This window comes from Hydrogenophaga sedimenti, from assembly GCF_051857515.1.
Taxonomy (GTDB): Bacteria; Pseudomonadota; Gammaproteobacteria; order Burkholderiales; family Burkholderiaceae_C; genus Hydrogenophaga.
Genome location: NZ_JBPZHA010000003.1, coordinates 52,083 through 163,462 on the forward strand (window position 1 = coordinate 52,083; position 111,380 = coordinate 163,462).

Below are 111,380 nucleotides of genomic sequence, written 5' to 3' on the forward strand. Positions count from 1 at the left end.
TGGAAGACACGCCGGACCTGTCGGGCCACGAGGTCTACGCCTGTGGCGCACCGATCGTGATCGAGTCGGCCCGCAAGGACTACGCCACCGCCGGCCTGCCCGAAGAAGCGTTCTACGCCGACTCGTTCACCAGCGCGAAAGACAAGCTGTAACTCCCCGCGCCGCCTTCGGCGTCAGTTCGCGAGCAGTTTTTTCACGTCGTCCGCCAGCGCCTGTGCCCCGCTGCCGTAGCGGTGGTACAGCCTCACGCGGCCCTGCGTGTCGTAGACATAGCTGCCGGCCGAGTGGTCCATGGTGTAGCTGGTCGGGGTCTTGCCCTCGACCTTCTTGTAATAGATGCGGAAACTCTTGGCGACTTCGGGCAGCTTGTCCGGCGCGGCGTACAGCGCCAGGAAGCCCGGGTCGAAGCTGCCCATGTAGGCCTTCATGATTTCCGGCGTGTCGCGCTCGGGGTCGATGCTGACGAACAGGCCCTGCAGCTTGTCGCCGTCCTTGCCCAGCAACTGCTTGGCCTGCGCCAGCTCGCTCATCGAGGTCGGGCAGACGTCGGGGCACTGGGTGTAGCCGAAGAAGATCACCACGGCCTTGCCCTTGAAGTCGGCCAGCGTGCGCAGCTGGCCGTTGTGGTCGGTGAGCGAGAAGCTGTTGGCGTAGTCGGCACCGGTGATGTCGATGCCGGAAAAGCCGCCCGCAGCACTCTCCGCCGGTTTGTCCGAACAGGCGGCCAGCAAGACACTGCACAGGCCAAGGGAAATCAGAAGCCGACGTTTCATGGCAAGAAGCTCCAGAGTTGCCGGGCATCGCGGAACCGGCTTCGCCGGGCTGCAGATGCCGCCCCCTTGAGGGGGTCGCGCGAAGCGCGGCAGGGGTGTTTCAGATGTAGTGATCGATCAGCATCGCCGCAAACAGCAGCGACAGGTGCCAGAGCGAAAAGCGGAAGGTCTTGCGCGCCAGGGCGTCGGAGTAGTTGCGCCACAGCGCCCAGGCGTGCCAGCAGAAGCCGGCGCTCAGCGCCAGCGCGGCAACCAGATAGAACCAGCCGTTCATGCGCATGATGAAGGGCATCAGGCAGGCGGCCAGCAGCACGAAGGTGTAGAGCAGGATCTGCAGCCGCGTGAACTCCGAGCCGTGCGTGACCGGCAGCATCGGCAGGCCGGATTTGCGGTAATCCTCCACGCGGTAGAGCGCCAGTGCCCAGAAGTGCGGCGGCGTCCAGAGAAAGATGATCAGGAACAGGATCAGCGCCTCGGGCGACACCACACCCGTCATCGCGGCCCAGCCGAGCACCGGCGGCATCGCGCCGGAGGCGCCGCCGATCACGATGTTCTGCGGCGTCAGCGGCTTGAGGATCACGGTGTAGATCACCGCATAGCCGACGAAGGTCGCGAAGGTCAGCCACATCGTCAGCGGGTTGACCCAGAAGTACAGGATGAACGAGCCGGCGGTGCAGAGCACGGCCGAAAACGTCAGCGTCTGCACGTTGCCCAGCTGCCCCCGGGCGGTGGGCCGCCAGGCGGTGCGGCGCATCTTGGCGTCGATCTGCTGTTCGATCACGCAGTTGAAGGCCGCCGCCGCCCCCGCCACCAGCCAGATGCCCAGGCAGGCCAGCGCGGCCGTCTGCACCTGCGCCCAGCTGGGCAGGCCCGGCACGGCCAGCACCATGCCGATCAGCGCACAGAACACGATGAGCTGGATCACCCGTGGCTTGGTCAGCGCGTTGTACTGCCGCCAGACGGAAGGCAGCACGGAAGCGGTCGGTGCGGACGCAGAGCTCATGAGGTCAGACGGGAAACATTGAATTTGGAAGCGCTGACGGTGTCGTCGGCGGTGCGGGTGCCCAGCAGCGCACCGGTGAGCACGAGCACCAGCCCGGCCGCCCCGCCCGTGTGGCCAACGGCCGCCAGCAGCGGCCAGTCGAGCACGACATTGCTCATACCGGTCGCGAACTGCCACCACAGCAGGGCCAGCAGCCAGCGCGCGTGGTGGCGCGTGGCCGGCGCCGACCACAGGCGCCACGCCAGCCAGCCCAGCGCCAGCAGCACGACGTAGGCGAACAGGCGGTGCACATAGTGGATCGCCGTCAGCGCGGCGAAGTCGATCGGCTGGCCCTCAGCGTTCATGCCCAGGGCACGCCAGAGGGTGAAGCCTTCGCTCAGGTTCATGTGCGGCCACCAGCCGCCCTGGCAGGTCGGGAAGGTCTCACAAGCCAGCACCGCGTAGTTCGTGCTGACCCAGCCGCCCAGCGCGATCTGCATCCACAGCAGCGCGTACACGAGCAGCAGCGCCGTGCGCGTGGTCGGGTGCAGCGGCAGCGGCTCGGAGACGGATGCCACCCGGGTGTCATAGGCCACCACCTGCGCACGCAACAGCGCCAGCAGCACCAACCCGCCCAGCAGGTGCATGGTGACGATCGCAGGGAACAGCTTCATCGTGACCGTCAGCGCGCCGAACGCGCCCTGCAGGCAGACCCACAGCAGCGTCAGCCAGGCCCAGGCGGGCGAGACGCGCAGGCGGTGTCGTTCAACGGTGCTGGCCACCGCCAGCACCAGGATCAGCACACCGACCGCGGTCGCGAGATAGCGGTGGACCATCTCGATCCAGGCCTTGGAATGGGTGACCGGGCCGGTGGGCATAGCCTGCTGCGCAGCCGCGATCGGCGCGTGGGCGCCCAGCGGGCTGGCGCTGCCGTAACAGCCCGGCCAGTCCGGGCACCCCAGGCCGGAATCGGTCAATCGCGTGAAGGCGCCGAACAGCACCAGATCGAAGGTCAGGAACAGCGTGAGCAGGGTGAGCGCCCGCAGCCGCTGCGCACCGCTGGCCTGGCGATGCCGCAGCCAGATCCAGGACAGCGGCCCGAGCGCAATCACCGCGCCCATGAGCATCACGCGCACGACGGGGGAGAGGTTGACCAGTGCAGCAGCGTCCATATCCGCCCGTCACCCACCGGTGGCCGGCACAGGGCGACCACCTTTGTCCCAGAAGGCCGAGGCGCGCATGAGGCGCTCCAGATCGCGCTTGACCTGCTTGGGGTCGGCGTCGGCCGGGAAGCGCATCATCCAGTTACCGATCGGGTCGACCACGTACAGATGGTCTTCGAGGCGATGGCCCGCCGCCGGCGCCAGCCAGGCCGCCAGCGCCGCCGCATCCACCTGCAGCACGTTCGCCGTGGCGGTGGCCTTCTTCAGGGGTTCCGACAGCTCGCCCCCCCCAGTGCGCAGCCAGACCCAGTCCAGACGGTCCTTGTCCTTGCCCAGGGTCTCGCGCAACTGGTGCTGCAGGTACAGGTGCTTCTGGCAAGCATCGTCGCAGGCGGAGTCGGCCACGCTGATGAACAGCCACTGGTCCTTGAGCTGGCGCAGGTTCACCGCGCGACCGGCCACATCGGTGCCGACCAGATCGGGCAGCGGCCGCTGCGGATCGATCAGCTCGCCATAGTTGCGCCGCCCTTCCGGCCGGATCACGTAGTAGGTGAAGTACGAGGCCACCACCGGTGAGGCGCACACCAGCAGCAGCAGCAGCATCTTCCAGCGACCGGCGCGGGTCAGGGCCGCCGGGTCGGCGGCGTCCGCACGGGGCAGGCTGTGCACCGTGAGGGTCAGAGGTTCATCGGGGATCTGGGCCATGGGAGCTGCGTCGGCGACGGGGAGAAATCAGTTGAAACCACGCGTACAGGCCCACACAGAGGGCACTCATCGCAAACCATTGCGCGGCGTAGCCGAGGTGTTTGTGGACATCGGCCTCGAAACGGGGCCATTCCCTGAGCAAGCCTTCGGAGGAAGTGCCGGTCTGCAGGACCGACACCGCCGGCATCGGCACGCCGGTTTCCCGGACCACGGTGTCGAGGGCCAGATTCTGCCGGATGCGCCCGGTCTCCACCGCGCCGAAGTCGAACAGCCGGCTCGGCGGTGGGGCCAGCCGGCCCTCAATCTCGACGTCGTCCGCGGTGGTAACCACCTCGGGCACCTTGTTGCGATCCTGGAAATCGCGTGGCACCCAGCCGCGTTGCACCAGCACGGCCTGCGGCAGGCCGCTGAGCTTCAGCGGCGTGACCAGGATGAAACCACTGTGCCCGGCCATCGGGCGGTTGTCCAGGAACACCGAGGCCGCTGGCATCCAGCGCCCGCGCAGCACCACGCGGCGGTGCAACTGGCCCTCATGGTCCTGTGCCGACAGCAATGCGGCTGCATCCAGCGGTGGCAGGACACTGCGCTGCGTGATCTGGGCCTCCAGGGTGCGCTTCTGGTCGGCGCGCGAAAGCTGCCACACGCCCATCGACGCCGTCAGTGCCGAGGCGACTGCGGTGGCGGCGGTCACGAGCCAGAAACGGGTGCGGGGAGTCATGCGGAACACGCGGAGGTCATCGGGAAACAACGGGGCCAGTCATGGGGACGCGGGCGGATAATCGGCGCATGACCTATCTCGTCATTGTGGCCTTTGTGGCGATCCTCGGCAGCCTGGCCGCGGCGCTGGTGTTCATGCTGCGTGGCCACCAGGGCAACGATGCCGCCGGTACGGACAGTCCGGACGAGGCGCCACGCAAGAACCACATGGCCCGCGCGCTCGCGTTCCGGGTCGGGTTTTCGATCCTGCTGTTTGTCATGGTGCTGGTGAGCTACCGCATGGGCTGGATCCACCCGACCGGTCTGCCGCTGCAGGGGCGCTGAGCCCCCATGTGAAAACGGCGCCTCGCGGCGCCGTCGTGTGGTCCGGATCAGCCGGTCACATCCAGTAGACCAGGATGTACAGGCCCAGCCAGACCACGTCCACGAAGTGCCAGTACCAGGCGGCACCCTCGAAGCCGAAATGCTTCTGCGTGGAGAAGTGACCCTTCTGCAGACGCAGGGTGATGAACAGCAGCATCAGCATGCCGACAAACACGTGGAAGCCGTGGAAGCCGGTGAGCATGAAGAAGGTCGAGCCATAGACGCCCGAAGACAGCTTCAGATTCAACTCGCTGTAGGCATGCGAGTACTCATAGCCCTGCACGAACAGGAACACGATGCCCAGGATCACCGTGGTCCACATGAAGGCGATCGTCTTGCCGCGGTTGCCGGCCTGCAGTGCATGGTGGGCGATGGTCAGCGTCACGCCCGAGCTCAGCAGCAGCGCCGTGTTGATCGTGGGCAGCCAGAACGGCCCCATGGTTTCAAAAGGCTCGATGATGCCGGCCGGAGACGCGGTGGCACCGACCTGCTTGGACGGCCAGACCGCGCTGAAGTCGGGCCAGAGCAGCGCGTTCTCGATGTTGCCCAGGGCCGGCACCGAGTGCGTGCGCGCCCACCAAAGGGCCGAGAAGAAGGCGCCGAAGAACATCACTTCGGAGAAGATGAACCAGCTCATGCTCCAGCGGAACGACAGGTCGACCTTGCGACCGTAGAGACCACCTTCGCTCTCGGCAATCGACTCGCTGAACCACTGGAACAGCACCACCAGCCAGAAGGCCATGCCGAATGCCAGCGAATACTTGCCCCAGTCGGCACCGTTGACCCACTGCCCCGCACCCAGGATCACAAAAAACAGGCCGGTGGCCGCCATCACCGGATGCCGCGACGGTCCGGGGACAAAGTAGTAGGGCGTCGTGCCGTGTGTTGTTGCTGACATGCTCACTCCTGGGTGCTTTCGCTGGTAGGGATGTAAAGAGGCCTGGAATCGACAGTGACCGGCTCAGCCGGCCACCCAGTGGACAATGAAAATCAGGGTCGCGACAAACAGCAGCGCCATCACCACGCCGGCCACCAGCAGGTGGATCGGATTCAGGCGCGCGACATCGCGCTGGTAGTCCGCGTTGCGGCGCACGCCGAGAAAGCCCCAGAGCACGGCCTTGACCGATTCGGTCATCGAACCTTTGCGCCGGTGCACGGGGGTCGCGCTCACACGGCACCTCCGTTGCGCGCCGCGTCCGGCAGCAGCTTGATCGACTGGTCGGCCGTCTCCTGCGGTGCGGCGGGCACCTTGCCCCCCACCTCGAAGAAGGTGTAGGACAGCGTGATGGTCGTGACACCCTTGGGCAGCTTGGGGTCGATCACGAACACCACCGGCCATTCTTTCTTCTCGCCCGGCGCCAGCGTGTACTGGTTGAAGCAGAAACACTCCAGCTTGTTGAAGTGCGAGGCCGCCTGCGAGGGCGCGTAGCTCGGAATGGCCTGCGCCGCCATGGTGCGGTTCTGGACGTTCTGGAACTGGTACATGACCGTGGTCAGTTCGCCGGGGTGCACCTGCATCGAACGCACGGCCGGCTTGAAATGCCAGGGACCGCGCGCGTTGACATCGAACTCGACCGTGATCGAGCGCGACAGGTCCACCTGCGAGTTGATCGCCTTGGTCTTGGCACCCGGAACTTCCTGCTCGGAAAGGGCGAGCACGTTGATGCCCGTCGCCTCGCAGATGGCCTTGTACAGCGGGACCAGTGCGTAACCGAAGGCGAACATGCCCAGCGTGATCACGCCAAGCTTGCCCACCATCTTCAGGTTTTCACGCCGCAGGCCCATTGCTGTGCTTCCGGTTCTGGTTCAGGGACCGAGCAGAACGATCTTGCCGACGAAGCCGGCGAAAAACACCAGCGCCACCGACGCCAGGATCAGCGCCAGGCGCTGGTTCTGTTTTTTCTGTTCGGGCGAGGTCATGGCAGCTTCAGCCGATCACCTTGGTGGCGGTGACGTCGAGCTTGGGAGGGTTCTCGAAGGTGTGGAACGGGGCCGGCGAAGGCACTTCCCACTCCAGGCCTTCAGCGCCTTCCCAGGGCTTCTGCACCGCCTTCGGGCCGTTGCCACGCATGGCGGGCAGCACCACGAAGAAGAAGAAATACACCTGCGCCAGACCGAAGGCAAAGGCACCCACGGACGCGATGGCGTTGAAGTCGGCGAACTGCATCGGGTAATCGGCATAGCGGCGGGGCATGCCGGCCAGACCCAGGAAGTGCATCGGGAAGAAGGTGATGTTGAAGGAGATCATCGACCACCAGAAGTGCAGCTTGCCGCGGGTTTCGCTGTACATCACGCCGGTCCACTTGGGCAGCCAGTAATAGGCACCGGCGAACATGGCGAACAGCGAGCCGGCCACCAGCACATAGTGGAAGTGGGCCACCACGTAGTAGGTGTCCTGGAAGTTGATGTCGATCGGCGCCATCGACAGGATCAGGCCGGTGAAGCCACCGATGGTGAACACGAAGATGAAACCGACGGCCCACAGCATTGGGGTTTCGAAGGTCATCGAGCCCTTCCACATGGTCGCGATCCAGTTGAAGATCTTCACGCCCGTGGGCACGGCGATCAGCATGGTCGAGTACATGAAGAACAGCTGGCCGGTCACCGGCATGCCGGTGGTGAACATGTGGTGGGCCCACACGACGAAGGACAGGATGGCGATGGAGCCGGTGGCGTACACCATGGAGGCGTAGCCGAACAGCTTCTTGCGCGCAAAGGCGGGCACGACCTGGCTGACGATGCCGAAGGCCGGCAGGATCATGATGTAGACCTCGGGGTGGCCGAAGAACCAGAAGATGTGCTGGTACATCACCGGGTCGCCGCCGCCGGCGGGGTTGAAGAAACTGGTGCCGAAGTGGCGGTCGGTCAGCGTCATGGTGATCGCGCCGGCCAGCACGGGCATCACGGCGATCAGCAGGTAGGCGGTGATCAGCCAGGTCCAGCAGAACATCGGCATCTTCATCAGCGTCATGCCGGGCGCGCGCATGTTCAGGATCGTGACGATGATGTTGATCGAGCCCATGATCGACGAGGCGCCCAGGATGTGCATGGCAAAGATGCCGGCGTCCATCGAGGGGCCCATCTGCAGGGTCAGCGGCGCGTACAGCGTCCAGCCGGCGGCGGGGGCACCGCCGGGCATGAAGAACGACGACACCAGCATGAGGGCTGCCGGAATCATCAGCCAGAAGCTGAAGTTGTTCATGCGAGCGAAGGCCATGTCGCCAGCGCCAATCTGCAGCGGAATCATCCAGTTCGCGAAACCCACGAAGGCCGGCATGATGGCGCCGAACACCATGATCAGGCCGTGCATGGTGGTCAGCTGGTTGAACAGTTCGGGGTTCACCAGCTGCAGGCCGGGCTGGAACAGCTCGGCACGGATCAGCAGGGCCAGAACGCCGCCCACCATCAGCATGGTGAAGGCAAACATCAGATACAGCGTGCCGATGTCCTTGTGGTTGGTCGCGTAGACCCAGCGGCGCCAGCCAGACGGGGCATGGTGATCGTGGTCGTGCGCGTGAGCGTCGTGGGGATCCAGTACTGCACTCATCATCCGTTCCTTTGCTTATCGGTTTCTGCCCGCGGGCTTCTCACTTGCGGGCCGCGACGACGTCGGCGGGCTGCACGATCTGCTCGGTCTTGTTGGACCAGTTGTTCTTGGTGTAGGTGATCACCGCAGCGATTTCGGTGTCGGAGAGCTGCTTCCACGAAGGCATCGCTCCGTTGTTCTGACCATTGAGCAGCACGGCGACCTGCTTGAGCTTGTCGGCATCCAGCACCACGGGCGAGCCGTCCAGCGGCTTGATCGGGCCGCCGCCCTTGCCGTTGGGCTGGTGGCAGGCGGCACAGTTGGCCGCGTAGACCGCTGCACCGCGCTTGATCAGGTCGGCCTGGTTCCAGACCTTGGCCGGATCGTCGGCGGCGGCAGCCAGCTTCTTCTTCTCGCCCTCGACCCACTTGGTGTAGTCCTCGGCGGACAGCACCCTGACCTGGATCGGCATGTAGGCATGTTCCTTGCCGCACAGCTCGGCGCACTGGCCGTAGAAGTCGCCAGTCTTTTCGGCGCGGAACCAGGTGTCGCGCACGAAGCCGGGGATCGCGTCCTGCTTGATGCCAAAGGCCGGCACCATGAAAGAGTGGATCACATCGTTGGCGGTCGTGATCAGACGGATCTTCTTGCCCACCGGCACGATCAGCGGATGATCGACCTTGAGCAGGTAGTCGTCGGTCGCCGGCGGCTTGCCGCTGTTGGACATCTCGCGCTGCGCGACGTCGAGCGTGGAGAGGAAGCCGATGCCTTCGCCCTCGCCCTTGATGTAGTCGTAACCCCACTTCCACTGCATGCCCGTGACCTTGATGGTCAGGTCGCTGTTGGTGGTGTCCTTCTGGGCCACCAGCACCTTGGTGGCCGGCAGCGCCATGCCGATCACGATCAGCAGCGGCACGATGGTCCAGCCCAGCTCCACCCAGATCGGCTCGGGCAGTTCCTGCGCCTTGTGGCCGAGCGACTTGCGGTGCTTGAGGATGGAATAGAACATCACACCGAACACCAGCACGAAGATGACCGTGCAGATGGCCATCATGAACCAGTGCAGCCAGTGCTGCTCCTCGGCGATCTTGGTGGCCGGAGGCGCGAAGTTCAACTGGTTGACGGCCGGACCGCCGGGCAGGTCGTTCACCGCGTGGGCCGCTTCGGTCACCCAGACGGCGGAACCCAGAACCCAGGCTGACGCCGTTGCACGCAGGCCGCCGTAGGGGTGGCGCAGGAAATCAACCGTCTGTCTTGTCGTACTCACGTTGAACGCCTCGAATATAAGTGTTGATTTATATCAATCCGATTAGACCAAAATTCCCCTAGATGCCCTCTCAGGGAATACCCACAACGGGGCCTTGCGCCTGCCACTTCGGCGCTCGTCACTGCCGAAAAAACAGGCAGTCGGGTTTGATTTATATCAATTGTAGCGATCGAGACGGGTTTTCCGCCTGACAGTACCGCCGGATCTGTTGCGAATCCGGGGCGTTTTCAGGGTTTGCGAGAACGCAACATGGCCCGCATGTCGTCGACCGAGACGGTCTGGCTGTCACCCTTGGCGGGACGGGGCTGGGCCTTGAAGGCATGCCCGTAGGTGATCTCGAAGCTCAGCCGCAGGCGACCATCGTCGGCCCGGGCGCCGTGCCGCTCGATGGCTTGTTCCAGCCGTTGGCGCCAGCCGCGACTGCGCAACCCCGGCGTCCGGTCCGTGTTCAGGTTGCGGCCCAGTCCACGCAACTCTTCCAGCATGGCGGCCGCACTGCTGTAGGTCAGCGTGATCCGCTCCATGTCCATCACCGGCTCGGCAAACCCGCCGTGCACCAGCATGTCGCCCCAGTCGTGCATGTCGGTGAAGCTGTGCGCTGGCGCGGGCCACCCTTCCCGGGCGTAGACCGCGCGCAACTCCGCCAGGCTGTCCGGCCCGAGACAGGAAAACATCAGGAAGCCGCCGGTCTCGACCTGGCGGTGCCACTGGCGCAGCAGCGTCTGCGGGTAGGCCACCTGGTGCAGCGCCATGTTGGCCCAGAGCATGGCAACCGTGGTTCCGGGATCGGCCAACGCCAGGCCTTTGCCCTGGCGCATCCACGGCAGCCGGGCCCAGCCGCGTCGGGCGGGCTCCAGACCCAGCCGTTCCACCGCACCACGGTCCTCCAGCCAGACATGCGCCTGCGCCTGGGGCAGGCGTTCGGCCAGTTGGCGGTGCGCCTCGATACCGCCGAGCACGGGCTCCCAGTGCAGCCAGCTGGCCGGCGGATCGCGGAACCACTGCAGCCGCTCCATCATCCGCCGCGCCACTTCTTCGTGCAGCCAGGGGCTGCTGTCGCGCCGCAGCCGCACCCAGCGCCGCGCGGCCACGGGATCGAGTCCGGGCACAGGCGCTTCGTCGGCAGTCGGGTTCATGGACAAACGGGGGATTTCTCGGCGACCGGTGGGCCGCCAGACCAGAGAGCCGCCAGTATATTGGCCGCCATGCTGTCCCTGCCATCGGTCTGCCAGGTTTGTGGCCGCTGGCCCGCGCAGCCGGTGTGCAGCGACTGCCTCGGGCGCTTCGCACCGGCGGTCCATCGCTGCCCTTGTTGCGCAAGGGCCATGCCGGGCGCCGGCGACCTCTGCGGCGAATGTCTGCGCCGCTCCTCGACACCCGCCGTCGAGCGGTGCGCCGCAGCGGTCGACTACCGCTATCCCTGGGACCACCTGATCGCACGCTTCAAGTTCCGGGGAGAGTCCGGCTGGGCCGACACGCTGGCCGGACCGATGTGGCAGGCCGCCCGACGACACGCGCTGTGTGATGCAGACACCCTGTGGGTGCCGGTGCCTGTGCGGCCGCAGCGGCTGGCCGAGCGCGGCTACAACCAGGCGTGGGAACTGTGCCGAGCCCTGCGTCGCCATTCCGGCCTGCCCGCGGTGCCCGATGCGCTGGTGCGCCTGGGCGAGGCGCCCGACCAGCACCGGCTCTCCAATGCCCGGCGGCTCATCAACCTGCAGGCCGCATTCGCGGCCCACCCGGCGCGGGTTGCTCGCCTGCAGGGCGCGCACGTGGTGCTGGTCGACGACGTGCGCACCACCGGCGCCACCCTGGAGCACGCGGCGACCGCGCTGCGGCAGGCCGGCTGTGCCAGGGTCCACGCACTGGTCTTTGCGCGAACCCCGTCTGACACCGATCAAGGGAATGCACCCTGACGGGGAAAGAAGCATCCATATGCGCTTATGATCGCGCCCGCACAGGGGGCAAGATAAGGCCGAACCAACGGTCACCTGATCGAAGCAGCGTCACGCCCCCATGTTCCACGTCGTTCTGGTCACACCGCAGATCCCGCCCAACACGGGCAATGTGATCCGCCTGTGCGCCAACACGGGTGCCCACCTGCATCTGGTCGAGCCCCTGGGTTTTTCGATGGACGACAAGCAGATGCGGCGCGCCGGGCTGGACTACCACGAGTACGCCAGCGTGCAGCGACATGCCGACTGGGACAGCTTTCTCGCCACCGCACGCCCCTCCCGCGAACGCATGTTTGCCCTGACCACCCGCGGGCGCGCCGACGCGTACTCGGTGCGCTTCGCACCGGGCGACTGGCTGGTGTTCGGCTCGGAGACCGACGGGCTGCCGGCCAGCGTCCGGGAGCAATTTGACGCCGAACATCAACTGAGGCTGCCGATGCGCGAAGGCCAGCGCAGCCTGAACCTGTCCAACGCCGTGGCGGTACTGGTGTACGAAGCCTGGCGGCAACAGGGCTTCGGAGCGACAAAACCGTGACGCAGTTCACCGTGCAAATGGAGCCGATCCCCCACACGCGGAGCCCCATCGTGGCCACAATGCCAAGTCATTCTGGCCTGCCACAACGCGCTGGTGCACGGCCAATCCACCACCCCCCATTGGTTTCGACCTGCCCGCCCGGGCAGTCCGGAGGTTATTTTGATTCCGACCCTCACCAGGCTCTTCAAACGCAAGATGGCGCCGCGCAAGCCGGCGAAATCGACGCCGGGCCTGAAAGACATCCTGGCGATCCGCGCGGCGCTGCTGCAATGCGTGGCCGACTGCGACGGGGTACCGGTGTTCCGTTTGCGCCACAAGATCGAGCACACCCAGACGCCGCAGGAGCTCTGGATGCTGCGCAACGACGCCTACCAGCTGATCTCCCACCAGCACAGCCAGAACGTGGCGGCCGAACGCATCAACGCATTGATCGCGGTGTTCGAAGGCTGGGTCGAACCGCGCCAGCTGGTCCGCATCCGCTGAGGAAAAGGCCGCCGCGCGGGTCGCTCAGGGGTAGCGGCGCACCAGGGCCTCGGCCACGCACACCGGCTTGTCGGCGCCCTCGCGCTCAATCGCCACCGCCCACGCCATCTGCAGGCCATTGCCATCGATCGGCTCGGCGGACAGCAGCGTCATGCGCGCGCGCAGCCGGCTGCCGACCGGCACCGGTGCGGTGAAGCGCACTTTGTTGAGGCCGTAGTTCACGCCCATGCCGGCCTGGCGGATGTCGAAGGCCGTGTCGAAGAACACCGGCAGCAGCGACAGCGTCAGGAACCCGTGCGCAATCGGTGTGCCGAACGGGCCGGAACGCGCACGCTCCACGTCCACGTGGATCCACTGGTGGTCGCCCGTGGCGTCGGCAAAGCGGTTGACCTGTTCCTGGGTCACGGTGACCCAGTCGCTGGTGGCCACTTCCTGGCCGACGCAGGCCGCGAGTTCTTGCAGGGTGTCGAAATGTCTCATGGGAGCCGACTCTAGGGCGTCAGACCCGCAAGCCGCTGTCGGCACCGCGACAGCAGCGCCTCATTGAAGCCGCATCAATGGTCCAACCAGGCGCAGATGCCCTGCCACTGCTCCAGGTCCTTCTCGACCCGGCTGGGCGCCACATCGAACAGCGACAGGCCCCGCGCGGCCAGGTGGATGTAGTTCTGCGTGTCGCGCAGGTAGCCCAGCACCGGCAGTCCCAGGCCATCCACGAATTCGTGCAGCTTTTCGGCCGCAATGGTGCGGGCGTCGACCCGCATGCCAACAATGCCCACCTGCAGACGGCCGGCATGTTTGGACTGCGCCAGCTCGTCGAGGAAAGCGCGGGTGGCGTAGATGTCGAAGATGCTGGGCTGCAGCGGCACCAGCACCTTGTCGGCGTGCTTGAGTGCTTCCTTGCAGAGGGTGCCGTGCAGGCCTGCGGGCGTGTCGAGCACCACATGGGTGGTGCCCTTGGGCGGTTTGCCCACGTGATCGTCCGTCACATCCCAGGAACGGATCGGGCGCGCCGCCGGTGGCCGCAGCCCCAGCCAGAGCGCCGACGACTGCTGCCGGTCGGCGTCGCCCAGCATCACGGCATGCCCCCGGCTGGCGAGGTAGCCTGCCACGTTGGTCGACAGGGTGGATTTGCCCACCCCTCCCTTGGGATTCGCGATCACCACCACCGGCATGTCAACCTCCTCGGGTGTTTGAGTCAGCGCTTATGTTAGCGGCCAGCTGTCCCAGAGCAGCTTGACCCCGGTCAGGAACATGCCCCCGTAGACGAAGCGGTAGAACAGCGTCTGGTTGATGCGGTGTGCGATGCGCACGCCGACCCACACACCCACCGGCGCGAACGGCAGCAGCGCCAGCGAGGTCGCCATGTTGCGCCAGTCCAGCAGCCCCAGCCAGGCGTACGGAATCCACTTGGACAGGTTGATGAAGAAGAAGAAAAAGGCCATGGTGCCGGTGAACAGCACCGGCTTGAGCTTGAGCGGGATCACGTAGGCGTTGATCGGTGGACCGCCCGCGTGCGCGATGAAGCTGGTGAAGCCCGAGGTCGCGGTCAGCACGGCACCGAGCCAGCGCGGCGGCGGCGGGCTGTCGGCCCGGGGCGGGAAGGCCAGCCGCTGCGCCAGGAACAGCAGGGTGAACAGGCCCACGATGCCCGCCACCAGCCGGTGGTCCAGCAGCCGGAACAGCAGGCAGCCGATCACGATCCCGGCCAGCCCCCAGGGCAGCAGGAACTTCAGCAAGGGTTTGTCGACGTCGTTGCGAAACGCCGCCATGCCCAGCAGATCCATCAGCAGCAACACCGGCATCAGGATCGCCGCGGCCTGCGGCACCGGCACCGCCAGCGCCATCAAGGGCACGGCCAGCGAGCCGAAGCCGGCGCCGAACCCGCTCTTGCTCACACCGAGCAGCAGCACGGCAGGAATCGCGACCGCGTAGAAGAACGGGTCGGTGATCAGGGGAACGCCGGTCACACGCGCTCGATCACCAAGGCAATGCCCTGCCCCACGCCGATGCACATGGTGCAAAGCGCGTAGCGCCCGCCGGTGGCGTGCAGGCGGTTGACCGCGGTGGTCGCCAGGCGCGCGCCGCTGGCACCCAGCGGGTGGCCCAGCGCAATCGCGCCGCCCCAGGCGTTCACGCGTTGGTCGTCGTCTTTCAGGCCCAGCATGCGCAGCACCGCCAGGCCCTGCGCCGCAAAGGCTTCGTTGAGTTCGATCACGTCCAGCTGCTCCAGCGTCAGGCCCGTCTGCGCCAGCACCTTCTGCGTCGCCGGCGCCGGGCCGATGCCCATGATGCGCGGCGCCACGCCGGCCGTGGCCATGCCCACGATGCGGGCCTTCGGCATCAGGCCGTTCTTCGCGGCCGTGGCCTCGTCGGCCAGTAGCAGCGCGCAGGCGCCGTCGTTCACGCCGCTGGCGTTGCCGGCGGTCACCGTGCCATCCGGCCGCACCACGCCCTTGAGCTTGGCCAGCGCTTCCAGGCTGGTCTCGCGCGGGTGCTCGTCGGTGTCGACGATCAGCGGATCGCCCTTCTTCTGCGGGATGCTGACCGGGGTGATTTCACGCGCCAGGTGGCCGGCCTTGATCGCTGCCACCGCACGCAGCTGGCTGTGGTAGGCCATCAAGTCCTGGGCCTCGCGCTCGATCTTGAAATCGGTCGCCACGTTTTCGGCCGTTTCGGGCATCGAGTCGACGCCGTACTTCTCTTTCATCAGCTTGTTGACGAAGCGCCAGCCGATGGTGGTGTCATAGACCGCGTTGTTGCGGGAAAACGCGCTCTCGGCCTTGGGCATCACGAAAGGCGCGCGGCTCATGCTCTCCACGCCGCCGGCGATCATCAGGCCCGCTTCGCCGGCCTTGATGGCGCGCGCCGCGGTGCCGATGGCGTCCAGACCCGAGCCGCACAGGCGGTTGATGGTGGCGCCGGGCACCTCCAGCGGCAGGCCGGCCAGCAGGCTGCTCATGTGGGCGACGTTGCGGTTGTCTTCACCGGCCTGGTTGGCGCAGCCGAACAGCACGTCGGTCACGGCCTCCCAGTCCACGCCCGGGTTGCGCGCCATCAGCGCTCTGAGCGGAATGGCGCCGAGGTCGTCGGTGCGCACGGAGGACAGGGCGCCGCCATAGCGGCCAAAGGGGGTGCGGATCGCGTCGCAAATGAATGCCTGTGGCATGGGATGTCTCCTTCAAAGACATGCAGGATAATGCATCCATGTTCAGTCCGTCTCAGGCCGATGTCCGGCGCTTCTTCTGTGCCGTGCACGCCAAACAACAGGCCGGTGAGGCCATGGAAGCGATCGAGGTGCTGGCCGGTCAGTGGATCGCCGAGCATCCCGAGTACCACGCCGCCTTGTCCGACGTCGATGCCGCGCTGGCGCAGCTGGGCCAGCCCGGCGACGGCGCGCAGGAAAACCCCTTCCTTCACCTCTCGATGCACCTGTCGGTCAGCGAACAGTGCAGCATCGACCAGCCCCCTGGCATCCGTCAGGCCGTCGAACTCCTGGCCGCGCGCCGTGGCGACCTGCACCAGGCGCACCACGAAGTGATGGAGTGCCTGGGCCGCATGGTCTGGGAAAGCCAGCGCTCGGGCCGCCCGCCCGACGGACAGGCCTACATCGATCAGGTGCGCCGCCGGGCGACGCAGGACTGAGACAGAAACCACCCAAGAAAAAAGCCGCTCATCGAGCGGCTTTTTTGTGGGGCGAGGCGCGGGATCAGCGGAAGCGCGATTGCGGCACGGTCTGCAGGTCGCCATCGAGCGACCCCAGGTACTTCGCGAGTTCGCGCATCTCGGCGGGCTTGAACTGCTTGGCCACGCCGCCCATGATGGGGTTGCCGCGACCGACCACATTGTGGCCTTCGACCGTGTAGGCCTTGAGCGCCACATACAGGTAGTCGGCGTGCTGGCCGGCGATCTTCGGGTAGGTCGGGTCGATCGGCTTGGCGAAGTTGGCGCCGTGGCACGACGCGCAAGCGCCCTTCTGGATCAGCTCGGCGGCCAGACCGGTCGCCGGGGCGGCGGTGTCGCCGGGCGCCTGACCGGCCTGCGACGAATAGAACGCGGCCAGGTCGGCCATGTCCTGATCGCTCAGGGAACCTGCAATGCCGCGCATCGACGGGTGCTTGCGGTCACCCTTCTTGTACGCGGTCAGCGCGGAGACGATGTACTTGTCGGACTGGCCCGAGATCTTGGGCACCTTGTGGATCTCGGGGAAGCTGTTCTGATAGCCCTTGATGCCGTGGCAGCCGATGCACATTTCGGCCTTCTTCTTGCCGGCATCGGCCGAGCCGGTCACGCCTTGCGCCTGCGCAGCCGGGATCGCTGCAAAGAGGGTCGCCGCGGCGACAACGGTACGGGCGATCGAGGTCAGCGATTGGGTCATTTTGCAAGCACAATGAAGTGAACGATTGATAAAAATCAATGGACGATTATATAGACTCGATCCCCAAAGCCGCCCTATTGATTACCCTGATCCGCGGGCCCGCAGGCCGCACCAACCATTGCACTCCATGAAGTTCCAAGGCTCTGAAAACTACGTCGCCACCCAGGACCTGATGCTCGCGGTCAACGCCGCCATCACGCTCAAGCGCCCGCTGCTGGTCAAGGGCGAGCCCGGCACCGGCAAGACCATGCTGGCCGAAGAAGTGGCGCAGGCGCTGGACATGCCGCTGCTGCAGTGGCACATCAAGTCGACCACCAAGGCGCAGCAGGGCCTGTACGAATACGACGCCGTGAGCCGCCTGCGCGACAGCCAGCTCAACACCGGCGACAGCGCCGAGCGGGTCAAGGACATCCGCAACTACATCGTGCAGGGCGTGCTCTGGCAGGCCTTCACCGCCGACCAGCCGGTCGCCCTGCTGATCGACGAGATCGACAAGGCCGACATCGAATTCCCCAACGACCTGCTGCGCGAACTCGACCGCATGGAGTTCTATTGCTACGAGACGCGCGAACTCATCAAGGCGAAACACCGGCCGCTGGTGTTCATCACCTCGAACAACGAAAAGGAACTGCCCGACGCCTTCCTGCGCCGCTGCTTCTTCCACTACATCAAGTTCCCCGAAGCGGAAACGATGAAGAAGATCGTCGAGGTGCACTTCCCCCATCTCAAGCAGGACCTGCTGACGGTGGCGATGAAGACCTTCTACGACGTGCGCAATCTGCCGGGCCTGAAAAAGAAGCCATCCACCAGCGAGCTGCTGGACTGGCTCAAGCTGCTGATGGCCGAAGACATCCCGCTCGAAGCGCTGCAGAGCGCCGACAGCAAGGTCAGCATCCCGCCCCTGGTCGGCGCGCTGCTCAAGAACGAGCAGGACACGACCCTGTTCGAAAAGCTGGTGTTCATGAACCAGAGAAACCGTTGAAGCGGAGGGCCATCCAATGAAATCAACGATCGGCCTTCTCGCCATCGTCCTGCTGGCGCTGGCGGCTTGCTCATCGACCGGAGGTCGCTGCGACAAGCTCAAGCGGAGCGATGGATCGCAGCCTTATGACCCCTACTGCAGCGGCGAGTACAACAAATAAAAGGTCGTCAACGACATGAGCGACACATCCCGCCTGCTCAAGGAAGGCCTGTCCGACGCCATCGGCTTCGTCGGCGGCGCGCTCGCGGCCTTCTGGATCGCGCGTGCGCTGGGCTTCGACCTGTTCGCCGAAGGTTACGGAGGCGGCAGCATCGGTGCTGTGATCGCCGTGGGCCTGGGTGGCGGGCTGGGCCTGCAGATCGCGCGGCGCTGGCGCGCGGCCAACGTGGCCAAGGACTGAGGTCCGACGGAGGGTTTCACCATGCTGATCGACTTCTTCTACACCCTGCGCGCGGCCAAGCTGCCGGTCTCGGTCAAGGAATACCTGACGCTGCTCGAAGCGCTGAAGGCGGACGTGGTCGGGCCGACCAATCCCGAAGCCTGCACCATGGACGACTTCTACTTCCTCAGCCGCACCGCGCTGGTCAAGGACGAGAAGCACTACGACAAGTTCGACCGCGCCTTCGCCGCCTACTTCAAGGGCGTGGAGCTGATCGCTGACTTCACCAAGCCGATTCCCGCCGACTGGTTGCGCCAGGAAATGGAGCGCATCCTCTCGGCCGAGCAGATCGCCAACGCGCCCAAGATGGACTGGGACGAGCTGATGGAGACGCTGCAGAAGCGGCTCGAAGAGCAGAAGGAACGCCACGAGGGTGGCAACAAGTGGATCGGCACCGGCGGCACCTCGCCCTTCGGTCACGGCGGCAAGAACCCGCAGGGCATCCGCATCGGCGGCAAGGGCGGCAACAAGTCGGCCGTGAAGGTCTGGGACCAGCGCGCCTACCGCGACTACGACGACACCCAGGAACTGGGCACGCGCAACATCAAGGTCGCGCTGCGCCGCCTGCGCAAGTTCGCGCGCGAGGGCAACGAGCTCGAACTCGACCTGCCCGACACGATCCGCTCCACCGCGGCCAACGCCGGCTGGCTGGACATCAAGATGATCCCGGAGCGGCACAACAACGTGAAGGTGCTGCTGCTGATGGACGTCGGCGGCACGATGGACGAACACATCCAGCGCGTCGAGGAGCTGTTCAGCGCGGTCAAGAGCGAGTTCAAGCACCTGGAGTTCTATTACTTCCACAACTGCGTCTACGACTACATGTGGAAGAACAACCGGCGCCGCTACGCGGAGAAGTTCCCGACGCTGGACATCATCCGCAAGTACAACAAGGACTACAAGCTGATCTTCGTGGGCGACGCGACCATGAGCCCCTACGAGATCCTGCAACCCGGCGGCAGCGTGGAATACAACAACGAAGAGGCCGGCGCCGAGTGGCTGCAGCGCCTGACGCACGCCTTTCCGAAGTTCGCCTGGATCAACCCCGAGCCGCAGGGCGTCTGGCAGTACCGCCAGAGCATCAGCATCATCCAGCAGCTCATGGGCCAGCGCATGCACCCGCTGACGCTCAAGGGTCTGGAAGACACGATGCGGCTGCTCAGCAAATAACAAGGATTCACCGATGCGGCTGTTCCGCGATGTGTGGTCGATTGCGGCCATGGAGGCGGGACTGTTCCGCCGTTTCCCGAAGCTGCGCCTGTCGGTGCTGGGCATCGTGCTCATTCCGGCCCTGTACGCGCTGATCTACCTCAGCGCGGTCTGGGACCCGTCCAGCCGCACCGCGGCGCTGCCCGCGCTGATCGTGAACCTGGACCAGGGCATCGACTACAAGGGCCAGCATGTCGACCTGGGCGATGAACTGGTCAAGACCCTGCAGGCGCGCCGCATGTTCGGCTTCACCGAGACCGCCGACGAAGAATCGGCCCGGCGCGATGTGCGGGCCGGCCGCAGCCTGTTCGCGCTCATCATCCCGGCCGACTTCAGCGCCCATGCCGTGCCCGGCGAGCAGGCCGGCGGCGGCAAGCTGGTGGTCTATGCGTCCGAGGGCAACAACTACACCGGCGCCGGGTTCGCCCGCCGCTTCGCCGGCGAGCTGGGCCACCAGGTCAACGAGACGCTGAACGAGAAGCGCTGGGCGCTGGTGCTCGGCGCTTCGGCCGGCGCGGCCGACAGCATGTCGCGGCTGCGCGATGGCGTGGGCAAGCTGCAGGACGGCGCCCACGTGCTGCGCGACGGGTTGCAGCAGGCCGACCGCGGCGCCAGGCAGCTCGCCACCGGCCAGGGCACGCTGGACGCCGGCATCGGCCAGGTCACCGGCGGCATGAAGCAGCTGGGTGCGGGCATCCGCACCATGGACGCGCGCAAGCCCGCGCCGCAGGATCTGCAAGCGCTCAAGTCGGGTGCCTCGCAGCTGTCGGCCGGCCACGCCGAACTGTCTACCGGACTGGCGCAGCTGGAGGCCGGCTCGCAGAAGCTGTCCGAAGGCGCGCTGCACATGAAGGAAGAAACGCAGTCGATTCCGCTGGTGGGCGGCAAGGTCTCGGCCGGCGCGCAACAGCTGGCCGGCGGCGCCGATCAGCTGACCCAGGGCCTGCGCAGCGCGCGCCAGGGCCAGGCGAAGTTGCAGGACGGCGCACAGGCGCTCGACAAGGGCGTGACAGCCCTGACCGATGGCATGGGTGCGCTGTCCGCCGGCATCGGCACCATGGCCAGCGCCCTGCCACCCGACGCGAAGCTCGACGCCCTGGCCGACGGCGGCCACGCCGCCCACAAGGGCTCGCAGGATCTCAGCCACGGCATCACGCAACTGGCCGACGGTTCGCGCCAGCTGGCGGGCGGACTGGACCTGCTCAGCGCCAGCCTGCCGGCCCACATCGACACCCTCGGCGGCACGGCCAAGGGGCTGGCGGTGTCGGTGCAGCCCGAAATCCAGATCGACGCACCGGTGGCCAACAACGGCAGCGGGTTCGCGCCCAACTTCCTGCCGGTCGCGGTCTGGCTCGGCGCGGTGATGACGACCTTCATCTTCCACCTGCGCATGCTGCCGGGCGCGGCGGCCACCCTGTCGCCCGTAGCGCGGCTGCCGGGCAAGCTGGTGCTGCTCGGTGGCATCGTGACGGTGCAGGCGCTGGTCGTGGTGATGATGGCGGCCTTCCTGCTGCAGATGCACATCCTGAACCTGCCGGGGCTGGCGCTGACCCTGGTCACCGCGGCGCTGACCTTCCTGCTCATCATCATGGCGCTGGTGCGCGCGTTCGGTGACGCGGGCAAGGCGGTGGCGCTGATCCTGCTGATCCTGCAGCTGTCGTCGGCCGGTGGCGTGGTCCCGATCGAGCTGAGCAGCGAGTTCTTCCGGTCGATCAACCCCTGGCTGCCGTTCACCTGGGTGGTGCGCGGCGTGCGGGCCAGCATGTTCGGCGCCTTCGACAGCCAGTGGCTGCAGTCGGTGGGCGTCGTGATGCTGTTCGGCCTGGGGGCCTTCGTGGTTGCCAGCGTCGTCGGCCGCTGGCGCTTCGTGGATGAGGCGGCCCACCGCCCTGCGCTGGACATCTGAGGCCCGGCCAGCAGGCCGGTCGCACGCGCCGACTTACAATCGGCGCGCTCCATCCGCCGCCATAGTTCAATGGATAGAACGAGCGCCTCCTAAGCGCTAGATACAGGTTCGATTCCTGTTGGTGGTACCACCCGCGAGACCGGGATGGCGCCGCAGTGTCAGCGCGCCCGCAGGGTGCGCGAGAGCATCATCACCGGCACCAGGCCAACCAGCACCAGGGTCAACGCCGGCAGTGCGGCCTCGCCCAGGCGCTCGTCGCGCGCCAGCTGGTAGGCCACCACGGCGAGGGTGTCGCTGTTGAAGGGGCGCAGCACCAGCGTGGCCGGCAGCTCCTTCATCACGTCGACGAACACCAGCAGGGCCGCGGCCGCGGTCGAGCGGCGCAGCAGCGGCCAATGCACGCGCCGGGCCAGCGCCAGGCCGGTGCTGCCCAGCATGCGCGCCGAGTCGTCCAGGCTCGCCGGCACGCGCGCGTAACCGCTCTGCACCGACTGCAGCGCCACCGCCGTGAACCGCACGAGGTAGGCCCAGACGATGCCCAGCACGGTGGCCGTGACCCAGTAGCCGACGCCACTGTCCGGGGCCACCTTCTGCAGCCAGCCGACCGGCAGCAGCAGGCCGACCACGATCACCGCCCCCGGCACCGCATAGCCCAGGCTGGCCAGCTGCACCACCGCGCGGGTGAACCCGTCGCCCCGCGTGCGCAATGCGAAGGCCAGGGCCAGCGCCAGCAGCGTCGCCGCCACCGCGCTGATCGCCGACAGCCGCACGCTGTTGCCCGCCCACTGGACAAACGAGGCCCAGGGCAATCCGTCCCAGCCGCCCAGCAAGGGGCGCAGCATGAACAGCACCGGCAACACGAAACCGAACAGGATCGGCAGGCCGCAGGCCAGCCCGGCGACCAGTGCCCGCCCACCCCGCAAGCGCACCGGTTGCGCGTCGGCGCTGCCGGCCCGCTGCCCGCGCAGCGAGGCAAAGCGCATGCGCGTCTGCGCCCGCCGCTCCAGCCACAGCAGCAGCGCCACCAGCGCCAGCAACATGGTCGCCAGTTGCGCCGCGGCCAGCGGCATGTCCATCGCCAGCCAGGCCTTGTAGATGCCGGCGGTGAAGGTCTGGATGCCGAAATAGCTCGACACCCCGTAGTCGGCCAGCGTCTCCATCAGCGCCAGCGCCACCCCGGCCGCGACCGCCGGCCGCGCCAGCGGCAGCGCCACCTCGCGGATGCGGCGCGACAGCGGCGCCCCCAGCAGCCGCGCGGCCTCCATCAGTTGCGCCGCGCGCTCGGTCAGCGCCGTGCGCGCCAGCAGGTAGACATAGGGGTAGAGCGAGAAGGTGAAGACCCAGACCGCGCCCGCGGTGTTGCGGATCTCGGGGAAGACACGCCCGCGCAGGCCGAAGCCCTCACGCAGCGCGGTCTGCAGCGGGCCGCTGAACTGCAGGAAGTCGGTGTAGGCGTAGGCCACCACATAGGCCGGCATCGCCAGCGGCAGCAGCAGCGCCCACTCAAAAAAGCGCCGGCCGGGAAAATCGAACAGCGTCACCGCGCTGGCCGAGGCCATGCCGACCACCGCCACCCCCAGCGCCACGCTCACGCACAGCACCAGCGAGGTCAGCGCGTAGTCGGGCAACACGCTGCGCCCCATCTCGGCCAGCACCTCGCGCGCCGCCGCGTCGAACTGCGCCCACGAGGCGAGCAGCGCCAGCACGGGCAGGGTCAATGCCAGCGCGAGCAAAAGCAGCAGTAGGGTGGTCCACCAGCGAGTCAACACAAATGAGAATTGTAGTCATCTACAATTGACGTCCATGTTCCTCCAGGTTTCCCAGCTGCGCGTCCGTTATCCCGGCCAGCCGCACGACGCGGTCAACGGCGTGTCGCTGGGCCTGCGCGCGGGCGACATCGGCGTGCTGATCGGGCCTTCGGGCTGCGGCAAGACCACCCTGCTGCGCGCGGTCGCCGGCCTGGAACGTGCCCACGGCGGCAGCATCACGCTGGAGCGCGAAACAGTGAGCGACGCAGGCCACCACCTGCCGGCCGAGCAACGGCGCATCGGCATGGTGTTCCAGGACTACGCGCTGTTTCCCCACCTCGACGTCGGACGCAACGTGGCCTTCGGCATCGCGCAACTGCCGCGCGGCGAACGCGAGCAGCGCGTGGCCGAGGTGCTCGCCCTGGTGGGACTGGACGGCATGCAGGCACGCTTTCCGCACGAACTCTCCGGCGGCCAGCAGCAGCGCGTCGCGCTGGCCCGCGCGCTGGCGCCCCGCCCGCGCCTGCTGCTGCTCGACGAACCCTTTTCCAACCTCGACGTCGACCTGCGCGAGCGGCTGGCGCACGAGGTGCGCGGCATCCTCAAGGCGGCCGGCGCGACCGCCCTCTTCGTCACGCACGACCAGCTCGAAGCCTTCGCCATCGGCGACGTGATCGGCGTGATGCACCAGGGCCAGCTGCACCAGTGGGACGACGCCTACGCGCTCTACCACCGGCCGGCCACGCGCTTCGTCGCCGAGTTCATCGGCCACGGCGTGTTCGCCCCGGCGCAGATCCAGCAGCACGGTGGCGAAGTGGTGGTGCAGACGCCGCTGGGTGCACTGCTCGACATCGAAGAGTGCCCCCTGCCCTCGGCCTACGAGGCCGGGCTGTGCGACGTGCTGCTGCGCGCCGACGACATCGTGCACGACGACCATGCGCCGGTGAAGGCGCAGATCGTGCGCAAGGCCTTCCGCGGTTCGGAGTTCCTCTACACGCTGCGGCTGGCCAGCGGCGAGACCCTGATGACGCACGTGCCCTCGCACCACAACCACGCGGTCGGCGAGTGGATTGGCATCCGCGCCGAGGTCGACCACGTGGTCACGTTCGCGCGCGGCGCGGCGGCGTCCACGCCGCCGGCACCCGGCGTCGCGGTGCGCCCGCCCGCCGCCTGAGCGCCGCGCCGCGTCAGATCCCGGTCACTTCGTGTGGCAGGTCAGGCAGACGCCGCTGCCCACATTGCTCACCCGCAGGAACGTCGGATTGAACACCGAGCCCGGGCCGGCCGAGGGCACGCCATGCGGGTCGTGGCACGACGCACACTCGACCTCGTAGCCCTCTCCGGTGTTGTAGAGCCGGATGTCGGAAGCATCGGCGCGGTTGTTGCCGTTGCTGTCGAAGAAGGCCAGGCGGGTTTCCTTGCGCGGCGGGTCCTTGAAGTCCGAGCCCGGCCCGGCATCGAGCGGATAGCGCACACCCACCGGGTGGTCGTTGCGCAGGTCGGTGCCGATCGCGAAGGCCACGAAGTCGGTCGCGTTGCGGCCCGAGGGCCCGGCGGTCGACGAATGGCAGGCCAGACAGCCGGTCTGCGACAGCCGCGCGTGGTCGCCATTGGGGTTCAGGCCCGAGGGGTTGGTCCACTGGTCGAGGAACGCGGTGTTCTCCGAGAACTCCTGCTCCTTGCGGTAGCGACCCGAGCCGGGCATGTTGATGATCGAGTCGACCGCCGTCTGCCCGTCGTGGCAGGTGAGACAGGTCAGCGAATTCGCGCCGGGCTGCGACACCGGCTGCGACAGGCTGGCGGTGTTGAGCAGGTCGTAGGTCTGGTAGGTGGTGGCCTTGACCGTGCGGTTCCACAGCGGCGCCGCCGGCAAGGTGCTGTTGGCGCCGTGGGGCGTGTGGCAGTAGACGCAGACCTCGGCGTAGTCGTTGCGGAAGGAGTCCATGGTCGTGCCCACCGGGCCGCCGCCGGAGACCTGGCGCTGGGTCAGGTTGTGGCGCGTGTTGCCCACGCTGCCGATATTGGTGAAGCGCGTGGGCCGGTCGACATCGGCCTGCGCCAGCAGCGGCAGCAACGCGCCCAGCAGCCCGAACGCCAGCACCGCAATCCGGTGCCACCACCGGCCTCGACCATCGACCGAAAACATCCCTTGTTGCAGCATGTGCGCCTCCTCCTGCGTCCGTCGTGTCGCGGGCGCGATGACCGGAGTCTGCAAAAGACATGCCCTTTTTCGGCATGGCCGACGAACGGTCACGGCGTGAGCGAGAACCCGCCAACAGGCGCCTTCGCGGACCGGACAAGGCTTCCCGGAATTGGGGAGCGGTTCCCGGAAGCGGGAGCTTTTCAGGCCGGTTCGCCCAGCCGCCGGATCACCTCGATCTTGTGGAAAAACTGGTCCACCACGTAGAGGAACCCGTGCTCGTCGCAGGCCAGCTTGGACGGCAGCAGATAGCGCCCCGGTGCGTCCTGCTCGCCACGCCCGCCGATCGCCAGCAGCAACTCGCCGCCGGGCTGGAACACCTGCACATTGCAGAAGCTGGCGTCGCTCACGTAGACCCTGCCCTGCGCGTCCACCGCCAGGCCGCGCGGCCGCGCGAACTGTCCTAGGCCGCTGCCCACCGAGCCGAACTGCCGCAGCGGCGCGCCGCCGCGGTCGAAGGCCTGCACCCGGAAGTTGCCGGCATCGAGCACCCACAGCGTGCCGTCGGGCGCCATGGCCGCATCGGTCGGCAGGTTGAATTCACCGGCCGCCTCGCCGCGGCGGCCGATCACCTGCAGGCGCCGGCCATCGGCGGCGTGGACATAGACCCGGTGGCTGTCGGTGTCGACGCGGCCGGTGTCGACCACGCAGATGCGGCTGCCGTCGGGGCTGACCGCCACGGCGGTCGGGTGCGCCCAGTCGTCGCCGTCGATGTGCCGCAGGTACAGGCCCAGCGCGTCGTACACCACCAGGCGGCGCGCCGAGCTGTCGACCACGTAGACCGTGCCCTGCGCGTCGACCGCGATGCCCGCGGGCATCTTCAATGCACCCTCGCGGCGGAAGCCGAACTGGAAGGTCTTGCGGCGCGGCACATCGAACACGAACACGCGCCGCCCCTCGGTGTCGGTGACGAAGATGCGCCCCTGGTGCGCCGCCACGCCCATCGGTTTGGAGAAGGTGTTGCGCGAGGCGTCGTCACCGGTCAGCAGGCGCTGCATCAGCGCACCGCCCGAGCCGTCGGCCACGCTGGCGGCGTTGCGCAGCGTGGCCTCGTGCATGAAGCGCGGCGGGTCGGGTGGCGCCGGCCACACGACCGGACCGGCTGCTTTCAACGGTGCGGCGGGCGGGGACTGGCACCCGGCCACGGCAAGGCCCAGCAAGGCGGTGTGGAAGCAGCGCCGGGACAGCATCGGTGTGGGCGCCGGGCACGACAAGGCGCCGTCGGGCGCGCTCAGACCAGTGCCTCGATCCGCACCGCGTTGTTGCGCCAGCAGCGGTCCACCAGTGCCGCGCCGTCGGCCCGCGCCCGGCGCGGTGGCAGCAACTGGGCCATCGCGCGGCACACGGTCTCGGTTTGGGCATCGACCATCTGCGCCACCTCGCGCAAGGTCGGCAACGACTGGCGGATGAAGCGCGCGCAATCGTCGCAGTCGCCCTGCGGCGGCTGACGGTCGAACCCCAGCAGGCGCAGCAGATGGGCAATGCGCTGCGGCACCGTGCCCGTGCGCAGGGCCGCCATGTCCTGGCAACGCGTCTGGTGCTGCAGCAGGGCCTGTTGCAGCAGCGGCTCGCGCGCATCGCGGTGCCCGTCGAGTGACACGCGCTCGAGCCGGCTCGGCGTGAACGCCACCGCGCTGAGCCGGTAGGGCTGGCCGCACAGCGCCTCCACGCCGATCAGGTCGCCGGGCAGGGCCAGCTGCACCGCCTGCGTGGCCGTGCCGTGGTGCCGGTCCAGCCGGACCAGCCCCCGCGACACGCGCCAGAGCGGGCCCTGCTCACCCGCGTGAAAAACCGCCTCTGCGCTGGAGCGGTTCAGCACCGCCAATGACATCGCCGACATGCTTGCCTCCGTGGAATCGCTGTCCGGGAAAGTGTCCGGTCCAAGCAATTCACGGGCCATGTGGCCGCCGCGGCGGGGTCCTCAGTGGTGATGGGCACTGTCCGCCGCGGCCAGGTTGCGCGGGGACTGCACCCACACCTCGAGTTCGTGGGTGCCGGCTTTCTCGAAACGCAGCTTCACCAGAAAGTGGTCACCGTCCTTGAGCGGCCCCTTCAGCTCCTGCAGCATCAGGTGGTATCCGTCGGGCGTGCCGTGCTTCATCCCCACGGTCGCGCCGGCCGGCAGATCCACCGCAGACGCGGCGCGCATCTGCATCACGTCGCCCTGCATCTGCATGCGGTGGATCTCGACCCGGCCGGCCACCGGCGTGCTCGCCGACAGCAGGCGGTCGGCGACATCGCCGGTGTTGCGGATGCCGCGGAAATACACCGCGCCCGTGGTCATTCCCGGCCGCGACGGTGTCGCATACGGATGATCGATGCGCAGATCGCCAGCCTTGAAATCGTGCGCCGCGGCGGCGCCCGCCCAGAAGGCCGTACACACCAGCAACAGGAAACGTCGGGGATTCATCGGTCGCTCCGGTTGGTGGATCAGCTCAGCCGCCGCTTGAGCGCCGGCAGGCGGGTCAGCAACAGCGCGTCGAGCAGCAGCACCCCCACCAGCACCGCGCCGGACAGCGGGAAGGCCACGGCCACCAGCAGCATCACGACCGCGCCGCTCTTCCACAGCGCGGCGTCGGCGGGCGCCATGGGCGCCACGAGGCGGCCGGCCCTGACCGGGCGGCGCTTCCACCACATGACCACGCCGCTGACGCACACGAACACCACCGCCAGGCAGAACACCACGTTGAGCCAGGCGCTCCACAGACCCAAGTCGCCCTGGTGCAGCGCGATGCCGACCGCCATGAACTGGGCCATGGGCGAATAGTCGGCGAACGACACCTCGGCCAGCACGCGGCCGGTGTAGCGGTCCAGGTGCAGGTAGCGGTCACCCGCCGGGTTGGTGAGGTCGCCGCCCATGCTGTCGGCGCTGACGGTGTAGACACCCTGCTCGTCCTGCGGCACGGCGATGCGGTACTGGCCCGAGAAACCGGCGCTGCGGGCATGGGCATTCACCGTGTCCAGATTGACCGGCTGGCCGCCCGCGATGCCGGGCCGGCCGGCGGCCGAGCCCGAGGCCGGCATGGGCACCTGCTCCAGGCCCCAGGGCACCTCCTTGAGACCGGGCGCCGACAGCGCACCGTGGGTCAGCGCCGACCTGGGCACGTCGTCCCACTTGCTCGCGGGGAAGCTGCCCCAGGGCTGCACGAACTTTCCGCCCCAGATGCCCGTCCAGGCCAGACCGGTCAGCAGGAAGAAGCCCAGCACCAGGCCCATCCAGAACGCCACGCTCACGTGCAGCGACTTCCACCACTGGCGCCCCCGGGCCGACAGGTCGGGCAGCAGCACCTCGCGCCAGCCACCGCCGACGCGGGGCCAGGCCATGTAGACGCCGGTGACGATGAGCACGATGCCCAGCCCGGCCGCGATCTCGATCAGCCGGTCACCGGCATCGCCGATCAGCAGCGTGCCGTGGATCTTCTCGGCCCAGGCGAACACCGTGTTCTCCTTGTCCACCGAACGCAGCACCTCGGCGGTGTAGGGGTTGACCGCCAGCGACTCGGTGCGCCCGTCCACCGTGACGGAGAACCAGGCCGGCAGCGTGGCACTCCTGGGCGACACGTACTCCTTGAGCTGTGCACCCGGTCGTTGGGCGAGCACGGCCTGCGCCTGCACGCCGACAGTCGTGGTCTGCGCCTGCGGCACGACGTCGATGTCCATGCCCAGCCGGCTCTGGAAGCCGGTGAAGAACACCATGACCAGACCGGTGATGGCCAGCATCAGCAGGAAGGGCACGACGTACAGCCCGGCGTAGAAGTGCCAGCGCCAGGCCAGCAGGTGGAACGGGCCCAGTGTCGGGCTGCGTGTGGCGGTGGTGTCGGAAGGCATGTGCATCTCCTGCCGTCAGCGGAAGGCCGGTTGGACCATCGGTCCGGCCGGAGACGACGGTGCCAGCCACGCGGCCAGCGACACCGGATTCAGGCGCGCCGGGCCGCTCTTGCGGCTGCGCGGCGGCAGCAGCTGCGCCAGCGCGCGGCAGACGGTCTCGGGCTTGGCGTCCACCATCTGGGCCAGCTCCTTGAGCGCCGGCAGCGCGGCGCGCAGCGCATCGGCCTGCCGGTCGTCCACCGTCTGGGCCCCCTGCCAGGGCAGACCCATCAGCCGCAGCAGGCAGGCCAGGCGCTGCAGCACGCTGCCGGTGCGCAGGGTGGCCATGTCGTGGCAGCGCAGCTGCTGCTGGCACAGCGCCTGCTGCAACAGGGCCTGGCGCTCGCGCTCGCTGGTCACCGGCACGGGTTCCAGCCGGCCATCGGTGAAGGCACTGGCGGTGAACTGGTAGGGCTGGTCGCACAGCGCCTCGACCCCCAGCAGGTCGCCGGGCAGGGCCAGCAGCACCGGCAGGCGGGCCTCTCCGTTTTCGCGGTCCAGCCGCGCGGTGCCTTCGACCACGCGCCACAGCGGGCCGCGGTCACCGGCCCTGAAAAAATGGTCCTGGCCGGCGCGTGCGCGCACCGGCATCGGGAATGGGTTCGACATGGAAACTCCTGAAACTGACGGGGGGACCGCGGCACACCGCCGCGGCGTCCTGGTGCAGCGGGTCACAGCCCGCCGCAAAGAAAGTCAGCTCAGGAAAGGCGGGCCGCGCGCGGCCGGCTGCGGCGCGGCCAGGGACACCGGCTGAAACGACCGGGTGTCGGGGTGGCCCCAGGGCGCGGCCACGGCGGCCACCACCGGCATGACCGGCAACAGCGGCGCCAGCCGTTCGGCGGCCAGGGTGCAATGCCCGCACAGGTCCAGCGCGTCCTGCCCGGGGACGGCCGGTCCGGCGGAGGGCTGTTGGCCGGCCTCCGCCGCTGTCACCCATTGCATGCCCTGCGCCGTGCAGAGCTCGACCCAGTCCCGCGCGTCCTGCGGCCCTGCCGCCAGCGCGCGCGAGATCGCGGGCGCCAGCGTGGCCAGCAACAGCGCGGCCAGCAGCCCGCCCGACAGGCGCCGGGACAGGCCGTGCCATTGCCGCAGGGTCACGGGAAACATCGGGGCCTCAGTCCGGGCTCAGGTGCGGACGATCACTGGTGCTTGTGTTCGCCGTGGCCGGCCGCATCGGCCTTGGCGGGTGCCGCCGCATTGCCCAGCGGACGCACGGATGCCTTGATCTCGACGTTCTCGCGCTTGCCGTCCTTGCCTTCGAACACCAGGGTGAACGGCACGGTGTCGCCATCCTTGACCGGGCCCTTGAGGTCCATGAGCATCACGTGGTAGCCGCCGGGCTTGAGCTCGACCGCCTTGCCGGCCGGCAGTGCCAGGCCGGGCACCTGGCGCATCTTCATCACGTTGTCGGCCATCGCCATTTCGTGGATCTCGACCACGCCGGCCACCGGCGACTTGACCTCGACCAGCTTGCTGTCGGCCTTGGCGGTCAGTTGCATGAAGGCGCCGGTGGACTTCTGCTGCGCCACGGTCGCGCGGACCCAGGGGTCCTTGATCTCGACGCTGGCGGTGCCCTGCGCCCAGGCGTTGGCGGTCAGGGCGATGAGGGCGGCGGAAATGAGGTGTTTCATGAAAACTCCGAGGGGTGGATGGAGAAAAGGACCGCGGCACCTGTGGTGGGGCTGCGGACGGAAAACGGAAAGCGGGGGTGGGAGACTGGCGCCTCCTGGAGCGGGACCACACGGCGCACCCGGTCAGGGGCGCGCGACGGCGCGGGGCCTCAGGAAGCCAGGGGAGGCGCGCGCGACTGGGCAGGAAGCCAGACGGTCGCGGCCGGCGGCGCGAAGAAGAACGCCGGGGGAAGTTCGGTCGACTGTGCGGGCAGCGTGGACAGCTGGTCGGCCGCTGGCAGACCGGCCATGCCGCCGTGCAAGGTGCACCAGGCGCATGGCTGGCTGGTGTTGCCTTGTGGTGCGTTGCTGGCGGGCGCCTGGTCGTCCTGCGTGGCGGCGTCCGCCTTGACCCAGACCATGCCGCTGACGCTGCAGATCTGCAGCCAGCCGTCGCGCTCACCACCGCTCACCATCGCCTGCGTCACCGTGGGCGCAAGCGCGCCCAGCACCAAGGCCAGCATGGCCAGCCAGGCAGTGAGTCGACGGTGCAGGCGCAAGAAAGCCATCGAACAAGTTTATCAGCCGTCGTCTGGGCGACGTGCCGCCCCCGGGTTAGCCCCCTACCATGCGGCTTCCCACAACAACGATCCGGAGACCACCCCATGCTGACACTCTGCGGCTTTTCCGCCAGCAACTACTACAACAAGGTCAAGCTCGCCCTGCTCGAAAAGGGCATCGCCTTCGAGGAAGAGCTGGCCTGGGTCGGCCAGGTCGACACCACCGCCAGCCCGCTGGGCAAGGTGCCGTATCTCAAGAGCGACGAAGGCACGCTGTGCGAGTCGACCGTGATCCTCGAATACCTGGAGGCGAAGTACCCGCAGCACCCGCTGCTGCCCACCGATCCCTTCGCGGCGGCCAAGGCGCGCGAACTGTTGCGCTTCATCGAGCTGCACCTGGAGCTGGTCGCGCGCAACCTCTACCCCGAGGCGTTCTTCGGCGGCAAGATTTCCGATGCGGCCAAGGAGAAGACCGGCCAGCAGCTGGCCAAGAATGTCGCGGCGTTCGCTAGGCTCACCAGCTTCTCGCCTTTCATCGGCGGCAACGAATTCACCCTCGCCGATGTCGGTGCGGCGGTGCACCTGCCGCTGGTCAGCAGCGCCAGCAAGATCATCTACGGCAACGACGTGCTCGCCGACCTGCCCGTGCGCGACTACCTCAAGCGCCTCGGAGAGCGCCCGGCGGTGCAGAAGGTCAACGCCGACCGCAAGACCGGCACCGAGCTGATGCTGGCCCGCGCGAAAGCGAAGTGACCCGGCACATTCATTCGGCGCCGGGCCGCCCCAAGCCGAATGAGCGCCCCCTCTGGGGGCAGCGACCCGCGCAGCGGCGGAGCGTGGGGGCCCTTACCCCTCGCGCAGTGCCATGACGGCGGTGCGCAGGTCCTGCGCCCATGTCCGGCGGTCGCGGCCCAGCGCGCGCTGCGGCTCGCCGTAGTGCACCACCGCCTGCAGACCGGTGGACCGCAGGGTGTTCCACAGCGACTGCAGCAGGGTGGTGTCGCCGACGAACAGCGGCCCGTCGTGGCGCTCGCCACTCTGTGCGTCGACGAAGCTCAGACCCACCGGCAGCACCGCCGCCTCGGCCGCGATCGCGGCCTGGATCAGGTTGGCGTGGAACGGCAGCAGGGTCTGGCCGTCGCCCGTCGTGCCCTCGGGAAACACCGAAAGGATGTCCTTTCCGCGCAGGTGTTCCGCCATCTGGTGCACCACCCGCATGGCGTCGCGCCGGTTCTCGCGTTCGATGTACAGGGTGCCCGAGCCGGTCGCCAGCGCGCCGACCACCGGCCAGTGCCTGACCGAGGCCTTGGACACGAAGCGCGAAGGACGCGCGCCGTTCATGACCAGGATGTCGAGCCAGGAAATGTGGTTGGCCACCTGCAGCAACGGGCCATGCGCCGGCGGCGTGCCGCGCACCACCAGCGTGACGCCCAGGATGTCGAGCATGCGGCGCGTCCACTCGCGCACCACCAGTTCGGTGGCCTCCGGCGTCAGCTTGCCGAACTCGCTGCGGATGACCCACACCCCATGCAGGATGTGCCCCAGGGCGCGCAGGATGCGCCACCCCGCCGCCAGCGCCGAACGCCGACCCGCGCTCACGCCGTGGCCCGCGCCGCCTCGTAGGCCACCTGGCCCGCCACCAGCGTGGTGCGCACGCGCACCGGCATCTCGTGTCCCTCGAACGGCGTGTGCTTGCCCTGGCTGCGCAGACCGGTGGCGTCCACCGCCCAGCTGGCGTTCGGATCGAACAGGCAGAGGTCGGCCGCGCCGCCGATGCTGATCTGGCCCACGCTGTGCTGCAGCGTGCCCAGCGCACTGCCCAGCACCGCCTGCGGCCCGCTGGTGACCACGGCCAGCGCCTGCATCAGACCCAGCCCGTCCTGCTGCGCCCACTTGGCCGCCAGTCCCAGCAGCAACTCCACCGCGGTGGCGCCCGGCTCGGCTTCGGCAAACGGCAGCACCTTCGCATCGGCGTCGACCGGGTTGTGGTCCGAGACCAGCGCATCGATGGTGCCGTCGGCCAGACCGGCGCGCAGCGCTTCACGGTCGCGCTGCTGGCGCAGCGGCGGCTGCAGGCGCGCGCGGCTGTCGTAGTAGCCGATGTCGACATCGGTCAGGTGCAGGTTGTGCACGCTCACGTCGCAGCTCACCGGCAGGCCCTCGGCCTTGGCCTGGCGGACCAGCGCCAGTCCCGCCGCGCTGCTGATGCGGCACAGGTGCACGTGCACGCCTTTTTCACCCGCCGCCTGCGCGGCGTTGTGCACGCCACGCAGCAGGTCGAACAGGGTGTGCAGCGCGATGGTCTCGGCGGCCGACGGCACGCCCGACAGGCCCATGCGCGTGGCCAGCGGACCACTCGCGGCCACGCCCTTGCCCAGCCAGAAGTCCTGCGGGCGCAGCCACACGGTGTAGCCGAAGGTGGCGGCGTACTGCAGCGCGCGCTGCAGCACCTGCGAATTGACGATCGGCACCTCGGCCTGGCCAAAGCCGATGCAGCCGGACTCGGTCAGCTCGGCCATCTCGGTCAGCACCTCGCCCTTGAGCCCGCGCGTGAGTGCGCCCAGCGGGAACACGCGCCCCTGGTGCAGCTTCTCGGCGCGGAACTTGAGCATGTCGACCAGGCCGGGCTCGTCGAGCACCGGGTCGGTGTCGGGCGGGCAGACCAGCGAGGTCACGCCGCCGGCCGCCGCGGCCGCCATCTCGCTCTCCAGCATGCCGGCGTGCTCCTGGCCGGGCTCGCGCAGGCGCACGGCCAGATCGACCAGGCCGGGCGCGACCACCAGCCCCGCGGCATCGATGGTCCGGTTGGCGTGGAAGTCGGGCGCGACGTTGCCGATGGCGATGATGCGGCCGGCCGCAATCGCGATGTCGGCCAGCTCGTCGCGGCCGCTGGCCGGGTCCATGACGCGGCCGTTCTGGATCAGGATCTTCATGGTGTGCCTATCGACGCAGTGGGCGGTGCCCCGGCCACCGGGGGGTTCCCGGCCGGGGTCTTGGAAAGGATGTGCCGCAGCGCATCGGCCAGCGCCTCGCACTCGGCCTGGGTGCCGATGGTGATGCGCAGGTGGTTGTCGATGCGGGGCTGGTGGAAATGGCGCACGAGGATACGGCGCTCGCGCAGGGCGGCGAACAGGTCGGCCGCGCGGGCACTCGCATGGCGTGCGAACAGGAAATTGGCGCTCGATGGCAGACAGTCGAAACCCAGGCCCGCGAGCTGCTGCACCAGCCATTCGCGGCTGGCGGTGATGCGCGCCGACAGCGTCTGCAGGTGCGCGTCGTCCTCGATCGCTGCCTGCGCGCCGGCCAGCGCCAGCCGGTCCAGCGGATAGGAATTGAAGCTGTCCTTGACCACGTTGAGCGCCTCGATGAGCGACACATGGCCCATGGCGAAGCCGACCCGCAGCCCGGCCAGTGCCGCCGACTTGGACAGCGTGCGCACCACCAGCAGCTGGGGGAAGCGTTCGATCAGCGTCACCGCGCTGTCGGCGCCGAAGTCCACATAGGCCTCGTCGACGATCACCACCGAGCCGGGGTTGCCTTCCAGCAGTTGCGTCAGCTCGGGCAGGGTCAGCGCGATGCCGGTCGGCGCATTGGGGTTGGGCAGCACGATGCCGCCATTGCCGCGGCGGTAGTCGGCGACCCGCACGCGGAATTGGCTGTCCAGCGGCACCGGTTGCGGCTCGATGCCGTACAGCGCGCAGTACACCGGGTAGAACGAGTAGCTGACGTCCGGAAACAGCACCGGCCGGCCGTGGCGCAGCAAGGCGCAGAAGGCGTGGGCCAGCACCTCGTCGGAGCCGTTGCCGACGAAGACCTGTTCCGGCGTCAGCTGGAACCGGCGCGCAATGGTCTGGCGCAGCGCCAGCGCGGTCGGGTCCGGGTACAGGCGCAGGCGCTCGTCGGTCGCCTCGCGCACCGCCTCCAGCACGCGCGGCGACGGCGGATAGGGGCATTCGTTGGTGTTGAGCTTGATCCAGCCCTCACCCTGCGGCTGCTCGCCGGGCACGTAGGCGCGCAACCCGCGCACCGCGGGACTCCAGAGCGCGCGCGCAGCGGCGTCCTGCTTCAGCGTCATGCTTCGTTCCCGGCCACGATGCCCAGCACGGCCATGCGCACGGCGATGCCGAAGGTGACCTGCGGCAGGATCACGCTCTGCGGTCCGTCGACCACGGCCGACTCGATCTCGACACCGCGGTTGATCGGCCCCGGGTGCATGACGATCGCGTCCGGCTTGGCCCAGCGCAGGCGTTCGGTGGTCAGGCCGAAGCTCTTGAAATACTCCTGGCTCGACGGCAGCAGCGCGCCGCTCATGCGCTCGTTCTGCAGCCGCAGCGTGATGACCACGTCGCAGTCCTTGATGCCTTCTTCCAGCGTGTGGCAGACGCGCACGCCCAGCTGCGACAGGTCGCTGGGCACCAGGGTGCGCGGGCCGACCACGCGCACGTCGGGGCAGCCCAGCGTGGTCAGGGCGTGGATGTCGGAGCGCGCCACGCGCGAATGCAGCACGTCGCCGACGATCGCCACCGACAGGTTGCTGAAATCTTTCTTGTAGTGCCGGATGGTGTACATGTCCAGCAGACCCTGCGTCGGGTGCGCGTGGCGGCCGTCGCCGGCGTTGACCACGTGCACGTGCGGGGCCACATGCTGGGCGATCAGGTAGGGCGCACCCGATTCGCTGTGGCGCACGACGAAGATGTCCGCCGCCATCGCCGACAGGTTGGCGATGGTGTCGAGCAGCGACTCGCCCTTGGCGGTCGAGCTGCGGGCGATGTCCAGCGTGTAGACGTCGGCCGACAGGCGCGTGGCCGCGATGTCGAAGGTGGTGCGGGTGCGGGTGCTGTTCTCGAAGAACAGGTTGAACACGCTCTTGCCGCGCAGCAGCGGCACTTTCTTGACCTCGCGGTTGCTCACGCTCACGAAGCTGGACGCGGTGTCCAGGATCTGGGTGAGGATGTCGCGGGAGAGGCCTTCGGTGGAGAGCAGGTGGATCAGCTCGCCGTTTTTGTTCAGCTGGGGGTTGCGCGCCACGTCAGTTTTCCTTGGTTTCCAGCACGAATCGGAAGCGCCCGTCGGCATCGCGCGCCAGTTCGAGCGACTGGTTGCGCGGCAGGTTCATGGTGGCCGCGCAGACGTTGGCCTGGATCGGCAGCTCACGCCCGCCACGATCGACCAGCACCGCCAGCTGCACGCTGGCGGGACGGCCATAGTCGAACAGCTCGTTGATCACCGCACGCAGCGTGCGGCCGGTGTAGAGCACATCGTCGATCAGCACCACATGGGCGCCATCGACTTCGTAGGGCAGCACGGTCTGGGCCGAGATCGACAGGCCACGCTGCGCGAAATCGTCGCGGTGCATCGACGACGAGATGACACCGGCGTCGCCAGGCAGCGCCAGGTCGCGCTGCAGCCGTTCGGCCAGCCAGGCGCCGCCGGAGGTGATGCCCGCGAGCACCACGGGCTGCGGCATGGTGGCAATCAGGCCCTTCACGCCTTCGCGCAACTCGGCGTACAGCAGCTCGGCGTCGAGCTGGATGGTTTGGGTCACGTCAGGCTCCTCAGAAACTGTTCCAGGATGATGCAGGCGCTGGCCGCATCGGCGTCGCGCGCGCCCAGGGCGTGCGCTTCGGTGGTCGAATACCGCTCGTCCACCTCGAACACCGGCAGGCCGTAACGGCCGCGCAGCTGGCGCGCGAACTTCTGCGCGCGCAGGGTGTTCTCGTGGGGAGCGCCGTCGGGATGAAAGGGCACGCCGACCACGATGGCGTCGGGCTGCCACTCTTTCAGGCGTTCGGTGATCTTCACGAATCGGGCATCGCCTTCGGCGGCGATGGTGGACTGCGGTGTGGCGGTCTGCGTCAGGCGGTTGCCGCTGGCCACGCCGGTGCGCTTGAGTCCGAAGTCGAAGGCCAGGAAGGTCTGGCAGGAAACCGGCACATCCGTCATGAATGCCCCGCGTCCGGCGACAGCATCCATGGAGCCAGCCCCAGCAGTGCCATGGCTTTCTCGTAGCGCTGCTCGACCGGCGTGTCGAAGATCAGCGCCGGATCGGCCTCGACGGTGAGCCAGCTGTTTTCGGTGATCTCGGATTCCAGCTGTCCCTGCCCCCAGGACGAATAGCCCAGCGACACGAACACACGCCGTGGCCCGGCGCCGGACGACATCGCTTCGAGCACGTCGCGCGAGGTCGTCATTTCCAGCCCGCCCGGGATCGCCAGGGTGGACGCGTACACCGACTCGCCCTCGCCCTCGCCGGCGTCGATGGCCTCGTGCAGCACGAAACCGCGCTCGGTCTGCACCGGCCCCCCCTGGAAGACCGGCAGGTGCATGAGATCTTCGCGCCCCAGGGCCAGATCGACCTTCTCGAACAGGCTGGGCAGCAGGATGTCGCTGGGCTTGTTGATGACCAGCCCGAGCGCCCCGCGCTCGCTGTGCTCGCACATGAACACCACGCTGCGGCCGAACAAGTCGTCGTTCAGCCCGGGCATTGCAATCAGGAAGTGATTGGTGAGATTGATCGAGGCAGAATCCGCAGACATGGCGCAATTTTAAGCGGCGCCCCTTCGTTCCACGGACCGAACGACCCATCCCACCACGAGCGCCCCCGAATGACACGCTACGACCGAGGACTGATGTGGTTCCGCCGCGACCTGCGGGCGCAAGACAACGCCGCGCTCTACCACGCGCTCAAGCAGTGCCGCCAGGTCTGGTGTGTGTTCGTGTTCGACACCGCCATCCTCGACCCGCTGCCCCGCGCCGACCGGCGGGTGGAATTCATCCACGCCTCGGTGCTGGAGCTCGACGGCGCCCTGCGCGAACTCGGACAGGAGCACGCCCACGAAGGCACCGGCCTGATCGTGCGCCACGCCCGCGCGCTCGACGAAATCCCCCTGCTGGCGCAGCGCCTGCATGTGCAGGCGGTGTTCACCAACCACGACGACGAGCCGGATGCGCTGGCGCGGGATGCACAGGTGCTCGGTGCGCTGGCCCACGCCGGGATCATGCTGCACAGCCACAAGGACCACGTGATCTTCGAGCGGCGCGAGGTGCTGACCCAGGTCGGCCAGCCCTTCGGCGTGTTCACGCCGTACAAGAACGCCTGGTTGCGCAAGGTGGAGCCGTTCTACCTCAAGGCCTACCCGGTCGCGAAATACGCCGCCGCGCTGGCGCCGCGGCCGCCAGCGTTCGACACCCCGCCCCCCCGCCTGTCGGACATCGACTTCGAGCCGAGCAACCTGTCGCGCCTGCCCATCCCCACGGGCGCCAGCGGCGCCCAGACGCTGGTGGAAGACTTCATGGAGCGCATCGAGCGCTACGACAGCGCCCGCGACTTCCCGGCGGTCAAGGGTCCGAGCTACCTCAGCGTGCATCTGCGCTTTGGCACGGTGTCGATCCGGCAGCTCGCCTCGCTGGCCTGGCAGATGCACCTGCAGGACCTCAAGGGGGCCAGCACCTGGCTCTCGGAGCTGATCTGGCGCGACTTCTACCACCAGATCCTGGCCAACTTCCCGCACGTGGTCGGCCACTCGTTCCGCCCCGAGTACGACAAGGTGCGCTTCGAACACGGCAAGCACGCGCAGGCGCAGTTCACCGCCTGGTGCGAGGGCCGCACCGGCTACCCGCTGGTGGACGCCGCGATGGCGCAGATCAACCAGACCGGCTACATGCACAACCGCCTGCGCATGGTGGTGGCCAGCTTCCTCGTGAAGGACCTGGGCATCGACTGGCGCTGGGGCGAACGCTATTTCGCCGAGAAGCTGATCGACTTCGACCTGGCGGCCAACAACGGCGGCTGGCAGTGGGCCGCCTCCACCGGCTGCGACGCCCAGCCCTGGTTCCGCATCTTCAATCCGGTGACCCAGAGCGAAAAGTTCGACGCACAGGGCAAGTTCATCCGGCGCTACCTGCCGCAACTCGCCGGGCTGTCGGACGCCACCATCCATGCGCCCTGGAAAGCCCCCGAACTGGAGCTGGTCGCGGCGGGCGTCGAGCTGGGCAAAACCTATCCGGCGCCCATCGTCGACCACGCGCTGGCGCGCGAAAAGACGCTGGAGCGCTACGGGGTGGTGAAGAACAAATGACCGGCGGTGCCGCCCGCCGCGGCGGCACCTGGCCGGTGCATCAGGCGTTCGCGGCCGCCTGCGTGTAGCTGGCGATCAGCGCCAGCAGCTCGTCTTCCGAGTACGGCTTGCCCAGGTAGTGGTCCACGCCCAGCTCGCGCGCATGTTCGCGGTGCTTCTCGGCGATGCGCGAGGTGATCATGATCACCGGCAGGCCCGACAGACGGGGATCGTTGCGGATGTTGCGCACCAGATCGAAGCCGTCCATGCGCGGCATCTCGATGTCCGACAGCACCACCGCCGGACGTTCCGTCTGCAGCCGCTCCAGGGCCTGCAGGCCATCGGCCGCCAGCGACACCCGGTAGCCTTCGCGCTGCAGCAGCCGCTGCGTGACGCGGCGCACCGTGATCGAGTCGTCGACCACCAGCACCAGCGGCACCGCATTGACGGCCATCTCCAGCGGCAGTTCGGCATCGCCCTTGGCCGCAGCGCCGGCCGCCAGATGCATCTGCCCTTCGACCCAGGGCTGCACCTGCGCGCCATACACCGTGGCCAGCGCCACCGGGTTGTAGATCAGCGCCACCGCGCCCGAGGCCAGCACCGACATGCCGGCCAGACCAGGCAGACGGGACAGTTGCGGGCCGAGGTTCTTCACCACGACTTCCTGGTTGCCCAGCACTTCGTCCACGTGCATCGCCACCCGCTGCGCCGCGCTTCGGAAGATCACCACCGGCAGCGTGCGCGCCTGGGCTTCCTGCGACTGCGGCGACGACTGCAGCAGCGCGCCGGCCCAGTAGAACGGCACTTCTTCGCCACCGACGGTGAGCGTCTTCTTCGCGTAGGCCTGCCCGAGTTCGTCGGCGCTGACGCGGCGCACCAGTTCGACCTGCGTCGATGGCACACCGATGGTCAGCGCACCCGCGCGCAGCATCACCACCTGCGTCACCGCGGTAGTCAGCGGCAGCACCAGCTTGAAGCCGGTGCCTTGTCCGGCTTTGGTATGGGTCTCGATGCGGCCGCCCAGTGCCACCACGTCGTTGCGCACCACGTCCATGCCGACGCCGCGCCCGGCCAGCGAAGACACTTCGCTGGCGGTGCTCAGACCCGGCGTGTAGATCAGCTGCATCGCCTCGTCGTCGCTCAGCTTCGCGGCCTTCTCGACCAGCCCCTGGGCCTTGGCCTTTTCCTGCAGGCGCGCCAGGTCGATGCCCGCGCCGTCGTCCTGGAACACCACCGACACGTCGTTGAGTTCCTGTGCCAGGCGCACATCGATGCGGCCTTCGGCGGCCTTGCCCAGCGCCAGACGTTGCTCGGGCGTCTCGATGCCGTGCACGACGCTGTTGCGCAGCAAGTGTTCGAACGCCGCGGTCATGCGGTCCAGCACACCGCGGTCCATTTCGATGTGACCGGCCGTGATGTCCAGCCGCACCTGTTTGCCGGTTTCCTTGGAGGCCTGGCGCACGACGCGGTAAAGGCGCTCCGAAATGCCTTCGAACTCCACCATGCGCGTGCGCAGCAGGTCGCGCTGCAGTTCGCGCGTCTGGCGGGCCTGGGCCACCAGACCGTCTTCGGTCGCTTCCACGGCGCGCTGCAGGTTGCGCTGCACGGTCGCCACGTCGTTCACCGACTCGGCCATCATGCGGGTGAGTTCCTGCACGCGGGTGAAGCGGTCGAATTCCAGCGGGTCGAACGACAGGTCGGCGTCGCGGGCCTGCGCCAGTCGCGACTGCATCTGTGTTTCGGCCTGCAGCTCGATGTCGCGCAGCTGGTGGCGCAGACGGTCCAAGTTGCCCGTGAGGTCCTTGAGCGATCCGCGCAGCGTGACCAGCTGCGACTCCATCCGCGAACGGGTGATCATCACCTCGCCGGTCTGGTTCATCAGACGGTCCAGCAGCTCCGGTCGCACCCGCACGGCCGCGGCCATCCGCTGCGGCACCGGCACCGGCGCCTGCGGCAGACTCAGCCCGGCCAGGCCACCCGAGGTCGACACCACCGGTGCGGCCACCGGTTGCTCGGTCACGGCCGGTGCCTCAGCCTCCTGTGCGGGTTCGTCCACCGGCATGTCGGAAACAGCGGGCTCGGGACGCAGGTCGGTGCGGATCTCGGGCGCGGTCTGCAGCACCCCTTGCGACCCCGGATCGGTGTTGCGCAGCAGATCAAATCGAGCGCTCAGGGCATCGTAGGAAGCCTGCAGCGGTTCAAGGTCCGCCGCCTGCAGGACGTCGGACCCCAGTCGCTCGACCGAGGTCTCCATGCGGTGGGCCATCTCGCCCAGCCGCAGGGCGCCGGCCAGACGGGCACTGCCTTTGAGGGTGTGGAGATTGCGCAGCACCTCGGCACGCGCACTGCCATTGTCCGGACGCGCGATCCACTGGCGCAGCGCGCCGCCGAGTTGCGGCAGCAGTTCCTGCGCTTCGTCCGCAAAAATCGGGAAGAGATCGGCATCGATGGTGTCCAGCGCATCGATGTCGTCGTCGATGTCCTGCGCCGGTCCGCGCAACTCCTCGACCGGTTCCAGCGGCGACAGCAGGGTTTCCGGCTCGGTTTCCGTTTCGCCGTCGGCCTCGGTGCCCCACTGGGTGTTGAGCTCGATGTCGAGCGACGGGTCGGGTTCCACCGCCTCCGCCGTGTCTTCCGCTGCGGCCTCCACCGTGTCTTCCGGCGCCAGGGGAACGGGGGCCTGGTGCAGCTGGTCGATCAGCCGCGCCAGCAAATCGGCGCTGGGTTCCTTGTAGAACCCGGCGGCGAACTGGTGCAGCAGGCGGCGGATGTCTTCCGCCGCGGCCACAAAAAGCCCGGCCTGATCGGTGGTGGCGGCTTGTCCGGCACGCTGGTGCGAGCCCACAAACCCCAGCGCATGCTCGAGCGCGCGGGCAATGTCGGACAGGGGCTGGAAGCCGACCGTGGCCGAACTGCCGGCCAGCGAATGGGCCAGCGCCTCGGCCTGGTCCGGCAGGGGCACATGGTGCTCCAGCGCCCATTCGGACAGCACGGTGCACAGTCGGCGCGACCACTCGTCGGCTTCGTTGAGATAGACGTTGTACAGGCGGATGCCGATGCGCAGCGGCCCGATGACACGGGTCTGCTCGTCGGGCATGTCGCCTTCGGCTCCGGACTCTTCGGCGTCGGGTTCCTGCGCCGGCGGAACGACTCCGTCCGCGTCGGAGACCGGTTCGGTGACGGGTTCTGCTGCGTCCTGGACCTCGTCGGCCACCGGCGTTTCTTCGGTGCCCGCCGCCTCGATCTCGGGCGGCCACTCTTCCGGCGCGACCGGCTCGGGCTGGGTGGCCAGCCCGTCCTCGGGCGGCACCACCAGCACGCTGTCCGGACGTTCCGGATCAAACAGGGGACCGGGCATCGAGTCCTGCAGATCCCGCGCCTGCGGCAACTCGGCCTCCAGGTCCAGCGAGATCTCGTCAAAGATCGACGGCGGGCCATCGTCGGCATCGGCATCGGCCTCTGTCTCGGCCACGCCGGTCACACCATGCGATTCCGGCAGGGCCTCGGCCGCCTGCGGCGACGGCGCACGGTTTTCCAGTTCGGCGAAATCGATCGGCGACAGCAGGGGGGCATGCGCCGACACCGGCGCATCGCCCGGCGGAAGATCGTCAAAAGCAAGGTCCTGCGGCGAGGTCTCGACGAAATCGACCAGCACATCCTGCGACACCGGCTCCGGCGTCTCGACCGTGATCGTCACCGGGGCCTCGGCTTCCACCAGGTCCTCGACATCCTCTTGCGGACCGGGGGTCTCTGCCACCGGTGCCAACGGCAGATAACGGTGCTCGTCGCGCCAGGCCTGGCCGCTGTTGCGGAAGGCCTGGGCCTGCCAGTGGGCGTCCTGCTGCGACGCAATGTCCTCGACCCAGCGGCCAAACGCCTCCATCGCTTCGCGCGACAGGGCGAGCACGGGCGCTTCGGCAGAACGCTGTTCCGACAGCACCCCGTTGAGCACCTGCTCCATGGCCCAGGCGGCTTCCCCGAACTCGTTGAGGCCCACCATGCGCGAACTGCCCTTGAGGGTGTGGAAGGCCCGCCGCAAGGTCGTCAGCTGCTCCAGATTGCCTGGCTCCAGATGCAACGCATCGAGCGCGGCCAGGCCGTTGCCGACCACCTCGCGACCTTCCTCCAGGAAGATCTCGCGCAAATCGTCTTCGTCGTCCAGGCTGTCGTCGACCGGCGCCGGTGCCGCCACAGGCTCTTCGGTGGCCCGCGTCTGTGCCAGCCCCACCAGGGCCTGTGCACCCGCTTCGGCATCGGTACCGACCACCGCCTGCGCAGCCTCGCGCGCGGCCTTGGCCACACCCTCCTGTTCGGCGAGCGACGCCTGGTCGGCCAGCGTACCGAGCTGCTCCGACAGCTCCGCCAGATTGACGTCGCGCTGGGCGTCTTCGACCACCCGCTGCACACCTTCATCCAGCGCCCTGGACGCGACCTTGGCGGCCGTGACGACCGGCCGCTCGGAAGCGATCCGGCCCATCAAGGGCTTGAGCTCGCCCGAAGCCTCGTCGAACACGAACAGCTTCTTGGCCAGCGCCGGCTGGTAGTTGAGCATGTCCACCAGGAAACTCAAGGCGCTGAGGTTGTTGCCCAGCTGCAGGAAGGTGCCCGCCTCGCGCGCCTGCACCTCGTCGACCTCGGTGTCCAGAATCTGCTCGACGGACGAACGCATGCGCGTCACGGTCTGCACCGCCTGGTCCAGGCCCAGCACCGACAGCACGCCGCGCATCTGCACCAGCTGCGAGACCGCCACATGCAGCCCCGCCTTCTCGCGCGGGGTGCGGAAAAACTGGTCGAGGGACTTTTCCGCTTCGCCCAAGGACACCTTGAGTTCACCGACCACGCTGCCCATCGTCTGGCGGTCACTCACCCGACGGTACAACTGCTCCATCCACGGTTCCAGCGGCTGCGCCGCTTCCCCGGCCAGCACCCTGTCGAGCCGGTCGGCCAGCATCTGGGTCCGGTCGGCCAGCGACGGATCGTTGGGATCGAAGTCATCGAACGTGGCTTCGAGATAGAGCGTGGTCGTGGCCACCTCCATCGACAGCTCGGGCTTGAGATTGCCGGGGGCTCGCGAAACCTGTTCGGCGGCCCTGACGAGAACCCGTGCCAGAGCAGCGCTGGCCGGATGCAGGCGCAGCAGCGAATCAGCGATCAGGCTGTACTGGTCGAGCACCGAGCGCGCGCGCGACACATCACCACCGGCCAGCAGGGACCAGGACTCCTTGCCGGCGTTGATCCGCTTGCGGGCCTGCACCAACAGGGCCGGGTCAAACTGGCCCAGCGTGGCCTTGTGGTAATCGACACCCACCGATTCCGTCAGTCCGAACGCATCGCGCACCGCCGACAGATTCGGAGCGGCCACGCCCTCCCTGGGGCGGGCCTGGGCACAGAAGAACAGCAGGTCGTGCAGCAAGGCCTCGGACACGTCGTTCTTCGACTTGTCCTGCATCAGCCCGGCCAGTTGCAGCAGGATGCGCGAGGCCGCCCGCTTGACATACACATCGGCACTGACGAGACCTTGGGACACGGCTTCGAAGTAGCCGGCTGCGATGCGCCAGAAGGTGGTCACGCGCGCCGTGTCTGCGCCGGCGGCCAGACCGGCACTCATGCGCGCCAGCTGTGCGGCCGCGGCCGGACTGTGCGACTTGACCAGCAACAGGACCACGCGGTCGAACAGCGAGCGGATCTGCGGGCTCACCTGCATCGGCTTGACATCGGCCGGTGCGGCGACCTCGATGCCGCGCTGCTCCAGACTCCACAGATCGGCCGGATGAACCCGCTCGGCCCCGGCCAGCTCTTGCACCTCGCGGTACTGGCTGAACAGCGCCACGGGAGGCACCGGCTTGTTGTTCAGAATGGCTTCCAGGTATTCGACCAGCGCAAAGCTGGCGCGCTCCACCCGGCCCGCAGCTTCATCGGTGCAGCTCAGTGGCTTCTGCACAAAGCGCTGCACGGCGGCTTCCATGCCGCGCAACACCTGCGCTGGCGCCGCCAGGCCAACCATCTCCAGGGCACCCACGGCCTGGTGCAACTGCTGGCGCGCCACGCGCAGCGAGCCGGGATCGACCGCTTCCAGGTCGCTGTGACGGGCCTGCTCCGTTTCACGGATGAAACGCCGGATCGCCTTGTTGGCGCTGTCCAGCGATTTGCGAAGTTCCTCGAACACCCACGCCAGCGGCCCGAGGTCGCTGAGGGTGTCGTCGGATGCCGGGCCTTCGGAATGGGTGTCGAGCATGATGTGTCGGGTCTGCCGGACCGCGGTCAGGCGATCTTGAATCGGGCCACCGATTGCCGCAGTTCTTCTGCCATGGCGGAGAGTTCACGCACCTGGGCGGCGGTCGACCGCGTACCTTCTCCGGTCTGCTCCGTCACCGCGAAAATGTGCTGGATGTTGCCGGCCACCTCGTTGGCCGACTCGGCTTCGCGGAGCGTCGCGTTCGAAATCTGCTCAATCAGCTCGGCCAGACGGCGCGACACGCGGTCGATCTCGGACAGCGCGGTACCGGCGTTGTCGGACAGCTTGGCCCCTTCGACCACACCCTGGGTGGAGCGCTCCATGGCGGCCACCGCGTCCTGCGTGTCGGTCTGAATCGCCTTCACCAGCGCCGCAATCTGGCGAGTGGCATCGGCGGAACGTTCGGCCAGTCGCTGCACTTCTTCCGCCACCACCGAGAAGCCGCGACCGGCTTCACCGGCCGACGCGGCCTGGATGGCGGCATTCAGGGCCAGCACGTTGGTCTGTTCGGTAATGTCCGAGATCAGCTCCGTGATTTCACCGATCTCCTGTGAGGACTCACCCAGCCGCTTGATGCGCTTGGAGGTTTCCTGGATCTGGTCGCGGATGGCGTTCATGCCGCCGATGGCGTCCTGCACGGCCTGCAGACCGGACTCGGCGGCCTGCAGAGAAGAACGCGCCACACGGGCCGATTCCTGCGCCTGACCGGACACCTGGTTGATGCGTTGCGCCATGTCCAGCACCGACTGGCCGGTTTCACGGATCTCACGCAGCTGTTCGGTCGACGCGGCCAGCAGTTCGGTCGATGTGCTTTCCACCGCCGACGTCGTCTGGGCGACTCGCGTGGCCGTGGCCTGCACGTTACCCACCAGCGAGCGCAGTTCTTCCACCGTGTAGTTCACCGAGTCGGCGATGGCGCCGGTGATGTCTTCGGTCACGGTCGCTTCCTGCGTCAGGTCGCCTTCGGCCACCGTCTGCAGCTCGTTCATCAGACGAAGAATGGCCGCCTGGTTGGCGTCGTTCACGCGCTTGGCGTCCTGCTGCTGCGATTCCGCCGCCACCCGCTGACCTTCGGCGATCAGCTGGCGCTGACGGCTTTCCAGCAGCTGCACATAGGCCAGTGCGGCGCCACAGGCCAGCGCAAACAGCGCCGCCCCGATCATGGAGAACAGCTCGATACCACCCAGACCCGAGCCCGCAGACAGCTGCGACTGCAACTTTTCCAGACCGGAGCGCAGCGGTTCGCTGTCGGCGATCACGGCGGCCTGCGCTTCGCGCGCGGCCACCAGACCCTGCAGGTTGCCCAGAATCGCGCCGGCGTCGGTGCGGGTCTGTTCGTACAGCTTGAGCAGTGCTTCCAGGCGTTCGCGGACCTGCGTGTCGCCAGTGGCCTTCAGCCGCAGCTCGGCACTGCCGTTGAGCAGGCCTTCGGCGATTTCCTTGAAGGTGTTCAAGTCCTTGCCCAGCAGGAACACGGCTTCGGGGCTCACGCCTTCCATGGTCAGGAATTCGTTGGCCGATTTGCCGATGCGCTGGGTCAGCATCACCAGCTGGCCGGAGGCGGAAATTTCGGTCGGTGGCGCACCCAGCTGAAGCTTGAGCGAAGACACGGTTTCGGCGATTTCCAGCAAGTCGGACGACTGGCGGTTGATCGAGCGCAGGGCGTCACCCACCTGGGTCAGGATCTTCTGCTGCGACAGCACGACATTGGCGTTGCGTTCCGCGGAGTCGACCTTGGGCATCAGTTCACCCAGCTGCGACTCGTATTCAGGCCCGAGCGCCGACAGGCCGATTTCGGTGTTGCCTTCCTTGAAGCCGCGCACGTTGCGGGCCAGCACGTTGGAACTCTCCTTCACCTCGGAGAAGGCTGCGGGATTGCCCACCAGTGCCTGCGACACGCTCTTGGCCAGACGTTGCGACTGCATCAGGGCCTGACCGCTGGACGCCACCTGCTGACCCAGCTTTTCGGTCTTGTTCAGCACGAAGAACACCACGGCCGCCAGCAGCACCACAGCCACCAGCAGCAGGGAGCCCAGAATCCGCCGGTGTTGTTCGGCGGTGCGCCGACCCAGCAACGGCAGGCTCACCACACCCAGCTCGATCTCCGCGTCTCCAGGCTCGGGCCCCATGCGGCTCTCGGCAAATTCGGCATCGGTGCGAGAGGGTGCGAGCCCTTCTGCGGCGGCTTGCGCCAGATCCTGGGCGGAGAGATCGCTCAGATCGGGATCGACGGCTCCCTTCTTGCGGAACATTCCCTGGATTCGATCAAGCATGGCCATGAAAAAACCTTCCAACTGAAAAGCGGAGCCGTGTCGGCTCCTTCAACCTTTGTCCGCCCTGACGTTCCGTGGCGACTCCCCTTCGGGAGCTCAAGCCGCGATCGCCAGGAAATCCGCGTCGCCGGCCAGGGCCTGCAGGTTCAGCTCCTGCCAGTCACGACCTTGTGTATCGGTGAACCGCCGGGAGAACCAGGCGGGAGACTGGGTCTGCGGACTCTCGTCCATCGCATCGAACATGGCCGGGTTGCGAAGCCCCAGCAGCCGATCGATCCACAGCACGGCATTGATGCCCAGCGCCGAATGAAGACTCACGAGCCGGGACTCCGAGGTCACCCGCTCCAGTGTGGACACCGCGCCCGGGGCCTGACCGCTAGCCGCCAGCCGCCCCAGATCCACGACGCCGTGAAGCCCGCCGCGCAGGCTGGCCACCCCGACATACCAGGGCTTGGTGTATGGCACCGGCTGCAGGTTGGCCCAGGAAAAGATTTCGCCGGACTGCACCAGGGGAATCAGGTACCGCTGCCCCCCCGCCTCCACCGCCAGCCACGACGCCGTGGCTGCCTCCGTTCGCGCCGCCGTCAGCCGCTCGGCAAGGCGCACCTGCAAATCCTTGAGTGATTGACGGTTGGCCATGCTTGGGGTTGTTCTTCAGACGGCACGCGACCCGGGTCAGCCCAGGGCGCGGATCTTGGTCAGCAATTCTTCGGCGTTGACCGGCTTGGTCACGTAGTCCCGTGCGCCCTGGCGCATGCCCCAGACGCGATCGGTTTCCTGATTCTTGCTGGTGCACATGATGATGGGGATGTCGGAATACTGGGGATCGCGAGCGATCGCCCGGGTCAACTGAAATCCATTCTGACCGGGCATCACCACGTCCATCAAAATCAGTTCCGGCTTTTCCTCGCTCAGCCGACGAAAGGCCTCTTCCGCATTCTCAGCGGTGCGGACTTTGTAGCCATTTTTTCCCAGCAGGTCCGAAAGAACCATCAGTTCGGTCTTCGAATCGTCCACAACGAGAATCTTCTGAATTGCCATCATGCAGCTCCGGTGAGGTGGGCGCCAAACTGCTGCACAGCCTGCAACAGCTGGTCCTTGGTGAAAGGCTTGGTGAGGTATTCCTGGGAACCGACCATGCGACCTCGCGCCTTGTCGAACACACCGTCCTTCGAGGACAGCATGACCACGGGAATGCTCGCAAAACGGGCATTGCGCTTGATGATGGCGCAGGTCTGGTAACCGTCCAGGCGCGGCATCAGGATGTCGCAGAACACCAGATCGGGCTGGTAATCGTTGATCTTGGCCAGGGCGTCGAAGCCGTCTTCGGCCAGCAGGACCTCATGGCCTCCCTGCTTGAGAAAAATCTCGGCGCTACGGCGGATGGTGTTGCTGTCGTCAACCACCAGAACCTTGAAAACAGGTGTCGTGCTCATGGCAAAGTCACTCCAGGCAGGTGGGGTTACACATCGGACGCGGGAGTCGGGATCACCTGACCAGGCCCCGGACTCCGTGCTGCATCAGATCTGGACCATTTCGAAATCTTCCTTGCGTGCACCGCACTCGGGGCAGGTCCAGTTCATGGGCACATCGGCCCAGGCGGTTCCGGGCGCAATGCCGTGCTCGGGCGACCCTTCGGCCTCGTCGTAGATCCAGCCGCAAATGAGGCACATCCAAGTCTTGGTTTCGGTCATGTCAGCGAGGGCATTGTCATAGAATCCGGCCATTGTATCGAGCCACGGAGGGCTGCCGGAGGGCTCAGGCTGCTGGTAATCCCCCGGATTCCGGCTGCAGCAAACACGCGACGGACCCTGCGCACTTCCATGCCCCAACTCCCCGACCCCTCCTCTCCCGCGGGCGCCACGCAACCCGGCGAAACCTCGCTGCCCTGCGTCATGGTCTTCAACGCCAACGACCCCAGCGGCGCCGGCGGCCTGTCAGCGGACCTGACGGCCATGTCCAGCGCGTCGGCCCATGTGCTGGCGGTGGTGACAGGCACCTATGTGCGCGACACCTCCGAGATCCACGACCACATCGCCTTCGACGAAGAAGCCGTCGCCGACCAGGCCCGCTGCGCGCTCGAAGACATGCCGGTGCAGGCCTTCAAGGTCGGCTTCGTGGGCAACCCCGAGAACCTCAGCACCATCGCCGGCATCACGACCGACTACTCCGAGGTCCCGGTCATCACCTACATGCCAGACCTGTCGTGGTGGGACGAGCTGGCGATCGAGACCTACCTGGACGCCTGCGTCGAACTGCTGCTGCCGCAGACCACCGTGCTGGTCGGCAACCACAGCACGCTGTGCCGCTGGCTGCTGCCCGAATGGGAGGGCGACCGTCCACCCAACCCGCGCGAGGTGGCCCGCGCCGCGGCCGTGCACGGCGTTCCCTACACATTGGTGACCGGCTTCAACGCGGCCGACCAGTACATCGAAAGCCACCTGGCCAGCCCCGAAGCGGTACTGGCCACGGCGCGCTACGAGCGCTTCGAGGCCACCTTCAGCGGCGCGGGCGACACCCTGTCGGCCGCACTGTGCGCGCTCATCGCCTCGGGCGCCGACCTGCAGTCGGCCAGCGCCGAAGCGCTCACCTACCTGGACCAGTGCCTGGACGCGGGCTTCCAGCCTGGCATGGGCCACGCCGTTCCCGACCGCCTGTTCTGGGCGCACGAAGACGACGAAGAAGAAGGCGATGAAGCCGCAAGCAATCAGGGAACCTCGCCGGACAGCCAGCTGGACGCCGACGACTTCCCGCTGGACACCACCAAACACTGAGCATTCCCATGAGCGACCGCAACCTCGACCTTTTTGAACGCGCCAAGCAGCTGATCCCCGGCGGCGTGAACTCGCCTGTGCGCGCCTTCCGCGCCGTCGGCGGCACGCCGCGTTTCGTGCAGCGTGCACAGGGCGCCTATTTCTGGGACGCCAATGGCCAGAAGTACATCGACTACATCGGCTCCTGGGGCCCGATGATCCTGGGCCACGGCCACCCCGCCGTGCTCGACGCGGTGCAGAAGGCCGCGCTGGAAGGTTTCTCGTTCGGCGCACCGACCGAGCGTGAGGTCGAGCTGGCCGAAGAGATCGTCAAGCTGGTGCCCAGCCTGGAGATGGTCCGGCTGGTCAGCTCGGGCACAGAGGCCGGCATGAGCACGATCCGGCTGGCGCGCGGCGCCACCGGCCGCAAGACCATCATCAAGTTCGAAGGCTGCTACCACGGCCACGCCGACGCGCTGCTGGTCAAGGCCGGCTCGGGCCTGGCGACCTTCGGCAACCCGACCAGCGCCGGTGTGCCGCCCGAGGTGGTGCAGCACACCCTGGTCCTCGAATACAACAACGTGGCGCAGATCGAGGCCGCGTTCGCCGAGCACGGCGCCGACATCGCCTGCGTGATCATCGAGCCGATCGCGGGCAACATGAACTTCGTGCGCGCCAGCGTACCGTTCGTGAAGCGCATCCGCGAGCTGTGCACGCAGCACGGTGCGCTGTTCGTGTTCGACGAGGTGATGACCGGCTTCCGTGTCGGCCTGGGCAGCGCGCAGGGCCACTACGCCTCGCTGATCCCCGGCTTCGAGCCCGACATGACGGTGATGGGCAAGGTCATCGGCGGCGGCATGCCGCTGGCGGCCTTCGGCGGCAAGCGCGCGGTGATGGAACACTTGGCGCCGCTGGGTGGCGTCTACCAGGCCGGCACGCTGTCGGGCAACCCGGTAGCCACGGCCTGCGGCCTGGCGACGCTGAAAGAAATCCAGAAGCCCGGCTTCTTCGAAGCCCTGTCGGCCAAGACCCGTTCGCTGGTGGATGGCCTGAAGGCCGCGGCCGATGCCGAAGGCGTGCCGTTCAGCGTGGACTGCCAGGGTGGCATGTTCGGCTTCTTCCTGATGCCCGAACTGCCGCAGAACTACGCGACCGTGATGAAGACCGAGGGCGCGAAGTTCAACACCCTGTTCCACGGCCTGCTGGACCGTGGTGTGTACATCGCGCCGGCGCTGTACGAGGCGGGCTTTGTGAGCGCGGCGCACACTGCGGAAGATATTGCGACCACCGTGGCGGCGGCGCGTGAGGTGTTCAAGCAGCTGGCTTGATCTTCACTTCTTCTGTTTGAACGGCCGGGGGTTCTCTCCGGCCGTTTTGTTTGGGTTCTCTGCGTTTCTCGCTCACAGACCTCGCGCAAGCCGGGTGGCGCGGGCTGGCGTTCTCCGGCTCACCTCGCGGGCGACGACCCGTGCCCGCCACGATGACTTCGTCAACACCGGGCAGGCATACGGGCTCTGTGGCAACCGCGAATGGAGCCTCCGCCCGCCAGCCCACGCCACCCAGCTTCAACCGGATTTGGGGTGCCCGCAACCAAAAGACAGAAACAAGAAACAAGGCCCATCTTTCTGCTCGCGCGCCCAAACGTCAGCAGGGCAGGAAGTCGGGGCAGTCCGGCCGGAGGCTCCATTCGCGGTTGCCACAGCGCCGGCGCGCCCGCACGGTGTTGATGAAGCAAAGGCGGAGAACCAGAAACATCCGCCCGCGAGGTGAGCCGGAGACCGGATGCACCGACCTCCTGCCCCACTCCCATGCAGGCACAAAAAAAAGGCCCCACACAGGAGCCCTTTTTTCCGAAGCAAGAAGCGATCAGTGACGGAAGTGGCGCACACCCGTGAACACCATCGCCACACCACGCTCGTTGGCCGCGTCGATCACCTCCTGATCGCGCATCGAACCGCCGGGTTGCGCCACGCAGGTCGCGCCCGCGTCGACCACCACGTCCAGACCGTCACGGAACGGGAAGAAGGCATCGCTCGCGACAACAGTCCCTTGCAACGACAGCTTCGCGGCCTCGGCCTTGATGCTGGCGATGCGGGCCGAGTCCAGGCGGCTCATCTGGCCGGCGCCCACGCCCATGGTCATGCCGTTCTTGCAGAACACGATGGCGTTGGACTTCACGTACTTCGCGACCTTCCAGGCGAACAGCAGGTCCTGCAGCTCTTCCGGCGTCGGCTGCTTGACCGTCACCACCTTCAGGTCGGCCAGCGCCAGCTCGTGGTTGTCGGCGGTCTGCAGCAGCAGGCCCGAACCGACGCGCTTGGCGTCCATGGCGTTGCGGCCCTGGTCCCAGGCGCTCGCGCCGCCAGCCGGCAGAGCGATCTTCATCAGGCGCACATTGACCTTGGGCTTGAAAATCTCCAGCGCCTCGGCGGTGAAGTCGGGCGCCATCAGCACCTCGACGAACTGCTTGACCACGGCCTCGGCCGCCGCCTTGTCCACCGTGCGGTTGAAGGCGATGATGCCGCCGAAGGCGCTGGTCGGGTCGGTCTGGAAGGCCTTGGCGTAGGCCTCGTGCGCGTCCTTGCCCACGGCCACGCCGCAGGGGTTGGCGTGCTTGACGATCACGCAGGCCGGCACCTCGAAGCTCTTGACGCATTCCCAGGCCGCGTCGGCATCGGCGATGTTGTTGTAGCTCAGCTCCTTGCCCTGCAGTTGCACGCCGGTGACCAGCGAGCCGGGGGCCGGGTACAGGTCGCGGTACAGCGCGGCCTGCTGGTGGCTGTTCTCGCCGTAGCGCAGGTCCTGCACCTTGATGAACTGGCCATTGGACTGGCCGGGGAACAGGTTGCGCGCGGGCACGTAGCTTTCGCTCAGTTTTTCTTCCTCGAACGTCACCGACGACAGGTAGTCGCTGATGGCGCCGTCGTACTGGGCGATGCGGTTGAACGCGGCCACCGACAGGCCAAAGCGCGTCTTGTCGGAGAGCTTGCCGTTGGCCTTGAGTTCTGCGATCACGCCGGCGTACTGCGCCGCGTCGGTCAGCACCGCCACGTCCTTCCAGTTCTTGGCCGCGCTGCGCACCATCGCCGGACCGCCGATGTCGATGTTCTCGATGGCGTCCGCCAGCGTGCAGCCGGCCTTGGCCACCGTGGCTTCAAACGGATAGAGGTTGACCACCAGGATGTCGATGGTCTCGATGCCGTGTGCGATCAGCGCGGCCATGTGCTCGGGCACATCGCGGCGCGCCAGCAGGCCACCGTGCACCTTGGGGTGCAGGGTCTTGACGCGGCCGTCGAGCATTTCGGGGAAGTGGGTGACTTCGGCCACCTCGGTCACCGGCAGGCCCTTTTCGGCCAGCAGCTTGGCGGTGCCGCCGGTGGAGATGAGTGCCACGCCAAGGCCTTGCAGGGCCTGGGCCAGCTCGACGATGCCGGTCTTGTCGGAAACGGAAAGGAGTGCGCGCATAGGGTGGGGTCAGCAGGTTTGAAAAAGAGGCGATCGCGTTCAGTCGATCAGTTTGTGTTCGAGCAGCTTCTTGCGCAGGGTGTTGCGGTTCAGGCCCAGCCACTGCGCGGCGCGCGACTGGTTGTTCTGCGATTGCTGCATCACGACCTCCAGCAGGGGTTTTTCGACCGCCTTGACCAGCATGTCGTGCAGGCCGGCCGGGTCGGTGCCATTGAGGTCGCGGAAATAATCTTCGATGCTGGCACGCACACAGTCGTGCAGTTTGTTGTTGCTCATGCCGCCAGTTTCCAGTCTTCTCGGGTGTTGTTGTTTTCGCTGTGCCCGGCCATGGCCCAGGCATCCAGGCTGTCGCGCACGCAGTCCAGCTGCGCCTGCGCGGAGGTGATCGCGTTGATGCGCTGGCGGAACTGCATCGCTTCGCCAGCGGCCAGGGGCAGCGCCTGCGCGTACCAGCCCAGGTGCTTGCGCGCGCTGCGCACGCCGGTGTACTCGCCGTACAGGCTGTAGTGATCTTCGAGGTGATCGAGCAGCCAGGCCTTGACCTCGATCAGATCGGGCGCAGGCAGCGCTTCGCCGGTGGTCAGGTAGTGGGCGATCTCGCGGAAGATCCAGGGCCGGCCCTGGGCCGCGCGGCCGATCATGAGGGCGTCGGCACCGGTCTGGCGCAGCACCTCGGCCGCCTTGTGCGGGCTGTCGATGTCGCCGTTGGCGACCACCGGAATCTTCACCGCACGCTTGATCGCGGCCACGGTGTCGTGCTCGGCAAAGCCCTTGTAGCCCTGCTCGCGCGTGCGGCCATGCACGGTCAGCATCTGCACACCCGCCGCTTCGGCGGCCCGGGCGATCACCGGCGCATTCTTCACGTCGGCGCACCAGCCGGTGCGCATCTTGAGCGTGACCGGCACGCCGTGCGGCGCAGAAGCCTCGACCACCGCCTCGACGATCTGCAGCGCCAGGGTTTCGTCCTGCATCAGGGCCGAGCCGGCCCATTTGTTGCAGACCTTCTTGGCCGGGCAGCCCATGTTGATGTCGATGATCTGCGCGCCGCGGTCGATGTTGTAGCGCGCGGCGTCGGCCATCATCTGCGCGTCGGTGCCGGCGATCTGCACCGCGATCGGGCCGGGTTCGCCGCTGTGGTCGGCGCGGCGCGAGGTCTTGAGGCTGTCCTGCAGGTCGGGCCGGCTGGTGACCATCTCGCTGACCGCGTAGCCCGCGCCCAGGCGCTTGCAGAGCTTGCGGAACGGCCGGTCCGTCACTCCCGCCATGGGTGCAACGAACAGGGCATTCGGCAGGGCGTACGGACCCAGTTGCATGGCGATGGGAGAATGGTCTGGAGGGCGGGTGTCGCGGCGGAGGCGGCGTCGCCCCGCGCGAAAGGGATGCGCATTGTATCTGCCTGTTTTTTCAGCAGGCGATATCCACACCCCGCTGTTGCAAGCCGATACCTGTGTCCGACGAATGCCCGACTGGCTGATTTCCATCCTGCACTGGCTGGCCATGCCCGAGGCCGGCCTGGGCACGCTGTTCGTGGTCTCGTTCGTCTCGGCCACCCTGCTGCCGGTCGGCTCCGAAGCCGCCCTGTTCGGTCTGCTCAAGCTCAACCCCGACCTGTTCTGGTCCGCGATCGCGGTGGCGACCGTGGGCAACACCGCCGGCGGCGCGCTCAACTGGTTCATCGGCGCCGGCGCCCACCGCGTCATCGATCAGGCGCGCCACAGGAAGACCGAGCTGCATGCGCTCGACTGGCTGCAACGCTTCGGCCCCAAGGCCTGCCTGCTGTCCTGGCTGCCGGTCATCGGTGACCCCCTGACCGCGGTGGCCGGCTGGCTGCGGTTTCCGTTCTGGCCCTGCGTGGCCTACATGGCGGTGGGCAAGCTGCTGCGCTACCTGGTGCTGACCGCCGTGCTGCTGCAGCTGTTCCCTGGGGGACTGCCGCTGTGACCCGGCGCGGCCCCTGACCGCCATACTGGGCGCCATGACCCCATCGAGCCCGCGCGGCGCTTCGTCCCCGTCGGCCCTCTGGGCGCTGATGACCGGCAACTTCGTGATCGGCACCGGCGTGATGGCGGTGCCCGGCACGCTCAATGACATCAGCCGCTCGCTGGACGTGTCGATTCCGCAGGCCGGCCTGCTGATCACCGCCGGCGCGCTGGTCATGGGGCTGGGCGCACCGCTGCTGGCCACCCTGGTCGCGGGCTGGGACCGCCGCCGCCTGCTCACGCTCACCCTGCTCTGGTACGCGCTGTTCCTCGGCCTGTCCGCGTTCGCGCCCGACTACGCCTGGCTGCTGCCGCTGCGCGTGCTGGCCGTGATCGCGCCGGCGGTGTTCACACCGCAGGCGGCCGCCTGCATCGGGTTGCTGGTGCCCGAGGCGCAGCGGGGACGCGCCATCGCCTTCGTGTTCCTGGGCTGGTCGGTGGCCTCGGTGCTGGGCATGCCGCTGTCGGCCTGGATCGGCGGCATGTTCGGCTGGCGCTGGGCCTTCGGCCTGGTCGCGGTGCTGGCGCTGGTGGTGGCGGCCTGGGTCTGGCGGGCCATGCCCGACCAGGTGCGGCCCGCCGCGCTCTCTCGCGAAGCCTGGGGCCAGACACTGGGAGACGCGCCGCTGACGCTGGCCCTGGGCGTGACCCTGCTGTCGGCCTTCGGGCAGTTCACGCTGTTTTCCTATTTCGCGCCCTACCTGCAACAGACCCACGGCGCCGATCCGGTGCTGCTGTCGGTGATCTTCTTCTGGTTCGGGGCCTTCGGCCTGATCGGCAACATCGCGCTCACGCGCTGGGTCGACCGGCTGGGCACGCCACGCGCGGTGCTGATCGCGTTGTCGCTGATGGCGCTCAGCCTGGCGCTCTGGCCGCTGGGCCGCGCGGGCCTGGTGCCGCAGGCGCTGGTGATGGTGCCCTGGGCGCTGGGCTGCTTCTCCTGCAATTCCGCGCAGCAGGCACGGCTGGTGCAGCTTTCACCGGTGCTGGCGCCCGCGTCGGTCGCGCTCAACACCTCGGCGATGTACGCGGGTCAGGGTCTGGGCGCGGCGCTGGGCGGCGCACTGATCGCGCAGGGCCACCTGCTGCAGCTGCACTGGGTCGGGCTGGCGCTGATGCTGCTGGCGATCGGTGTCAGCCAGCGGGCGGCCCAAGCTCAGAAACGCTCGTAAGCCAGCAGGTAGCGCCACTGCCCGGCCGGCAGCCCCGCCAGGGCGATGCGCCCCAGACGCAGGCGCCTCAAGGCGGTCAGTTGCACGCCCGCCCGCTCGCACAGGTGCGCAACCTGACCGGGCCGGTTGCCCTTGATCGCCAGCCGCAGGCGTTGCTCGCTCTGCCAGCTGGCACGCGCCGACGGCACGGCCCAGCCGTCGAAGAACAGCGGCTTGCCCAGCGACTTGAGCACCGCGTCGCGGCGGTCCTCGTCTTCGAGTGCCGGATCGGCCGCCACCTCGGCCAGCCATTCGTGCTCCAGCTGCGTCGCGTCTTCGGTCATCTTGCGCGCCACGCCCGGGTTCTGGGTGAACACCATCAGCCCGCTGGCGAGGTCGCCCAGCGGCGCGACAGCCAGCAGCTTGTGGCGATGCGCCTTCAGCGGGCGCACGCCGGAACGGTCTCCGGCAAAACGCAGCTCGGGCGTGAACCAGTGGGCGGCGAGATCGTCGGGAAGAAACGGCGCGTCGGGCAGCGCATGCCCGGCCGGCTTGTGCCAGATCAGCGTGACCGAGTCCAGCGATTCGAGCTTCGCCTTCGGGTCGAGGGTGACGACCTGCTCGTCGCGCACCCGCTCCATCGGCTCCTCGACCACCCGGCCGTCCACCCTCACCCAGCCACCGGCGATGTAACGCTCGGCGTCGCTGCGCGAGCAGGGCAGCTGGGCCGCCAGGCGTTTGGCCAGACGCTGGGGTTCGGGCCGGCCAGTGTCGGACATATGGGCGCTTACGAGGAGAACAGGAAGTTCATCACGTCGCCATCCTTGACGACGTATTCCTTGCCTTCGGCGCGCATCTTGCCGGCGTCCTTGGCACCCTGTTCACCCTTGAACTGGATGAAGTCGTCGAACGCAATCGTCTGGGCGCGGATGTAGCCCTTCTCGAAGTCGGTGTGGATCACGCCAGCCGCCTGCGGGCCCGTGTCACCGACGTGGATGGTCCAGGCGCGCACTTCCTTCACACCGGCGGTGAAGTAGGTCTGCAGGCCCAGCAGCTTGTAGGCGGCGCGGATCAGGCGGTTCAGGCCCGGCTCGTCCTGGCCCAGCTCCTTGAGGAATTCCAGCCGGTCGGCGTCGTCCATCTCGGAGAGTTCGGCCTCGATCTTGGCGCAGATGGCGACCACGGGCGCGTTCTGCTTCTCGGCGAAGGCCTTGAGGCGGTCGAGGAAGGGGTTGTTCTCGAAGCCGTCTTCCGACACGTTGGCCACGAACATCGCCGGCTTGGCGGTGATCAGGAAGAACTGCTTGAGCTGGGCCGCTTCTTCCTTGCTGAAGTCGATGGTGCGCACCGGCTGGCTGTCGTTCAGCGCGGTCTGGCACTTCTCCAGGATGGCCAGCTGCTTGATCGATTCCTTGTCGCCCGAGCGCGCGGTCTTGCTCACGCGGTGGATCGCTTTTTCCACCGACGACAGGTCGGCCAGGCAGAGCTCGGTCTGGATCACTTCGATGTCGGCGATCGGGTCGACCTTGTTGGCGACGTGGATCACGTTCGGGTCTTCGAAGCAGCGCACCACGTTGACGATGGCGTCGGTCTCGCGGATGTGGGCCAGGAACTTGTTGCCCAGGCCTTCACCGGTGCTGGCACCGGCCACCAGGCCGGCGATGTCCACGAACTCGACGATGGCCGGCACGACGCGCTCGGGCTGCACGATCTCGGACAGCTGGGCCAGCCGCGGATCGGGCACTTCCACCACGCCGGTGTTGGGCTCGATGGTGCAGAACGGGTAGTTTTCGGCGGCGATGCCGGCCTTGGTCAGGGCGTTGAAAAGGGTGGACTTGCCGACGTTGGGCAGGCCGACGATGCCGCATTGGAGACTCATGGAATACCTCGAAAAATCAACCCGAAAGTGTATGCGATGGCCCCGCTTGCGGTAGGCTGTGCGGTTCTGGCAGATCCCAGACGCGCTCGGAGACAACACAGATGGAAGTCCAGGCCACCGGCAATTCGCCCCTGTACCTGTTCGAAAAATTCGAGGTCGGTGTGATCCACCTCGACGCCGGGCGCAACGTCGTGGCGATGAACGATTTCGCCCGCAAGGTGCTGCCGGTGGGCGAAAAACAGCCCTTCGACAAGCTCGTCACCTCGTTCCACCCCGAGCGCTCCAAGCCCAAGGTCAACTTCCTGCTGGACCAGGCCTCGGGCTGCCCCGTGGCCAGCTCCACGCCCATGACCATGATCATCAACATCCCCGAACAGGTGCTGCTGATCAAGGTGACCCGGCTGGGCGACCACCTGGGCGCGACCACCGGCTTCGTGCTGGTGTTCTACGACGTGACCCAGGTCGTGAGCCAGGAAACCCCGGCGACCGCCGATCTGCCCGCGCCGGCGAACCTGCGCCTGAACCGCATCCCCATGGTGGCCAACCACAAGGTCGCCTTCGTCGACACACGGGACGTGCTCAGCCTGGAATCGCAGGCGCACTACACCCGCATCCTCACGCGCGACGGCTTCCATTTCTGCAACCTCAGCATCGGCGACCTGCAGGCCCGGCTGGACCCGGCGCAGTTCATGCGCGTGCACCGCTGTTTCATCGTCAACCTGCACGCGGTGGCCGAACTCGGGCGCGAGGGCAGCAAGACGCAGATCGTGCTCAAGGGCAAGCACCGCGAGCCGATCCCGGTGGCGCGTGGCGAGGTGGCGCGGCTGCGCGAAGCGCTGGGATTGCTGGCCAAACACTGATTTTTCGGCCGTTTCGCGGCCTAGGACATACCCGTATTGCCACGCTGCGCGCGCCTGATCTGAGCGTTTCGTGCAGCCGCAGGTGCAGTTCGTGCGAAAAACCGGTCGTTTGATGAACGCCCGGGTTCAAGACCCGACGGTGGTGTCGGAAACGGGGTCTCCCCCAGACTGGGTCGGCGTTGACAGAGGTCAATCGCCCCACCCGGAAGACAGGAGACAACACGATGATCCCACCGCGTTTCGAGTACCACGCGCCCAAGTCCGTCGGCGAGGCCGTGGCCCTGCTGGGCCAGCTCGGGTCCGAGGCCAAGCTGCTGGCCGGCGGCCACAGCCTGCTGCCCATGATGAAGCTGCGGTTTGCGCAGCCGGCCCACCTGATCGACATCAACCGCATCCCCGAGCTGCGCGGCATCCGCGAAACCGGCGGCACGGTGGTGATCGGCGCCATGACCTCCGAGAACGAGCTGATCGCCTCGCCCATCGTGCAGGCCAAGCTGCCGCTGCTGGCCGAGGCGGCGAAGCTGATCGCCGACCCGCAGGTGCGCAACCGCGGCACCATCGGCGGCGACATCGCCCACGGCGACCCGGGCAACGACCACCCGGCCCTGTCGCTGGCGATCGAGGCGTCTTTCGTGCTCGAAGGCCCCAACGGCCGCCGCACCGTGGCGGCCGACGGTTTCTTCCTCGGCACCTACATGACGCTGCTGGAAGAGAACGAGGTGATGTGCGAAATCCACGCGCCCGCGTTTGCGCAGGGCACCGGTTGGGCCTACGAAAAACTCAAGCGCAAGACCGGTGACTGGGCCACGGCCGGCTGCGCGGTCGTCATGCGCAAGACCGGCAACGCCGTCAGCCACGTGCGCATCGCGCTGACCAACGTCGCACCCACCGCGCTGCGCGCCGAAGCGGCCGAGGCCGCCCTGCTGGGCCAGGCCTTCACGCCCGCCGCCGTGCAGGCCGCCGCCGACGCCGCCATCGCCATCTGCGACCCCGCGGAAGACCTGCGCGGCGACATTGAATACAAGACCGCCATGGCCGGCGAAATGGTCAAGCGCGCCCTGGCCAAGGCCTGGGCCCGTTGCGCCTGAACACAAGGAGACACCCCATGGCCAAGAAACTCATCACCGTCAGCGTCAACGGCAAGAACGAAGAGAAAGCGGTCGAGCCGCGCACCCTGCTGATCCACTTCCTGCGCGAAGAACTCAACCTCACCGGCGCCCACATCGGCTGCGAGACCAGCCACTGCGGCGCCTGCACGGTCGACATCGACGGCCAGTCCGTCAAGAGCTGCACCCACCTCGCGGTGCAGTGCGACGGCTCCGAGGTGCTCACTGTCGAAGGTCTGGCCAACAAGGGCGTGCTGCACGCGGTGCAGGAAGGCTTCTACAAGGAGCACGGCCTCCAGTGCGGCTTCTGCACCCCCGGCATGCTGATGCGCGCCTACCGCTTCCTGCAGGACAACCCGAACCCGACCGAAGCCGAAATCCGCATGGGCATGAGCGGCAACCTCTGCCGCTGCACCGGCTACCAGAACATCGTCAAGGCGGTGCAGTACGCCGCCAAGAAGTTGCAAGAACCGGCCACGGCCTGAACCCCTTCACGGAGAACCCCACATGAACGCACCGGTACAAACCGCCGAAGCCCGTGAAATCGCCCTGGCCGGCATGGGCGTCTCGCGCCTGCGCAAGGAAGACGCCCGATTCATCCAGGGCAAGGGCAACTACGTCGACGACATCAAGATGCCCGGCATGCTGCACATGGACATCGTGCGCAGCCCGCTGGCCCACGCCCGCATCAAGAAAATCAACAAGGAAGCCGCGCTCGCCATACCCGGCGTGCACGCGGTGCTGACGGCCGACGACCTCAAGCCACTCAAGCTGCACTGGATGCCCACACTGGCCGGCGATGTGGCCGCGGTGCTGGCCGACGAAAAGGTGCACTTCCAGATGCAGGAAGTGGCCATCGTCATCGCCGACGACCGCTACATCGCCGCCGATGCGGTGGAAGCCGTCGAGGTGGAATACGAAGAGCTGCCGGTGGTGATCGACCCCTACGCCGCGCTGCAGCCCGACGCACCGGTGATCCGCGAGGACCTGGCCGGCAAGACCAGCGGCGCCCACGGCCCGCGCGAGCACCACAACCACATCTTCACCTGGGACGCGGGCGACAAGGCCGCGGCCGACGCGGCGTTCGCCAGCGCGCCGGTCAAGGTCAGCCAGCACATGTACTACCCGCGCGTGCACCCCTGCCCGCTGGAGACCTGCGGCTGCGTGGCCAGCTTCGACCCGGTGCGCGGCGACCTGACCACCTACATCACCAGCCAGGCGCCGCACGTGGTGCGCACCGTGGTGTCGCTGCTCTCGGGCATCCCCGAGTCCAAGGTCCGCATCGTCAGCCCCGACATCGGCGGCGGCTTCGGCAACAAGGTCGGCGTCTACCCCGGCTACGTCTGCGCCATCGTCGCCTCCATCGTGCTGGGCCGCCCGGTCAAGTGGGTCGAGGACCGGGTGGAAAACATCTCCACCACCGCCTTTGCACGGGACTACCACATGGACGGCGAACTCGCCGCCACGCCGGACGGCAAGATCACCGCGCTGCGCGTGAACGTGGTGGCCGACCACGGCGCCTTCGACGCCTGCGCCGACCCGACCAAGTTCCCGGCCGGCATGTTCCACATCGTCTCGGGCAGCTACGACATCCCGGCCGCGCACTGCTCGGTCAAGGGGGTGTACACCAACAAGGCGCCCGGCGGCGTGGCCTACCGCTGCAGCTTCCGCGTGACCGAAGCCGTGTACCTGGTCGAGCGCATGGTCGACGTGCTGGCGCAGAAACTGGGCATGGACAAGGCCGAGATCCGCGCCAAGAACTTCATCCGCAAGGAGCAGTTCCCCTACACCAGCGCCTTCGGCTTCGAATACGACAGCGGCGACTACCACACGGCCCTCAAGAAGGTGCTGGACGCGGTCGACTACCCCGCGCTGCGCGCCGAGCAGGCCGCGAAGCGCGCCGACCCGAACAGCCCGACGCTGATGGGCATCGGCCTCGTCACCTTCACCGAGGTGGTGGGTGCCGGCCCCAGCAAGATGTGCGACATCCTGGGCGTGGGCATGTTCGACAGCTGCGAGATCCGCATCCACCCCACCGGCTCGGCCATCGCCCGCATGGGCACCATCACGCAGGGCCAGGGCCACCAGACCACCTATGCGCAGATCATCGCCACCGAGCTGGGCATACCGTCGGAGGTGATCCAGGTCGAAGAAGGCGACACGTCCACCGCGCCGTATGGCCTGGGCACCTACGGATCGCGCTCCACGCCGGTGGCGGGCGCCGCCATCGCGTTGGCCGCGCGCAAGATCCACGCGAAGGCGCGCAAGATCGCGGCCCACATGCTCGAAGTCAACGAGAACGACCTCGACTGGGAAGTGGACCGCTTCAAGGTCAAGGGCGACGACAGCAAGTTCAAGACCATGGCCGACGTGGCCTGGCAGGCCTACCACCAGCCGCCCGCCGGGCTGGAGCCGGGCCTGGAAGCCGTCCACTACTACGACCCGCCGAACTTCACCTTCCCGTTCGGGATCTACCTCTGCGTGGTCGACATCGACCGCGCCACCGGCGAGACCAAGGTCCGCCGCTTCTACGCCCTGGACGACTGCGGCACCCGCATCAACCCGATGATCATCGAGGGCCAGATCCACGGTGGCCTGACCGAAGGTTTCGCGGTGGCCATGGGCCAGCAGATGCCGTTCGACGCGCAGGGCAACCTGCTGGGCAACACGCTGATGGACTACTTCCTGCCCACCGCCGTGGAAACACCGCACTGGGAGACCGACCACACCGTCACGCCCAGCCCGCACCACCCCATTGGCGCCAAGGGCGTGGCCGAGTCGCCGCACGTGGGGAGCATTCCCACCTTCACCTCGGCGGTGGTCGATGCGTTCTCGCACATCGGTGTGACGCACATGGACATGCCGCACACGGCGTTCCGCGTCTGGAAAGAACTCAAGGCCCGCGGGCTGAACTTGTGAAACACCCCCGCCGCGCTGCGCGCGACCCCCTCAAGGGGGCGGCACTGGCCGTCCGGCAAAGCCGGCCCGGCGGTGCCCTGGGCTGGCGCCCTCTCGTGCGTCGCCCAGCGCGCTCCGGTGCGAAGGCGTCCTGATCACTGCCACCAAGAAAGAACACGACATGGAAGTCAAACTCGACAAACGCTACCCGCTCGACGTGGACCCGGCCCGCGCCTGGGCCATCCTCGGCGACCTCCACGCCGTGGCTGGCTGCATGCCCGGCGCCGAGCTGACCGAACAGCTCTCCGACACGTCCTACAAGGGCGGGGTCAAGGTCAAGGTCGGCCCGGCCGTGGCCCAGTTCGGCGGCCAGGTCGACGTGCTGGAGAAGGACGAAGCCGGTCGCAAGATGGTGCTGCGCAGCAAGGGCGCGGACAAGGGCGGTTCGTCCGCGACCATGGACCTGGCCGCGACCATCGAGGCCGACCCTGCCAACCCGGCCCACAGCGTGCTGCACGGCGACGCGGCCGTGATCGTCAACGGCAAGTTCGCGCAATTCGGCGGCCGCATGATGGTGCAGGTGTCCGACATGATCCTGGTGCAGTTCGTGGAGAACTTCCGCCAGGCCGCGCTGGCGCTGCCAGCGCCGGCCGCGACCACCACGACCGCATCCACCGACGCGTCCGCGCCCACGGCATTGGTCGCGACAGAAACACCCGCGCCGGCGGCTGCACGCGTGGCACCACCCGTGGCGCAGGAGATCAACGGTCTGGCCATCGTCTGGGCGCTGATCAAGAGCTGGTGGCTGGGCCTGTTCGGCAAAAAAGCCTGAGCATGGACACCGCCGCCGCCACCGACCGCCAGCTGCGCGAATCGCTGCAGCAGGTGGGTTACCTCGCCGACGCCGACCTGGCGACCACGGTGTGGCTGGCCGGTGAATTGCAGCGGCCGCTGCTGCTGGAAGGCGATGCGGGGGTGGGCAAGACGGCGCTGGCCACCGCGCTGGCACAGGCGCAAGGCGCGGTGCTGGTGCGGCTGCAGTGTTTCGAGGGCCTGGACCTGGCGCAGGCGGCCTACGAATGGAACTACGGCCGGCAGCTGATGGCGATCCGGCTGCACGACGGCCAGCCCGGCACGGTCAAGGAGTCCGACGTCTTCAGCCGAGAGTTTCTGCTGGAGCGTCCGCTGCTCAAGGCGATCAGCCAGGACGGCCCCTGCGTGCTGCTGATCGACGAGATCGACCGCGCCGACGAGGCCTTCGAGGCCTTCCTGCTCGAAGTGCTGGCCGACTACCAGATCACCGTGCCCGAGATCGGCACCCTGCGCGCGCGCCACATCCCGCGCGTCATCCTCACCAGCAACGGCACGCGCGAGCTGTCCGACGCGCTGCGCCGCCGCTGCCTGTACCACCACCTGGACTACCCCACGCTGGCGCGCGAGATCGCCATCGTCAAGACCGCCCTGCCCGAGGCCGACACACGGCTGGTGGAAGAGGCGGTCCAGTTCGTGCAGCGCCTGCGCCACGAAGACCTGAGCAAGATTCCCGGCATCGCCGAGACGTTGGACTGGGTCAACGCGCTGCACCGCATGCACCACCACACCCTGCCCGAGGACATGGCGGTGCTGCTGACCACGCTGGGCTGCCTGCTCAAGACGCGCGAAGACCGCTTCGTGCTCGGCGCCGAGCGCGCGCGCCAGCTCATCGAAGGCCGGCGCACCGTGGGCGTGGCCGAAAAAGCCCCGGCCAACGCGGCCGCCTCATGAACCACACGCCCGCGCTCGCCCCCAGCGAATCCCTCGCGGGTTTCGCAGCCCTGCTGCGCGACCACGGGCTGGCGGTGGGCGTGGCCGAGCAGCGGGCCATGTTGCAGGCCGCGCTGGCGCTGGGGGCGCTCAACGGTGCCCGACTGAACGCCGCCTGGCGCGCCATCGCCTGCCACAGCGCGCGCGAATGGCGGCTCTGGCCCGATCTGTTCGACCGCTACTGGCATCCCGAGCGACTGCGCGGCACGGTGCGCGTGAGCGGGCAGACCCGACCGTCGCGCGACCTGCGCCAGTCGGTGCAGCAGATGCGTGAGCAGATGGACGCGGCGCAGCAGCCCCCCACGCCTGCCAAGTCGGCCCCGCAGAGCGCGGCAGACGCACCCCAAGCGGGCGCGGGCGACAGCGAGGCCGGCAGCCCGCGCGCCATGGGCGGCGCCAGCCGCAGCGCGCCGCAGCTGGAAGCCCTGCACCAGCGCGACGGCCAGATGTGGCTGCCGCAGGAGCTGGGCACGTTGCAGCGGCTGGCGCGCCAGATCACCGCGCAACTGCGCCCGCTGCCCACGCGGCGCTGGCGCAACGCCCACCCGGGCCGGCGGCTGGACCTGCGCCAGACCCTGCGCCGCAGCGTGGCCTGGGGCGGCGAGCCGCTGGCACCGGCCTGGCAGGTCAAGCGCGTGGAGCCGCCGCGCCTCTTCATATTGGCCGACGTGAGCCGCTCGATGGAGGCGCACGCTGCGCTGTTCCTGCGCGTGGCGCGGGCCTTCGCCATCGAGGCGCAGGCCCGCGTGTTCGTGTTCCACACCCGCCTGGCCGAGGTGACGCCGCTGATGCAGCGCGACTCGGCCACGGTGCAGGAAAAGATCAATGCGGTCACCGCCGGTTTCGGCGCCGGCACCCGCATCGCCGCCAGCCTGCAGGACTTCGCACGCACGCACGCACGCGCCCAGCTGCGGCGCGGCGCGCGCGTGTGGGTGATGTCCGACGGCTTCGACACCGATCCGCCCGAACAGCTGGCCGAGGCGCTGCAGGCGTTGCGCGGCCACGGCGCGCGCATCACCTGGTTCCACCCCACGCGCGGCGTGCCCGCGGCCGCCGCGGTGCGCAATGCCCGCGAACACATTGACCGCTTCGTCCCGCTGGCCAGCCTCGCCGACCTGGCGGCGGCGCGGCCGGTGCTGCACTAGATAGATACACACAGGAGACACGCCATGAACCGCAATGACTGGATCGCCGACGCCGCCCGGCTGCAGGCCGAAGACCGGCCCTTCGCGCTGGTCACCGTGCTGCGCGCGCAGGCGCCCACCTCGGCCAAGGCCGGCGACAAGGCCCTGGTCACGGCCGACGGCCAGATCCACGGCTGGATCGGCGGCGGCTGCGCGCAACCGGCGGTGGTCAAGACCGTGCGCCAGGCCCTGGCCAGCGGACAGCCGCAGAGCATCCGCATCGCGCCCACCGACGAGACCGCCGAGCGCACGCTGGGCGACGTGCTGGAGTTCGGCATGGCCTGCCACTCGGGCGGCACGCTGGAGCTGTTCATCGACCCGGTGCTGCCCGCGCCGCAGCTGGTGGTGTTCGGCGACTCGCCGGTGGCGCGCGCGCTGACCGGGCTGGCCCCGCGCATCGGCCTGCAGACGGTGCTGGTGGCCGAGGGCGCGATGACCGGCGACTTCCCCGACGCGGCGCGTGTGATCGGCAGCGACCGCAGCGAGGCGGTGGCGCAGGCCCTGCCGGCCGGTGGCCTGGTGGTCGTCGCCACGCAGGGCCGGCGCGATCTGCCCGCGCTGCGCGCGGCGCTGGCGCTGCAGCCGCAGACCCTGTGGTTCGTGGCCAGCGAGCGCAAGGCGGGCGTGCTGCGCGAGAGCCTGATCGGCGCGGGCGAAGACCCGGCGCGGGTGGCGGCCATCGTGGCGCCGGCGGGGGAGCCGATCGGCGCGCAGACGCCGGAAGAGATCGCGCTGGCGGTGCTGGCGACCGTGGTCGCGGCGCGGCGTGGCCGGCCGGTGCGGACGGCCGCGACCTCGACCACCACCACCGCAGCAACCGCCAAGCCGGCGCCGAAGTTCAAGCTCGATCTGCCGCCGATGGAGATGGGCAGTTGCTGCGGCGGTGGTGCGGCCCAGGCCGCCGACGCAGAATCCGTCAGCGAAGCGGCCCCGCCGGTGGTGGCCGCCAAGTCCTGCTGCGGAGGAAACTGAGTCATGCGACCCCCACGTTCATTTCATTCACTGCCCCCCGAGGGGGCCTCATCGCCCTTGGGGCGGCCCGGCGGGCGCTGACATGGGTTGCATTCTCAAAGGCGGTGGCGGTCTGTACAGCCGCGTGGTGGTGGGCGCGGTGCTGCTTGCGGCGGGTTCGGGCTCGCGCATGGGCAACAAGCCCAAGTGCCTGCTGGAGCTGGGCGGCGTGCCGCTGATCCGGCGCCAGTTGATTGCCCTCTCGGGCGCGGGTGTGGACGAGCTGGTGGTGGTGCTGGGCCATTACGCCGACCGCATCGAACCGGTTGTGCGCGACTTCCCGGTCACGCTGGTGCGCAACCTGGACCCCGACGCGGGCCAGGTCTCGTCGCTGCGGCTGGGACTGCAGGCGCTGGCCGGCAAGATCGACACCGTGCTCGTGGCCCTGGCCGACCAGCCGCTGATCAACTCGCAGGACATCAACGACCTGATCGGCGCCTACAAGAAGCGGCCCGCGGGCACCGAGGTGGTCCAGCCCACGGTGGATGGCCTGCCAGGCAACCCGGTGATGTTCAGCCAGAGCGTGCGCGAGCAGATCCTGGCCGGCGAGGCGCGCGTGGGCTGCAAGCAGTGGCAGGCGGCGAACCCGCAGGCCGTGCACCCCTGGGCCAGCAGCAACCAGCGCTACCGCACGGACGTCGACAGCCTGGAGGACATCGAAGCGCTGGCGTCCCGCACCGGCCACCGGCTCCTGTGGCCAAGCTGATGGAACACCCCCGCCGCGCTGCGCGCGCCCCCCTCAAGGGGGCGGCACTGGCCGTCCGGCAAAGCCGGCCCGGCGGTGCCCTTGGATGGCGCGGCGGTGTGCGAGATGTGCGGCGCTCCGGATGCACGGAGAACTGAGATGGCGCCCGATCCGCTGCTCCCGCTCTGGTCCACGCCGCTGGGCGTGCACCGGTTCGCGCAGGCCCATGAAGTCAACCCGCTGCTGGTGCGCGTGTTCCGCAGCCTGCGGACGACCGACGACAGCGCCGATCCGGGCGCCGCGTTCTACGCCAGCCGCGACGACCTGCTGCAGCGCGTGCGCCTGCCCGAGTGGGACGAACTGCTGCGTTTCCTTGTCGACGGCCTGCGCCAGACCGTGGCGCTGGCCAACCAGGGCGCCTGGCCCGAGGCCGCGCCGGGCCTGCAGATCGCGCTGCGTGGCCTCTGGTTCCAGATCGCCAACCGCGGCAGCCACCACGACGTGCACACGCACGGCAACTGCTCGTGGTCGGGCGTGTACTGTCTGCAGGTGGACGACAGCGCCCCGCGCCAGGCCCACCCGCTGCTGGGCGCCACCAACGGCGTGACGCGCTTCTACGGCCCGCACTTCAATCACCTGGGCGGCGCCCACATGGACTTCGGCAACGCCTACCTGCAGTCGGCACACCTCGACGTCGCCCCGCTGCCGGGCCAGCTGATCGTGTTCCCCTCCTGGCTGCCACACCAGGCCATGCCCTACGACGGCGCGGCCGACCGGGTCATCGTGTCGTTCAACGCCAGCGTGCACGCCGCGACGGGCAGCGACCAGCTGCACACCTACGGCCATGTCTGAACGCCTGCACCGCTCTGCTCTCGCCGCGCTGCGCCAGGCCGACGCGCTGGCGGCCTGGGTGCTGCTGGGCTGGCTGGGGCAGCGGCTGGGCTGGTCGTTCGCCAGCGGCGTGTGGCCGGTGGTGCTGTGGTGGGGCGTGCGCTGCGGTGGCGGCGTGTTCCTTGAGCGCGGCCCGTCGCCCCGTGTCTGGCTGGCAGGGGCTGCAGCGCTGCTGCTGTCGCTGACCGTGCTGCCGGCGGGTGGTGCGGCACTCCCGATCCTGCTGACCGCCGCCGCCCTGTGGGGTGGCTGGAGCGCGTCGCTCAACGCGGCCGCCGGCGCCACGGCGCCCACCCTGCCCGGCCAGGCCATGGGTCTGATGATGGGCAGCCTCTGGCTCAGCGGCCAGTGGTGCCTGGGCCCCGGCTGGACCGGTGCGCAGGCGGTGGCGCTGCACCTGGGCCTGATGGTGGGGGTGCCGCTGCTGCTGTCTGTACTGCGCGGGCTCGGCCATGAAATGCCAACTGGCGCCGCCTGGCAGCCGCCCGCGCTGCTCGCCGCCGGCGCGCTGCTGATGGCCTGGCCCGGAAGCACCGCCTGGCGGCTGGCGGGCATGGTGCTGCTGGTGCTGGCCTGGTCGCTGGCGGCACAGGGCACGGCACCGGCCCGGCATGGCGCCATCCCTCTGCCCGCCGCCCTGGGCCCCTTGTTGCTGCTGGCCGTGGGCCTGGCCAGTCCCACCCACGGCCCCGAGTCCCTGCAATGGGCCTACGGTGCGCTGGGTGTCCTGGCCTTGCTGACCGCACTGGCCGAAGGCCTGACCGATGATCCGCAGACACCGCCCCCGCTGACCTGGAAGGACGCCTCATGAACAGCCTCGACATCGATGTCATCCGCACCGCCCTCGACTGGCAGTCGCGCGGCCAGCGCGTGGTCATGGGCACGGTGGTGCGCACCTGGGGCTCGGCCCCGCGCCCGCCGGGCTCGCTGATGGTGATCCGCGACGACGGCCAGGTGGCGGGGTCGGTGTCGGGCGGCTGCATCGAGGACGACCTGATCGGCCGCGTGGCGCGCGGCGAACTGGCGCTGCGCCGGCCAGAGACCACCAGCTACGGCGAAACCGCCGAAGAGTCGCGGCGCTTCGGCCTGCCCTGCGGCGGCACGGTGCAGCTGGTGCTGGAGCCGCTCTCGCCCGCCTCGCAGCTGCGCGAACTGCTGGCCGCGATCGAGAACCACCAGCGCGTGCAGCGCCGGCTGGACATGGCCACCGGCGTGGCGCGCCTCACCCCCACCGACGAAGGCGACCGCGTGCGCTTTGACGGCCAGACCCTGACCACCGTGCACGGCCCCAGGCTGCGCCTGCTGATCATCGGCGGCGGCCAGCTCTCGCGTTACCTGGCGACGATGGCGGTGATGCTGGATTACCAGGTGACGGTGTGCGAGCCGCGCGAGGAGTACCACGAGGGCTGGGAGCGGTTGGAGGGCGTTACGCTGTCGACCACCATGCCCGACGACCTGGTGCTGGCGATGCGGCTGGACGAACACAGCGCGGTGGTGGCCGTGACGCACGACCCGAAGCTGGACGACCTGGCGCTGATGGAGGCGCTGCGCACGCCGGCGTTCTATGTGGGTGCGCTGGGCTCGCTGCAGAACAACGCGAAGCGGCGCGAGCGTTTGCTGGAGTTCGACGTGAGTGCGGAGGAGGCTTCGCGGTTGCATGGGCCGGTGGGGCTGAACCTGGGCGCACTGACTCCGCCGGAGATCGCGATGAGCATCGTGGCCGAGATGACGGCCATCCGCCGCGGCATGGACCTCTCGGGTCCGCTGAGCAACTGGTCGGGGTCGAAGACGGTCTGTCTGTCTTGCTGATTTTGCGTGTTTGCCTTCGGCGCTCGTGGTGTGTGGACAGGGGCAGGCGGTGCGGGTGGGCGTTCTCCGTCCCACGCTCGCGGGCGACGGCCCGGGTCCGCCGCCAGCGCTTCGTCAACACGGTTTCTGCGCACACCCGCACGGGCAACCGCGAATGGGGACTGCGCCCGCCCACCCGCACCGCCTGCCCCGAAGTGAGGTCTGAGCGAGCCGCCAGGAACGCCTTGGTGTCTTTGAGGCCGATGGCGGTGGCCCCGTGCGCAGGCACCATTCGCCGTTGCCACAGAGGCCGCGCGCCGGGCCGGTGTTGACGCAGTACCCGGTGCCTGCCCGGGCTGTCGACGGCGAGCGTGGGCCGGAGCACGGGGCCACCGCCATCGGCCTGCGCGAGGTGCAGGCAAGGGCCGGCCAGCCGACCAACCAGTCAGCGAGTCAGTCGAACTTCCAGTCGGCCGCCACCGCCTGCCCCACCCGCAGCACCAGCCCGTCCCCCTCCAGCACGATCGCGTTCATGCCGAAGGTGATGGCGCCGTTCAGCCGCGGGTCCTGCCGGTAGGCCTGCAGCGCATCGCTGACCGCCGGGGTCGAGGTGGCATTGGCCGGATCGATGTTGGGAATCGGGCAGCGCGCGCAAGGCTTCACGTTCTCCAGCGCCGCCACGCCACCCTCCGCCTGCACCCGCCAGGCGCCGATGCGGTCCTCGTCGGCCGATTCGACGCCGCCCAGCACGATGTTCGGCCGGAAACGCCGCAGGTCCACCGGCGCTTCACCCGCCTTCGCCAGCCGCGCATTCAGCTCGTCCAGCGACGCCGTGCTTGCCACCAGCACACCAAAACCGTCGGCAAACTGCGTCACCGACTCGCGCCCGCCGGTCCACTTCGCGCTGCACAGCCGCTTCACCTCGGGATCGAAGCGAACCAGCCGCAGCTTCTTCAGGTCTTCGGGCGCCTCCGGCCCCAGGAAGTCGGAAAACCATTGCGCCGCCAGATCACCCATGTCCCAGGCGTCGACCTCGTCGTCCCAGACCCGCACCCGGCGGGCGAACTCGACACCGTCCAGCGACAGGTGCAGCGCCAGCATGCCCGGCGCGCGCAGCACCAGCTGGTCGAGCTTGAAGGCCGGCTGGATCAGGGCCATGCGCGGCAGCTCGCGCTGGGTCACGAACTCGCCCTGGGCGTCCACCACCATCCAGGCGCGGTCCCATTCCAGGCCGGTCGGGGTGAGCAGGGCCTGGTCCAGCCGCAGGCCGGCACAGGACTTGACGGGATAGATCCAGAGCTGGTCGATGCGGGCCTGCAGATCGGGGTCGGTCAAAGCATTCATGCCCGGATTGTGGCCTGCTCCTAAAATCCCGGGATGGCTCTCCCCTCCCCGTCCCCGGCCGCATCCCGGCGTTTTGATGTGTGTATCCGTGGCGCCGGCGTGGTCGGCCAGACGCTGGCCCTGCTGCTGGCGCGCGAACGCCTGAAGGTCGCCCTGGTGGCCGCACCCCGCCCGGCCAGCACCACACCCGATGTGCGCGCCTATGCGCTGAACGCCGCGGCGCGCGATCTGCTGGCGTCGCTGCGGGCCTGGCCCGAGGCCGACGAAGCCAGCGATGTCACGCCCTCTGTCACCCCCGTGACCCGCATGGAGGTGCACGGCGACGACGGCGGCGACCTGAATTTTTCCGCCCACGACCAGGGCGTTGCGGCGCTGAACTGGATCGTCGACGTGCCGGCGCTGGAAAAGCGGCTGGCCGATGCGGTCGGGTTCCAGGGCGGCATCGAACGCGTGAGCGAACCCGTGCCTGCGCCGCTGACCGTGATCTGTGAAGGCAAACGCAGCGCCACCCGCGCCGATCTGGGGCTGGAATTCGACGTCCGGCCCTACCCGCACAAGGCGATTGCCGCCCGGCTCACCACCGAAAAGCCGCACGGTGGCGTGGCCCGGCAGTGGTTCGAACGTGGAGAAATCCTCGCCCTGCTGCCGCTGGCGGGTGAATCGGGGAACTCCGTGGCCCTGGTCTGGTCAGTCCCGGTTCAGCAATCCGAAGATTGGCTCCGCGCAGAACCGCAAGCGCTGGCACAGGCGGTGCAGGAACGTTGTGGTCAGGTGCTGGGCGACATGCAACTGGATGGTCCGGCGCAGGCCTGGCCACTCGAACTCTCCCGCGCCCGGCGCTGGATCGCACAAACCGCACAAGGGAGTGTGGCGCTGGCCGGTGACGCGGCACACGCCATGCACCCGCTGGCCGGGCAGGGCCTGAACGTCGGACTGGCCGATGCGGCGGAACTGGCGCGCGTGATCCACGAGCGCGAGTTCTGGCGCGAACTGGGCGACCTCAGGCTGCTGCGGCGCTACGAACGCGCCCGGCAGGCCGAAGTCACCACCATGGGCTGGCTCACCGACGGCCTGTTCGGCCTGTTCGGCCAGACCGACAGCCGCGTGCAGGCTGTGCGCAACTGGGGCATGAGCGGCGTGGACCGTCTCGGACCGCTGAAACACTGGCTGGCCCGCAAGGCCATGGGCCAGGTGGCCTGATCCGCTGCCGGCTTTCTTTCAACTTCACGCCTCAGGCAATCCCATGAAACTTCTGACCCGATCCCTTGTTGCCGCGGTGCTCGCCATCGCGGGCCTGGGCGCTTTCGCCCAGGAGGCGATCATCCGCAAGAACCTGGCGGAGCGCTACCCCAACCTGCCCAAGATCGACGAAATCAGCAAGACGCCCGTCCCCGGCCTGTACGAGATCCGCCTGAACCAGAGCGACATCATGTACTCCGACGAACAAGGCAATTTCCTGATCCAGGGCAGCCTGATCGACACGCGCACGAAAACGGACCTGACCGAAGAGCGCCAGTCCAAGCTGTCTGCCATCGACTTCAAGGACCTGCCCTTCAAGGACGCCTTCACCATCGTGCGCGGCAACGGCAAGCGCAAGCTGGCGGTGTTCGAAGACCCCAACTGCGGCTACTGCAAGCGTTTCGAGCGCGACCTGGTCAAGATCGACAACGTGACCGTCCACGTCTTCCTCTATCCGATCCTGGGTGGCGACTCGCCCGAGAAGTCGCGCAACATCTGGTGCACCAAGGGCGACAAGGGCAAGATCTTCCTGGACTGGATGACCCGCGACGTGATGCCGCCCGCAGCCAACTGCGACGCCACCGCACTGGGCCGCAACCTGGAGTTCGGCAAGAAGTCCCGCATCACCGGCACCCCGACCCTGATCTTCGCCAACGGCGTCCGCGCGCCCGGCGCCCTGAGTGCCGACCGCGTCGAGAAGCTGCTGGCCGACGCCAAGTAAACCGCCACCCTCCATGAACTTTCCCCTGCACGATCCCGACGACGCAGCGCTTGCGCGCACCCTGGGCCAGGCCGGTCTGGTGCCCTTTGTCATGCTGGCTGTCCTGCTGTGGGTGGTCGACGTGCGGCTGCAGGCCTGGGTGGCGATCGCGATGACGGCCTACGCCGCGCTGATCGTGTCGTTCCTGGGGGGCATCCACTGGGGCATCGGCTGGCTCGGCGGCCGGCACGAGCAGGGTGTGCCGCACAGTCCGCACCACCAGCGCAACCATTTCCTCTGGGGCATCGTGCCCTCGCTGATGGCCTGGCCCGGCCTGCTGATGCCGGCGTTTGCGGGGCTGGCCTGGCTGGGCTTCACGCTGATCCTGTGTTACCTGGCCGACCGCACGCTGTACAAGCGCGCCGGCCTGGAGGCCTGGCTCACGCTGCGCTTTCGGCTCTCGGCGATTTCTTCGCTGAGCTGCTTCGTCGGCGCGGGGGCGCTGTGAGCCGCGCCCGCCCCGCCGCACCCGCCCTGCGCTACCGCGTCGAGGCCCTGAACCACCGGGCCCACCTGTTCGCGGTCACGCTGGAGATCGACCGCCCGGCCAAGGCACAGAAGCTGGCGCTGCCGGTCTGGATTCCCGGCAGCTACCTGGTGCGCGAATTCGCGCAGCACCTGCAGCACCTGCAGGCCTCGCAAGGCGGCCAGCCGCTGGCCGTGAAGCAGCTAGACAAGCACCGCTGGCAGGTCGACAACGACGGCCAGCGCACGCTGAGCCTGCGCTGGGAGGTCTACGCCTTCGACGCCTCGGTGCGCACCGCCTTCCTCGACGCCACGCGCGGCTTCTTCAACGCCACCAGCCTGTGCCTGATGGTGGCCGGCCGCGAGGACGAGCCGCACGCGCTGGAGATCGTGCCGGGTGACACACCCGCCGGCTGGCAGGTCGCCACCGGCCTGAGCGCGGCCGAGGTGGACGCCAACGGTTTCGGCCACTACCTGGCGCCCCACTACGACGAGCTGGCGGACTGCCCGGTCGAGATGGGCAGCTTCTGGAGCGGCGAATTCAGCGCCTGCGGTGTGCCACACCGCTTCGTGGTCAGCGGCACGGGCGGCTGGTTCGACGGCCAGCGCCTGCTGGACGACACGCGCCGCATCTGCGAACAGCAGATCCGCTTCTGGCACGGCGATGGCAAGCCGCCGTACGAGCGCTACGTGTTCATGCTGCACGCCAGTGCCGACGGCTACGGCGGGCTCGAACACCGCAACTCGACCGCCCTGATCGCGCAGCGCAGCGACCTGCCCAAGGTCCGGAAGAAGGACGACAAGCCGGCCGCGCTCAAGGCCACGGACGGCTACACCACGCTGCTGGGCCTGATCAGCCACGAGTACTTCCACACCTGGAACGTCAAGCGCCTGCGGCCGGCCGAGTTCAAGCGCTACGACTACAGCCGCGAGAACCACACCGAGCTGCTCTGGTTCTTCGAGGGCTTCACCAGCTACTACGACGACCTGATCCTGCGCCGCGCCGGCCTGATCGACGACGCAACCTACCTCATGCTGGTCACCAAGACCATCAACCAGGTGCAGCAGAGCCCGGGGCAGCGCGTGCAGAGCGTGGCGCAGGCCAGCTTCGACGCCTGGACCCGCTACTACCGCGTCGGCGAGAACACGCCGAATTCCACCATCAGCTACTACACCAAGGGTGCGCTGGTGGCCATGTGCCTCGACCTCACCCTGCGCGCCGAAGGCCACAGCTCGCTGGACGCCGTGATGCGCGCGCTCTGGCAGCGCACGCAGGGCGGCCCGATGCGCGAGGCCGACCTCGCGACCGTGCTGCGACAGCTGGGCCAACGCAGCTTCGCCAGCGAACTGGCGCAATGGGTCCACGGCACCGACGACCTGCCGCTGTCTGCCCTCCTGGCCGCGCGCGGCGCCAAGGTGCACCAGGACAAGACGCCGCTGGCGCAACGCCTGGGCCTGCGGGTGGCGGAAAACGGCGGCCTCACGGTGAAGAACGTGCTGCGCGGCGGCGCCGGCGAAGCCGCCGGTCTGGCGGCCGGCGATGAATGGCTGGGCGTGGAGTTTCCGCCGGCCAAACGGGGCCAGCCGGTCGAAGCCTGGCGCGTGCGCAAGCTCGACGAGATCGACGGCCTGCGCGGCACCCGCACCGCGCTGACCGCCCTGGTCGCGCGCGACGGCCGCCTGCTGCGCTGCCCGCTGACCTGGCCCGACGACAACGCACCGGGCACCACCGCCGTGCGCCTGACGGTCGAGGACGCGGTCAAGCTCGGCGCCTGGCTGGGTTGAAACGCCTCAGCGCTTCCTGAGGTCGACCACCCGCTTGGCCTTGCCCTGGCTGCGCTCCACGCCGCCTTCGGGCCGCAGCTCGATCTCGACGCTGGAGCCGACAAAGACCTTGATCTCGTGCCGCAGCAGCGTGGCGGCGGCGCGGGCCTCGATGCTCTCGGGCGAGAGACCCGGCCGGGTCTCCACCGCCACCGTCAGGTTGTCCATCGGCCCTTCGCGCGTCAGCACGCACTGGTAGTGCGCCGCCAGCTCCGGCCGCTTGAGGATCAGCTCCTCGATCTGGGTCGGGAACACGTTCACGCCACGCACGATCATCATGTCGTCGCTGCGGCCGGTGATCTTTTCCATGCGGCGCATGGTCCGCGCCGTGCCGGGCAGCAGGCGCGTGAGGTCGCGCGTGCGGTAGCGGATGATGGGCAGCGCCTCTTTGGTCAGGCTGGTGAACACCAGTTCGCCCAGCTCGCCGTCGGCCACCGGCTCGCCGGTCTCGGGGTCGATGATCTCGGGGTAGAAGTGGTCTTCCCAGATCGTCGGGCCGTCCTTAGTCTCGACGCATTCGTTGGCCACGCCCGGCCCCATCACTTCCGACAGGCCGTAGATGTCGACCGCATCGATGCCCATGCGCTGCTCGATCGCCAGCCGCATGTCGTTGGTCCAGGGCTCGGCGCCGAAGATGCCCAGGCGCACGCTGCTCTCGCGCGGGTCCAGCCCCAGGCGATCGAACTCGTCGGCGATCGCCAGCATGTAGCTGGGCGTGACCATGATGATGTCGGGGCGGAAGTCCTGGATCAGCTGCACCTGGCGCTCGGTCTGGCCGCCGCCGAAGGGCACCACGGTCAGGCCCAGTTTCTCGGCGCCGTAGTGCGCGCCCAGGCCACCGGTGAACAGGCCGTAGCCGTAGCTCACATGCACCATGTCGCCCGGCCGCGCACCGCTGGCGCGGATGCTGCGCGCCATCACCGTCGCCCAGGTGTCGATGTCCTTGAGCGTGTAGCCGACCACGGTCGGCTTGCCGGTGGTGCCGCTGCTGGCATGGATGCGCGCGCACTGTTCGCGCGGCACCGAGAACATGCCGAACGGGTAGCTGTCGCGCAGGTCCTTCTTGGTGGTGAAAGGGAACTTCGCGAGGTCGGCCAGCGACTTGCAGTCGTCGGGATGCACACCCGCCTCGTCGAACTTGCGGCGGTAGACCGGCGAGTTGGCGTAGGCGTGGCGCAGCGTGCCCTGCAGGCGCTTGAGCTGCAGCGCGCGCAACTCGTCGACGCTGGCCTTCTCGATCGGTTCGAGCGGAAATGCTTTCATGCGCCCTCCTCCTCCGGAAAGACGGTGCCGGGGATGACCGCGCTCTTGCCGCGGAACATCGCCACCACCTCGCCCTTCTGGTTGGTGACCTTCATGTCGTAGATGCCGTGGCGGCCCTGCAGGGTCTGTTCCAGGCCTTCGCAGGTCAGCACATCGCCCGCGTGCGCCGGCTTGAGGAACTCGATGCTGCAGCCGGCCGCGACCGCGTTCTTGTTGTGGCTGTTGCAGGCGAAGGCGAAGGTGGAATCGGCGAGGGTGAAGATGAAACCGCCGTGGCAGATCTGGTGGCCGTTGAGGTGCAGCGGTTTCACGGCCATGCGGATCACCGCCCGGCCCGGTTCGACCACCAGCAGCTCCATGCCCATGGTGTCCTTGCTGGCCACGTCGACGGCGAACATGGTCTCGCCGACCCGGGATGCACGTTCTTGCGGACCCATCATTCCCCCTTGAACTGCGCCGGGCGCTTCTGGCGGAACGCCATCACGCCTTCGATGTAGTCGTGCGTCTGGCCCAGCGCCGACTGCGTGTCGCGCTCCGCGTCCAGCTGCTGGTTCAGCGTGCGCGTGGAGGCGTCGCGCAGCAGCGCGCGGGTGGCCAGCAGCGCCTTGGTCGGCATGGCCGCCAGCTTGCCGGCCATGGCCAGCGCCGCTTCCAGCGGGTCTTCCTGCACGTCCCAGATCATTCCCCACTCTTTCGCCTGCGCCGCCGGCAGCTTGTCGCCGGTCATCGCCAGCGCCATCGCCCGCGCCAGCCCCAGCCGCTCGACCAGGAACCAGCTGCCGCCCGCATCCGGAATCAGGCCGATCTTGCTGAAGGCCTGGATGAAGCTCGCGCCCGGCGAAGCGATGGCGATGTCGCAGGTCATGACCAGCGAGGCACCCGCGCCGGCCGCCACGCCGTTGACCGCGGCGATGGTCGGCATGCGCAGCGACTGCAGGCGGCGCACCGTCGGGTTGAAGGCCTGGTCGATCACCGGGCCCGGGTCGGCACGCTTCACGAGATCGGGGCCGGGTTCGAAGTCGAACTCCGCGAGGTCCGCGCCGGCGCAGAAACCCCGGCCCGCACCGGTGATCACCAGCGCGCGCACCGCCGGATTCGCCTCGGCGCGGTCCAGTGCGGCCCAGAGTCCGCGGTGCATCTGGCGCGTGAAGCTGTTGAGGGCGTCGGGACGGTTGAGCGTGACCAGGGCCACGGCGCCGCGTTCTATATAGAGAACGCTGGCCTCTTCGGTTGCGGGGCTCATGAAAAGCTGTCTCCTGTCGTTCTGGAACGTGGCATTCTGGCATTAACCGACCCATCGGTCGGTTAATGTTTTCCCTTGGGTGGCCCGGCGACAGACGGGCGGCTATAGTTGACGTTTACGTCAATCATCCCCCACCACCCGAGGACACACCATGAGCGAAAACGCCAACCCCGAACTGATCACCGTGCGCACCGAAGGCCGCGTGGGCATCGTCACCCTGAACCGCCCCAAGGCGCTCAACGCGCTGAACGACCAGCTCATGACCGAACTGGGCACCGCCCTCAAGGCCTTCGATGCCGACGAGGGCATCGGCTGCATGATCATCACCGGCAGCGAAAAGGCGTTTGCGGCCGGCGCCGACATCGGTGCCATGGCCAAGTACACCTTCGCCGACGTCTACAAGGGCGACTACATCACCCGCAACTGGGAAACCATCCGCAGCGTGCGCAAGCCCGTGATCGCCGCCGTCAGCGGCTTCGCCCTGGGCGGCGGCTGCGAGCTGGCCATGATGTGCGACTTCATCATTGCGGCCGACAACGCCAAGTTCGGCCAGCCAGAAATCAAGCTGGGCATCATCCCCGGCGCCGGCGGCACGCAGCGTCTGCCGCGCGCGGTGGGCAAGAGCAAGGCCATGGACATGGCGCTGACCGGCCGCATGATGGACGCCACCGAGGCCGAGCGTGCCGGCCTGGTCAGCCGCGTGGTGCCGCTGGACAAGCTGATGGACGAAGCCCTGGGCGCCGCCCTCTCGATCTGCGAGTTCTCGCTGCCCAGCGTGATGGCGGCCAAGGAGTGCGTGAACCGCGCCTTCGAAGGCGGACTGGCCGACGGCGTGATGTTCGAGCGCCGCATGTTCCACGCCCTGTTCGCCACCGACGACCAGAAGGAAGGCATGGACGCCTTCGTGAACAAGCGCAAGGCGGCGTTCAAGCACGGCTGAGCCCGGACCGCCTGACGACGTTGAAAGGTGGCACCCATGTGGCTGGTAGGTCTCATCGTGCTGTGTGGGTCGGCCCTGCTGGCACTGACGCTGGCGGGCCTGCTGGCCCTGCTGCACACCGCTTACTGGTACGCAGCGCCGCCTTTGTCCCCGCAGGCACAGGCCTTCGAGGCAAGCGCCCAGAATTTGCCGTCCTCGCCGGACAACGCCTACCGGGTGGAGGGACTGTTCGCGCCGGCGGCGCTGGACTCGCTGGCCTACGGCAAGTGTGCCCACCCCTTGCTACAGCTCGCCAAGGACGATGAGACCCAGAGGCAAGCTGGTCTGGCGCGCTGCGCCCAGGGCCAGCCAACGCTGACCCTGCCGCCCGCACTGGAACAGGCCAAGGTGTCGCCCGCCTGGACCGAGCGGGAATGGCTGGCGCTGGCACAGGCCGTGCCCGACGACACGCTGCTCGCCAGATCGAAGGCGATTGCCGCCGCGGGCCCGCGGAGCTTCGGCTACCGCTATCTGGACCCGCTGCCGCCGGTCCGCCCTCTGGGTGCGTTGAACCTGTGGCACAGCGCCCACGCCCTGGCCCTGTGGCGACAAGGCCGGACCGCCGACGCGGTGTCGGCGTTTGAGGGCGCCGTCGCGGAAAACCTGCAGTCGGCCGACGACACGATCCTCGAAGCCATGTTCTCCGTGCGCGGGCTGAGCGAGAACCTGCTCGCCCTCCAGCGCGCCCTAGCCCAGTCACCACCAACGGACGAGGCAATCACCCAGCGCCTGCGACAAGTGCTGGACGCGGTAGACAGCATGCCCGCTCAGGGTGTCAAGGCCATGGATGCGGAATGGAGGTCGTATTCCTCTGCGGTCGATTTCGAGGAACTGTTCAAGCAGTCGGACCGCCGTGGCGCCCTCGGCTGGGTCAAGACCGTCCGCAATCATCTGGCGTTTCGAGAGGACACCCTCAACCGGTTGGCCATCCAGTTCGGGGACGCCCGCCAGCGGGTGCTCGCGGGTGCCCAAGGCGCCTGGACGGATCAGAAACCGCCGGCTCCGGCCGACACCAACCCCTGTCCCGTCTTGGGCAACGCTGGGTATCTGTGCTACGCGGTCATGCCCAATCCCACCGGACGCTACGTGCTGGCCTCCACGGGCGACATCGCCATCGGCTACACACGCTACGGCATCCGCATCGCCGACGTCCGCAACCTCGCTGCCGCCACCCGGCTGACGCTGGAAGCCCGGCGGCAGCGCCTCTCCGGTGACGCGCTGACCGCCTTCGTGTCCAGCGCTCCGCCCAACATGCGGGACGTGTTCACCCGGCAGCCATTTGCCTACCACCCGGTGACGCACAAGCTGGGCGTGATCCTGCGGAACAAGAGCTCGGTGCTCGGCGAGCCCGGCGTCTACGAACTGGTTCTCTGAGCCAAGGCGGCCGCCGTGCCGGCCGTACATCTCGTTGCAAACACACCGGCACCGGTCAACCCCGTCCGGCCCGCTGGTTCGTTTCAGAGGCATCACCACCCCACCGGAGTCCATGATGCCCCTGAAGTCTCCCCGTCTGACCCGCCTGTTGTGCGCACTGCTCAGCGCACAGTGGCTGTTCTCTGCCGCCCCGGCCGGCGCCCTGACACCCCCCGCGCAGCCGGGCGCTGCCGTGCCGTTCACGCCGCCCAGCGCCACCGACTGCCGCCGCCCCATCCGCACCCACGAAGTCCCGGGGCAGGTGTCGGTGACCGGGAAGGCCGCGCCCGAAGGGGCTTCGATCGCGCGCGGGCGGATGTTCGGTGGCGCGCCCGGCGCTCCGGTGGCCAGCCCGCCAGCGGCCAAGTCCGCCGCGCCCGCTTCCGCCCCCTTGCGGGAGAGTGCGGTCGCCGACAGTGCGCGCGGCGCTCCGTCGCCGTCCCCCGCGCTGCAGGCGCCCGCGGCGCCGGTCGTCACCGCCGGCATGGTCGACGACAACGCCGACTTTGGCGAGTACCTGGCCTTCCGTGCCCGCACCCCGGTCGAGCACCAGGCGCGTGACATCCGCGAACGATATCTGCTGCAGGTCAGGGACCGCGCCGGGCGCGGCGTGGCCGACGCACAGGTGCAGGTGCGGTCGCCGGATGGCGCGGTGCTCTGGGCGCGCACCGACACCGGTGGCCAGGTCTGGCTGCACCCCGACGCCTTCGACAAGGCCTCGTCCACGCTCTACCAGGTGACGGTGCACCACGCCGGCCAGACCGCCCAGGGCTTTCTGCGCCGTGGCCAGAAAGACGCGGTGCAGGTGCAGCTGGACGAGAAGCTGGCGGCGCAACGCGCGCGCCTCGACCTGGTGTTCCTGGTCGACGCCACCGGATCGATGGGCGACGAGATCGACAAGCTCAAATCCAGCCTGCACAGCATCGCGGCCGAGGCCGCCCGCCTGCCGAGCCATCCCGACCTGTGCTTCGGCCTCGTCGCCTACCGCGACCGGACCGACCCCTTCGTGCTGCGCAGCCACGACTTCACCAACGACCTGGGCGCCTTCCAGAAGGTGCTCAACCAGCTGCAGGCCGACGGCGGTGGCGACTATCCCGAAGCCATGAGCGAAGCGCTGGGGGAGACGGTGCACCGCTTGAGCTGGCGCGGGGACGGTGCGACCCGCATGGTGGTGCTGCTGGCGGACGCGCCGCCACAGCTCGGCCCCGACCGCCCGCCCTACGACGAAGAGATGCTGGCCGCGCTGGCCAAGGGCATCAAGATCTTCAGCGTCGGCGCCAGCGGACTGGACCGCCAGGGCGAGTTCATCCAGCGGCAGATGGCCCAGTTCACCGGTGGCCGTTTCGTGTTCCTGACCTACGACCGGGCCGGGCAGCCCGCCAGCGGCCCGGGGCGCGAGACGGTGCACGACGTGAAAAACTACTCGGTTGCCACGCTGGACCACCTGATCGTGCGCCTGATCCGCGAGGAACTGGCCCGCCTGCCCGCCAAGGCGTCTTGAAGGGGCGCAAAAGATGTTCTATAATGCGCGGCTTCGGCGATATAGCTCAGTTGGTTAGAGCGCAGCATTCATAATGCTGATGTCGGTGGTTCAAGTCCACCTATCGCCACCAAACATCAAAAGCGGGTCCGGCAACGGAACCCGCTTTTTGCATTCATGGCCATCAAATCCACCATCTTCAAGGCGAACCTCCAGCTCGCCGACATCGACCACGGCTACTACGCCGACCATGCGCTGACGCTGGCCCGCCACCCGAGCGAGACCGACGAACGCATGATGGTCCGGCTGGTGGCGATGGCGCTGCAGGCGCACGAGCTGCAGGACACCTGCGGCGGTGACGGCACGCTGGCCTTCGGCGCCGGCCTGTCCGACCCGGACGACCCGGACGCCTCGCTGACCGATTTCACCGGCCGCAAACGGGTCTGGATCGAGGTCGGCCAGCCCGAGGACAAGCCGCTGTCCAAGGCCTGCAGCCAGGCCGACGCGGTGTTCGTCTACGCCTTCAGCTCGGCCGCGGACGTGTGGTGGAAGGGCATCGAGAACAAGCTCACGCGGATGGACAAGCTGCAGGTCTGGCGCCTGCCGACCGAGGTCGCGCCCGCGCTGGCGGCGCTGGCCGAACGCAGCATGCAGCTGCAGGCCACGGTGCAGGACGGCGCGCTCACGCTGTCGAGCCAGCAGGGCAGCGTGCACATCGAGCCGGTGCGCTGGAAGTGAGCGCGAACCGGGCCGCGTGAGACAATCGCGGCCCCGGCGGACCCGTCCGCCTCCCACAGCCTCTGGATCTACACCATGAACCGCTGCTCTCCGTTGTCCGCCTCGCGCCGCGTCCTGCTGACGCTGGCCGGCCTGGGTCTCTGCACCCTGGCCCACGCCCAGATCCAGGTGCGCAACTTTCCGGCCAGTGCCCTGCGCGGCACCATGGTCGTGACCCAGCCTCCGATCATCGCCATGGACGGCAAGGCCACCCAGCTGTCGCCCGGCGCGCGCATCAAGGGCGCCAACAACCTGCTGGTGCTCTCCGGCAGCATCGTGGGTCAGGAACTGACGGTGAACTACACCCTCGAGTCCAGCGGCATGGTCCACGACGTCTGGATCCTGACCGAAGCCGAAGCGGCCGAGAAGCGCAAGCGCGCCGGCCAGTAACCCCAACCCAACCACTGCAAGGCCCCGTCCAGCACGCGCCGTGGCACCGGCTTCGCCGGGCCACTGGCGTGGTCCTCCTTCCAGGGGGACGCCGCGTCAGCGGCGCAGGGGGTGATTCATCATGAAAAAAGTCTTCATCAAGACATTCGGCTGCCAGATGAACGAGTACGACTCGGACAAGATGGCCGACGTGCTCGGCGCCGCCGAGGGCTTCGAAAAAACCCAGGACCCCGAAGAGGCGGACCTGATCCTGTTCAACACCTGCTCGGTGCGCGAGAAGGCGCAGGAGAAGGTGTTCAGCGACCTCGGCCGCGTCAAGCACCTCAAGAAGAAGGGTGTGCTGATCGGTGTGGGCGGCTGCGTGGCCAGCCAGGAAGGCGCCGAGATCATCAAGCGCGCACCGTATGTGGACGTGGTGTTCGGCCCGCAGACCCTGCACCGCCTGCCCGAGATGCTCAAGGCGCGCGACCGCCTGAACCAGCCGCAGGTGGACATCAGCTTCCCCGAGATCGAGAAGTTCGACCACCTGCCGCCTGCGCGCGTGGAAGGCGCCTCGGCCTTCGTCTCCATCATGGAAGGCTGCAGCAAGTACTGCAGCTACTGCGTGGTGCCCTACACCCGCGGTGAAGAAGTCAGCCGCCCGTTCGAAGACGTGCTGGTCGAGATCGCCGGCCTGGCCGACCAGGGCGTGCGCGAGGTCAACCTGCTGGGCCAGAACGTCAACGCCTACCGCGGCAAGATGGGCGAGACCGAAGAGATCGCCGACTTCGCGCTGCTGCTCGAATACGTGGCCGAGATCCCGGGCATCGAGCGCATCCGCTACACCACCAGCCACCCCAACGAGTTCACGCCGCGCCTGATCGAGGCTTACGCCAAGATTCCGAAACTGGTGAGCCACCTGCACCTGCCGGTGCAGCACGGCAGCGACCGCATCCTCATGGCCATGAAGCGCGGCTACACCGCCATGGAATACAAGAGCACGATCCGCAAGCTGCGCGCGATCCGGCCCGACCTGTCCCTGAGCAGCGACTTCATCGTCGGCTTCCCGGGCGAGACGGAAGAGGACTTCCAGAAGATGATGAAGCTGATCACCGACGTCGGCTACGACGCCAGCTTCTCGTTCATCTTCAGCCCGCGCCCCGGCACGCCCGCCGCCAATCTGCCCGACGACACGCCGCACGAGGTCAAGCTGCAGCGCCTGCAGCACCTGCAGGCCGTGCTGGAGGAGAACGTGCGCCGCATCAGCGCCAGCCGCGAAGGCACGGTGCAGCGCATCCTGGTCGAGGGGCCCTCACGCAAGAACGCCGCCGAGCTCATGGGCCGCACCGAGTGCAACCGCATCGTCAACTTCGACGGCGGCCCGAACAGTGCGCGCCTGGTGGGCCAGATGGTCGACGTGAAGATCACGCAGTCGCTGCCGCACTCGCTGCGCGGCGAGGTGCTCACGACCGAACAGGTCGCCTGACCAGGGGATTCAGGCGCCAGGCCGTCCCAAATCAGTTCTGCGGTGGTTTGAGGTAGCGCTGGTCCGACCAGGTCGCCAGCCACTGCGGCACGAAGGCGACGAAGATGGCGCCGAACATGCCGGTGAGGAAGGCATCGCCCCAGGCCATCAGCCAGCGCGCCACCAGCGACCACTCCCGCCCCGGCTCGCCGGCCACCCACTGCAGGCCCTCGAACAGCAGCCCCGACAGGAACACCGCCACGGCGGTGCCGAAAAACGCACGCCCCAGCGTGTAGACAAACGGGTTCGGCGGCAGCCAGCGGCGCAGCACCGCGCCAATCGCCAAGGCCAGGAGCGCCGGCACCAGTCCGGTCCAGACCCACTGCATCAGCACCACCTCGGGGTCGGCCTGTCCCACGAACCAGACCACGGCGGCAACCCCACCGAGCACCAGCACGGCCAGCGGCCAGCCCAGCATCAGCACCAGCAGGCAGGCGCCCGAGAGCTGCACCTGCAGACCCTGCGGCATCTTCTGCGGCAGCAGCCAGAGCCAGGGCAGCAAGACCAGCGCCGCCAGCGCGGGCGTGAACAAGGGCCCGCGCAGCATGCGCCAGGGCCGCAGCCACAGGGCCACCGCCACACAGGGCACCGCAATCAGCAGGTTCAGAACCATCCACATGGGAGGCGAGTATCGGCGTGCGCGCAGACAGGCCGCTTGACTTCCGTCAACCCCACCGGAGCGCGGGGATTGATCCAGAAACGCCGTGGAACTGGCTTCGCCAGGCCACAGGCGTTGCCCCCCAGAGGGGAAGACGCGCAGCGGCGCAGTGGGGTCACATTTTCGGCATGCCCTTCATGCCACCCATGCGCTTCATCATCTTCATCAGGCCGCCGCCCTTCATCTTCTTCATCATGCCCTGCATCTGCTCGAACTCCTTGAGCAGGCGGTTGACTTCCTGCACATGCACGCCGGCACCGGCGGCGATGCGGCGCTTGCGGGTGGCCTTGATGAGATCGGGCTTGGTGCGCTCGCGGGGCGTCATGCTGCAGATGATCCCTTCCTTGCGCTTGATGTCTTTCTCGGCGCGGGTCAGGTCGGCCTCGCTGGCCTTGGCGGCCAGGTTGCCGGGCAGCTTGTCCATCAGGCTGGACAGGCCACCCATCTGCTTCATCTGGCGGATCTGATCGAGGAAATCGTTGAGGTCGAAGTCGCCACCGCTCTTGACCTTGGCGGCCAGCTTCTGCGCCGCCTCCATGTCCACACCGGCGGTGACCTGCTCGACCAGGGCCACGATGTCGCCCATGCCCAGGATGCGCCCCGCGTGGCGGTCGGCGTCGAACACCTCCAGGCCGTCGATCTTCTCGCTCACACCAGCGAACTTGATTGGCGCACCGGTGACCTGGCGCACCGACAGCGCCGCGCCGCCGCGCGAGTCGCCATCCATCTTGGTCAGCACGATGCCGGTCAGTGGCAGCGCGTCCTTGAAGGCCTTGGCGGTGTTGACCGCGTCCTGGCCCTGCATCGCGTCGACCACGAACAGTGTCTCGACCGGATGGATCGCGGCGTGCAGCTCCTGGATCTCGCGCATCAGCACTTCGTCGATCGCCAGGCGGCCGGCCGTGTCGACCAGCAGCACGTCGAAGTAATGTTTCTTCGCGTAGTCCAGCGCCGCGCGGGCGATGTCCAGCGGCTTCTGGTCGGGCGAGCTGGGGAACCACTCGGCGCCGGCCTGCGCCGTCACCGTCTTGAGCTGTTCGATGGCGGCCGGGCGGTAGACGTCGCCCGAGACCGTCAGCACCTTCTTCTTGCGCTTCTCGATCAGGTGCTTGGCCAGCTTGGCCGTGGTCGTCGTCTTGCCGGCGCCCTGCAGGCCCGCCATCAGGATCACCGCCGGCGGCTGGGCCGCGAGGTTGATGTCCGCCACGCCTTCGCCCATGGTCGCCGCCAGCTCGCGGTTGACCACGCTGACCAGCACCTGCCCGGGCGTGAGCGAGCCCACCACCTCGGCGCCCAGCGCCTTCTCTTTCACGCGGGCAATGAAGTCGCGCACCACCGGCAGGGCCACGTCGGCCTCCAGCAGGGCCATGCGCACCTCGCGCAGCATGTCGGTGACGTTGCTCTCGGTGATGCGCGCCTGACCCCGCATTTCCTTGACGATGCGTGACAGACGGTCGGAAAGGGCTGAGGCCATGTTGGGGTCGGGGAAGTGGGGGACGGCGGGGGGTGACAGCGGCGAAACGCCGGGGTCGGGTCGCGTGGCGGAACCGGCGGCTCGCGCGGCCAAGACGCTTTAAACTCCAAGGGCGATTTTAGCTGCCTGCCCCCTCTCCCAACGGCCGCCACGCCCATTCATGACCTTCCTGCCCGCCCTCACCAGCAACCCGCCCGCAGCCCTGCTGTCGGCGGTGGCGGCGCTGTCGTACGCCTTCATCGCCTGGGCCCACCCGCGCCTGACCCAGCAGCAGACCCGCAACATCCTGGCCGTGGCCTGGCTGCTGCACCTGCTCGTGCTGGGTTCGGCGGTGCTGGAAACGCCGGCCCGCTTCGGGTTCGCGCCAGCCCTGTCGGTCACCGCCTGGCTGGTGCTGACGGTCTACCTGATCGAGAGCCGCATGTATCCGCAGCTCAAGGCGCGCTGGACGCTGGCGGTGCTGGGCACGGTGGCGGTGCTGCTGGCGCTGTTCTTCCCCGGCGCCCAATACCATGCCCTGCCCTCGAACTGGATGCCGCTGCACTGGGCGCTGGGCATCGCCTCCTACGGGCTGATCGCCGCGGCGGTCGTGCACGCCTGGCTCATGCAGCGCGCCGAGAAGGCCATGCGCCTGGGCACCACCAGCGACACCTCGATGCCGCTGCTGACGCTGGAACGACTGACCTTCCGCTTCGTCGCCGCCGGCTTCGTGCTGCTCAGCGCCACGCTGCTGGTCGGTGGCTGGTTCTCCGAACTCATCAACGAGCGCTGGGTCTGGAACCACAAGACGGCGTTCTCGGTGCTGGCCTGGCTGACCATGGGCGTGCTGCTGCTGGGTCGCTGGCGCCTGGGCTGGCGCGGTCGCGTCGCGGTGCGCATGCTCTACCTGGGCGCAGGCTTCCTGCTGCTGGGCTACGTCGGCTCGCGCTTTGTGCTCGAAGTGGTGCTGCACCGGATCGGCTGACGATGAAATTCCTTCTGGTCCTGACCGTGCTGCTGGTCGCCTTCTGGATCTGGCGCAACAACCGCCAGTCCGAACAGGACGACGCCGCACCGAAACGCAAGGAGCCGGCACGCCCGATGCCGATGATTGCCTGCGACCAGTGCGGCACCCACCTGCCCGAGAGCGAAGCGGTCCAGGGCAACCGGGGACGCTACTGCTGCCAGGAGCACCGGCGCCAGCACGAAGCCGCCGTGCGGTGAGCCACTGACTCCGGACTCGGCACACCCATGGCATCCGATCCGAACTCCCAGTTTGCCCCCTCCTGGTACTCCACCCTGGAGGCCGGCAGCAGCCTGCAGGACCAGGCCCACCACGTGCGCGCCTATGTGCGGCTGTGGAAGGCGTTCATGCGGGCCCGCGTGCTCATCGCCCTGGTGCTGCTGGCGCTGCAGGTCTTCCTGCAGAGCAACGGCGGTGGCGGCGCGAAATGGCTGGCGGGCGTCTGCGCACTGCACCTGGGCGCAACGATCGCCGTGCTGCTGTGGACCAAGCGCATCGAGCCGGGCCGGGCCTTCCGCGTCCAGTGGCTGCTGACGATTGCCGTCGACCTGGTGGTTTTCGGGCTGCTGGACCACTTCCAGCAGGCGGGCATCAACTACACGCCGCTGTTCGCGTTGCCGGTGCTGCTGGCCGCCATCCTCGGCTCCATGACGCTGGCGCTCGCCACGGCGGCGGTCACCACACTCTACCTGCTGGGCGACGCACTGCTCGGCGCGCCCCTGCTGAGCGACGTCTCGACCTCGCGGCTGCTGCAGTCGGGACTGAGCGGCACCGGTTTCTTCGTGGTCGCATTCCTGGCCAACCAGCTGGCCCAGCGCCTGGCGCGCGAAGAGGCGCTGGTGCAGAAGAGCCAGGCCGCGGCGCGCTCGCAGGCCGAGGTCAACGAACTGATCATCGAGAGCCTGAGCGAGGGTGTGCTGGTGGTCGACCGCCACGGCGTGGTGCGCAACGCCAACCCGGCGGCACAGGGCATGCTGATGGGCGACCACTACCCGCACGCCGCCAAGCTGCTGCTGTCGGCGCGCCCCGAATGGGAGAGCCTGTCGTTCCTGGTCGACCGGACCTTCCAGGTCGGTCAGGGGCTGGAGGCAGAGGTGCAGCTGGCCCCGGACGAATACACCACCTTGCGCCTGTTTGCCCGCACCCGGCTGACCAATGCGCAGAACTGGCGCCCCAACGACCTGTGCGTGCTGTTCCTCGAAGACCTGCGCGAGGTCGAGGCGCGGGTGCGCACCGAGAAGCTGGCCTCGATGGGCCGCATGTCCGCCGCCGTCGCCCACGAGATCCGCAACCCGCTCTCGGCGATCACGCAGGCCAATGCCCTGCTGGACGAAGAGGTCACCGAACCCGGCCAGAAGCGCCTGACGCGCATGATCGAGCAGAACGCGCAGCGCCTCTCGCGCATCGTCGACGACATCCTCAATGTGGCCCGGGCCCAGCCCAGCCAGGACGAAGGGCTGCCGGCCCTGCCGCTGGACCAGACCCTGCGCCAGATCACCCACGAGTGGACCCGCCAGAACCAGGCCAAGGGCGTGCTGGGCGTGCATCCGCATGCCCCGGGCCTGCACATCACCTTCGATCCCGAGCACCTGCGGCGCCTGATGATCAACCTGCTGGACAACGCCCTGCGCCACGCCAGCGGACAGGCCTCCTCGATCCGCGTGATCTCGCAGCCCGCCGGTCCGGACCGCGTGCGCATCTCGGTCTGGAGCGACAGTGCACCGCTGGAGCCCAGCGTGCTCAAGCACCTGTTCGAGCCCTTCTTCTCTTCCGAGAGCCGCTCCAGCGGCCTGGGCCTCTACATCTGCCGCGAGCTGTGCGAACGCTACGGCGCACAGATCGCCTACCAGCGCAGCCGCCTGGACCAGCGCGAGGGCAACGAGTTCTACGTGCTGGCGCCGACCACGCAGGGCGGCCCGCGCGCGCCGGTCCAGCAGAGCCTCTCCTATCCGCCCGGTGACTCGCTGCCGCCACCGACCCGGCCCGGCACGTCCACCAACGGCCCGCCCTCCCTTTCCACGCTCTGACGTTCTTCATGCCCGCCTCTCCCACCGCATGCGTGCTGGTCGTCGACGACGAACCGGACCTGCGCACCCTCTACGAACTCACGCTGCTGCGCGAAGGGTACGAAGTCGTGTCGGCGCCCGATCTGGCCCAGGCCCGCGAATGGCTGGCCCAGCGGCGCTTCGATGTGCTGATCTCCGACATGCGCCTGCCCGACGGGCTCGGACTGGAACTGCTGCGCGAACTCGGCGAACAGCAACGCAGCGAGAAGACCATCGTCATCACGGCCTACGGCTCGGCGGAGAACGCGGTCGAGGCCCTCAAGAGCGGCGCCTTCGACTACCTGACCAAGCCGGTGGACCTCAAGCAGCTGCGGTCCGCGGTGCACGCGGCCCTGCAAAGCCAGCGCATGGAGCCGGCGGCCGACCAGCGGCGCGCACCGGTGAGCGAACCGGTGCGCAGCGCGCCACCGCCACCCGGTGGCATCCGGGCGCTGGCGCGCATCGTGGGCACCTCGGCCCCGATGGTGCAGATCCGCCAGCGCATCGAAAAGGTCGCCACCAGCATGGCGCCGGTGCTGATCCTCGGCGAGTCGGGCACCGGCAAGGAACTGGTCGCGCGGGCGGTGCATGAGTGCAGCCACCGCACCGACGGTCCGTTCGTGGCGGTCAACTGCGGTGCGATTCCCGACAACCTGATCGAAGCCGAATTTTTCGGCGCCCGCAAGGGCGCGTACACCGGCGCCAGCCACGACCGCGAAGGCTATTTCCAGGCGGCGCGTGGCGGCACTCTGTTCCTCGACGAGATCGGCGACCTGCCACTGGGCATGCAGGCCAAGCTGCTGCGGGTGATCCAGGAACGGCGCGTGCGCCCGCTCGGCGGTGTGCAGGAAGAGGCGGTCGACGTCCGGCTGGTCAGCGCCACGCACAAGGACCTGTCGGCCCTGGTCAAGAGTGGCGATTTCCGCCAGGACCTGTTCTACCGGCTCAACGTCATCGGTCTTCGCACCCCGCCGCTGCGCGAGCGGCGTGAAGACCTGCCGGAGCTGGTGCTGGCCCTGCTGCAGCGCATCTGCGCCGAGTCGGGCCAGACCGCCCCGGTCCTGTCCGACGCCGCCCGCGCGTACCTGCAGTCGCGCGAGCTGCCCGGCAATGTCCGCGAACTGGAGAACCTGCTGCAGCGTGCGCTGGCACTGAGCAGCGGGTCGGTGCTGGAGGCCTGCGACTTCGAGGATTCCAGCGACAGCGCCGAGGTGCCGTTCCGGCCTTCCCAGCCGGACCAGATGGCCGAGCCGCCCGCACCGGCCCAGGCCACCGAAAACGCTGGCATTCCCGCCGACCTGCAGAGTTACCTCGATGAGCAGGAACGCCAGGTGCTGCTCAAGGCGCTCAAGGAATGCGACTTCAACCGCACCGCCGCCGCCAGCCGGCTGGGCTTGAACCTGCGCCAGATGCGTTACCGCATCCAGCGCCTGGGCATCACCATGCCCTCGGACGATGAAGACACCCAGAGTTGATGCCTTGAAGGCCGGTGCGGCGGGCGACTGGGATGGAGGCTGGCTCCGGACCGCGCGCGCCGTGGCCTCGCCCAACTTCGGCCCCCGCCCCGATGGCGCCCGCATCGACCTGATCGTGCTGCATTCGATCAGCCTTCCACCGGGTGTCTACGGCGGTCCGGAAGTCGAGCAGCTGTTCACCAACCAGCTCGACTGGTCGGCCCACCCCTACTTCGGGCAGATCCGGGGCATGGAGGTTTCGGCCCACTTCTTCGTGCGGCGCACCGGTGAACTGGTCCAGTTCGTCGACGCCGGCGCCCGCGCCTGGCACGCCGGTGCCTCGTGCTGGCGCGGACGCACCAACTGCAACGACGATTCGATCGGCATCGAGCTCGAAGGACTGGAAGGCGAATCCTTCGAGGCTCCGCAATACGCCACCCTGACCCAGCTCTGCGAGCAGCTGCGCGCGCGCTTCCCGATCGAGCACATCGCGGGCCACGAACACATCGCGCCCGGCCGCAAGCAGGACCCCGGTCCGGGCTTTGAGTGGTCGCGGCTGCAACGGTCCCTGGGCTGGGATCATCGGTATTTTCCCGGGTGCGTCGGCACCACAGAAAACGCCAGCGACTGACCGCGCGCCGCCGCCAGAAAACCTTCCGGCGTCCCGCCAGCAACGGCGCGGACTTGCGCCACAAATCCCGCCAGAAACCGCGCCGCCATTGGCGCCCTGAAAGCGAACGCAGAAGTTTCGCTGGCCCGCGGCATCCCGCGTCAGGCGCCGGAGGCTGCGCCATTTTTGCCAGACGAAAAGCAAACCGAAAAACCGCACGAAACACTACCGGTAGTGGCTTGTACCCCCACGAGACACCAGATATAGTGTGCGCTGCGCCAGACCACCTGGCCCTGTGCCCCGCGCCCCGCCGCCGGCACCCACACAAAACAAACGAAAGAGGAACCATGCTGACAGCCACGCCCACCGCATCCCCGAACGCCCCCCAACTGTTGACCGGCAGCGCCGGTGTCGCCGCCGAGCCGACCAGCTCGACCGTGTTTGCCCAGTACCAGATCATTCGCCGCAACGGCGCCGTCGTGCCGTTCGAGCCGAGCAAGATCGCGGTGGCGATGATGAAGGCGTTTCTCGCGGTGCATGGCACCCAGGGCGCCGCGTCGGCCAGCGTGCGCGAGACGGTGGATGCACTGACGCAGACCGTGGTGCGTGCGCTGGTGCGTTCGCGTCCGGGCGGCGGCACCTTCCACATCGAAGACGTGCAGGACCATGTCGAACTGGGCCTGATGCGCAGCGGACACCATGAAGTGGCCCGCGCCTACGTGCTCTACCGCGAACGCCGCACCCAGGAGCGCGCCCAGCAGGTGCAGGCCGCGCAACCCGCCGAAGCCGTCCTGCACGTGGTGGATGGTGGCCAGCGCGTGCCGCTGGACATCGCCCGCCTGCAGGGCCTGATCGAAGCCGCCTGCGCCAACCTGGGCAAGGACGTCAAGGCCGATCCCATCGTCGCCGAGACCAAGCGCAACCTGTACGACGGCGTGCCGATCGAAGAGGTCTACAAGGCCGCCATCCTCGCTGCCCGCACCCTGATCGAAAAAGACCCCGACTACACCTACGCCACCGCGCGCCTGCTGCTGCACACCGTGGTCAAGGAAGTGCTGGGCGAAGACGTGCCACAGGCCCAGCGCGCCGAGCGCTACGCCGACTACTTCCCGCAAGCCATCAAGAAGGGCGTGCAGAACGAACTGCTGGACGAGAAGCTGCTGCAGTTCGACCTGGCCCGCCTGGGCGCCGCGCTCAAGCCCGAGCGCGACCTGCAGTTCGACTACCTGGGCCTGCAGACCCTGTACGACCGCTACTTCCTGCACGTGCGCAAGACCCGCATCGAGCTGCCACAGACCTTCTTCATGCGCGTGGCCATGGGCCTGTCGCTCAACGAGATCGACCGCGAAGCCCGCGCCATCGAGTTCTACGAGGTGCTGTCCTCGTTCGACTTCATGTCGTCCACGCCCACGCTGTTCAACGCCGGCACGCTGCGCTCGCAGCTCTCCAGCTGCTACCTGACCACGGTGCCCGACGACCTCGACGGCATCTACGAGTCGATCAAGGAAAACGCGCTGCTGTCCAAGTTCGCCGGCGGCCTGGGCAACGACTGGACCCGCGTGCGCGCCCTGGGCGCCCACATCAAGGGCACCAACGGAGAATCGCAAGGCGTGGTGCCCTTCCTCAAGGTGGTCAACGACACCGCCGTCGCGGTCAACCAGGGCGGCAAGCGCAAGGGCGCGGTCTGCACCTACCTGGAAACCTGGCACCTGGACATCGAAGAGTTCCTGGAGCTGCGCAAGAACACCGGCGACGACCGCCGCCGCACCCACGACATGAACACGGCGAACTGGATTCCCGACCTGTTCATGAAGCGCGTGATGGAAAAGGGCGACTGGACCCTGTTCTCTCCCAACAACGTGCCCGACCTGCACGACCTGTTCGGTGCCGAGTTTGAAAAGGCCTACGTCGCCTACGAAGCCAAGGCCGAGCGCGGTGAGATCAAGCCCAGCCGCAAGGTGCCGGCCACCGACCTGTGGCGCAAGATGCTCTCGATGCTGTTCGAGACCGGCCACCCCTGGATCACCTACAAGGACGCCTGCAACGTGCGCAGCCCGCAGCAGCACGCCGGCGTGGTGCACAGCTCCAACCTCTGCACCGAGATCACGCTCAATACCAGCGACACCGAAACCGCGGTCTGCAACCTGGGCTCGGTCAACCTGCTCCAGCACGTCAAGGATGGCCAGCTCGACCACGCCAAGCTGCAGAAGACGATCAACACGGCGATGCGCATGCTCGACAACGTGATCGACATCAACTACTACGCGGTCAAGAAAGCGCGCGACTCCAACCTGCGCCACCGTCCGGTGGGCCTGGGCCTGATGGGCTTCCAGGACGCGCTGTACGAACTGCGCATTCCCTACGCCTCCAACGAAGCGGTCGAGTTCGCCGACAAGTCGATGGAAGCGATCTGCTACTACGCCTACTGGGCCTCGACCGAGCTGGCGCGCGAGCGCGGCCGCTATTCGAGCTACCGCGGTTCGCTGTGGGACCAGGGCATCCTGCCGCCCGACACGCTGGACCTGCTGGCGCGCGAACGCGGCGGCTATGTGGACGTGGACCGCTCGGCCACGCTGGACTGGGACGCGCTGCGCAAGAAGATCGCCGCCGATGGCATGCGCAACTCCAACTGCGTGGCCATCGCCCCGACCGCGACCATCTCCAACATCATCGGCGTCGACGCCTCCATCGAGCCCTGCTTCGGCAACCTCTCGGTCAAGTCCAACCTGTCGGGCGAGTTCACCATCATCAACGGCTACCTGGTCAAAGACCTCAAGCGCCTGGGCCTGTGGGACGACGTGATGGTCATGGACCTCAAGCACTTCGACGGTTCGCTGCGCCCCATCGACCGCGTGCCGCAGGACGTGAAGGCGCTCTACGCCACCGCGTTCGAAGTGGAGCCGCTGTGGCTGGTGGAGGCCGCGGCGCGCCGCCAGAAGTGGATCGACCAGGCACAGAGCCTGAACATCTACATGGCCGGCGCTTCGGGCAAGAAGCTCGACGACACCTACAAGCTCGCGTGGCTGCGTGGTCTCAAGACCACCTACTACCTGCGCACGACCTCGGCCACGCAGGCCGAAAAATCCACCGGCCGCACGGGCCAGCTCAACGCGGTTGCGGTGCACGGCCACGATGTCGCAATGAGCGCACCGGTCGCTGCCGCGGCGACGGCAGAACCTGCGACCGACATCAAGTTCTGCGCGATCGACGACCCGGGCTGCGAAGCCTGCCAGTGAGCTTCATGCGCCGATGCGAATGACCGTGATGAAACTTCTCACCGATTTCGATGCAGCACCGCAACACAATGCATTCGCTCGGCACATGATTGCTTTGCAATTCATGTCGACGCTTCGATAATCCACCGAATTGGACACCCCTATGTTGACCTGGGACGATCAAGTCACTCCCGCTGTTAAGCCCGCACCGATTTCCCCGACTGCTGTTTCGTCGGGTGTGCAAGCGTCACTGTCCTCCGCCGCACCGTCTTCGTCCGACAGCGCCCGACGTGTCAACGTCGCCGACAAGCGCATCATCAACGGACAGACCGACGTCAACCAGCTCGTTCCCTTCAAGTACAAGTGGGCCTGGGAAAAATACCTCGCCACCTGCGCCAACCACTGGATGCCGCAGGAAGTGAACATGAGCCGCGACATCGCGCTCTGGAAGGATCCCAACGGCCTGACCGAAGACGAGCGCCGCCTCGTCAAGCGCAACCTCGGCTTCTTCGTCACCGCCGATTCGCTGGCCGCCAACAACATCACGCTGGGCACTTACCGCCACATCACGGCGCCCGAGTGCCGCCAGTTCCTGCTGCGCCAGGCCTTCGAAGAAGCGATCCACACGCACGCCTACCAGTACATCGTGGAGTCGCTGGGCCTGGACGAAGGCGAGATCTTCAACGCGTACCACGAGGTCCAGTCGATCCGCGACAAGGACGAGTTCCTGATTCCGTTCATCGACGCGATCATGGATCCGATGTTCAAGACCGGCACGCCCGAGAATGACCAGACGCTGCTCAAGTCGCTGATCGTGTTCGCCTGCCTGATGGAAGGCCTGTTCTTCTACGTCGGCTTCACGCAGATCCTCGCACTGGGCCGCCAAAACAAGATGACCGGCGCTGCCGAGCAGTACCAGTACATCCTGCGCGACGAATCGATGCACTGCAATTTCGGCATCGACCTGATCAACGCGATCAAGCTCGAGAACCCGATGCTGTGGACGCCGCAGTTCAAGGCCGAGATCAAGGCGCTGTTCGAAAAAGCCGTGGAACTCGAATACCGCTACGCTGAAGACACCATGCCGCGTGGCGTGCTGGGTCTCAACGCCTCCATGTTCAAGGGCTATCTGCGCTACATCGCCAACCGCCGTGCGACGCAGATCGGCCTAGAGCCACTGTTCCCCAACGAAGAGAACCCGTTTCCCTGGATGAGCGAAATGATCGATCTCAAGAAGGAACGCAATTTCTTCGAGACCCGCGTCATCGAATACCAGTCCGGCGGCGCGTTGTCCTGGGATTGAAGGCCCGACGATTGATTGACATGTTCACCGTTTCACAAAGCCCTGCTCCAGACATCCCGGTGTCCGGGACAGGGCTTTGTCACAGCATTCAAGGCCTTGGCGCCACCCGTGGATGCATCCACGGCGCCAGGGTCCTGAATCACTTCTCCGGCGTTCGGTCGGTGGAAGTGCTCTTTGCAACTTGATCAAGGAGAAAACAATGGCAACTGCGAAAAAAGCTCCGGCCAAGAAAGCCGCCCCGGCTAAAAAGGCCGCTGTGAAGAAGGCCGCTCCGGCCGCCAAGAAGGCTGCACCGGCGAAGAAGGCTGCTGCTCCCAAGAAGGCCGCTCCGGCCAAGAAGGCTGCACCGGCAAAGAAGGCTGCTGCTCCTAAGAAGGCTGCACCGGCGAAGAAGGCTGCTGCTCCTAAGAAGGCTGCACCGGCAAAGAAGGCTGCTGCTCCTAAGAAGGCTGCACCGGCGAAGAAGGCTGCTGCTCCTAAGAAGGCTGCACCGGCAAAGAAGGCTGCTGCTCCCAAGAAGGCTGCACCGGCGAAGAAGGCTGCTGCCCCTAAGAAGGCTGCACCGGCAAAGAAGGCTGCTGCTCCCAAGAAAGCCGCCGCCCCCAAGAAGGCCGCCGTCAAAAAGGCAGCCCCAGCAAAAAAAGCTGAGCCGGCCAAGAAGCCGGCAGCCCCTGCGGCACCTGCAGCTCAAACCAAGCTGAACCCTCAGGCTGCCTGGCCGTTCCCGACGTCCAGCAAGCCCTGAGTCATCCTCACGGATGATTGACAGGCCCGGTGCGCAAGCGCCGGGCCTTTTCGTTTTCAGAGCTGGTAGTTCTGGCCGCCGCGGCAGGCAATCTTGGTGGCCCCCAGGCGATTGCCCAGCTCGGCACAGCGTTCGAGCGACCAGCCCTGTGACAGGCCGTGCAGCAGGGCTGCGCGGAAGGCATCCCCGCAGCCGGTCGGATCCACCACCGCCGTCGCGGCCACGCCGGCCACCCGGGTGACCTGGCCGTCCACATGCACATCGCAGCCATGCTCGGCCAGCGTCACGATCAGTCCGCTGACCTGGCGTGCAATCTCCGGCAGGCTCAGGCCGGTGCGATCGCTGAGCATCTTGCCTTCGTAATCGTTGACCGCCACCCAGCTGGCCATCGAGACGAAGTGGCGCAATTCTTCGCCGTTGAACATCGGCAGGCCCTGGCCCGGATCGAAGACAAAGGGGATACCGGCAGCGTGCAGTTGTTCGGCGTGCTGCAGCATGGCGTCGCGCCCGTCGGGTGCCACGATCGCCAGGCGGATGCCGGCGTCGGTGGGCACACGGTTCTCGTGCGCCTGCGACATCGCACCGGGGTGGAACGCGGTGATCTGGTTGTTGTCGCGGTCGGTCATGATCATCGCCTGGGCGGTGTAGTTGTCCGCCGTGGTGCCGATGAACCGCGTGTCCACGCCCAGCCCCTGCAGCCGCGCGAGATAGTCCTGCGCATCGTTGCCCACCATGGCCAGCGGCACCGCGTCCGAGCCCAGCTGGCGCAGGCCGTAGGCGATGTTGCCTGCGCAACCGCCGAATTCGCGCCGCATGCCGGGCACGAGAAAGGACACGTTGAGGATGTGCAGCTGGCTTGGCAGGATCTGCTCGGCGAACCGGCCCTCGAAGGTCATGATGGTGTCGAAGGCGAGCGAGCCGCAAATGAGGATGGACATGTTGGAAGGTTCTCAGGGATAAAAGACCAGGGCACGGTAGCCCGACATGGACGACACGCCCTGGTCCGCGATGGACAGGCGCAGACTCAGGGACAACGCGCCCTGTGGTGGCAGCAGCTGGGGCGCCCCCGGAAGCTCTTCCGGCAGGAACACCCTGCGGACGATCACGGCTTCGCGCGTGTCCGTCAGGCTCAGCTCCAGCGCCGGCATGGCGACCGCGTAGGCCGCGCTGTTCTTGAGCACCAGATCGAACGAGTAGAAGTTGCCCAGACGCCGCACCAGGTTCGAACTGTCGATGACCACCGATTCGATCTGCCGCGCAGGCCCGACTTCACACCCCATGGGTCGGCACAGGGCCACCAGCAGGGATTCCGTCGCCGGATTCCAGGCCGCCAGCCGGTTGCGCTCGTACACGGCGATCTGGAGCAGCAGACCCAGCACCAGCAGCACCGAGGCCAGCCACAAGGCCGCGCGCGTGCCCCGGGATTGCCAGAACGCCCGCTTGCGCGCCTGCACCACAAAACTCGGCTCCAGCACCGGCGGCTCCGCCGGGGCTGTTTCCCCTGCTTCGGACGCGGGGATGGGCGTCGGCGACGCTGGCTGCGCATCACCGGCAACGGCCTCTTCTTCCTCGACCGGAGCCACGTCAGAAGCGGACGACTCGACCGAGGGGTCAGGCGCTGGCGGCGCAGGAGAAGGGACCGGCGGAGTTGCCTCGCTGGTGGACGACACCGCAAAGCGCCGGATCTCTTCTTCGAAGGTCTGATCGGCCTGGACCCGGTCCATGCCCGGAACCGAGCGCGGCCCCTGTGGCGACGGCCCGGGCTCTTCGGTCCGGCGGGGCCTCAGCAGCCAGCCGTCGTCACCCTCACCGGGCGGCGGTACCACCGGAGCCGAGATCACCACCTTGCGCGAGGGCGACGGCACCGGAGGCATGGTCTCCTGCACCGGGGCGGGCGGCGGAGGGGCGACAGGTACAGGCTCGGGCGCCGGGCCTTCCCCTTCCAGAAACAGCGTGGCATCAAACACATCGGCGCAATGCCCGCAACGCACCCATCCGTCGGAAATCTTGAGCTGGTCGGGAACGATCTTGAACGTCGTTCCGCAAGCAGGACAGCGGGTGGTGAAACTCATGCGGCGATTATTGCAGGCACCTGCACCGCCCCCGGCCCGACGGAGCCGGTCTCAGACCTTGGAAGCGGTCATCAGGATCCAGCCGTCTTCCTCGTCGCTCACGCGCAGCTTCACCCAGGGCGCATAGGCTTCGCGCAGCTCTTCTTCCTGCCGGGCCAGGATGCCCGCCAGCACCAGATGCCCGCCAGCACGCACGCGCTCGCACAGCAGCGGCGCCAGCACCTTCAGCGGCGTGGCCAGGATGTTCGCCAGCACCACATCGAAGTCGCCATCGACCACGTCGGGCAGGCCGGTTCGCAGCACGACCCCGTTGGCATCGGCATTGAGCCGCGACGACTCGACCGCGGCCGGATCGATGTCCACCGCCACGATGGGATCGGCACCGAACTTGGCCGCACCGATCGCCAGGATGCCGGAACCGCAGCCGTAGTCGAGCACCCGCTGACCGCGCGGCGCATGCCCCGCGATCCAGCGCAGGCACATGCGGGTGGTCGGGTGGGTGCCGGTGCCGAAGGCCAGGCCAGGGTCCAGGCGGATCACCTCTCTGGCCGCGGCCGGAGGCTCGTGCCAGGTGGGCACGATCCAGAAGGTCGGCGTGATCTCGACGGGATCGAACTGCGATTGCGTCAGCCGCACCCAGTCCTGCTCGGCCACAGTGCGAACGCCCATCACCTGCGAACCGTCGAAGAAGTCCTGCGGCAGCAGCAGCGCCGCCGCCTCGCGCGCCAGCGCTTCATCGGGGAACAGCGCCACCACCCGCGATCGGTTCCAGCCCTCCTTGGGCGGCGGCATGCCGGGTTCACCAAACAGCGCCTGCTCGGCCGGGGTCAGTGCGTCGGCGTCCTCGACCGACACGCTCAGCGCATCCAGGGCCACCAGCGCGTCGCCGACCGGCTCCACGCCGGCCTCGGGCACCAGCAGCACCAGCTCGAACAGCGAGCCGCCGGACACGTCAGCGCTCACGCTGCGACAGCCACTCTTCGAGGTAGTGGATGTTCGTTCCGCCGGCCACGAAGCTGGCGTCGACCATCAGCTCGCGGTGCAGCGGGATGTTGGTCTTGATGCCTTCCACCACCGCCTCGGCCAGCGCGGTGCGCATGCGGGCCAGGGCCTGCTCGCGCGTGTCGCCGTGCACGATCAGCTTGCCGATCATGGAGTCGTAGTTGGGTGGCACGAAGTAGTTGGTGTACGCATGCGAGTCCACGCGCACCCCCGGGCCACCGGGCATGTGCCAGGTGGTGATGCGGCCGGGCGACGGGGTGAACTTGTAGGCGTCTTCGGCGTTGATGCGGCACTCGATGGCGTGGCCGCGCAGCTGGATCTGGCGCTGCGTGAACGGCAGCTTCTCACCGGCCGCGACCGCGATCTGGGTGCGCACGATGTCCACGCCCGAAATCCACTCGGTCACGGGGTGCTCGACCTGGACACGCGTGTTCATCTCGATGAAATAGAACTCGCCGTTCTCGAACAGGAACTCGAAGGTCCCCGCGCCGCGGTAGCCGATCTTCTTGCAGGCGGCGGCGCAGCGCTCGCCGATCTTCTCGATCAGGCGGCGCGGAATGCCCGGGGCCGGCGCCTCTTCGATCACCTTCTGGTGGCGACGCTGCATCGAGCAATCGCGCTCACCGAGGTACACCGCGTTGCGGTGGGTGTCGGCCAGGATCTGGATCTCGATATGGCGCGGGTTCTGGAGAAACTTCTCCATATAGACCTCGGGATTGCCGAAGGCCGCACCGGCTTCCGCCTTGGTCGTCTGCACGGCGTGCAGCAGGGCCGCTTCCGTGTGCACCACGCGCATGCCGCGCCCACCACCACCGCCGGCGGCCTTGATGATCACCGGGTAACCCACCGCCTTGGCGGTGCGCTTGATCACGGCCGGGTCGTCCGGCAGGGCGCCCTCAGAACCGGGCACGCAGGGCACGCCGGCGCGGATCATGGCCTGCTTGGCCGAAACCTTGTCGCCCATCATGCGGATGGACTCGGGAGTCGGGCCGATGAAGGTGAAGCCGCTGCGCTCGACACGCTCGGCAAAGTCGGCGTTCTCCGACAGGAAGCCATAGCCGGGGTGAATGGCTTCTGCGTCGGTCACTTCGGCGGCCGAAATGATGGCCGGCATGCTGAGGTAACTCTGGCCCGAGGGCGCCGGGCCGATGCAGACGGCCTCGTCGGCCAGCCGGACGTACTTGGCGTCGCGGTCGGCCTCTGAATAGACCATCACGGCCTTGATGCCCATTTCGCGGCAGGCACGCTGCACACGAAGGGCGATTTCGCCGCGGTTGGCGATGAGGATTTTCTTGAACATGGGGCGAGGGTCCCCTTTATTCGATGACGAACAGCGGCTGTCCGTATTCCACCGCCTGGCCGTTCTCGACCAGGATCTGCGTGATCGTGCCGCTCTTGTCGCACTCGATCTCGTTGAGGATCTTCATGGCCTCGACGATGCAGATGGTCTCGCCTTCCTTGATCGACTGGCCGACCTCGGCAAACGGCTTGGCACCGGGGCTGGACGCGCGGTAGAAGGTACCCACCATGGGAGACTTGACGATGTGGCCGGTCGGCTCGGCAGCCACGACGGGCGCGGCAGCGGGCGCTGCGGCTGCCGCTTCGCCGGCGGCAGGTGCCGCGGCCAGCACGGGCGCGGCAGGGGCAACCGCCATCACTTGTGCCACTGCCGACGCCGGAGCACTCTTGACGATCCGCACCTTGCCTTCGGCCTCGGTGATTTCCAGTTCCGACACGTTCGACTCGGACACCAGGTCGATCAGCGTCTTCAGTTTTCTCAGATCCATGATTTCTCCAACGAATTGCAGTCAAGTTGGTTTAACTTCGCTCTATTTCAGAAAAAAGGCGACGCCAACTTGCCGGGGTGCGCAGTGTACACGAGGGACGGTATCGCGCAAGTTACCGTTCGTCACACCTTGAGGGAAGAGCAGCCGGATGACGGCTGACAACAAACAGACACAAGATGGGCGAACTTTAACCCTTTTTTAATCCCGTTCGCAACGCGTGGCTTGCACCGCCCGTCTGTTCCCCGTTCAGGCCAGTTGGGCCCAGAGCGCCAGCTCGTCCGGACTGACTTTGCCCAGTTTGCGGTGCAGGACCGTGCCGTCGGCACCAAACACTACGCTGAACGGCAAGGCACCACTGACGTTGCCCAGGCTGCGGGACAGCTCGGTGCCCGCGAATCCCGCGAGCGCCACCGGAAAGTCCAGTGGCGTGTGAGACAGGAAGCGCGCGACCGGCGCCGCCTGGTCGACCGCCAGCCCCAGCACCTGCCAGCCCTGGGAAGCGTGCTCCCGGTGGAACCGGTTGATCAGGGGCAGTTCGTCCACGCAGGGCGGACACCAGGTGGCCCAGAAGTTCACCAGCAACGGACGGCCGCGCATCGGCGACATGGCGATCGTTTCCCCCTTCACGCCGGGGAAGGCGCTGCCCCAGAATGCAGCCTCGGCGCCATCCAGCGAAGTGCCGGGTCGCAACCGCCACCACGCGACCCCGGCGCCGGCCGCCATCGCGGCAACACCCACCCCGGCCATCCACAGTTGCCGGCGGTTCATGCGTTCGCCTCCGGACTCGCAGTGACGAGAGCCCGCACATCCCCGGCGTCGCCACGCGGCCTGCGACCCTGAGCATCCGGCTTCAGCGCTCCGCGCATGGCATCGTGGTCCAGCACCAGAAGGTGTACCAGCACCCACTGCTCCAGCGCCGGACAACGCAGGCGCAGCGTCAGCGCCTCGACCGGATCCCCCAGTGCGTTGCTGGCGGTGCCGGGGTGGTACTCGACCCGGTGATCCAGCAGCGCCCATTCGGCCGCCTTGGGGTCGTCGCAGTACAGCTGTATATAGATGTCGCTGTGGCGCGTGGCCGTGCCGTGCCAGACGGCGCCGCACAGGTGCGGCCGGAAGGCAGCCAGCCGTTCCATCCAGACCAGGGCCAGCTCGCGCAGCGCCTGCAATTCGACGGGCTGGGTGTCGTCGCAGAAAATGGCGATGTGTTCCCGCACCGCCGCCTCCAGCTGGTCGTTGTCCGGCCAGGGCGTACGGGCCGTCGACAGGCCCAGCTGTTTCGCCGCCCGCCGCTTGGCCGCGGCGTACTCCAGGCCTTCGTCCACCACCAGACGGGCTGCCACCGCAGCAATCTCGGCGGTCGTGTCGGAACGGAAGGTATCCATGGGGCGGATTGTGCCCGGGGTGCCACCTAGAATCGGCGCATGCACATTCATATCCTGGGCATTTGCGGCACTTTCATGGGCGGACTGGCCGCACTCGCCCGCGAGGCCGGCCACCGCGTGACCGGCTGCGACGCCGGCGTCTATCCCCCCATGAGCGACCAGTTGCGTGCCCTGGGCATCGACCTGATCGAAGGATTCGGGGCCGACCAGATGGCCCTGGCGCCCGACATGTATGTGGTCGGCAACGTGGTCAGCCGCGCCCGCCTGCCCGACGGTGCGCCGAAGTTTCCGCTGATGGAAGCCATCCTGGAAGCCGGCGCGCCCTACACCAGCGGTCCGCAATGGCTGGCCGAGCACGTGCTCCAGGGCCGCCATGTGCTGGCGGTCGCCGGCACCCACGGCAAGACCACCACCACCTCGATGCTGGCCTGGGTGCTCGAAGCCAACGGGTTGAATCCGGGTTTTCTCGTGGGTGGGGTACCGATGAACTTCGGCGTGTCGGCGAGGCTGGGCGCCGGCAAGACTTTCGTCATCGAAGCGGACGAGTACGACACCGCCTTCTTCGACAAACGCAGCAAGTTCGTGCACTACCGCCCGCGCACCGCCGTGCTCAACAACCTCGAGTTCGACCACGCGGACATCTTCGACAACCTGGCCGCGATCGAGCGCCAGTTCCACCATCTGGTGCGCACGGTGCCCGGCAGCGGCCGGCTGGTGGTCAACGGGCTCGAAGAAAGCCTGGACCGCGTCCTGCACATGGGCCACTGGAGCGAGGTGCGAACCTTCGGCGCTGCGGTCAGCGACTTCAGCGCCATCGGCGAACCGCACGCCTTCGACGTGCAGGAGCGCGGCCAGACCGTTGCACGCGTAGAGTGGGCACTCACTGGCGAGCACAACCAACTCAACGCGCTGGCCGCGATTGCCGCCGCCCAGCACGTCGGCGTGGCACCGGCCGATGCGGCGCGGGCGCTGTCCGGTTTCCAGAACGTGCGACGCCGCATGGAGGTGCGCGGTACCGTCGCGCGGGCCGACGGGCCGGTCACGGTCTACGACGACTTCGCCCACCATCCGACGGCCATCCGGACCACGCTGGATGGCCTGCGCCGGCGCCTTGGCGCGAACGGTGGCCGCATCCTGGCGGTGTTCGAACCACGCAGCAACACCATGAAACTGGGCACCATGAAGTCCCAGCTCCCCTGGAGCCTGGAAGCTGCCGACCTGGCGTTCTGCCACAGCGGCGGGCTCGACTGGGACGCGGCGGAAGCGCTGGCACCCATGGGCACGCGCGCCAGCGTCGGCCAGAACATCGAGGCGCTGGTTCAGCAAGTCGTGGCGGCCGCACGCGGCGGCGACCACATCGTCTGCATGAGCAACGGCGGCTTCGGCGGCATCCACGCCCGCCTGCTCACCGCGCTCGGCGCCGCGCCTCAGTAACCCAGTGACATCGTGGCCAGATCGACCGTGATGGTCGGCTTGGCCAGCGCGCCGCTGGTCGCGCGGGCGAAGCTCTCGGCCCAGTCGCGGTGCGCGGCATCGCGAAAACGTTCCTGGCCGGCGGCCTGCGCCACGCTGAGGACCTTGTCCGCCGTCAGCACCTTGCCGGTCAGGCGGATCGGCTCGCATTCGAACGCCGTGAACTGGCCATCGAGCCAGGCGCGTGCCTGGTCGTTGGGCATCGGCTGCACGGCATCGAGGTCAAAACGGTAGCTGGCGTTTTCGCCCCAGGTCACGGTGACTTGGCTGCGCATCGGAACACTCCTTGGAGAGGTTGAACATCCATCGGGCCATCGTCTGGATGGCCCCACACCAGCATTGTGCGCCTGCCGGCGCGGGTGCCCAGTCAGGTCCCGGACCCGCGGTGGGACTCGGCCTTGCCGGTCGAAATGCGCAGCGGGGAATGGACCGCCTCGCGCAGGATGCTCGATGGCGCCACCGAGCCGGAATGCTCGTGCTGGCGCGAGACCGGATCGATGTTGGCCTGGTCGAACCGCAGCGACACCATCGAGCGGCGGGTGTCCGCTTCGGCCCGGCGGGCGCTGTCGACGTCGGTGGTGAGCGCACCGCCATGGTAGAGCGCCCCCAGATGACGCACCAGCTGGCGTTCGGGCAGTCCGCTGCGTTCCAGCAGCTGGCTGAAGGTGGCGGGGCGGGTCATGAGTTCGCGCATGAGGGACAGGTGGTCCTCGTCGAACCAGTGCGCCGGCAAACGTGGCACACGGCGCAGGTAGATGCGCGGCCCCCGGTAGCGTGCCGGCAACACATCGCGCTGCGTGCGCACGGCATAGCCCCACATCACCCGGTACAGCGGCAGACGGATGAACGACGGCGGCACTTCGCGCGACAGATGCTCCCCATGGACCCACTCGGCCATGCTCAGGTCCACCGGGCGCGCGGGAATCGACAGCGCCGCCTGCCAGCGCGGAATATCCAGCAGGGCCAGCAGCTTGCTGCCCAGCGTCACATGGACCACGCCGCCCGAGCGGTACTGGTGCAGCCGTTCGATCAGTTCGGCGCCCAGCGCGAACTGGGTGCGCAGGGGCCGCAGCCAGGCCTCGAACCGTTGCAGGCGCTGGCGCACGCTGGTTTCGCTGTCGGCCTCGAAAAACTCCGCCGAGGCAAAACCTTCCGGCAAGGGGGTGGCGAATGCCAGCGGGCGGTCCACTTCGGCGCGGTTGAGTGTCAGTCGCTCGCCGCTGCCGAACGGATGCCGGATCACAACCTCGTCCCGTCCCAGCACCTCGACCGCATCGCCGGCGATCATCCAGGCGTCGGCCAGGTGGGGGTCGCAGCTGCGCCACATGGGCCAGCCGGCCGGCGCCTGGGCCGCCCATTCCTGCAGGCGCAGACCCGCCGGTTCGGCAAAACCCAACAGCCCCAGACCCAGTACCGGTTGTTCCACGGATGCTCCCAACGCCAGACCGACAAAGGCTTCGCGGAACGGTGGTGAGGCGCGCCAGCGAAGCCCTCCAATTAGAACATCGGCACCGGCGCGGGAACATCAAGCCCGCGCGATGCGGTCGATATCAACGGCGGGCGGCAGCGACCGCCTGCGACAGAACATCGAGAGCCTGCAGCGAGTCGTCCCAGCCCAGACAGGCGTCGGTGATGCTCTTGCCATATTCGAGCTGGCGCACGTCGTCCTTGCCCGGGGTGAACTTCTGGGCACCGGCTTCGATGTGGCTCTCGATCATCACGCCGAACACGCTGCGCGAGCCGCCCTGGATCTGGGCCGCGATGTCCCGGGCCACCTCCAGCTGCTTTTCGTGCTGCTTGCTGCTGTTGGCGTGGCTGCAGTCGACCATCAGGCGCGGCGTCAGCTTGGCGGCTTCGAGTTCCTTGACGGCAGCGGCCACGTGGGTGGCGTCGTAGTTGGGCGCCTTGCCACCGCGCAGGATGACGTGGCAGTCCTTGTTGCCATTGGTCTGCACGATGGCGACCTGGCCGTTCTTGTGCACCGACAGGAAGTGGTGGCCACGCGCGGCGGCCTGGATGGCGTCGGTGGCGATCTTGATGTTGCCGTCGGTGCCGTTCTTGAAGCCGATCGGCGCCGACAGACCCGAGGCCAGCTCGCGGTGCACCTGGCTTTCGGTGGTGCGCGCGCCGATGGCGCCCCAGGCGATCAGGTCACCGATGTACTGCGGGCTGATCACGTCGAGGAACTCGCTGCCGGCCGGCAGGCCCTGGCGGTTGATCTCGATCAGCAGCTGGCGCGCGATGCGCAGGCCTTCGTCGATGCGGTAGCTCTCGTCCAGGTAGGGGTCGTTGATCAGCCCCTTCCAGCCCACCGTGGTGCGCGGCTTCTCGAAGTACACGCGCATCACGATTTCCAGCGTGTCGGCGTATTTCTCGCGCAGCGGCTTGAGGCGGCGTGCGTAGTCCAGCGCGGCGGCCGGATCGTGGATCGAACAGGGGCCGATCACCACCAGCAGGCGGTCGTCCTTGCCGTGCAGGATGTCGTGGATGCGGCTGCGGGTCTGCTTGATCAGGCCTTCCACCGGCGTGCCGGCGATGGGGAAGAAGCGGATGAGGTGTTCGGGCGGGGGGAGCACGGTGATGTCCTTGATGCGCTGGTCGTCGGTCTGGCTGGTCTTGTCGGCAGGCCGCGCATACCAGGCATCGCTGGCGGCAGTGGTCTTGGCGTTCATCGAAGGGCTCCTCGCAGGGTTGGAAAGTGAAAGGGTGAAAAAAAACCGCCGGGCTGTGGGCCCGGCGGTTTGGGAGGGTTTCGGTTGCTTTGCGCGCTTACACCGTTGCCTCTCGTCCGCCGGGGACAGAGAACCAAAAGTAAAAGCCAAAAAAGTTGGCGGCGCGGGTTTGCATAGGTCGCGAATGTAGCACAGGCGTTTTGACGGCCGACTTACACGCCTTGTTCAGGCCGTGCCGCCCACCGTCAGGCCTTCGATGCGCAGCGTCGGCTGGCCCACGCCCACCGGCACGCTCTGGCCTTCCTTGCCACAGGTGCCCACGCCGCTGTCCAGCCGCATGTCGTTGCCGATCATGCTGATCTTCTTGAGCGACTCGGGACCGCTGCCGACCAGGGTCGCGCCCTTGACCGGGTACTGGATCTTGCCGTTCTCGACCCAGTAGGCCTGGCTGGCGGAGAAGACGAACTTGCCGCTGGTGATGTCGACCTGGCCGCCGCCGAAGTTGGTTGCGTACAGGCCTTTCTTGATCGAGGCGACGATTTCTTCCGGCGCCTTGTCGCCACCCAGCATGTAGGTGTTGGTCATGCGCGGCATCGGCACGTGGGCGTAACTCTCGCGCCGGCCGTTGCCGGTCGGCTTGACGCCCATCAGGCGCGCGTTCATCGCGTCCTGGATGTAGCCCTTGAGGATGCCATCCTCGATCAGCACGTTCTTCTGCGTCGTGCAGCCTTCGTCGTCGACGTTGAGCGAGCCGCGGCGGTCGGCGATGGTGCCGTCGTCCAGCACGGTCACGCCCTTGGCCGCCACGCGCTGGCCGATGCGGCCGGCAAAAGCGCTGGAGCCCTTGCGATTGAAATCACCTTCCAGGCCATGGCCGACGGCTTCGTGCAGCAGCACGCCGGGCCAGCCGGGGCCAAGCACCACGGTCATCTCGCCGGCCGGGGCCGGGCGGGCCTCCAGATTGGTCAGCGCCGACGACACGGCTTCCTCGACGTAACCGTCCACCGTCGCGTCGTCAAAATACGCCAGCCCGAACCGGCCGCCGCCGCCGGAACTGCCCATCTCGCGCCGGCCATTCTGCTCGGCGATCACCGTCAGCGACAGGCGCACCAGCGGCCGCACGTCGGCCGCCACCGTGCCGTCCGCGCGCGCGATCAGCACCACATCGTGTTCCGCCGCGAGGCTGGCCATGACCTGCACCACCCGCGGGTCGCGCGCCTTGGCCAGCTGCTCCACCTTTTCCAGCAGGGCGATCTTGGCCGTGCTGTCGAGCGAGCCGATCGGGTCCAGACCGGGGTAGAGCGATCGCGACTTCGAAGGCTTGACCGACGGCACCCGCACCTTGCGGCTCTGGCCCTGACCGGAAATCGAGCGCACGGTGTGCGCCGCATCCAGCAGCGAGGCCCAGGACAGGTCGTCCGAGTAGGCAAACGCCGTCTTTTCACCAGCGACCGCGCGCACGCCGACGCCCTGGTCGATGCTGAAGCTGCCGGTCTTGACGATGCCCTCCTCCAGGCTCCAGCCCTCGCTGCGGGTGGTCTGGAAATAGAGGTCAGCGTCGTCGGCGCCGTGCGAGGCGATTTCGCCGAGCGCACGTTGCAGATGGGACATGGTCAGGCCGTACGGCGTGAGCAGCAGGCTTTCGGCGGTGGCCAGTCGGGCCAGGGTGGGTTCGCGGGCAATCATGGGGGGATTGTAGGAAGCCGGGCGCCACCGTGCCGGAACAGGGCCCCGACCCCGCCCCCGTCAGTGGGATTGGGCCGGCCCGGCTCGCAGCAAGGACAGCAGCGCGCCGTCGTCCAGGTCGGCCATGCCCGCGGCATGGGCCCGCGCGAACACGGCCGCCGCGCGGGCGCCCAGCGGGCCCTCGAAACCCGCCGCCGTCGCCGCCTCGACAGCCAGCCGGGTGTCCTTTTCCAGCAGGGTGACATGGGCACGCGGGTCGAAATCACCCGCAATGGCCCGGCGCATGCGGTCCGAGCCGATCCAGCTCTGGCCGCTGGACTGTTCGATCACATCCAGCGTGGCGGCCAGGTCCAGGCCGAGCCGCTCGGCCAGCGCCATCACCTCGGCCGCCCCGACCAGGTTGATGCCGGCCAGCAGGTTGTTGACGAGTTTGGTGCGGGCGCCGTCGCCCACCCGTTCGCTGATCACGAAACGTCGGGACGACAGCCGCACCAGCAGGCCCTCGTGACGGGTCAGCTCCGCGTTCGGCGCCGCCAGCATCAGGCTCATGCTGCCATCGCGCGCCCGGGCCGGGCCGCCCGACATGGGCGCATCGATGCAGCCGATGCCACGTTCGGACAAGGCGTCCGCCAGCGCTTCGGTGTCCTGCGGGGCAATGGTCGGGCAGAGCATCACGGTCTGGCCCGGACGCAGGCGATTCACGGCCCCGTCGGCCCCGAGCAGCACCGCGCGCGA

At 67.9% G+C, this 111,380-nt stretch carries 112 protein-coding genes and 2 tRNA genes (2 of these 114 cut by a window edge); 51 read left to right on the forward strand and 63 right to left on the reverse strand.

The features are described 5' to 3' along the window. Positions 1-152 carry the final stretch of a CDP-6-deoxy-delta-3,4-glucoseen reductase gene (locus tag ACS5NL_RS05340; protein WP_439352613.1) on the forward strand. Its footprint begins 877 nt before the window's first position, so 152 of the gene's 1,029 nt are visible here — the last part of the coding sequence; its start codon lies off the left edge, out of view; its stop codon occupies positions 150-152. Between the two features lie 21 nt (positions 153-173). Here the strand turns inward: ACS5NL_RS05340 and ACS5NL_RS05345 are convergent, their stop codons facing one another. The 5 genes from ACS5NL_RS05345 to ACS5NL_RS05365 all read right to left on the reverse strand — a co-directional run bounded on the left by ACS5NL_RS05345 (position 174) and on the right by ACS5NL_RS05365 (position 4,341). Then, positions 174-773 (reverse strand): SCO family protein, encoded by a 600-nt coding sequence (locus tag ACS5NL_RS05345; protein WP_439352614.1) that lies wholly within the window; start codon positions 771-773, stop codon positions 174-176. Positions 774-873: 100 nt separating this feature from the next. Next, complete coding sequence (gene cyoE, locus ACS5NL_RS05350) at positions 874-1,776, reverse strand: heme o synthase (RefSeq protein WP_439352615.1); 903 nt, start codon at positions 1,774-1,776, stop codon at positions 874-876. Continuing rightward, entirely contained in the window at positions 1,773-2,927 is a 1,155-nt protein-coding gene (locus ACS5NL_RS05355; protein ID WP_439352616.1) for a COX15/CtaA family protein, read from the reverse strand. Before ACS5NL_RS05355 ends, cyoE begins: the two co-directional genes overlap by 4 nt. Positions 2,928-2,936: 9 nt before the next feature. Continuing rightward, complete coding sequence (locus ACS5NL_RS05360; RefSeq protein WP_439352617.1) at positions 2,937-3,623, reverse strand: SCO family protein; 687 nt, start codon at positions 3,621-3,623, stop codon at positions 2,937-2,939. Further along, entirely contained in the window at positions 3,604-4,341 is a 738-nt protein-coding gene (locus ACS5NL_RS05365) for an SURF1 family protein (RefSeq protein WP_439352961.1), read from the reverse strand. The genes ACS5NL_RS05360 and ACS5NL_RS05365 overlap by 20 nt, the downstream gene beginning before the upstream one ends. A 68-nt stretch (positions 4,342-4,409) precedes the next feature. Here ACS5NL_RS05365 and ACS5NL_RS05370 point away from each other — a divergent pair, with 68 nt between their 5' ends. After that, the gene (locus ACS5NL_RS05370; RefSeq protein ID WP_439352618.1) at positions 4,410-4,664 is read left to right on the forward strand and encodes a twin transmembrane helix small protein; all 255 of its coding nucleotides are present in this window, start codon (positions 4,410-4,412) and stop codon (positions 4,662-4,664) included. 55 nt (positions 4,665-4,719) lie between these two features. Here ACS5NL_RS05370 and ACS5NL_RS05375 read toward each other — a convergent pair whose 3' ends face one another. From ACS5NL_RS05375 to ACS5NL_RS05405, 7 genes are all read right to left on the reverse strand, one after another. Continuing rightward, entirely contained in the window at positions 4,720-5,601 is an 882-nt protein-coding gene (locus ACS5NL_RS05375; protein WP_439352619.1) for a cytochrome c oxidase subunit 3, read from the reverse strand. 63 nt (positions 5,602-5,664) lie between these two features. Further along, a complete protein-coding gene (locus tag ACS5NL_RS05380) occupies positions 5,665-5,874 on the reverse strand; it encodes a DUF2970 domain-containing protein (RefSeq protein ID WP_439352620.1) in 210 nt (69 codons plus the stop codon). Beyond that, complete coding sequence (locus ACS5NL_RS05385) at positions 5,871-6,488, reverse strand: cytochrome c oxidase assembly protein (protein ID WP_439352621.1); 618 nt, start codon at positions 6,486-6,488, stop codon at positions 5,871-5,873. The genes ACS5NL_RS05380 and ACS5NL_RS05385 overlap by 4 nt, the downstream gene beginning before the upstream one ends. Positions 6,489-6,509: 21 nt before the next feature. Beyond that, the gene (locus tag ACS5NL_RS05390) at positions 6,510-6,623 is read right to left on the reverse strand and encodes a cytochrome oxidase small assembly protein (protein WP_439352622.1); all 114 of its coding nucleotides are present in this window, start codon (positions 6,621-6,623) and stop codon (positions 6,510-6,512) included. 7 nt (positions 6,624-6,630) lie between these two features. Continuing rightward, on the reverse strand, positions 6,631-8,250 hold the full coding sequence (gene ctaD / locus ACS5NL_RS05395; RefSeq protein WP_439352623.1) for a cytochrome c oxidase subunit I: 1,620 nt from the start codon (positions 8,248-8,250) through the stop codon (positions 6,631-6,633). Positions 8,251-8,290: 40 nt separating this feature from the next. Further along, positions 8,291-9,445, reverse strand: a complete 1,155-nt coding sequence (coxB, locus tag ACS5NL_RS05400) for a cytochrome c oxidase subunit II (RefSeq protein ID WP_439352962.1) — start codon at positions 9,443-9,445, stop codon at positions 8,291-8,293. A 278-nt stretch (positions 9,446-9,723) separates the two neighbouring features. After that, complete coding sequence (locus tag ACS5NL_RS05405) at positions 9,724-10,632, reverse strand: methyltransferase domain-containing protein (protein WP_439352624.1); 909 nt, start codon at positions 10,630-10,632, stop codon at positions 9,724-9,726. A gap of 69 nt (positions 10,633-10,701) precedes the next feature. Between ACS5NL_RS05405 and ACS5NL_RS05410 the strand changes: the two genes are divergently transcribed. The 3 genes from ACS5NL_RS05410 (at position 10,702) to ACS5NL_RS05420 (ending at position 12,469) form a co-directional block, all read left to right on the forward strand. Next, positions 10,702-11,412 carry a ComFC family protein gene (locus ACS5NL_RS05410; protein ID WP_439352625.1) on the forward strand — a complete coding sequence of 237 codons (711 nt, stop codon included), beginning with the start codon at positions 10,702-10,704 and terminating at the stop codon, positions 11,410-11,412. 100 nt (positions 11,413-11,512) lie between these two features. Beyond that, complete coding sequence (gene trmL / locus ACS5NL_RS05415; protein WP_439352626.1) at positions 11,513-11,986, forward strand: tRNA (uridine(34)/cytosine(34)/5-carboxymethylaminomethyluridine(34)-2'-O)-methyltransferase TrmL; 474 nt, start codon at positions 11,513-11,515, stop codon at positions 11,984-11,986. A 159-nt stretch (positions 11,987-12,145) separates the two neighbouring features. Further along, a complete protein-coding gene (locus ACS5NL_RS05420; protein WP_439352627.1) occupies positions 12,146-12,469 on the forward strand; it encodes a hypothetical protein in 324 nt (107 codons plus the stop codon). A gap of 24 nt (positions 12,470-12,493) precedes the next feature. Here ACS5NL_RS05420 and ACS5NL_RS05425 read toward each other — a convergent pair whose 3' ends face one another. From ACS5NL_RS05425 to pcaF, 4 genes are all read right to left on the reverse strand, one after another. After that, positions 12,494-12,949, reverse strand: coding sequence for a MaoC family dehydratase (locus ACS5NL_RS05425; protein WP_439352628.1), 456 nt, complete (start codon positions 12,947-12,949; stop codon positions 12,494-12,496). A 74-nt stretch (positions 12,950-13,023) separates the two neighbouring features. Next, on the reverse strand, positions 13,024-13,641 hold the full coding sequence (locus tag ACS5NL_RS05430) for a ParA family protein (protein ID WP_439352629.1): 618 nt from the start codon (positions 13,639-13,641) through the stop codon (positions 13,024-13,026). Between the two features lie 30 nt (positions 13,642-13,671). Then, the gene (locus ACS5NL_RS05435) at positions 13,672-14,436 is read right to left on the reverse strand and encodes a sulfite exporter TauE/SafE family protein (RefSeq protein WP_439352630.1); all 765 of its coding nucleotides are present in this window, start codon (positions 14,434-14,436) and stop codon (positions 13,672-13,674) included. Further along, entirely contained in the window at positions 14,433-15,635 is a 1,203-nt protein-coding gene (pcaF, locus tag ACS5NL_RS05440) for a 3-oxoadipyl-CoA thiolase (RefSeq protein WP_439352631.1), read from the reverse strand. Before pcaF ends, ACS5NL_RS05435 begins: the two co-directional genes overlap by 4 nt. A 38-nt stretch (positions 15,636-15,673) precedes the next feature. Between pcaF and ACS5NL_RS05445 the strand changes: the two genes are divergently transcribed. Then, positions 15,674-16,111 (forward strand): DUF1841 family protein, encoded by a 438-nt coding sequence (locus tag ACS5NL_RS05445; RefSeq protein WP_439352632.1) that lies wholly within the window; start codon positions 15,674-15,676, stop codon positions 16,109-16,111. 64 nt (positions 16,112-16,175) lie between these two features. Here ACS5NL_RS05445 and ACS5NL_RS05450 read toward each other — a convergent pair whose 3' ends face one another. Beyond that, positions 16,176-16,844 (reverse strand): c-type cytochrome, encoded by a 669-nt coding sequence (locus ACS5NL_RS05450; RefSeq protein WP_439352633.1) that lies wholly within the window; start codon positions 16,842-16,844, stop codon positions 16,176-16,178. Between the two features lie 127 nt (positions 16,845-16,971). Here ACS5NL_RS05450 and ACS5NL_RS05455 point away from each other — a divergent pair, with 127 nt between their 5' ends. The 6 genes from ACS5NL_RS05455 (at position 16,972) to ACS5NL_RS05480 (ending at position 21,510) form a co-directional block, all read left to right on the forward strand. Continuing rightward, a complete protein-coding gene (locus tag ACS5NL_RS05455) occupies positions 16,972-17,826 on the forward strand; it encodes an AAA family ATPase (RefSeq protein WP_439352634.1) in 855 nt (284 codons plus the stop codon). Between the two features lie 16 nt (positions 17,827-17,842). Next, complete coding sequence (locus tag ACS5NL_RS05460; RefSeq protein ID WP_439352635.1) at positions 17,843-17,986, forward strand: hypothetical protein; 144 nt, start codon at positions 17,843-17,845, stop codon at positions 17,984-17,986. Positions 17,987-18,001: 15 nt separating this feature from the next. Beyond that, the gene (locus tag ACS5NL_RS05465) at positions 18,002-18,226 is read left to right on the forward strand and encodes a hypothetical protein (protein ID WP_439352636.1); all 225 of its coding nucleotides are present in this window, start codon (positions 18,002-18,004) and stop codon (positions 18,224-18,226) included. A gap of 21 nt (positions 18,227-18,247) precedes the next feature. Then, complete coding sequence (locus tag ACS5NL_RS05470; RefSeq protein WP_439352637.1) at positions 18,248-19,435, forward strand: vWA domain-containing protein; 1,188 nt, start codon at positions 18,248-18,250, stop codon at positions 19,433-19,435. A gap of 13 nt (positions 19,436-19,448) precedes the next feature. Further along, entirely contained in the window at positions 19,449-21,380 is a 1,932-nt protein-coding gene (locus tag ACS5NL_RS05475; RefSeq protein WP_439352638.1) for a YhgE/Pip domain-containing protein, read from the forward strand. A gap of 55 nt (positions 21,381-21,435) precedes the next feature. Continuing rightward, positions 21,436-21,510, forward strand: a tRNA-Arg gene (locus tag ACS5NL_RS05480). 28 nt (positions 21,511-21,538) lie between these two features. Here the strand turns inward: ACS5NL_RS05480 and ACS5NL_RS05485 are convergent. Continuing rightward, positions 21,539-23,149: an ABC transporter permease gene (locus ACS5NL_RS05485; protein ID WP_439352639.1), complete on the reverse strand. Its 1,611-nt coding sequence runs from the start codon at positions 23,147-23,149 to the stop codon at positions 21,539-21,541. Between the two features lie 34 nt (positions 23,150-23,183). Here ACS5NL_RS05485 and ACS5NL_RS05490 point away from each other — a divergent pair, with 34 nt between their 5' ends. Next, positions 23,184-24,302, forward strand: coding sequence for an ABC transporter ATP-binding protein (locus ACS5NL_RS05490; RefSeq protein WP_439352640.1), 1,119 nt, complete (start codon positions 23,184-23,186; stop codon positions 24,300-24,302). A gap of 24 nt (positions 24,303-24,326) precedes the next feature. On the opposite strand, the gene ACS5NL_RS05495 is transcribed toward ACS5NL_RS05490, so the two are convergent. The 9 genes from ACS5NL_RS05495 to ACS5NL_RS05535 all read right to left on the reverse strand — a co-directional run bounded on the left by ACS5NL_RS05495 (position 24,327) and on the right by ACS5NL_RS05535 (position 31,374). Continuing rightward, positions 24,327-25,289, reverse strand: a complete 963-nt coding sequence (locus ACS5NL_RS05495; RefSeq protein ID WP_439352641.1) for a cytochrome c3 family protein — start codon at positions 25,287-25,289, stop codon at positions 24,327-24,329. Positions 25,290-25,471: 182 nt separating this feature from the next. Then, the gene (locus tag ACS5NL_RS05500; RefSeq protein ID WP_439352642.1) at positions 25,472-26,440 is read right to left on the reverse strand and encodes an NHL repeat-containing protein; all 969 of its coding nucleotides are present in this window, start codon (positions 26,438-26,440) and stop codon (positions 25,472-25,474) included. A 119-nt stretch (positions 26,441-26,559) separates the two neighbouring features. Further along, positions 26,560-27,168, reverse strand: coding sequence for a cyclic nucleotide-binding domain-containing protein (locus tag ACS5NL_RS05505; protein ID WP_439352643.1), 609 nt, complete (start codon positions 27,166-27,168; stop codon positions 26,560-26,562). 81 nt (positions 27,169-27,249) lie between these two features. Beyond that, positions 27,250-27,738, reverse strand: coding sequence for a copper chaperone PCu(A)C (locus ACS5NL_RS05510; protein ID WP_439352644.1), 489 nt, complete (start codon positions 27,736-27,738; stop codon positions 27,250-27,252). Between the two features lie 20 nt (positions 27,739-27,758). Next, complete coding sequence (locus ACS5NL_RS05515) at positions 27,759-29,156, reverse strand: PepSY-associated TM helix domain-containing protein (protein WP_439352645.1); 1,398 nt, start codon at positions 29,154-29,156, stop codon at positions 27,759-27,761. A gap of 15 nt (positions 29,157-29,171) precedes the next feature. Beyond that, positions 29,172-29,804, reverse strand: coding sequence for a cyclic nucleotide-binding domain-containing protein (locus tag ACS5NL_RS05520; RefSeq protein ID WP_439352646.1), 633 nt, complete (start codon positions 29,802-29,804; stop codon positions 29,172-29,174). A gap of 84 nt (positions 29,805-29,888) precedes the next feature. Next, on the reverse strand, positions 29,889-30,302 hold the full coding sequence (locus ACS5NL_RS05525; protein ID WP_439352647.1) for a DUF2946 family protein: 414 nt from the start codon (positions 30,300-30,302) through the stop codon (positions 29,889-29,891). Between the two features lie 32 nt (positions 30,303-30,334). Then, a complete protein-coding gene (locus ACS5NL_RS05530; RefSeq protein ID WP_439352648.1) occupies positions 30,335-30,826 on the reverse strand; it encodes a copper chaperone PCu(A)C in 492 nt (163 codons plus the stop codon). A 149-nt stretch (positions 30,827-30,975) separates the two neighbouring features. Further along, positions 30,976-31,374 carry a DUF2946 domain-containing protein gene (locus ACS5NL_RS05535; RefSeq protein WP_439352649.1) on the reverse strand — a complete coding sequence of 133 codons (399 nt, stop codon included), beginning with the start codon at positions 31,372-31,374 and terminating at the stop codon, positions 30,976-30,978. A gap of 96 nt (positions 31,375-31,470) precedes the next feature. On the opposite strand from ACS5NL_RS05535, the gene ACS5NL_RS05540 reads away from it, so the two are divergent. Further along, entirely contained in the window at positions 31,471-32,118 is a 648-nt protein-coding gene (locus tag ACS5NL_RS05540) for a glutathione S-transferase family protein (RefSeq protein WP_439352650.1), read from the forward strand. Between the two features lie 93 nt (positions 32,119-32,211). Here the strand turns inward: ACS5NL_RS05540 and ACS5NL_RS05545 are convergent, their stop codons facing one another. The 7 genes from ACS5NL_RS05545 to ACS5NL_RS05575 are packed head-to-tail and all read right to left on the reverse strand — an operon-like array spanning position 32,212 to position 37,901. Continuing rightward, entirely contained in the window at positions 32,212-32,964 is a 753-nt protein-coding gene (locus ACS5NL_RS05545; protein ID WP_439352651.1) for a lysophospholipid acyltransferase family protein, read from the reverse strand. Beyond that, the gene (locus ACS5NL_RS05550; RefSeq protein WP_439352652.1) at positions 32,961-34,298 is read right to left on the reverse strand and encodes a dihydroorotase; all 1,338 of its coding nucleotides are present in this window, start codon (positions 34,296-34,298) and stop codon (positions 32,961-32,963) included. Before ACS5NL_RS05550 ends, ACS5NL_RS05545 begins: the two co-directional genes overlap by 4 nt. After that, a complete protein-coding gene (gene hisC, locus ACS5NL_RS05555; protein ID WP_439352653.1) occupies positions 34,295-35,440 on the reverse strand; it encodes a histidinol-phosphate transaminase in 1,146 nt (381 codons plus the stop codon). Before hisC ends, ACS5NL_RS05550 begins: the two co-directional genes overlap by 4 nt. Continuing rightward, entirely contained in the window at positions 35,437-36,393 is a 957-nt protein-coding gene (locus ACS5NL_RS05560) for an aspartate carbamoyltransferase catalytic subunit (RefSeq protein WP_439352654.1), read from the reverse strand. Before ACS5NL_RS05560 ends, hisC begins: the two co-directional genes overlap by 4 nt. 1 nt (position 36,394) lies before the next feature. After that, complete coding sequence (gene pyrR, locus ACS5NL_RS05565) at positions 36,395-36,910, reverse strand: bifunctional pyr operon transcriptional regulator/uracil phosphoribosyltransferase PyrR (protein ID WP_439352655.1); 516 nt, start codon at positions 36,908-36,910, stop codon at positions 36,395-36,397. Next, positions 36,907-37,338, reverse strand: a complete 432-nt coding sequence (ruvX, locus tag ACS5NL_RS05570) for a Holliday junction resolvase RuvX (protein WP_439352656.1) — start codon at positions 37,336-37,338, stop codon at positions 36,907-36,909. The genes pyrR and ruvX overlap by 4 nt, the downstream gene beginning before the upstream one ends. Beyond that, positions 37,305-37,901 (reverse strand): YqgE/AlgH family protein, encoded by a 597-nt coding sequence (locus ACS5NL_RS05575; RefSeq protein WP_439352657.1) that lies wholly within the window; start codon positions 37,899-37,901, stop codon positions 37,305-37,307. Before ACS5NL_RS05575 ends, ruvX begins: the two co-directional genes overlap by 34 nt. A 69-nt stretch (positions 37,902-37,970) precedes the next feature. On the opposite strand from ACS5NL_RS05575, the gene ACS5NL_RS05580 reads away from it, so the two are divergent. After that, positions 37,971-39,443: a cryptochrome/photolyase family protein gene (locus ACS5NL_RS05580; RefSeq protein ID WP_439352658.1), complete on the forward strand. Its 1,473-nt coding sequence runs from the start codon at positions 37,971-37,973 to the stop codon at positions 39,441-39,443. Between the two features lie 40 nt (positions 39,444-39,483). On the opposite strand, the gene ACS5NL_RS05585 is transcribed toward ACS5NL_RS05580, so the two are convergent. From ACS5NL_RS05585 to ACS5NL_RS05610, 6 genes are all read right to left on the reverse strand, one after another. Then, positions 39,484-45,657 carry an Hpt domain-containing protein gene (locus ACS5NL_RS05585; protein ID WP_439352659.1) on the reverse strand — a complete coding sequence of 2,058 codons (6,174 nt, stop codon included), beginning with the start codon at positions 45,655-45,657 and terminating at the stop codon, positions 39,484-39,486. Positions 45,658-45,683: 26 nt separating this feature from the next. Next, complete coding sequence (locus tag ACS5NL_RS05590) at positions 45,684-47,936, reverse strand: methyl-accepting chemotaxis protein (RefSeq protein ID WP_439352660.1); 2,253 nt, start codon at positions 47,934-47,936, stop codon at positions 45,684-45,686. Positions 47,937-48,026: 90 nt separating this feature from the next. Then, complete coding sequence (locus ACS5NL_RS05595) at positions 48,027-48,569, reverse strand: chemotaxis protein CheW (protein ID WP_439352661.1); 543 nt, start codon at positions 48,567-48,569, stop codon at positions 48,027-48,029. Positions 48,570-48,605: 36 nt separating this feature from the next. Then, entirely contained in the window at positions 48,606-48,971 is a 366-nt protein-coding gene (locus tag ACS5NL_RS05600) for a response regulator (protein ID WP_439352662.1), read from the reverse strand. Then, entirely contained in the window at positions 48,971-49,366 is a 396-nt protein-coding gene (locus tag ACS5NL_RS05605) for a response regulator (protein ID WP_439352663.1), read from the reverse strand. The genes ACS5NL_RS05600 and ACS5NL_RS05605 overlap by 1 nt, the downstream gene beginning before the upstream one ends. Positions 49,367-49,450: 84 nt before the next feature. Beyond that, positions 49,451-49,624: a rubredoxin gene (locus tag ACS5NL_RS05610; protein ID WP_439352664.1), complete on the reverse strand. Its 174-nt coding sequence runs from the start codon at positions 49,622-49,624 to the stop codon at positions 49,451-49,453. 129 nt (positions 49,625-49,753) lie between these two features. Between ACS5NL_RS05610 and thiD the strand changes: the two genes are divergently transcribed. Both thiD and hemL read left to right on the forward strand, forming a co-directional pair. Beyond that, a complete protein-coding gene (gene thiD / locus ACS5NL_RS05615) occupies positions 49,754-50,704 on the forward strand; it encodes a bifunctional hydroxymethylpyrimidine kinase/phosphomethylpyrimidine kinase (protein ID WP_439352665.1) in 951 nt (316 codons plus the stop codon). Between the two features lie 8 nt (positions 50,705-50,712). Then, positions 50,713-52,011 (forward strand): glutamate-1-semialdehyde 2,1-aminomutase, encoded by a 1,299-nt coding sequence (gene hemL, locus ACS5NL_RS05620; RefSeq protein ID WP_439352666.1) that lies wholly within the window; start codon positions 50,713-50,715, stop codon positions 52,009-52,011. A gap of 538 nt (positions 52,012-52,549) precedes the next feature. On the opposite strand, the gene purH is transcribed toward hemL, so the two are convergent. The 3 genes from purH to dusB are packed head-to-tail and all read right to left on the reverse strand — an operon-like array spanning position 52,550 to position 55,461. Beyond that, positions 52,550-54,148, reverse strand: a complete 1,599-nt coding sequence (gene purH, locus ACS5NL_RS05625; protein WP_439352667.1) for a bifunctional phosphoribosylaminoimidazolecarboxamide formyltransferase/IMP cyclohydrolase — start codon at positions 54,146-54,148, stop codon at positions 52,550-52,552. Between the two features lie 39 nt (positions 54,149-54,187). Then, positions 54,188-54,424, reverse strand: coding sequence for a helix-turn-helix domain-containing protein (locus ACS5NL_RS05630; RefSeq protein ID WP_411365147.1), 237 nt, complete (start codon positions 54,422-54,424; stop codon positions 54,188-54,190). Continuing rightward, entirely contained in the window at positions 54,421-55,461 is a 1,041-nt protein-coding gene (dusB, locus tag ACS5NL_RS05635) for a tRNA dihydrouridine synthase DusB (protein WP_439352668.1), read from the reverse strand. Before dusB ends, ACS5NL_RS05630 begins: the two co-directional genes overlap by 4 nt. A 145-nt stretch (positions 55,462-55,606) precedes the next feature. Between dusB and ACS5NL_RS05640 the strand changes: the two genes are divergently transcribed. Continuing rightward, entirely contained in the window at positions 55,607-56,089 is a 483-nt protein-coding gene (locus ACS5NL_RS05640) for a YqaA family protein (protein ID WP_439352669.1), read from the forward strand. A gap of 34 nt (positions 56,090-56,123) precedes the next feature. After that, positions 56,124-57,299, forward strand: a complete 1,176-nt coding sequence (locus tag ACS5NL_RS05645) for an MFS transporter (RefSeq protein WP_439352670.1) — start codon at positions 56,124-56,126, stop codon at positions 57,297-57,299. Here ACS5NL_RS05645 and ACS5NL_RS05650 read toward each other — a convergent pair. Then, positions 57,284-58,057, reverse strand: coding sequence for an RNA pseudouridine synthase (locus ACS5NL_RS05650; RefSeq protein WP_439352671.1), 774 nt, complete (start codon positions 58,055-58,057; stop codon positions 57,284-57,286). The genes ACS5NL_RS05645 and ACS5NL_RS05650 overlap by 16 nt on opposite strands. Before the next feature lie 8 nt (positions 58,058-58,065). Continuing rightward, positions 58,066-59,157: a redox-regulated ATPase YchF gene (gene ychF, locus ACS5NL_RS05655; RefSeq protein WP_439352672.1), complete on the reverse strand. Its 1,092-nt coding sequence runs from the start codon at positions 59,155-59,157 to the stop codon at positions 58,066-58,068. A gap of 101 nt (positions 59,158-59,258) precedes the next feature. Between ychF and ACS5NL_RS05660 the strand changes: the two genes are divergently transcribed. The 12 genes from ACS5NL_RS05660 to ACS5NL_RS05715 all read left to right on the forward strand — a co-directional run bounded on the left by ACS5NL_RS05660 (position 59,259) and on the right by ACS5NL_RS05715 (position 71,404). After that, positions 59,259-60,017, forward strand: coding sequence for a LytTR family DNA-binding domain-containing protein (locus ACS5NL_RS05660; RefSeq protein ID WP_439352673.1), 759 nt, complete (start codon positions 59,259-59,261; stop codon positions 60,015-60,017). A gap of 224 nt (positions 60,018-60,241) precedes the next feature. Next, positions 60,242-61,105 (forward strand): FAD binding domain-containing protein, encoded by an 864-nt coding sequence (locus ACS5NL_RS05665; protein ID WP_439352674.1) that lies wholly within the window; start codon positions 60,242-60,244, stop codon positions 61,103-61,105. A 17-nt stretch (positions 61,106-61,122) separates the two neighbouring features. Then, entirely contained in the window at positions 61,123-61,608 is a 486-nt protein-coding gene (locus tag ACS5NL_RS05670; protein WP_439352675.1) for a (2Fe-2S)-binding protein, read from the forward strand. A gap of 22 nt (positions 61,609-61,630) precedes the next feature. After that, on the forward strand, positions 61,631-64,042 hold the full coding sequence (locus ACS5NL_RS05675) for an aerobic carbon-monoxide dehydrogenase large subunit (protein ID WP_439352676.1): 2,412 nt from the start codon (positions 61,631-61,633) through the stop codon (positions 64,040-64,042). Between the two features lie 160 nt (positions 64,043-64,202). After that, on the forward strand, positions 64,203-64,853 hold the full coding sequence (locus tag ACS5NL_RS05680) for an SRPBCC family protein (protein ID WP_439352677.1): 651 nt from the start codon (positions 64,203-64,205) through the stop codon (positions 64,851-64,853). A gap of 2 nt (positions 64,854-64,855) precedes the next feature. Beyond that, positions 64,856-65,785: an AAA family ATPase gene (locus ACS5NL_RS05685; protein WP_439352678.1), complete on the forward strand. Its 930-nt coding sequence runs from the start codon at positions 64,856-64,858 to the stop codon at positions 65,783-65,785. Beyond that, complete coding sequence (locus ACS5NL_RS05690) at positions 65,782-66,969, forward strand: VWA domain-containing protein (protein WP_439352679.1); 1,188 nt, start codon at positions 65,782-65,784, stop codon at positions 66,967-66,969. Before ACS5NL_RS05685 ends, ACS5NL_RS05690 begins: the two co-directional genes overlap by 4 nt. Before the next feature lie 24 nt (positions 66,970-66,993). Continuing rightward, positions 66,994-67,980 (forward strand): XdhC family protein, encoded by a 987-nt coding sequence (locus ACS5NL_RS05695; protein ID WP_439352680.1) that lies wholly within the window; start codon positions 66,994-66,996, stop codon positions 67,978-67,980. Between the two features lie 82 nt (positions 67,981-68,062). Continuing rightward, a complete protein-coding gene (locus ACS5NL_RS05700; protein WP_439352681.1) occupies positions 68,063-68,725 on the forward strand; it encodes a nucleotidyltransferase family protein in 663 nt (220 codons plus the stop codon). Positions 68,726-68,863: 138 nt separating this feature from the next. After that, on the forward strand, positions 68,864-69,556 hold the full coding sequence (locus tag ACS5NL_RS05705) for a TIGR02466 family protein (protein WP_439352682.1): 693 nt from the start codon (positions 68,864-68,866) through the stop codon (positions 69,554-69,556). After that, a complete protein-coding gene (locus ACS5NL_RS05710; protein WP_439352683.1) occupies positions 69,549-70,406 on the forward strand; it encodes a hypothetical protein in 858 nt (285 codons plus the stop codon). The genes ACS5NL_RS05705 and ACS5NL_RS05710 overlap by 8 nt, the downstream gene beginning before the upstream one ends. Then, complete coding sequence (locus ACS5NL_RS05715) at positions 70,403-71,404, forward strand: XdhC family protein (protein WP_439352684.1); 1,002 nt, start codon at positions 70,403-70,405, stop codon at positions 71,402-71,404. Before ACS5NL_RS05710 ends, ACS5NL_RS05715 begins: the two co-directional genes overlap by 4 nt. Positions 71,405-71,836: 432 nt before the next feature. Here ACS5NL_RS05715 and ACS5NL_RS05720 read toward each other — a convergent pair whose 3' ends face one another. Then, a complete protein-coding gene (locus tag ACS5NL_RS05720; RefSeq protein ID WP_439352685.1) occupies positions 71,837-72,727 on the reverse strand; it encodes an MOSC domain-containing protein in 891 nt (296 codons plus the stop codon). A gap of 33 nt (positions 72,728-72,760) precedes the next feature. Between ACS5NL_RS05720 and ACS5NL_RS05725 the strand changes: the two genes are divergently transcribed. From ACS5NL_RS05725 to ACS5NL_RS05740, 4 genes are read left to right on the forward strand one after another with little or no spacing between them, the layout of a single operon-like run. Continuing rightward, complete coding sequence (locus ACS5NL_RS05725) at positions 72,761-73,927, forward strand: FAD-dependent monooxygenase (protein WP_439352686.1); 1,167 nt, start codon at positions 72,761-72,763, stop codon at positions 73,925-73,927. A 43-nt stretch (positions 73,928-73,970) separates the two neighbouring features. Next, positions 73,971-74,687 (forward strand): DsbC family protein, encoded by a 717-nt coding sequence (locus tag ACS5NL_RS05730; protein WP_439352687.1) that lies wholly within the window; start codon positions 73,971-73,973, stop codon positions 74,685-74,687. A gap of 13 nt (positions 74,688-74,700) precedes the next feature. After that, positions 74,701-75,174, forward strand: a complete 474-nt coding sequence (locus ACS5NL_RS05735; RefSeq protein WP_439352688.1) for a DUF3429 domain-containing protein — start codon at positions 74,701-74,703, stop codon at positions 75,172-75,174. Then, positions 75,171-76,976: a M61 family metallopeptidase gene (locus tag ACS5NL_RS05740; protein ID WP_439352689.1), complete on the forward strand. Its 1,806-nt coding sequence runs from the start codon at positions 75,171-75,173 to the stop codon at positions 76,974-76,976. The genes ACS5NL_RS05735 and ACS5NL_RS05740 overlap by 4 nt, the downstream gene beginning before the upstream one ends. 6 nt (positions 76,977-76,982) lie before the next feature. Here ACS5NL_RS05740 and paaK read toward each other — a convergent pair whose 3' ends face one another. Genes paaK through ACS5NL_RS05755 form a run of 3 tightly spaced genes read right to left on the reverse strand, consistent with a single transcriptional unit; the run spans position 76,983 to position 79,521 of the window. Next, entirely contained in the window at positions 76,983-78,278 is a 1,296-nt protein-coding gene (gene paaK / locus ACS5NL_RS05745) for a phenylacetate--CoA ligase PaaK (protein ID WP_439352690.1), read from the reverse strand. Next, positions 78,275-78,715, reverse strand: coding sequence for a hydroxyphenylacetyl-CoA thioesterase PaaI (paaI, locus tag ACS5NL_RS05750; RefSeq protein ID WP_439352691.1), 441 nt, complete (start codon positions 78,713-78,715; stop codon positions 78,275-78,277). Before paaI ends, paaK begins: the two co-directional genes overlap by 4 nt. Then, positions 78,715-79,521, reverse strand: a complete 807-nt coding sequence (locus ACS5NL_RS05755) for an enoyl-CoA hydratase-related protein (protein ID WP_439352692.1) — start codon at positions 79,519-79,521, stop codon at positions 78,715-78,717. The genes paaI and ACS5NL_RS05755 overlap by 1 nt, the downstream gene beginning before the upstream one ends. A gap of 151 nt (positions 79,522-79,672) precedes the next feature. Here ACS5NL_RS05755 and ACS5NL_RS05760 point away from each other — a divergent pair, with 151 nt between their 5' ends. The 7 genes from ACS5NL_RS05760 to miaB all read left to right on the forward strand — a co-directional run bounded on the left by ACS5NL_RS05760 (position 79,673) and on the right by miaB (position 86,025). Beyond that, positions 79,673-80,461, forward strand: a complete 789-nt coding sequence (locus ACS5NL_RS05760) for an enoyl-CoA hydratase (RefSeq protein WP_439352693.1) — start codon at positions 79,673-79,675, stop codon at positions 80,459-80,461. A gap of 36 nt (positions 80,462-80,497) precedes the next feature. Then, positions 80,498-81,874 carry a hypothetical protein gene (locus ACS5NL_RS05765; protein ID WP_439352694.1) on the forward strand — a complete coding sequence of 459 codons (1,377 nt, stop codon included), beginning with the start codon at positions 80,498-80,500 and terminating at the stop codon, positions 81,872-81,874. A 115-nt stretch (positions 81,875-81,989) separates the two neighbouring features. Next, positions 81,990-83,414: a vWA domain-containing protein gene (locus tag ACS5NL_RS05770; RefSeq protein WP_439352695.1), complete on the forward strand. Its 1,425-nt coding sequence runs from the start codon at positions 81,990-81,992 to the stop codon at positions 83,412-83,414. Positions 83,415-83,449: 35 nt separating this feature from the next. Beyond that, positions 83,450-83,526: transfer RNA gene (locus ACS5NL_RS05775), tRNA-Met, on the forward strand. A 44-nt stretch (positions 83,527-83,570) separates the two neighbouring features. Continuing rightward, positions 83,571-84,131 (forward strand): YaeQ family protein, encoded by a 561-nt coding sequence (locus tag ACS5NL_RS05780; RefSeq protein ID WP_439352696.1) that lies wholly within the window; start codon positions 83,571-83,573, stop codon positions 84,129-84,131. Between the two features lie 75 nt (positions 84,132-84,206). Next, entirely contained in the window at positions 84,207-84,560 is a 354-nt protein-coding gene (locus ACS5NL_RS05785; protein ID WP_439352697.1) for a hypothetical protein, read from the forward strand. Positions 84,561-84,678: 118 nt separating this feature from the next. Next, positions 84,679-86,025, forward strand: coding sequence for a tRNA (N6-isopentenyl adenosine(37)-C2)-methylthiotransferase MiaB (gene miaB / locus ACS5NL_RS05790; protein WP_439352963.1), 1,347 nt, complete (start codon positions 84,679-84,681; stop codon positions 86,023-86,025). A gap of 31 nt (positions 86,026-86,056) precedes the next feature. Here the strand turns inward: miaB and ACS5NL_RS05795 are convergent, their stop codons facing one another. Together ACS5NL_RS05795 and ffh are read right to left on the reverse strand one after the other, a co-directional pair. After that, positions 86,057-86,677, reverse strand: coding sequence for a hypothetical protein (locus ACS5NL_RS05795; RefSeq protein WP_439352964.1), 621 nt, complete (start codon positions 86,675-86,677; stop codon positions 86,057-86,059). Positions 86,678-86,837: 160 nt separating this feature from the next. Beyond that, entirely contained in the window at positions 86,838-88,196 is a 1,359-nt protein-coding gene (ffh, locus tag ACS5NL_RS05800) for a signal recognition particle protein (protein WP_439352698.1), read from the reverse strand. 160 nt (positions 88,197-88,356) lie between these two features. On the opposite strand from ffh, the gene ACS5NL_RS05805 reads away from it, so the two are divergent. From ACS5NL_RS05805 to ACS5NL_RS05840, 8 genes are all read left to right on the forward strand, one after another. Further along, the gene (locus ACS5NL_RS05805) at positions 88,357-89,160 is read left to right on the forward strand and encodes a cytochrome C assembly family protein (protein ID WP_439352699.1); all 804 of its coding nucleotides are present in this window, start codon (positions 88,357-88,359) and stop codon (positions 89,158-89,160) included. 2 nt (positions 89,161-89,162) lie between these two features. Continuing rightward, entirely contained in the window at positions 89,163-89,399 is a 237-nt protein-coding gene (locus tag ACS5NL_RS05810; protein ID WP_439352700.1) for a PP0621 family protein, read from the forward strand. A 27-nt stretch (positions 89,400-89,426) separates the two neighbouring features. Continuing rightward, the gene (locus ACS5NL_RS05815) at positions 89,427-91,226 is read left to right on the forward strand and encodes a sensor histidine kinase (protein WP_439352701.1); all 1,800 of its coding nucleotides are present in this window, start codon (positions 89,427-89,429) and stop codon (positions 91,224-91,226) included. Positions 91,227-91,234: 8 nt separating this feature from the next. Beyond that, positions 91,235-92,719 carry a sigma-54-dependent transcriptional regulator gene (locus tag ACS5NL_RS05820; RefSeq protein WP_439352702.1) on the forward strand — a complete coding sequence of 495 codons (1,485 nt, stop codon included), beginning with the start codon at positions 91,235-91,237 and terminating at the stop codon, positions 92,717-92,719. Continuing rightward, the gene (gene ampD, locus ACS5NL_RS05825; RefSeq protein ID WP_439352703.1) at positions 92,700-93,329 is read left to right on the forward strand and encodes a 1,6-anhydro-N-acetylmuramyl-L-alanine amidase AmpD; all 630 of its coding nucleotides are present in this window, start codon (positions 92,700-92,702) and stop codon (positions 93,327-93,329) included. The genes ACS5NL_RS05820 and ampD overlap by 20 nt, the downstream gene beginning before the upstream one ends. A gap of 326 nt (positions 93,330-93,655) precedes the next feature. Further along, positions 93,656-96,544: a ribonucleoside-diphosphate reductase subunit alpha gene (locus ACS5NL_RS05830; protein WP_439352704.1), complete on the forward strand. Its 2,889-nt coding sequence runs from the start codon at positions 93,656-93,658 to the stop codon at positions 96,542-96,544. A 142-nt stretch (positions 96,545-96,686) separates the two neighbouring features. After that, on the forward strand, positions 96,687-97,826 hold the full coding sequence (locus ACS5NL_RS05835) for a ribonucleotide-diphosphate reductase subunit beta (protein ID WP_439352705.1): 1,140 nt from the start codon (positions 96,687-96,689) through the stop codon (positions 97,824-97,826). Between the two features lie 199 nt (positions 97,827-98,025). Next, positions 98,026-98,571: a histone gene (locus tag ACS5NL_RS05840; RefSeq protein ID WP_439352965.1), complete on the forward strand. Its 546-nt coding sequence runs from the start codon at positions 98,026-98,028 to the stop codon at positions 98,569-98,571. A 56-nt stretch (positions 98,572-98,627) separates the two neighbouring features. Here ACS5NL_RS05840 and ACS5NL_RS05845 read toward each other — a convergent pair whose 3' ends face one another. The 7 genes from ACS5NL_RS05845 to ACS5NL_RS05875 all read right to left on the reverse strand — a co-directional run bounded on the left by ACS5NL_RS05845 (position 98,628) and on the right by ACS5NL_RS05875 (position 104,814). Beyond that, on the reverse strand, positions 98,628-99,509 hold the full coding sequence (locus tag ACS5NL_RS05845; protein WP_439352706.1) for a carbohydrate kinase family protein: 882 nt from the start codon (positions 99,507-99,509) through the stop codon (positions 98,628-98,630). A gap of 12 nt (positions 99,510-99,521) precedes the next feature. Further along, positions 99,522-100,643 carry a DUF3426 domain-containing protein gene (locus ACS5NL_RS05850; protein WP_439352707.1) on the reverse strand — a complete coding sequence of 374 codons (1,122 nt, stop codon included), beginning with the start codon at positions 100,641-100,643 and terminating at the stop codon, positions 99,522-99,524. Positions 100,644-100,694: 51 nt separating this feature from the next. Continuing rightward, complete coding sequence (gene prmA, locus ACS5NL_RS05855; protein WP_439352966.1) at positions 100,695-101,579, reverse strand: 50S ribosomal protein L11 methyltransferase; 885 nt, start codon at positions 101,577-101,579, stop codon at positions 100,695-100,697. Between the two features lie 16 nt (positions 101,580-101,595). Further along, positions 101,596-102,945: an acetyl-CoA carboxylase biotin carboxylase subunit gene (gene accC / locus ACS5NL_RS05860; RefSeq protein ID WP_411365102.1), complete on the reverse strand. Its 1,350-nt coding sequence runs from the start codon at positions 102,943-102,945 to the stop codon at positions 101,596-101,598. A 16-nt stretch (positions 102,946-102,961) separates the two neighbouring features. Continuing rightward, a complete protein-coding gene (gene accB, locus ACS5NL_RS05865; protein WP_439352708.1) occupies positions 102,962-103,432 on the reverse strand; it encodes an acetyl-CoA carboxylase biotin carboxyl carrier protein in 471 nt (156 codons plus the stop codon). A gap of 246 nt (positions 103,433-103,678) precedes the next feature. Then, a complete protein-coding gene (locus tag ACS5NL_RS05870) occupies positions 103,679-104,200 on the reverse strand; it encodes a TlpA disulfide reductase family protein (protein ID WP_439352709.1) in 522 nt (173 codons plus the stop codon). Beyond that, positions 104,197-104,814 (reverse strand): hypothetical protein, encoded by a 618-nt coding sequence (locus ACS5NL_RS05875; protein ID WP_439352710.1) that lies wholly within the window; start codon positions 104,812-104,814, stop codon positions 104,197-104,199. Before ACS5NL_RS05875 ends, ACS5NL_RS05870 begins: the two co-directional genes overlap by 4 nt. Positions 104,815-104,853: 39 nt before the next feature. Here ACS5NL_RS05875 and mpl point away from each other — a divergent pair, with 39 nt between their 5' ends. Next, on the forward strand, positions 104,854-106,248 hold the full coding sequence (mpl, locus tag ACS5NL_RS05880; RefSeq protein ID WP_439352711.1) for a UDP-N-acetylmuramate:L-alanyl-gamma-D-glutamyl-meso-diaminopimelate ligase: 1,395 nt from the start codon (positions 104,854-104,856) through the stop codon (positions 106,246-106,248). On the opposite strand, the gene ACS5NL_RS05885 is transcribed toward mpl, so the two are convergent. From ACS5NL_RS05885 to ACS5NL_RS05905, 5 genes are all read right to left on the reverse strand, one after another. Next, positions 106,242-106,562, reverse strand: a complete 321-nt coding sequence (locus ACS5NL_RS05885; protein WP_439352712.1) for a hypothetical protein — start codon at positions 106,560-106,562, stop codon at positions 106,242-106,244. The two genes, mpl and ACS5NL_RS05885, sit on opposite strands and share 7 nt — an antisense overlap. Before the next feature lie 92 nt (positions 106,563-106,654). Next, positions 106,655-107,713, reverse strand: a complete 1,059-nt coding sequence (locus ACS5NL_RS05890; RefSeq protein ID WP_439352713.1) for a hypothetical protein — start codon at positions 107,711-107,713, stop codon at positions 106,655-106,657. Positions 107,714-107,837: 124 nt separating this feature from the next. Beyond that, positions 107,838-108,959 (reverse strand): 3-deoxy-7-phosphoheptulonate synthase, encoded by a 1,122-nt coding sequence (locus ACS5NL_RS05895; protein WP_439352714.1) that lies wholly within the window; start codon positions 108,957-108,959, stop codon positions 107,838-107,840. Positions 108,960-109,184: 225 nt separating this feature from the next. Then, positions 109,185-110,645: a metalloprotease TldD gene (tldD, locus tag ACS5NL_RS05900; protein ID WP_439352715.1), complete on the reverse strand. Its 1,461-nt coding sequence runs from the start codon at positions 110,643-110,645 to the stop codon at positions 109,185-109,187. A gap of 60 nt (positions 110,646-110,705) precedes the next feature. Next, positions 110,706-111,380 carry the 3' portion of an NAD(P)-dependent oxidoreductase gene (locus ACS5NL_RS05905; RefSeq protein WP_439352716.1) on the reverse strand. Its footprint extends 255 nt past the window's final position, so only the last 675 of its 930 coding nucleotides appear in the window; the start codon falls outside the window, past its right edge; the stop codon is at positions 110,706-110,708.

Coding starts and splice junctions, on each gene's coding strand:
- ychF (WP_439352672.1), bottom strand. CDS start 59,157: ATGAGTCTCCAATGCGGCATCGTCGGCCTGCCCAACGTCGGCAAGTCC.
- cyoE (WP_439352615.1), bottom strand. CDS start 1,776: ATGAGCTCTGCGTCCGCACCGACCGCTTCCGTGCTGCCTTCCGTCTGG.
- ACS5NL_RS05720 (WP_439352685.1), bottom strand. CDS start 72,727: ATGAATGCTTTGACCGACCCCGATCTGCAGGCCCGCATCGACCAGCTC.
- ACS5NL_RS05425 (WP_439352628.1), bottom strand. CDS start 12,949: ATGAGACATTTCGACACCCTGCAAGAACTCGCGGCCTGCGTCGGCCAG.
- ACS5NL_RS05525 (WP_439352647.1), bottom strand. CDS start 30,302: ATGTTTCCCGTGACCCTGCGGCAATGGCACGGCCTGTCCCGGCGCCTG.
- ACS5NL_RS05475 (WP_439352638.1), top strand. CDS start 19,449: ATGCGGCTGTTCCGCGATGTGTGGTCGATTGCGGCCATGGAGGCGGGA.
- ACS5NL_RS05810 (WP_439352700.1), top strand. CDS start 89,163: ATGAAATTCCTTCTGGTCCTGACCGTGCTGCTGGTCGCCTTCTGGATC.
- ACS5NL_RS05695 (WP_439352680.1), top strand. CDS start 66,994: ATGAACCGCAATGACTGGATCGCCGACGCCGCCCGGCTGCAGGCCGAA.
- ACS5NL_RS05850 (WP_439352707.1), bottom strand. CDS start 100,643: ATGAGTTTCACCACCCGCTGTCCTGCTTGCGGAACGACGTTCAAGATC.
- ACS5NL_RS05780 (WP_439352696.1), top strand. CDS start 83,571: ATGGCCATCAAATCCACCATCTTCAAGGCGAACCTCCAGCTCGCCGAC.
- ACS5NL_RS05430 (WP_439352629.1), bottom strand. CDS start 13,641: ATGCCGGTGGTGGTGATCGCGAATCCCAAGGGAGGGGTGGGCAAATCC.
- ACS5NL_RS05370 (WP_439352618.1), top strand. CDS start 4,410: ATGACCTATCTCGTCATTGTGGCCTTTGTGGCGATCCTCGGCAGCCTG.
- ACS5NL_RS05385 (WP_439352621.1), bottom strand. CDS start 6,488: ATGGGCCTGCGGCGTGAAAACCTGAAGATGGTGGGCAAGCTTGGCGTG.
- hisC (WP_439352653.1), bottom strand. CDS start 35,440: ATGACGCTGAAGCAGGACGCCGCTGCGCGCGCGCTCTGGAGTCCCGCG.
- ACS5NL_RS05580 (WP_439352658.1), top strand. CDS start 37,971: ATGACACGCTACGACCGAGGACTGATGTGGTTCCGCCGCGACCTGCGG.
- ACS5NL_RS05705 (WP_439352682.1), top strand. CDS start 68,864: ATGGCGCCCGATCCGCTGCTCCCGCTCTGGTCCACGCCGCTGGGCGTG.
- ACS5NL_RS05885 (WP_439352712.1), bottom strand. CDS start 106,562: ATGCGCAGCCAAGTCACCGTGACCTGGGGCGAAAACGCCAGCTACCGT.
- ACS5NL_RS05715 (WP_439352684.1), top strand. CDS start 70,403: ATGAACAGCCTCGACATCGATGTCATCCGCACCGCCCTCGACTGGCAG.
- ACS5NL_RS05710 (WP_439352683.1), top strand. CDS start 69,549: ATGTCTGAACGCCTGCACCGCTCTGCTCTCGCCGCGCTGCGCCAGGCC.
- ACS5NL_RS05875 (WP_439352710.1), bottom strand. CDS start 104,814: ATGGATACCTTCCGTTCCGACACGACCGCCGAGATTGCTGCGGTGGCA.
- ACS5NL_RS05410 (WP_439352625.1), top strand. CDS start 10,702: ATGCTGTCCCTGCCATCGGTCTGCCAGGTTTGTGGCCGCTGGCCCGCG.
- ACS5NL_RS05870 (WP_439352709.1), bottom strand. CDS start 104,200: ATGAACCGCCGGCAACTGTGGATGGCCGGGGTGGGTGTTGCCGCGATG.
- ACS5NL_RS05590 (WP_439352660.1), bottom strand. CDS start 47,936: ATGGCCATGCTTGATCGAATCCAGGGAATGTTCCGCAAGAAGGGAGCC.
- ACS5NL_RS05585 (WP_439352659.1), bottom strand. CDS start 45,657: ATGCTCGACACCCATTCCGAAGGCCCGGCATCCGACGACACCCTCAGC.
- ACS5NL_RS05390 (WP_439352622.1), bottom strand. CDS start 6,623: ATGACCTCGCCCGAACAGAAAAAACAGAACCAGCGCCTGGCGCTGATC.
- ACS5NL_RS05610 (WP_439352664.1), bottom strand. CDS start 49,624: ATGACCGAAACCAAGACTTGGATGTGCCTCATTTGCGGCTGGATCTAC.
- ACS5NL_RS05360 (WP_439352617.1), bottom strand. CDS start 3,623: ATGGCCCAGATCCCCGATGAACCTCTGACCCTCACGGTGCACAGCCTG.
- ACS5NL_RS05375 (WP_439352619.1), bottom strand. CDS start 5,601: ATGTCAGCAACAACACACGGCACGACGCCCTACTACTTTGTCCCCGGA.
- ACS5NL_RS05530 (WP_439352648.1), bottom strand. CDS start 30,826: ATGAAACACCTCATTTCCGCCGCCCTCATCGCCCTGACCGCCAACGCC.
- ACS5NL_RS05465 (WP_439352636.1), top strand. CDS start 18,002: ATGAGCGACACATCCCGCCTGCTCAAGGAAGGCCTGTCCGACGCCATC.
- ampD (WP_439352703.1), top strand. CDS start 92,700: ATGAAGACACCCAGAGTTGATGCCTTGAAGGCCGGTGCGGCGGGCGAC.
- ACS5NL_RS05450 (WP_439352633.1), bottom strand. CDS start 16,844: ATGACCCAATCGCTGACCTCGATCGCCCGTACCGTTGTCGCCGCGGCG.
- ACS5NL_RS05680 (WP_439352677.1), top strand. CDS start 64,203: ATGGAAGTCAAACTCGACAAACGCTACCCGCTCGACGTGGACCCGGCC.
- pcaF (WP_439352631.1), bottom strand. CDS start 15,635: ATGCCACAGGCATTCATTTGCGACGCGATCCGCACCCCCTTTGGCCGC.
- ACS5NL_RS05470 (WP_439352637.1), top strand. CDS start 18,248: ATGCTGATCGACTTCTTCTACACCCTGCGCGCGGCCAAGCTGCCGGTC.
- ACS5NL_RS05770 (WP_439352695.1), top strand. CDS start 81,990: ATGCCCCTGAAGTCTCCCCGTCTGACCCGCCTGTTGTGCGCACTGCTC.
- dusB (WP_439352668.1), bottom strand. CDS start 55,461: ATGCAACTGGGTCCGTACGCCCTGCCGAATGCCCTGTTCGTTGCACCC.
- ctaD (WP_439352623.1), bottom strand. CDS start 8,250: ATGAGTGCAGTACTGGATCCCCACGACGCTCACGCGCACGACCACGAT.
- ACS5NL_RS05455 (WP_439352634.1), top strand. CDS start 16,972: ATGAAGTTCCAAGGCTCTGAAAACTACGTCGCCACCCAGGACCTGATG.
- accC (WP_411365102.1), bottom strand. CDS start 102,945: ATGTTCAAGAAAATCCTCATCGCCAACCGCGGCGAAATCGCCCTTCGT.
- ACS5NL_RS05895 (WP_439352714.1), bottom strand. CDS start 108,959: ATGAACGCCAAGACCACTGCCGCCAGCGATGCCTGGTATGCGCGGCCT.
- ACS5NL_RS05785 (WP_439352697.1), top strand. CDS start 84,207: ATGAACCGCTGCTCTCCGTTGTCCGCCTCGCGCCGCGTCCTGCTGACG.
- ACS5NL_RS05845 (WP_439352706.1), bottom strand. CDS start 99,509: ATGTCCATCCTCATTTGCGGCTCGCTCGCCTTCGACACCATCATGACC.
- paaI (WP_439352691.1), bottom strand. CDS start 78,715: ATGGGTCCGCAAGAACGTGCATCCCGGGTCGGCGAGACCATGTTCGCC.
- ACS5NL_RS05575 (WP_439352657.1), bottom strand. CDS start 37,901: ATGTCTGCGGATTCTGCCTCGATCAATCTCACCAATCACTTCCTGATT.
- tldD (WP_439352715.1), bottom strand. CDS start 110,645: ATGATTGCCCGCGAACCCACCCTGGCCCGACTGGCCACCGCCGAAAGC.
- ACS5NL_RS05600 (WP_439352662.1), bottom strand. CDS start 48,971: ATGGCAATTCAGAAGATTCTCGTTGTGGACGATTCGAAGACCGAACTG.
- ACS5NL_RS05650 (WP_439352671.1), bottom strand. CDS start 58,057: ATGTCCGACACTGGCCGGCCCGAACCCCAGCGTCTGGCCAAACGCCTG.
- ACS5NL_RS05520 (WP_439352646.1), bottom strand. CDS start 29,804: ATGTCGAACCCATTCCCGATGCCGGTGCGCGCACGCGCCGGCCAGGAC.
- accB (WP_439352708.1), bottom strand. CDS start 103,432: ATGGATCTGAGAAAACTGAAGACGCTGATCGACCTGGTGTCCGAGTCG.
- ACS5NL_RS05595 (WP_439352661.1), bottom strand. CDS start 48,569: ATGGCCAACCGTCAATCACTCAAGGATTTGCAGGTGCGCCTTGCCGAG.
- ACS5NL_RS05505 (WP_439352643.1), bottom strand. CDS start 27,168: ATGTCGGCGATGTCATTGGCGGTGCTGAACCGCTCCAGCGCAGAGGCG.
- trmL (WP_439352626.1), top strand. CDS start 11,513: ATGTTCCACGTCGTTCTGGTCACACCGCAGATCCCGCCCAACACGGGC.
- ACS5NL_RS05535 (WP_439352649.1), bottom strand. CDS start 31,374: ATGGCTTTCTTGCGCCTGCACCGTCGACTCACTGCCTGGCTGGCCATG.
- ACS5NL_RS05730 (WP_439352687.1), top strand. CDS start 73,971: ATGAAACTTCTGACCCGATCCCTTGTTGCCGCGGTGCTCGCCATCGCG.
- ACS5NL_RS05495 (WP_439352641.1), bottom strand. CDS start 25,289: ATGCTGCAACAAGGGATGTTTTCGGTCGATGGTCGAGGCCGGTGGTGG.
- ACS5NL_RS05550 (WP_439352652.1), bottom strand. CDS start 34,298: ATGAAGATCCTGATCCAGAACGGCCGCGTCATGGACCCGGCCAGCGGC.
- ACS5NL_RS05345 (WP_439352614.1), bottom strand. CDS start 773: ATGAAACGTCGGCTTCTGATTTCCCTTGGCCTGTGCAGTGTCTTGCTG.
- purH (WP_439352667.1), bottom strand. CDS start 54,148: ATGCGCGCACTCCTTTCCGTTTCCGACAAGACCGGCATCGTCGAGCTG.
- ACS5NL_RS05675 (WP_439352676.1), top strand. CDS start 61,631: ATGAACGCACCGGTACAAACCGCCGAAGCCCGTGAAATCGCCCTGGCC.
- ACS5NL_RS05700 (WP_439352681.1), top strand. CDS start 68,063: ATGGGTTGCATTCTCAAAGGCGGTGGCGGTCTGTACAGCCGCGTGGTG.
- ACS5NL_RS05510 (WP_439352644.1), bottom strand. CDS start 27,738: ATGAATCCCCGACGTTTCCTGTTGCTGGTGTGTACGGCCTTCTGGGCG.
- ACS5NL_RS05405 (WP_439352624.1), bottom strand. CDS start 10,632: ATGAACCCGACTGCCGACGAAGCGCCTGTGCCCGGACTCGATCCCGTG.
- ACS5NL_RS05755 (WP_439352692.1), bottom strand. CDS start 79,521: ATGAGCCCCGCAACCGAAGAGGCCAGCGTTCTCTATATAGAACGCGGC.
- ACS5NL_RS05365 (WP_439352961.1), bottom strand. CDS start 4,341: ATGACTCCCCGCACCCGTTTCTGGCTCGTGACCGCCGCCACCGCAGTC.
- ACS5NL_RS05815 (WP_439352701.1), top strand. CDS start 89,427: ATGGCATCCGATCCGAACTCCCAGTTTGCCCCCTCCTGGTACTCCACC.
- ACS5NL_RS05805 (WP_439352699.1), top strand. CDS start 88,357: ATGACCTTCCTGCCCGCCCTCACCAGCAACCCGCCCGCAGCCCTGCTG.
- ACS5NL_RS05460 (WP_439352635.1), top strand. CDS start 17,843: ATGAAATCAACGATCGGCCTTCTCGCCATCGTCCTGCTGGCGCTGGCG.
- ffh (WP_439352698.1), bottom strand. CDS start 88,196: ATGGCCTCAGCCCTTTCCGACCGTCTGTCACGCATCGTCAAGGAAATG.
- hemL (WP_439352666.1), top strand. CDS start 50,713: ATGAGCGACCGCAACCTCGACCTTTTTGAACGCGCCAAGCAGCTGATC.
- ACS5NL_RS05685 (WP_439352678.1), top strand. CDS start 64,856: ATGGACACCGCCGCCGCCACCGACCGCCAGCTGCGCGAATCGCTGCAG.
- ACS5NL_RS05765 (WP_439352694.1), top strand. CDS start 80,498: ATGTGGCTGGTAGGTCTCATCGTGCTGTGTGGGTCGGCCCTGCTGGCA.
- ACS5NL_RS05840 (WP_439352965.1), top strand. CDS start 98,026: ATGGCAACTGCGAAAAAAGCTCCGGCCAAGAAAGCCGCCCCGGCTAAA.
- ACS5NL_RS05735 (WP_439352688.1), top strand. CDS start 74,701: ATGAACTTTCCCCTGCACGATCCCGACGACGCAGCGCTTGCGCGCACC.
- ACS5NL_RS05670 (WP_439352675.1), top strand. CDS start 61,123: ATGGCCAAGAAACTCATCACCGTCAGCGTCAACGGCAAGAACGAAGAG.
- ACS5NL_RS05660 (WP_439352673.1), top strand. CDS start 59,259: ATGGAAGTCCAGGCCACCGGCAATTCGCCCCTGTACCTGTTCGAAAAA.
- ACS5NL_RS05605 (WP_439352663.1), bottom strand. CDS start 49,366: ATGAGCACGACACCTGTTTTCAAGGTTCTGGTGGTTGACGACAGCAAC.
- ACS5NL_RS05515 (WP_439352645.1), bottom strand. CDS start 29,156: ATGCCTTCCGACACCACCGCCACACGCAGCCCGACACTGGGCCCGTTC.
- ACS5NL_RS05540 (WP_439352650.1), top strand. CDS start 31,471: ATGCTGACACTCTGCGGCTTTTCCGCCAGCAACTACTACAACAAGGTC.
- ACS5NL_RS05760 (WP_439352693.1), top strand. CDS start 79,673: ATGAGCGAAAACGCCAACCCCGAACTGATCACCGTGCGCACCGAAGGC.
- ACS5NL_RS05445 (WP_439352632.1), top strand. CDS start 15,674: ATGTTCAGTCCGTCTCAGGCCGATGTCCGGCGCTTCTTCTGTGCCGTG.
- ACS5NL_RS05835 (WP_439352705.1), top strand. CDS start 96,687: ATGTTGACCTGGGACGATCAAGTCACTCCCGCTGTTAAGCCCGCACCG.
- ACS5NL_RS05795 (WP_439352964.1), bottom strand. CDS start 86,677: ATGGTTCTGAACCTGCTGATTGCGGTGCCCTGTGTGGCGGTGGCCCTG.
- ACS5NL_RS05630 (WP_411365147.1), bottom strand. CDS start 54,424: ATGAGCAACAACAAACTGCACGACTGTGTGCGTGCCAGCATCGAAGAT.
- ACS5NL_RS05355 (WP_439352616.1), bottom strand. CDS start 2,927: ATGGACGCTGCTGCACTGGTCAACCTCTCCCCCGTCGTGCGCGTGATG.
- ACS5NL_RS05490 (WP_439352640.1), top strand. CDS start 23,184: ATGTTCCTCCAGGTTTCCCAGCTGCGCGTCCGTTATCCCGGCCAGCCG.
- thiD (WP_439352665.1), top strand. CDS start 49,754: ATGCCCCAACTCCCCGACCCCTCCTCTCCCGCGGGCGCCACGCAACCC.
- paaK (WP_439352690.1), bottom strand. CDS start 78,278: ATGAAAGCATTTCCGCTCGAACCGATCGAGAAGGCCAGCGTCGACGAG.
- ACS5NL_RS05830 (WP_439352704.1), top strand. CDS start 93,656: ATGCTGACAGCCACGCCCACCGCATCCCCGAACGCCCCCCAACTGTTG.
- ruvX (WP_439352656.1), bottom strand. CDS start 37,338: ATGGATGCTGTCGCCGGACGCGGGGCATTCATGACGGATGTGCCGGTT.
- ACS5NL_RS05690 (WP_439352679.1), top strand. CDS start 65,782: ATGAACCACACGCCCGCGCTCGCCCCCAGCGAATCCCTCGCGGGTTTC.
- ACS5NL_RS05820 (WP_439352702.1), top strand. CDS start 91,235: ATGCCCGCCTCTCCCACCGCATGCGTGCTGGTCGTCGACGACGAACCG.
- ACS5NL_RS05640 (WP_439352669.1), top strand. CDS start 55,607: ATGCCCGACTGGCTGATTTCCATCCTGCACTGGCTGGCCATGCCCGAG.
- ACS5NL_RS05645 (WP_439352670.1), top strand. CDS start 56,124: ATGACCCCATCGAGCCCGCGCGGCGCTTCGTCCCCGTCGGCCCTCTGG.
- ACS5NL_RS05725 (WP_439352686.1), top strand. CDS start 72,761: ATGGCTCTCCCCTCCCCGTCCCCGGCCGCATCCCGGCGTTTTGATGTG.
- ACS5NL_RS05665 (WP_439352674.1), top strand. CDS start 60,242: ATGATCCCACCGCGTTTCGAGTACCACGCGCCCAAGTCCGTCGGCGAG.
- mpl (WP_439352711.1), top strand. CDS start 104,854: ATGCACATTCATATCCTGGGCATTTGCGGCACTTTCATGGGCGGACTG.